Here is a 115343-nt window from a genome sequence, read left to right on the forward strand (position 1 = left end):
GCAGAATGAAGACCGAGCTCAACACGAAACCGGCCAGCGCGGTGACGATGGTGATCGGCAGCGTCTTGGGGAAATAGGGCTCGGTCGGCATCGGCGCGCGCGAAATGATGCGGGCGTCGGCCGGCGTGGCGTTCATATCCTTTTCGCTCATCGCCTCGCGATAGCGGGAGAGATAGGTTTCGAGCAGCTGGCGCTGGGCGGCCGCTTCGCGCTCCAGCGCATTCAGCCCGACCCGCTTTTCCTGAGAGGTCGCGGTGTCCGCCTTAACCTCGCCGAGCTGCTTCAGCAATTGCTGCTCGCGCAATTTCGCGACCCTGGCCTCGCTTTCGAGGCTGGCGAGGATCTTGCGGGTCTCAGACTTGATCTGCTCGCGAATGCCGACCAGCTGGGAACGGAGACCCTTGATGCGCGGATGCCCGTCGAGCAGTTGGGTCGACAGATCGGCGATCTGGCCCTCGATGCCGGATTGCGTTTCCTTGAGGCGCTGGATCATCTGCGAGCCGACGACTTCGCCGAGCGAATCCGCGCCTCGACCCGATGTCAGCGCGTTGCGCACCGTCTCCGCGCGCGCCTCGGCCGTGGCCCGGTCGCCGCGGACGCGGGCGAGCTCCTGGGAGATGTCGTTGAGTTGCTGTTCCGAGAAGGTCGATTGCTGGCCCGTCTGGAACAGGTCGGACTGGGACCGGTATTCGGCCACCTTCGCCTCGGCCTCGCGCACCTTTTCGCGCAGGTTGGCGATCTCGGGCTCCAGCCATTTCGCGGTCTCGTTGGTGGTGTCGAGTTTCGCGCCGGCCTGCAGCGACAGATAGACATCCGCGATCGCGTTGGGAATGGCGTTGGCGAGCGCTGGATCCTTGGAGGAAAACTGGATCGCGATGACACGCGATTTATCGACCTGATACACCTGCAGCTTCTTGGCGAACTCGCCGAGCACGCGCTCGTCGGGCGGCGCGTCCAGCGGGTTCTTCATCAGGCCGAGCATGACGAAGAATCGGGTCGCGATCGACGGATCGGCGCTCGGATCGAATTCCGGACGCTCATGGAGCTTGAAGTCGCGGGCGATCTTCTTGATCAGATCGGTGGATTGCAGAAGCGCCACCTGGGAGGCCACGCCCGCTTCGTCGAGTAGGCTGCCCGCAGCGGCGGCGTCGGTCGGGCGGCGGGCGAGTTCCGGCGAACGCTCCTCGATCAGCACCCGCGCTTCGCTCTGATATTTGGGAGACACGACGCTCGCGCCGGCGAAGCCGAGCGCGCCGAGGCAGACGGTGGAGGCGAGCACGAGCATGCGCCGACGCCAGATCGCGCCGAACAGACCCGCGAGATCGATATCCGCGTCTTCACCATTTTTCCAAGCGCCGGACATAGGTCACTCCACAAACACATCCTGCGCGAAATCTAAACAAACGCGGTAAGCAAAGCCTTAACGGCGCGGCCCCGGATGCCCGACTTCAAAAAAACGTGAGAACAACCAGCAGCTTTACCATTCATTAACCCTACCAGAGAGATAACGAAGCTCACGGCGAGGAAGACCATGGTCTCCCGCCCCGCGCATTCAACCCGCCGGCCCAGCCGGCGTCACATCGGAGCCCGTCGACCATGCCTGCCGTCCTTTCCTGGCGCAGACTGCCGATCGCCATGCTGCTGGCCGCCGCCGCTTTCGCGACGTCGTGCACGTCCTACAGACCGGCGCCGAAATCCTTCAACGAGGCGACGATCCAACCCTATCGCATCGATAGCGGCGACCGGTTGCGCATCACCGTGTTCGACCAGCGCGACCTGACCAACACCTATTCGGTGGACCAGGCCGGCTATATCTCCTTCCCGCTGGTCGGCTCGGTGCCGGCGCGCGGACGGACGCTTCAGGAACTCGAGGGCCAGCTGGCCGCCAAGCTCCGTCAGGGCTTCCTGCGCAATCCCGACGTGTCCATCGAGGTCGATCGCTACAGATCGATCTTCGTCATGGGCGAAGTCGGGCAGCCGGGCCAGTTTTCCTATGTCCCGGGCATGACCGTGCAGAACGCCATCGCAGTCGCCGGCGGCTTCTCGCCGCGCGCCAACCAGAGCAATGCCGACATCACCCGCAAGATCAACGGCGAAGTCCATACCGGCCGCGTGTCCATCTCGGACCCGGTGATGGCTGGAGATACGATTTACGTCCGCGAACGTCTGTTCTAGGCTCGCGGCCGATGGAGGACCGACCGCTCAGGATCTTGCACTGCTTCCGCTCGCCCATCGGCGGGATCTTCCGGCATGTGCGCGACCTCGCCAAGGAACAGGCCGCCGCCGGCTGCGAAGTCGGCGTCATCTGCGACAGCTCGACGGGCGGCGAGCACGAGGAGAAGCTGTTTCAATCCATCATGCCCTATCTCGCGCTCGGGCTGACCCGAATGCCGATCGACCGTTCGGTCTCGCCGCGCGACATTCCGGCATTCTGGAGAAGTTACAAACAGATCAGGAGCTTGCGGCCGGACATATTGCATGGACACGGCGCCAAGGGCGGCGCGATGGCCAGGCTTGCCGGCACAGCCTTGCGGGTGAACAGGTATCGCGTATCCCGCCTTTATTCGCCGCATGGCGGCAGCATGCATTTCGACCCGACGCGCCTGTCCGGCTGGCTGGTGTTTCGCCTGGAGCGAATTCAGGAATGGGCCACCGACGCGATCGTATTCGTCTGCGAATTCGAACGCGACGCCTATGCTTCCAAAGTCGGCGCGCCGACCGTCAGGAGCGAAGTCATCTACAACGGCGTCGGCGAGAGTGATTTCGAGCCGAGCCTGCCCAATCCCGACGCCGCCGATTTCCTCTATGTCGGCATGCTCCGCGATCTCAAAGGTCCCGATGTGTTCATCGACGCTTTCGCGCGCGCCGAACGCATTCTGCGCCGACCGCTCAGCGCCATGATGATCGGCGATGGACCGCAGCGCGACGACTACCTGACCATGATGACGGTGCGTGGTCTCGGCCAGCGCATCAGGATGGCTCCGGCGATGAACATCCGCGAGGCGTTCAAACTCGGCAAGACCGTGGTCGTGCCGTCACGCGCCGAGGCGATGCCCTATATCGTTCTCGAAACGCTCGCGGCCCGCAAGCCGCTGATCGCCAGCGACGTCGGCGGAATCGCCGAAGTTCTGGGCCGGGGAAGCAAGGCGATGGCGGCCCCGGGGAACGCGCCGGCCCTGGCCGAAATCATGGCCGAGAGCATATCCGATCCGGAATGGGCCAAGCGCAACATGCCGCAGCCCGAACATTTTCACGAGGTGTTCTCCTCGCAAACCATGGCGGCTCGAATCACCAACCTCTACAAGGAGTTGGCAGATTTCGCTCGTGTCGAGAGTCGTTAACCACGTCCCGATGCGACACGCTCGGCCCCCGCTGCGTAAGCGTTTCTTAGTGGCTTGTCCCTATGCTCGGACGAACCCGAAGCATGACCGAGACACGCCATGACCCAACCCGACAAGCAATCGGAAATCGATATCGAGGCCTTGAGACGACAGGTCTCGGAAGGCTCGATCGACGCTGCGGCCGCCGGTGACGCCCGGGCGGAACTCAACGACTTCGCAAAACGCGTGGCCGCTCAATATCGCGACGACAAATATTCGCCGTCGATCATGCGCGGCATGTTTCGGCTGCTGGACTTCCTGATGCTGGCGCTCGCCGGCGGCATCGCCAATTTCGGTCTCCGGGACGGAGGCGCGGCGCTGGCGCAATCGGGCATGACATCTCTGGCCGCAGGCTTCGCCGTTCTGTCGATGCAGGCCCTCGACGCTTACGTCATTCAAAATCTCCGTACGCCGGGCCGGATGGCGTGGCGCAACGCCGCCGGCTGGCTGATCGGTTTCACCGCGACGCTCGGCATCGATGAACTCGTGCTGGGCGATCTCGGCCTGGGCGCGATCGTGCTCTGGTTCGGACTGGGCCTCGCCTATCTCGCCGCCGCGCGCATCTCGCTCGCCATGCTGCTGCGCCACTGGTTGCGCAACGGCATTCTCGAGCGCCGCGCCGTCGTCGTCTGCGGCGGCAAACCGGCTCAGGATCTGATCCGCTCGCTGGAAAGCCAGGCCGACAACGACATCCGCATTCTCGGCATTTTCGACGACCGTCTCGACCATCGCTCGCCCGAGCTGATTGCCGGTTACCCCAAGCTCGGCACGGTGGCGGAGCTGGTGGAATTCACCCGGCTCGCTCGCGTGGACATGCTGATCATCTCGCTGCCGCTCACCGCCGAGCAGCGCATTCTGCAATTGCTGCGCAAGCTCTGGATCCTGCCGGTCGACATCCGCATCGCCGCTCATTCCAGCAAGCTGCGGTTCCGTCCGCGCGCCTATTCGCATATCGGCCGCATGGCGATGCTCGACGTGTTCGACAAGCCGATCCGCGATTGGGACTCGGTCGCCAAGCGCGCTTTCGACCTGACCTTCGCCACATTGGCCATCGCATGTCTCTGGCCTGTGATGATCGGCGCAGCGATCGCGGTGAAGGCGACCTCGAAAGGACCGGTGTTCTTCAAGCAGAAGCGCCATGGCTTCAACAACGAGGTCATCGACGTCTTCAAGTTTCGCTCGATGTACACCGACCTGGGCGACCAGACCGCGACCAAAGCCGTGACCAAGGGCGACCCCCGCGTGACCCCGGTTGGCCGCTTCCTGCGCAAATCCTCGATCGACGAGTTGCCGCAGCTGTTCAACGTGCTCAAGGGCGATCTGTCGCTTGTCGGTCCGCGTCCGCATGCGGTCGCCGCCCGCACCCATGACCGCATCTACAACCAGATCGTCGAAGGCTATTTCGGCCGCCATCGCGTCAAGCCCGGCGTCACCGGCTGGGCGCAGATCAACGGCTGGCGCGGCGAGATCGACAGCGACGAAAAGATCAAGTTCCGCACCGCCTACGATCTCTACTATATCGAGAACTGGTCGCTGCTTCTCGACCTGAAGATCTTGTTCCTCACGCCCTTCCGGCTGCTCAACACGGAAAACGCCTATTGACCGCCCTCGCCGCCCATCCCGACGCATTTCGCCCCGGCCGCGCCACTGCGCGGCTGGTCGGCTCGGGCTTGGTCGCGGTGGGCGTCTTCCTCTCCGGCTTCGTCATCAACGAGCCTGCGCCGTATGAAGTGTTCATGGCGGGTCTCATCGGCCTCTGGTTCATCCTCGGGCTGAAGATCTCGCGCACCACCGGCGTGCTGTTGATCTTCATGCTGCTCTATATGGTCGGCGGCATGCTGTCGCTGACGCAGATGTCCAAGGGCGTTTTGGACGGCGCGATCTATCTCGCCGTGACTTTCTTCCTCGCGCTGAGCTCGGTGTTCTTCTGCGCCATCATCGAGGATGACCATCGCCGGTTGACGCTGATCTTCGACGCCTGGACGGCGGCGGCGGTGATCACCGCGCTGCTCGGCATACTCGGCTATTTCAACGCCTTTCCCGGCTCGCATGTGTTCACGCTGTATGACCGCGCCAAAGGCGCGTTTCAGGATCCGAACGTGTTCGGACCCTACCTGGTCTGCCCGGCGCTCTACCTGATCCACGGCATCCTGACGGGCAAGCTCAAGCATCTGCCGCTGCGGGGCGGTTGTCTGGCTATCCTCACCTTCGGCGTGTTCCTGTCCTTCTCCCGCGCCGCCTGGGCCATGTTCATGTTCTCGGCCATGATGATGGTGGCGATCATGTTCATCAAGGAACGCTCCGGCGCCTTCAGGTTGAAGGTGCTGATCATCGTGCTGGCCGGCGCAGCCCTCGGCGTGGTCGCCATCATCGTGGCGCTGCAGATCCCGCAGATTTCGGACCTGCTGACCCAGCGCACCAAGCTGGTGCAGGATTACGACGGCGAACGGCTCGGACGCTTCGCCCGCCACCAGCTCGGTTTCCTCTCGGCCATGAGCCAGCCGCTCGGCATCGGCCCGATGGTGTTCTCCACCATCTATCCCGAAGACGAGCATAACATCTGGCTGAAATCGCTGACCACCTATGGCTGGCTCGGACTGCTGACCTATCTCGGACTCGTCTGGTCGTCGATCTGGTTCGGCTTCAAATACATGTTCCGCAACAGACCGTGGCAGCCCTTCCTGGTCGCCGCCTGGATCGTGCTCTGCGCCCATGAACTGATCGGCAACGTCATCGACACCGATCATTGGCGACATCACTTCATGCTGTTCGGCATCGTCTGGGGCTGCGCGGCGCTCGAGCATCGGCATCAGAAACAATTGGCGCGCGGCGCCGTCGGGCGGGCGTGATGTCGAGCCAACAGTCTCTGCGTATTCTCCAGGTGCTGGAACCCAGCGGCGGCGGCTCGGGCCGGCACTTCAACGATCTCTGCGGCGCATTGTCGAGGCGCGGCCATGAAGTGACGGCGATCTATTCGCCGATGCGCGCAGAGGAACGCTTCGTCGACGAGCTGACGAGTCTCGGCCTCGCCGGCGTCCATGCGGTCCCGATGACGCGCAGCCCCTCGCCTTCCGATGTCGGCGCATGGATCAAGATCCGCAACATCGTCGCTGCGCATGGCCCGTTCGACATCATTCACGGCCATTCGTCCAAAGCGGGCGCTCTCACCCGCCTCCGAGCGCCGGGGGCCCATGCGCCGCGGGTCTATACCCCACACGCTTTCCGCACGATGGACCCGACCCTCGGCGCCAGGGGACGGCAGATCTTCGGCGGCATCGAGAGCCTGTTCGGACGCTATTTCACCGATGCGCTGATCTGCGTCTCGGAAGACGAATTGGTCCACGCCTATCACGATCTCGGCATTCCCCGGGACATCCTGCGCCTGGTCGTGAATGGGGCCGATGCGCCCCCGAGCGGTCGGCGCGCGGAAATCCGGGCGCGCTGCGGCCTGCGTGACGATGCCCTCGTCATAGGCTTCGTCGGGCGGCTCTGCGAGCAGAAGGCCCCGGAACGGCTGATCCGCGCCTTAGGCCGGCTCGCCAAATCCACGCCTGACGCGCATCTGCTGATGATCGGCTCCGGCCCGCTGGAGGACATGGTCAGGACGGAGATCGCCCGGAGCGGCGCGGCCGACCGGATCCGGCTCGTCTCGGACATTGCAGGGCCGGAAGCGATGCAGGCCTTCGATCTCATGGCGATGCCGAGCCGCTATGAAGCGATGTCCTATGTGATGCTCGAAGCCGAAGCCGCCGGTCTGCCGATGGTCCTTACCCGTGTCGGCGGTTCGAGCACCGTCGTCGACGACGGCGACAACGGGCTCCTTGTCGCCAATGAAGACGACCCCTCCGCATTGGCGGCCACACTCGAGGCCGCCCTGGCGCCAGACAGGCTGGACCGCCTGCGGCGCGCCGCCGCAGACAGGCGCGGACGCCATTCCCTCGCTCACATGGCCACGGAGACGGAAGCCGTCTATCGGAGCCTTGTGCGGCGCTGAGCGCGCGGCCCTGCCTATACGCTTCTGTCGAGACGCCGGGCGTCGCGAAGACTTCACCACGTCGTCCGGATCATGGTCATAGGGCGGAAAAGTCGACGAACGCGTTTCCACGATCCATCACGCTTCTGGATAAAAATACGCAAGGACAAGCGATCGAAGAGCGGCGGCTACTATCCGTGAAAACCATCGGAGACGCCGGTCATCCGAGAAGAAAACGTCGGAGTGGCGGGATTCGAACCCACACACCCCTTGACCCCCAGTCAAGTGCGCTACCAGGCTGCGCTACACTCCGTACGACGTTTTCGAACTGCCAGAGAGACAGTTTCCAGACCTTTCGCAACACATTTTCCCGGCTATGCCGGGACCGCGCTTGCGGCGCCGCGTTGCGTTCAGACCTCGCCCTAAGGCTTGGGTTCGTTAGACTTTCCCCGCGGCAGAAGCAAGCATAAAATGTTCGCTGCGCGCGCTTTTCCGTCGACACGCTCCCTCCCGCGGCAGTTTTCCACGACGCGGTCCGCACAGGCGAGAGACCGCGGCAGGCGCGTTGCAAACTGACAAAACATCTTTAAGGTGCCGCCGAACGGTTTTACGCCAATGGCAGGGCGTGCGGGGACGGACACGCGATGACGGACGGTTCAAAATGGCGGACGCTGCCTGCATCGCTCGCGGCGCTGCGGTGGAGCAGTTTGCTGTTGCCGATTCTGATCGGCGCCCTCTGGGCTCTGTTCAGCTATCAGGCGATCGAACGTCAAGCGATCGCCAACGCCCGGTCCAAGGCCGATCTCATCCACCAATTCGTGGACCGGCTGGCGCTCACGCACACGTTGGTTCACCAGGCAACCCGGCAGCGCGCCCATGGCGAGAACCCCAACTTCCTGCATTCGGAAGCATTCCATCTCTTTCTCCAAGGCATGGAAAAGTCGCAGAAGAGCAGCTTGGGTCTGTTGATCGTCGGCTTTGACGGCGTGGTCATGGCCTCCAGCCGTTCCTATCCGGTGAAAGCCAGGCTCGGACAGCGCGACTATATCGACGCGATCCGGCGGGGCGAGCGGATTTTCGTGGACCGCATCATGCTCAAGCCGGGAAAGAGCGATGCGATGGTGTTCGCGCAGCCCTTTTCGGTCGACGGGTTTTCAGGCGTGATCGTCTCGGCGGTCGCCGTCGATGCGCTTCGCAGCTATCTCCAGGCTATTGTGGAAAACAACGGCAACGCCGCGTCGCTGATGCGTCTGGACGGAAAACTGCTGGTCCGCAACTTTGTCAGCCCGCCCTCGATGCTGCCCGCCGACTCCGGCGCCATGGTGGCGCTGAGGGAGGGCGCAGACGTCATCCGCACCGTCGCGAAGATAGACAATATCGAACGTATTTACGCCATGTCGATGCTCTCCGATCTGTCTCTCATGGTCAATTACGGCGTCACGACGCGCTCCATATTCATCGAATGGGCCACACAGATCGCTCCGATTCTCGGGACGCTGCTCGCCTCGGGCGCGATCGGGTTTGTTCTGGTTGGCAAGGTCAGGAGCGATCTTGCCGCCCAGAGCTCCCGCCGCGAAGCGGAGGAATCGCAAAGGCGGCGCCAGGATGCGGAAAAACTCGCTGCCGAGCGCCAACGGTTGATGCAGGAACTCAATCACCGGGTAAAGAACAACCTGGCGCTGGTGGAAGCGATGATCGGAATGCAGATGCGACGTGAAAGCGCCATCAACGGCGCGGAACTCCGCGCGCGTGTTCATGCAATCTCGAGGAGGTTCGACCTCCTCTATCGCGCCGGCGGAGATTCCCAGGTCAACCTCGTCTGTCTGATTGACCAGATCAGTCATAGCCCGGCGATCATCCCGCTGGAGAACGACATCGTCCTGAAATTCGAGCACAACGGCCCCATTCTGCTCAGGGCCGACCAGGCGACGCCGCTGGCGCTCATCGTCACCGAGCTTCTCACCAATGCAGTGAAACACGCCTTCAGCAGTGATTCGGATCGCAAGATCGACATCGAACTTCGAAGAGCTGGGCCGGAAATCACACTGTCGGTGCGAGACAACGGCGTCGGCTTGCCGGAGCACACCAAACGGAGTTCGGGGCTGGCGATGGTGCGGGCCTTCTCTCAACAGATCGGCGGCTCCATCGATATTATGCGCGAGCCAGGCAGAGGCGCGCATTTCATCATTCGCTTCTCGAGCGACGAACCGTCGCCTCAGTAATAGATCGGCGAGACCGGCGTTTCGTCATCTTTTTCCGGAGCCGAAAGGCGGTCCAGAAACCTCAGCCAGAGGGTTCGGTCGCCAGCGCGACGCGCCGTCGCCTGGGGCAAGGCGTAGACCGGTCCAGTGGACGGCCACGAGTCGCGTTCGCGAAGCGGCGAGCGGATGGAAGCGCTGAGTTGCATGGAAACCTCCTTTGCTACGCAGCATCAACGCCGCGGTCGAAGTGAGGTTCCTTTTCGTTAACGAATTAGCGCACCTGATCGAGCAGACGCTTGCATTCGAGCAGGTCGAACAGCGCCTCCTGAAGCAGCGCCCGGTCTTCCTTGCCCATCGCGCCGCCGCCGCCGAACGCCGGCTCGTCGTCGCCGCCGCCGATGAGTCCGAAAAAGCGCCTGTTGGCGGGCGGCTTGGGGCGGCCGACCAACTGGTCGTCGTCAGAAAGGATGCCCTTGGGCAACGCATGGGAAACAACTGATGGCGAAATGGACATCGGCGGCGGAGGCGGCGCGTCATCCGGCTCGTCCCGGCTCTGTGCGGCGAGCGCCTCCATCGTGGCGAGATCGCCGGACGCGGCCGCCGCGACGAACTTGTTGCCATTCGTCTTCAGGAGTTTCTGCACGCCCTTGATCGTATAGCCGTGATCGTAGAGCAGATGGCGGATTCCTTCAGCAGCTCGACGTCGTCGGGGCGATAATAGCGGCGGCCGCCGCCGCGCTTGAGCGGCTTGATCTGCGGAAAGCGCGTTTCCCAAAAACGCAGCACATGCTGCGGCAGGTCTAGGTCTTCGGCGACTTCGCTGATGGTGCGAAACGCGTCCGGACTTTTTCCATGTTTCAAAAAACTCCGCTGTCGCCGACGGCTTCTCGCTTCTCGAAGCGCGATAGGCCTGCGTCAGGCCTTCTGTTCGGCCGCCTTGGCCTCGGCGGGCTTGGCCTTGGCCTTGCGCGCCAGATGGCTCTTGAGAATGCGGTTCTTCAGCACGTTGGAGGCCTTGAAGGTCATCACGCGACGCGGCGAGATCGGCACTTCCTCACCCGTCTTGGGATTGCGGCCGATGCGCTCGTTCTTGCTGCGCACCTGGAAGGTGGCGAAGGAGGAAAGCTTGACGCTCTCGCCGCGCACGATGGCGTTGCAGATCTCGTCGATCACCGTCTCGACCAGTTGCGCGGACTCCGTCCTCGACAACCCAACCTTGCGAAAGACCGATTCCGCCAGATCCGCTCTCGTCACAGTCTTGCCGCTCATGGTCCCCCGCTTGATCTATCAACTAAGTGAAAATCATAGCGGAGACTATTGTTGTTGTCGGGCGGGGTCAAGCGCCCGACCGGGCATCAAAGCGGGATTTTCCTTGCTTTACCAGCGCAGTAGCACCGAGCCCCAGGTAAATCCGCCGCCCATGGCTTCCAGAAGCACGAGATCGCCCTTCTTGATGCGGCCGTCGCCTGCCGCAGCGGCAAGCGCGAGCGGAATCGACGCCGCCGAGGTGTTGCCGTGCTGGTCGACGGTCACGACCACTTTTTCCATCGGAATCCCGAGTTTTTCGCCGAGCCTTCGATGATGCGGACATTGGCCTGATGCGGCACCAGCCAGTCGATCGATTCGAGGGGCAGTTGCACGGCTTTGAACGCATCGACGATCACGTCGGTGATCATGCCCACCGCATGCTTGAAGACTTCGCGGCCCTCCATGCGCAGATGACCGACGGTGCCCGTCGAGGACGGGCCGCCGTCGACATAGAGCTTGTCCTTGTGGGAACCGTCCGAGCGCAGATGCGCCGTCAGCACGCCGCGGTCGTTGCTCGCGCCCTCGCCTTCGCCGGCTTCCAGCACCAGCGCGCCGGCGCCGTCGCCGAACAGCACACAGGTGGTCCGGTCGTTCCAGTCGAGGATGCGAGAAAAGGTTTCGGCGCCGATCACCAGCACGCGCCTCGCCAGGCCGCCGCGGATATAGGCGTCGGCGGTGGTGACGGCATAGACGAAGCCGGTGCAGACCGCCTGCATGTCGAAGGCGGCGCCATGCTTCATGCCGAGGCGGTTCTGAATGTTGACCGCAGTAGCGGGGAAGGTATTGTCGGGCGTCGACGTCGCCACGATGATCAGGTCTATGTCGTCGGGCGTCAGTCCGGCATTGTCGAGCGCCGCCCGCGCCGCGGCTCCCCGAGCGACGCGGAGGTCTCGCCCTCGCCGGCGATGTAGCGCTGTCGGATGCCGGTTCGCTGCACGATCCATTCGTCGGTGGTGTCCACCATGGATTCCATTTCGCGATTGGTGACGACGCGTTTCGGCAGAGCGGAGCCGAACCCGCGCACAATCGATCGGATCATTTTTACAGCATCCCGTTGGCGTTTTCGTCCTGAGGGTCCGAGGGCGGGACCCGTAAGGTATGGTATTTCCTCAAGTCTGCGTCGATTTTCTGCAGCAGACCGTTGCGGACCATGTCATATCCGACCTTGATGGCAGCCGCATAGCCCTCGCCATCGGTTCCGCCATGACTTTTTATGACAATGCCGTTCAATCCGAGAAAGACGCCGCCATTGACTTTTCGCGGGTCCATCTTCTCGCGCAGCACGTCGAAGGCGCTCTTGGCGAGGAGATAGCCGATCTTGGCCATCAGGCTGCGCTTGATGGCGGCTTTCAGAAAATCGGAAATCTGCCGCGCCGTGCCCTCGGCGGCCTTGAGCGCGATATTGCCGGTGAAGCCTTCCGTCACCACGACGTCGACGGTGCCGCGGCCGATGTCGTCGCCTTCGACGAAGCCATGATAGTCGATCGTATCGAGATTGACCTCGCGAAGCAGGCGTCCGGCTTCCTTGACTTCTTCCTGGCCCTTGATTTCTTCCACGCCGACATTGAGAAGGCCGACGGTGGGCCTGCGCACTTCGAACAGCGCACGCGCCATGGCGCCGCCCATCAGCGAGAAATCGAGCAGTTGCTGGCTGTCGGCCCCGATCGTCGCGCCGATGTCGAGCACGATGCTCTCGCCGCGCGTCGTGGGCCAGATGCCGGCGATGGCCGGACGCTCGACATTCGCCATGGTGCGCAGGCAGAATTTCGACATCGCCATCAGCGCGCCGGTATTGCCCGCAGACACCGCGACATCGGCTTCGCCGAGCTTCACCGCCTCGATCGCCCGCCACATCGACGACGCGTACCGGCCGCGACGCAGGGCCTGGCTCGGCTTTTCGTCCATGCGGATCGCCACATCGCAATGGTGGAAGACGGAGCGATCCCTGAGCTTCGGGTATTTCGCCATGATCGGCTGGCAGACATCCTCTTGACCATAGATGATGAACTGGATGTCCGGCTGCCGCAGAAGAGCGATGGATGCACCTTCGAGGCAGACTTCAGGGCCGAAATCGCCCCCATGGCGTCGATGGAAATTCTGATCACGTCGTTTCTGATCCCTATTAGCCCAAGGCCTGGGCCTCGGCCATTGCGGCCAAAATAATGCTTTCGGCCCCACTTACAACCCCCATGACGATCCCTTCGGATCTCGTCGCAACCGGGATCGCCGCGTGGCCTCGCCGCTTATTTGTCGAGCTTCATGGATTTGAGCACCGCGAACGGAGAAGGTTTCTTGTCCTCTGCGGCGGTGGATTCGATCCGGTCGGAAAAAGCCGCTCCCGGCTTGCGCGGATAGGGGTCGAGTCCCATCGCGGCGAGTTCGGCCACAAGCGCGCCGATGTCGATCGCATCGCCGGAAAAGGTTTCCGGTAGATCCGGACCGTCGGGATCGACGATCAGTTCGCCTTCGTCATTGGCGGGCATGCGCGCGAGCGCGGAGCCTTCCGGAACGAAAATCTGGTCGATCTCCTCGGCGAAGTCGCTCTCGACCGGCTCGAGAGTGACGACGCAGGACTGGGTCACCCGACCGCGCAATTCGCCGAAGATTTTGACGCCGTCCTTCTTCCATCGGCGCAGCTTCAGATCGGCGCTCAGCGCATCGACAGACAGCACCCCCACAGCGCCGCGAGCGCCGTGAGTTCGCGGGCGTCGGCCTCGACATGCACCTCGATGGGATTGTGCGACACATGGCCGACCTTCACCTTGTAAGAAAAGGGCGCGTCGTTGGGTGATTTGCTCATACTGCGTCTCCAGCCGCCGACGGGATCCGAGCCTCGCCGCGCAGCACTGTTTCGGCCGGCGCGGTTTTGAGATCGCGCTCGGCGGCGATCATATAATCGGCGAGCCAACGCATGGAAAGCGCCGTATCGGTGGATTCAGGGTGTAAATTCCGTTTGAGCGCCGCTTCCAGCGTCGAGGCATCCTTTGCGTCGAGCGCCGCACCATAGGAATCGAGCCTGCCGTAAAACATCTGGGCGAGCTTTTTCAGCCGTTTCGGCACGCCGTGATCGCCGACGCCGAGCTCGCGCATCGAGTGATCGAGATCCTCGAAGAAGGCGTCCGCCACATATTGGGCGATGTCCTTGGCTTTGCCGCCGATCTCGGCGGTGCGACGGAAATAAAGAATCATCAGCAGCGAAATCACTTCGAAACGGCCGATCACCGTATCCGGCGCATTGCCTTGAAGATAGAAGTCCGGCCTGCGGCCGGCGTCGGTCAGCAGGGCGTATTGCCGGAAGGCCGCGTCGCGCTCTGGGTTATTTTTGCGAAACAGGCTGAAGATCATCAATTTGCCCTGATTTGGCTTTGTGAAATCGGATGCGAGGGACAGACGCCATGTTGCATCCTGCTGAAAGCTGGTTTACCGAAGCAGGCATGAAATGCAATGGCGTTGGCTTATGTGGCGACCGGATCGGCGCTTCGCCAGATGTCGAAGCTGAATGTCGCGAATGCCCGCCCTCGGGTCATGAGCTTGGGAGATGTCGTTGAAAATGCAGATTCAGCAAGGCCGGGCGGGGAAGACGGCGAGCGTGGTCCTTGCGGTATTGATGACGACCGTGGCGCTGTCGGGCTGCCAGACCAGCGAAATCATCAAGAACGGCTATGTCGTCGACGAGCAGACGCTGGCGCTGGCTCCGGTCGGCTCGAGCCGCGAGCAGGTGTTGCTGTCGCTCGGAACGCCTTCGGCGACCGCGACCTTCGACACCGAAGTGTTCTACTATATCTCGCAAGAACGCACCCGCGCCGCCGCCTTCATGAAGCCTAAGCTGGTCAACCAGTCGATCATGGCCGTCTATTTCGACAAGGAAGGCGTCGTCTCGCGCATCGCCCATTACAAGCTGCAGGACGGCCGCGTCTTCGACATGATCTCGCGCACCACGCCGACCGGCGGCACCGAAATGACCTTCCTGATGCGCCTGCTGCGCGGCGGCATCAACCCTGGCCAGCAGGTCCAGCAGATGCTGGGCGGCGGCACGAACACGCAGGGCAACCCCTACTAAGAATTGTTCGGAACTCCGAAACGACAGAAGCCGCGCAGGTCATGCGCGGCTTCCTTGTTTTCAGGCGCCCTTTTTCAGGCCAGCACGGCCAGCAGCAGCAACGCGACGATGTTGGTGATCTTGATCGCCGGGTTGACGGCCGGGCCGGCGGTATCCTTGTAGGGATCGCCCACCGTGTCGCCGGTCACCGAGGCCTTGTGCGCGTCCGAGCCCTTCATGTGGCGCACGCCGTCCTTGTCGACGAAGCCGTCTTCGAAGCTCTTCTTGGCGTTGTCCCAGGCGCCGCCGCCCGAGGTCATCGAGATCGCCACGAACAGGCCGTTGACGATAACGCCCAGCAGCGAGGCGCCGAGGGCCGCGAAGGCGGAGGCCTTCGACCCCGAGATCAGCAGCACGCCGAAATAGACGACCAGCGGCGCGAGCACCGGCAGGAGCGACGGGATGATCATTTCCCGGATCGCGGCGCGGGTCAGCATGTCGACGGCGCGGCCGTAGTCGGGCCTGTCGCGACCTTCCATGATGCCCGGCTTTTCGCGGAACTGCCTACGCACTTCCTCGACGATCGAGCTCGCGGCGCGACCCACGGCCGTCATGGCGATGCCGCCGAACAGATAAGGGATCAGGCCGCCGAAGATCAGACCCGCGACGACATAGGGGTTGGAGAGATCGAAGGAGATCTGCCCGACATCGGCAAAGTAGGGATATTGCGCGGAATTGGCCGCGAAATATTGCAGGTCGTTGGAGTAGGCCGCGAACAGCACCAGCGCGCCGAGACCGGCCGAGCCGATCGCGTAGCCCTTGGTGACCGCCTTGGTGGTGTTGCCGACCGCATCGAGCGCATCGGTGACCTTGCGGACGTCGGGCGGCAGATGCGACATTTCGGCGATGCCGCCGGCATTGTCGGTGACCGGGCCGAAGGCGTCGAGCGCCACGATCATGCCGGCCAGGCCGAGCATGGCGGTCACCGCGATGCCGGTGCCGAACAGTCCGCCGAGCTGATAGGTGGCGATGATGCCGCCGACGATGACGATCGCCGGCAGAGCGGTCGATTCCAGCGACACGGCGAGGCCCTGGATGACGTTGGTGCCGTGACCGGTGACCGAAGCCTGGGCGATCGAATTGACCGGGCGCTTGTTGGTGCCGGTATAGTATTCGGTGATGACCACGATCAGCGCCGTCACCACGAGGCCGACCAGGCCGCAAAGGAACAGGCTGGTTCCGCTGATCATCGCGCCTTCCTTGCCGAAGTCGCCCCAGCCGACGGTGAGCGACGTCGCCGCCGCGATGGCGACGACCGACAGGGCGCCGGTGGCGATCAGGCCCTTGTAGAGCGCGCCCATGATGTTGTTGGACGGGCCGAGCTTGACGAAGAAGGTGCCGGCGATCGAGGTGAGGATCGATCCGGCGCAGATCGCAAGCGGATACATCATGGCGCTTTCGAGGGCCGGCGTGCCTGCGAAGAAGATCGCGGCGAGAACCATGGTCGCGACCACGGTGACGGCATAGGTTTCGAACAGGTCGGCCGCCATGCCGGCGCAATCGCCGACATTGTCGCCGACATTGTCGGCGATGGTGGCCGGGTTGCGCGGGTCGTCTTCGGGGATGCCGGCCTCCACCTTGCCGACGAGGTCGCCGCCGACATCGGCGCCCTTGGTGAAGATGCCGCCGCCGAGGCGGGCGAAGATCGAGATCAGCGACGCGCCGAAGCCCAGCGACACCAGCGCGTCGATGACTTCGCGGCTGCCATCCTCATGGCCGAGGACATCGGTCAGGATGAAGAAATAGACCGCCACGCCGAGCAGCGCGAGACCGGCGACGAGAAGGCCTGTGATCGCGCCCGACTTGAAGGCGATGTCGAGGCCGGCCGCCAGGCTGCGCGAGGCCGCCTGCGCCGTGCGCACATTGGCGCGCACAGACACATGCATGCCGATGAAACCCGCGGCGCCCGAAAGAACCGCGCCGATGAGAAAGCCGAAGGCCGCCGCGGCCGACAGCAGAAAAAAGGCAAGAATGAAAACGGCGACGCCGACAATGGCGATTGTGGTGTACTGACGCGTCAGATAGGCCTGCGCGCCTTCACGAATATAGCCTGCAATTTCCTGCATGCGAGCGTTGCCTTGATCGGCCGCGAGGACCGTCTGCGTCGCCCAGATCGCATAGGCCACGGACAGAAGTCCGCAAACTATGACGCCAAACATGATGCTCATTCCCAGTTTCCTCCACAGTGACGGCGGATGGGATATCCGCCGGCCAGGAAACGGGATCGACTACTCCCCTCGTCGGCCCCGCTCCTTTCGACCGGGGGAGAGTGCGGCGCGACTTTCTGGACGTCAAGGGTCCGGCGCGAGGCGAAGCTTCGAAAGAGAAAATTAATCCTTGGCGGAAAGCGCCGGGCGACCCGCCCTGCCCTGGATCGCCAGCAGCGCCAGCCCGAGAATCGCCAGAGGCCAGACCGGGAGAATCATCGCGTCCCAGCCGAAACGGGCGAAGATCTGACCCGAGGCGAAGGACGACATGGCCACGGTGGTGAACAGGATGATGTCGTGATAGGCCTGCACCTTGTCGGCCTCGCTGGGACGATAGCTGGACGCGACGATGGCTGTCGAACCGATGAAGCCGAAATTCCAGCCGAAACCCAGCAGCACGAGCGCGCCCCAGAAATTCCAGAGCTCGATGCCCATATGCGCGATGGCCGCGCACAGCATCAGGATGCCGAGCCCGCAGGCGACGATCTTTTCGGCGCCGAAGCGCTTGATCAATGCGCCGGTGACGAAGCTCGGCCCGAACATCGCCAGGACGTGGAACTGGATGCCGAGCGTGGAATCGTCCGTCGAATAGCCGCAGCCGACCACCATGGCCAGCGGCGCGCCGGTCATCATGAAGGTCATCAGCGCATAGGAAGAGACGCCGCAGAACATACCGGTTAGAAAGCGCGGCTTGAGCACGATCTCTGTGAGCGGCCGAGCCGGTTCGGCGTTCGGCGCATTCTTGTCATGCACCGGCGGCAGTTTGAGGAAGGCCAGAATGCAAGCCGCAAGGAGCCCCATCGGCGCGAAGGCGGCGAAGGCGCCGGCAAACAGCACCGGCTCGAACAATTCCTTGGCCGCGATGGCGATCTGTGGGCCCGCCACCGCCGAGACGATGCCGCCGGCGAGAATCCAGGAGATCGCCGAGCCCTTGTAGAAAGACGGCGACGCGTCGGCGGCGGCGAAACGAAACTTCTGGGTGAAGCCGCCCGAGACGCCTGTGAGCGCCAGTCCCGCCACCATCAGCCAGAAATTGCTCTGGAAGATCGCGACGGCGGCGATCAACCCGCCGAAAGCCGTCAGGAGCGCGCCGATGATGAAACTGAGCTTGCGGGCGAGATAACGCGACAGGATCGCCACCACGATCGTGCCGATCGACACGCCGATGTTGAAACCGGTCAGCGGGGCCGTGGCGAGGGACTTGTCGTCTCCGAGGATCTGATAGGCGGCAAGCCCGCCCATCGCAAAGGTGATCGGCGGCGCGGACCCCAGGATCGCCTGGGCGGCGGTGAGCAGAAACACATTGCGCCGGGCAAGGCCCAGTTCTTTTTCCAGACCTTCCACCGGCGCCATGGCTGATATCCCTATTCTTTACTTCTTGTCGATCCGCAGCTTGCGGGCGACGGCGTCGAGGACGGCGTTGACCAGCTTCGGCTCTTCTTCGGCGAAGAAGGCGTGGGCGATCTCGACATATTCGTTGACGATGACGGGCGTCGGCACATCCTTGCGCTCGATGATCTCGAAGACGCCGGCGCGCAGGATAGCGCGCAGCGTGGCGTCGAGCCGCGACAGCGGCCAGCCTTCGACGAGCGAATCCGCAATCACCGGATCGAGCGCGCGCTGATCGCGCACCACGCCCGCCACGATCGAGCGGAACCAGGACGGATCGGCCTTGAGATACTGATCGCCGTCGAGCTCCTGGCCGAGCCGGAAATTCTCGTATTCGGCCACGATTTCCAGCACGCCGGTTCCGGACAGCTCCATCTGGTAGAGCGCCTGGACGGCGGCGAGGCGAGCGGCGCCGCGCTGATTGGCCGGCTTGACGTCCGGTGTCAGGTTATCGCTGGACATGGATCAGCCGCCGAACTTCTTCTTGAGATCGATCATGGTGAGCGCGGCGCGGGCCGCGAAGCCGCCCTTATCCATGTCGGAACGGCGAGCGCGGGCCCAGGCCTGATCCTCGTTTTCGACGGTGAGGATGCCGTTGCCGATCGGCAGGCTTTCGCTGACCGTGAGATCCATGATGGCGCGGCAGGATTCGTTGGAGACGATGTCGAAATGGTAGGTCTCGCCGCGGATGACCATGGCGAGCGCGACGAAGCCGTCATACTCGGTTCCGCCGGCGTCGGCGCCGTCGAGCGCCATGGCGATGGCCGCGGGGATTTCGAGCGCGCCGGGAACGGTGACGACGTCATAGGTGGCGCCGGCTTCCTTCAGCGCTTCGGTCGCGCCTTCGAGAAGGGCGTCGGCCATGTCGTCATAGAAACGGGCTTCAACGATCAGCAGATGCGGATTGGACATTGTTTCCTCGGAATGGGGGCTTTGGCCGTCTCGCGGCGGATTTTTCCGGGTCAAACCACGACGGCGCGCGATTGGCAAGCAAATTCAGATCGTCATCGCCAAACAGGGGAAAAACCGGCCTTCATTCCGCTCCGGGCTCGCCGTCCCAATAGTCGATGTCGCCGTCGCTGACGCGGATCCGGCGAAAGCCGGCCTTGCCGTCGGCGCCTTTGGCGCGCGCGAGAAACTTGCCGGAATCGGGATATTCGCAAATCTCCAGGTCAGCCATACTGGATATGGCGAGGTAGCGCAGCGGCGTCTCGCCGGTGTTGATGATCTGATGCGCAGTCTCCAGCCCGCCCGCCGGCGCCGCGAGAACATCGCCGGCTCGGAAGGGATAGCGCTGTTCGCCGAAGCGATAGACGCCCTCGCCTTCGAGGATCACGAACATCTCGTCTTCGGCATGATGGTTGTGAAACGGACAGCCCGATTTGCCTGCGGGCACCTCCGAATAGCAGCAGCCGAGCGAGGTCAGGCCCATCAACGCGCCCAGACGGGCGTCCCGGGATCGGTATAACTCGCCTTTGGCGAAGGGCTCGGTCCGTGCTTCGGCGAGCCGGACCACTGGATTGATGTCGGACATATATTCCCCTCTTTGCGCTGACAGCACCGGGCCGTGCCGGCGCGTAGAGACAATAGGACCGATGCAGCCGCGCGAGAAACCCTAATTTTTATGCAACAATCAGGAGTCAGATCGTTGGACCTGTGCAAACGAAAGATTTGCAGGAAACACGAAAGGAAACAGACATGGCGAAACTCACCAATCTCGTCCTCGCGTCCGCCCTGGCAATCGTCGTTCCGGCGGGAGCCGCAATGGCCGGCGACGCATCCAAGAGCTCCGACGGAGCCGGCAAGATGAACTCCGGTTCATCGGTCAAAACCGGCCAGTCGCAGGGCTACAACGAGGAAGGCGTGATCGACCCGACCACCAGCGGTTCCGTCACCAACTCGACCAGCGGCGCAATGTCGGGCGGGACCATGCTCGGCGCGAACGATCTCAACTCGTGGAGCGGCGACAACGTCTCCGTCGTCAAGCTCGACACGATCACCGATGAAAGCCGCCGGAGCCAGCTCGAAGGGGCCAATGGCGGAGCAGAATTCCAGTCGGCCATGACGTCGAACAGCGCGATCAAGAGCAAGCTCGACGCCCAGAACATCAACGCCGACGATGTGGTGGCCGCCGAACGCGGCGCCGACGGTCAGTTGATCGTGTATGTGCGCTAACGGCGCGCATAAAACCCACTCAGGGTCGTCATTGAGCCTCCGCTAATTTTGCGGGGGCTTTTTCGTGTCCGCGTCCCTTCTGGCGAGCGACAAGTTGCACCGAAACCCGATGACGTTGAAAGAATGCTGCGGCGTCGCGATTTTCAGGCTGCGCTCAGTCCCTGAACTCCGCCAACCGCGCAGCATAACGGGCCATGGTGTCGACTTCGAGATTGAGCTTGTCGCCCGCCTTGCGGTCGCCCCAGGTGGTGACTTCCTGGGTGTGGCGGATGATTAGCACGTCGAAATCGGTTCCATCCACCTTGTTGACGGTGAGCGAGGTTCCGTCTAGCGCCACCGAGCCCTTGGGCGCGATGAACTTGGCGTAATCGCGCGGCGCGCGGATGGTGTAGCGGGTGGCGTCGCCTTCCTGGGCAACCGCGATGATTTCGGCCATGGCGTCGACATGGCCCGAGACGATATGGCCGCCGAGTTCGTCGCCGATCTTCAGCGCCCGTTCGAGATTGAGCCGCGTTCCCACGCCCCAGACGCCGGCCGTGGTGAGCCGCAGCGCTTCTTCCCAGGCCTCGACCTCGTGCCAGGCTTCATTGGCGCCGGTCTCGGGCAGGCGCGTCACCGTGAGGCAGACGCCGGCATGGGCGATGGAAGCGCCGATCGCGATGGTCGCGGGATCGTAATGGGTGGCGACGCGCAGCCGCACGCCTTCATTGAGCGGGGTGACCTCGGTGATTTCGCCGATATCGGTGACGATGCCTGTGAACATGATGCCCCTCTTACGCCTCAGCGCGGATCTGATGTTTCGGCCCTGATATAGTCGGCCATCCAGTCCGCGCCAAGCGGCTCGCGGGACCTGAGATGGAAGCTCGCGGGAACGGTCTGTTCGGTCAGCGGCGACGGCACGCCGCCCTCGCCCACGATAACCGGCGATGTGAACAGAAGAATGCGGTCGGCGAGGCCGGCGCCGAGAAAATCCGTCGCGACGCGCGCGCCGCCTTCGACGATCAGCGATGATATCCCGCGACGGCCGAGTTCATCGAGCAGCGCGCCCAGATCTGAGGCTTGCAAGACTTCGACGCCTGCATTTTCCAGCGCCGCGCGACGGGCGGCGAGATCAGGGGCATCGGCTCGATCGGTGACGGCGATGACCGGCACGGCGCGCGCCGTGGTCGCCAGTTTGGAACCAAGCGGCAGTTCCAGTCGGCGGTCGAGCACCAGACGGATCGGCGAGCGATGCTCCTCGCCGGGAAGGCGGCAGGTAAGCTCGGGATCGTCGGCCATGGCCGTGCCGACGCCAACGAGGATGGCGTCGCTTTCGGCGCGCAGCAGCTGCGAGCGGGCGCGGGCCTTTCTGCCGGTGATCGCCACCTGTCCCTCGCCGCGCCGGCCGATCATGCCGTCGGCCGATACTGCAAGCTTCAGAATCACTTGCGGACGTTTGTTGCGCTGGCGGTGGAGATAGGCTTCAAGCACCGCTTGAGCTTTATCGGCGCCGACGCCCGAGACCACCTCTATGCCTGCCGCTTCGAGCATGGCGAGGCCGCGTCCTGAGACCCGTTCGTCCGGATCGGTAATCGCCACAACGACGCGAGCGACGCCAGCCGCGATGAGGGCTTCGGCGCAAGGCGGGGTCTTGCCGTGATGCGAACAGGGTTCGAGCGTGACATAGGCAGTGGCGCCGCGCGCCTGCTCGCCGGCTTGCTTCAGGGCTTCGGTTTCGGCATGCGGGCGGCCCGAGGCGGCGGTGACGCCGCGACCGACGACCTCGCCATCGCGGACGATCACGCAGCCGACGGAGGGGTTGGAGCCGGTCATGCCGAGATGTCGGCGCGACAGCGCAGCCGCCTCCGACATAAAGCGCGCATCATCGGCAGCAGTCGTCATAGGTCAGCGGTCCTCGGCGGGATCGCGGGCGATCTTGGCGGTGATCTGGGCGATTGCGGCGGAAAAATCCTCGATATGGGTGAAATCGCGATAGACCGAGGCGTAACGCACGAAGGCCACGTCATCGAGGCTCTTCAGCGCCTCCAGCACCTGCAAGCCGAGATCCTCGGAGCTGATTTCGTTTTCGCCCGAGCTTTCGAGGCGTCGAATGATGCCGGAGACGGCGCGCTCGATGCGGTCGCGATCGACGGGCCGCTTGCGCAGCGCGATGTCGAAGGAGCGCACCAGTTTCTCGCGCTCGAACGGCGCCTTGCGGCCCGACTTTTGACCACCATCAATTCACGCAGCTGCACGCGCTCGAAGGTGGTGAAACGGCCTCCGCAATCGGGGCAGATGCGCCGGCGACGGATGGAAGAGCCGTCCTCGGCCGGGCGGGAATCTTTCACCTGCGTATCTTCGGAATTGCAGAACGGGCAGCGCATGTCACTTCACTCATCATCTTGTGCGTCGGAGGCGACGCGGTCCCGAGATAGCGGTCCGAGCGCCCGGCGACAAGGGGCAAGCGCGACCAACGCGCAGGAAGCGGTGGTCAACACTGTGTGCATCGGACGCGGCCTTATCGCCGATCACGCCGTCCAGACATCCGCCGCCTCGCTGCGTCCTTTGAGGACCAGGCCCTGATGAAACTGCATGCGGCCGCGATAGCCGTCTCGCATGGCCTGATCGCTCACCGCCTCCATGACGGCGCTGCTGAAGACGATGCGGCAGGACAGCGCGCGGGTGGCCGATTCCAGCCGCGAGGCGACGTTGACGGTATCGCCGAGCATGGCGAACTCCATGCGCCTGTTGTTGCCGACATCCCCCAGGATGACCGGACCATAATGCACGCCGACGGACAGCCGGATCGGCTCCAGCCCGCGTCGGATCCGCCCGTCATTCAGAGCCGCGATCCTGTCCTGCATGGCGAAGGCGGCGGCAATGGCGTTGCCGGCGTCATCGGGAGAGGTTTGCGGCGTGCCGAAGCTCGCCATCAGCCCGTCGCCCATGAATTTGTCGAGCGTGCCGTGATGGGAGAACACCTCCTCTTCGAGCGCCGCGTGAAAATCCCGGAGCATGGCGATGACGTCGTCCGGACTGCGCCCTTCGGCGAAGCGCGTGAAGCCGACGATATCGGCGAAGAGCACCGCGACATTCTGGGATCGCACGCCGCCCATCGGCTGATTTCTGTGCGCCAACTCCTCGACCATCGACGGCGCGAAATAGCGGGAGAGATTGGCGCGTTCGGAGGCCAGGCTCGCCTGGCGGACGAGCAGCTTGCTCATCCGCTGCGATTTGAGGCCGAGAATATAGGCCACAAGCACAATCACCACCGCTTCCTGCACCCGATTGTGGAATTCGACGCTGTTGGGATCCAGCGTGGCGAAGACGCGGTCGTAGCCGACCAGCGCGCTCCGCACCCGCTCGGACAGTTGCGGATCGACCGTCCCGAACAGCATCACGGCGACCACGCCCGCCAGCCAGATCAGCGCAGCGGCCACACCGATGCTGTGGACCGTGCGCCAGCTGTAGGCCAGCGATCCCCCGGCCAGGAAAATGAAGAAATAGACGAAGCCGTCGAAGCGGAATTGAAAGGCTGTCGGCCACTGCTCGGCGGCGAAGGGGTTGGGAACCGTCAAGGTCAGCGTCAGGAGCAGAATATCGGCCATGATCAGCGCCATCTCGAGATGCGACTGGCCGACTTTGGCGACCCGCAGCTGCGCCATGCCGATCAGGACAAAGATGAGCAGCAGAACCTCGTAATAGAGCACCTCGACGCGAGGGTTGACGTAGACGAGCAGCACGGCGGTGATCGCAAGCGCGACGGTGCGCGCCCATGTGGCGATGCGCTGCCCCTCCATCTTTTCGATGCGCAGCGCTTCGGCGAGATGCGGATTGCTCGCGGCCATTTTCTCTTCGGCGATGCGCGTGTTCCACGGACGCCCGGCCCACAGGGCGGACAGGCGCGTCCTCAAGGTCGGCCCGCGCGATGTGTTCAGTTCGATCGAATTCAGGTCCACGCTCGCCCCCTGTTTCAGGCAAGTCTAACATCCGCGCCCGAAGGCGTCATCTCACAGGCGAACCGGACATGAAAAAACCCTCCCCGCGAGCGGAGAGGGTTTGCGCAGTTCTGCCTTCGCCGGACCGTCTTACATATAGGGATACATCGGGAAGCGGTTGGTGAGTTCAACCACCTTGCCGCGCACCGAGGCTTCGACGGCGGCGTTGCCTTCGTCGGAATTGGCGACCTTCAGGCCGTCAAGCACTTCGACGATCAGGTTGCCGATTTCCTTGAATTCGGCCTCCTTGAAGCCGCGCGTGGTGCCGGCCGGCGTGCCCAGGCGAACGCCCGAGGTGACGAAAGGCTTTTCCGGATCGAAGGGAATGCCATTCTTGTTGCAGGTCACATAGGCGCGGCCGAGAGCCGCCTCGGCGCGCTTGCCGGTGGCGTTCTTCTTGCGCAGATCGACCAGCATCAGATGGTTGTCGGTGCCGCCGGAGACGATGTCGAGATTGTGGCCGATCAGCGTCTCGGCCAGGGTCTTGGCGTTCTTGACCACCTGGGCGGCGTAGTCCTTGAATTCCGGCTTCAGCGCTTCGCCGAAGGCGACGGCCTTGGCGGCGATGACATGCATCAGCGGGCCGCCCTGCAGGCCCGGGAAAACGGCCGAATTGAACTTCTTGGCCAGATCCTCGTCATTGGTGAGGATCATGCCGCCGCGCGGACCACGGAGCGACTTGTGGGTCGTCGAGGTCGCGACATGGCAATGCGGGAACGGCGACGGATGCTGGCCGCCAGCGACGAGACCGGCGATGTGGGCCATGTCGACCATGAGGTATGCGCCGACCGAATCGGCGATCTCGCGGAAGCGTTTCCAGTCCCAGATGCGGGAATAAGCGGTGCCGCCGGCGATGATGAGCTTGGGCTTGTGCTGTTCGGCCTTGCGGGCGACGTCTTCCATGTCGAGCTGGTGGTCTTCTTCACGCACGCCGTAGGACACCACGTTGAACCACTTGCCGGACATGTTGACCGGCGAGCCGTGCGTCAGGTGGCCGCCCGAATTGAGGTCGAGGCCCATGAAGGTGTCGCCGGGCTGCAGGAGCGCCAGGAACACGGCCTGGTTCATCTGCGAACCGGAATTCGGCTGGACGTTGGCGAAGTTGACGCCGAACAGCTTCTTAGCGCGCTCGATGGCGAGTTCTTCTGCGATGTCGACGAACTGGCAGCCGCCGTAATAGCGCTTGCCCGGGTAGCCCTCGGCGTATTTGTTGGTCATGATCGAGCCCTGCGCCTCGAGAACGGCGCGGGAGACGATGTTTTCGGAGGCGATCAGTTCGATCTCATGGCGTTGACGGCCGAGTTCCTTCTCGATCGCGCCGAAGATATCGGGATCGGAATCGGCAAGACTACGGGTGAAAAAGGCGTCGTTCGCGCTCATGTCTGTCTCGTCTTTCTTGGGCTCGGGATGACCTTATACCGTCGTTCCGCCGGACCGGTTTATCGCCGGCGAGCCGCGGGTTTCGGGCTGCCACGGTCTTAGCGATTGCGGCGGGCCGGGGCAAGACGGATTGCGGCGGCGAATGCCATGCTTGCGCCGCAGCCGCCGCTCCGCGACGGTTTCGCGGCTTTCGCGACCGCCTTGACAGCAGGATCCTTTCCGCAAATGGTGCGCGCACTTTCATCCAGGGGATTTCCCGTGACGACAGACGCGCCTCCAAAAGCCCGCCGCATCGAAATCTTTTATTTCGACGCCGGCGGCGGCCATCGCAATGCGATGACGGCGCTGAGCAAGCTGATCGAGAAGACGCATGCGGATTGGACCGTCGTTCCCGTCGATTTGCAGAAGCTGCTCGAACCGATCGACCCCGTCCATCGGCTGACGCAGAAGATCACCGGCTCGCTCAAGAAGATCCTGCTTCCGGTCGCCCCTCGCCTGCCGATCGCGCCGATCCAGGCGCAGGACATCTACAACAATGCGCTCAAGCGCGGCGCAACGCGCGGGCTCGGCACGATCCTGCCGATCCTGCAGGGCTTCATCCGTCGCTTCTCCGCCGAGATCGAACGCCTGCTCGTCGAGCGCTGGCGGGCGGAGCCGCGGCCGGATCTGGTGATTTCGGTCATTCCCAACTTCAACCGCGTCATGCATCGGGCGCTTCAGACGGTCGACGCCTCCATTCCGTATCTCACCGTGATTACCGATCTGGTCGACGTGCCGCCGCATTTCTGGATGGAGGATCAGGCGCAGTCCATCGTTTGCGGAACGCCGAAAGCCGCTGATCAGGCCCGCGCGACCGGCTTCTATCGCGAGACGGATATCCACGAAGTCTCGGGCATGATCCTGAAGGAGCAATTCTACCTGCCGCCCGCCCCGCACGCGCTGACGCGCATCGATCTCGGCCTTGCCGAGGATCGCCCGACCGCGATGATCATGTTCGGCGGCAACGGCGCGCGACGGGCGACGATGACTATTCTCGATCAGCTCGACAAATCGCCTTCGGGCATCCAGTCGATCGTAATGTGCGGCAAGAACGCCGCGCTGAAAAAGGCGCTGCAGCGGCGGCCGAACTGCTGCGCCGTCGGCTTCGTGCAGACCGTGCCCGACTATCTCCGGCTCGCCGATTTCCTGATCGGCAAACCCGGCCCCGGCAGCATCAGCGAAGCCGTTCATCTTGGACGCCCGGTGATCGTCGAAGGCAACGCCTCGACCATGCCGCAGGAGCGGCCCAATCTTGACTGGATCCGCGACAACGGCGTTGGATTGGTGGTCAAGAGTTTCAGGCGCGATCTTGCGGCCGCCGCCGAAGACATGCTGTTGCGGCTCGATGAGTTGAAAGCCAATATCAGTCGCAATATTCCCGAAAACAGGGCAGTATATGAAATCGTCGACATCATCGCGTCACTCGTGCAAGACGTCGGAAACGGACGAAATGCTGCGCTCAAATCCGGTTTCGAGGCAGTGAGGCCAAGAAAAGATGGAACTGTTCCGGACGCCGGACGTTGCGCTGACTAACTGGTGGGGCGGACATACTGACATCTGCATGACAACGGCATCTCTGCGCACATATCTGCGCCAACAAACGCACGACCTGCACCAGGAATTGGACCAAGGCATCGGATCGTTCGACAACGCCGAGCGCTACCGCGTCTATCTGCGCGGAGTCGGCGCGTTCAGGGCGGCCGTGGAGCCGGCCATGCGGCGAGCCGGAGCCAGTGAGGCGTTTGCCGGCTTTACGCCGACATTCATTTATGACCATGCCCTGGCTGACATGCAGGATCTCGACATCGAACCGGTCGAACATCCTTGCAAGATTGACGCAGAAATCGCGCCGGCATCGCTTCTCGGGGCAATGTATGTCATCGAAGGCTCCACACTCGGGGCGCGTCTGCTTTATAAGCGGGCACAGGATCTCGGATTCCGCGCCGACTGGGGGCGCCCGTCACCTCCACGCCCAGACCAGCACGGACCGTTCCTGGTCCAAACTTCAGTCACTCCTCGATGCGTCCGATGAAAAAGATTGGCGCGCGGCGGCAAGCTCGGCAAAAACGATGTTCACGATCGCAATCCAGACCTTCAAGGCTGCACGCACATGATGCAGGTCGATCTCACCAATTGCGATCGCGAACCGATCCACATTCCCGGCAGCATTCAGACACATGGCGCATTGATCGTGTGCGACGGCAATCTGGATGTCGTCAGCCGCCATTCGAGCAATGCGGTCGACATATTGCGGCTCGATGAGCATCGGCGCCTGTTGGGAAATCCTCTCGACCAGATCGTCGGCCGCGAAAACGGCCATCACTTCCGAAACGGCCTCGCCGCCGCGCAGATGACCAATCGCCCGGCCCTGTTCTTCGACATGGCCATCGGCGACGACCGTTTCGATGTCAGCATCCACCGCTCAGGCGAGGAGACGCTGATCGAGTTCGAACCGAAAGTCGTTCAACAGCGGCAACCGATCGACCTCATCCGCAGCATTACGAGCCGCATCGGCCAGCCCGATACCGTCGATGCGCTGGCGCGCAAGGCGGCGAGACTGATCCGGGCGACGCTGGGCTACGACCGGGTGATGATCTACCGCTTCGAACCGGAGGGATCGGGACAGGTCATCGCGGAGTCGAAGGCCGCGCATCTCGAGAGTTTCATGGGCCAGTTCTTTCCGGCCTCCGATATCCCGCAGCAGGCGCGCATCCTCTATCTCAAGAGCACGATCCGGATCATCTCCAATGCGGATGGCGCGCGTGCGCCGATCGTTCAGGCCAATGGGCCGGATCTGGGCCCGCTCGACCTCTCTCTCGCGCATCTGCGCAGCGTCTCGCCCATCCATTGTGAGTATCTGCGCAATATGGGCGTCTCCGCCTCCATGTCGATCTCCATCATCATCGACGACGCGCTATGGGGGCTCGTGGCCTGCCATCACTACTCGCCGAAATATCTCGACATGGCCGAGCGCGCCGCAGTCGAGGTGTTTGGCGAACTCTTTCGATCCAGCTGGACGTGCTGCGCCAGAAACGCCGGCTCATGGCCGCCAACACCACCCGCAAGGCTCTCGACCGTCTGTTGCAGGAAGCGCCTCTCCACACGGAGCTGTTCGATCTCCTGCGCAATTACCTGGCCGATTTCGCCAGCATGATCCCGAGCGACGGAATGGCTCTGGTCATGAACGGCAGCCTTTGCACATATGGGCTCTGTCCCCCGTCGAGACGATCCAGAACGTTGCCTCGGCCGCAGGGGCGAGAGCCGGCTCTCGCGTCTGGAGCACACATATCGCCAGCGAGACGCTCGGCATCGAGCAGACGCCCCTGGCCGCCGGCGTGATGATGGTCCCGCTGTCGCAACACACCAGGGACTGCCTGCTGTTTTTCCGCCGCGAATTCGAACACACGCTGAACTGGGCGGGAAATCCCAACAAGGCCTATTCGAGCGGGCCGCTCGGCGAACGGCTCACGCCGCGCAAGAGCTTCGCGATCTGGAAAGAAACCGTCCGGCTCCAATCGCGGAAATGGACGGAAACACAGCATGAAGTCGGGGAAGTGATCAGGTCGGCCCTGGTCGAGATCGTGCTCCGACACAATGAGATCATCGCGGAGGAACGCGGTCGAGCCGACCTGCGTCAGCGTATGCTGAACGAAGAGCTCAACCATCGCGTCAAGAATATTCTCGCGGTGATCAAGTCGCTGATCGGCCAAGGGAGCTTCAACGCGTCTACGATCGAGGAGTATCTGGAAACGCTTCGCGGCCGGATACAAGCCCTGGCGGTCGCGCATGACCAGATCGTCCGTGGCGACGGCGGCGGTCTGATCCGCACTTTGTTGGCCGCCGAGCTCAAGCCCTATGACGAACAGAGCGCGACGGTGTCCTTGTCCGGCCCGGCCGTCTGGGTCGACAACAGCACCTATTCCGTCCTGGCGCTGGTCTTTCATGAACTCGCCACCAATGCGGCGAAATACGGCGCCTTGTCCGTCCCGTCCGGACAGCTCGCGGTGCGCTGGCAAATCGACCAGGACAACAATTGCGAGATATTCTGGGAAGAAAGCGGCGGACCCTATGTCATTCCGCCCACGCGCAAAGGCTTCGGCTCGGTTCTCATTTCCCGCAGCATTCCCCATGAACTCGGCGGCAAGGCGTCGCTCGACTATCTGCCGACCGGCCTGGAAGCAGAATTCATGATCCCCTCGCGGCACATCGCCCTGGCGGATCCGGCGAACGAAGAATCGGCGCCCCACCGAAGCGCGGGCGGACAGCCGAACCGAAAGTCCGCGCAACCGACCGATGTCGCGATCTTTCTCGTCGAAGATCAAATGTTGATTGCGATGGACGCGGAAATGATGCTGTCCACCGAAGGTCTCCGCAACTTTCGGACGGCGAGTTCGGTGACGGAAGCCTTGTCGATGCTGGACCGGTTTCATCCCACCGTGGCCGTGCTCGACGTCAACCTCGGCGACGAGACGTCGATCCCCATCGCGGCGGCGCTGAGGCGTATGAACGTTCCGTTCCTGTTCGCGACCGGTTACGGCGACGGCGGTGTGATTCCGGAGCAATTCCAGGACGTCCCGGTCATACGCAAGCCCTATGCGAGTTCGGAACTGGCGCAGGCGATCTTCGGTCTTCTCGATTGACCAAGGCACGCGCTCCATAAGGCTGAGATCGCATCAGCCGGCGCGAGCGCCGTCAATCCAACAAAAAGTCCGACTGTCGCCAGTCGGACTTTGCAGTTCGAGTCCATGTATCGAACATGCAGACCGGATCAGTTGGCGACCACGGGCTCCTGGTTGAGGCCGGTCTGCAGCGCCAGTTCCTGGGCGCCGTCCATCTGGTAGATGTCGTCGCGGAACTGCACGATGCGGTCGCGGGCGGACCAGGCGGTCACATATTTGAAATAGATCGGCACTTCGCTCTGAAGCGGAATCGGATTGTTCTTGCCGGCCTTGATCGTCGCTTCGATCTGCTGGCGCGACCAGCCGGGCGTATCGCGCAGCAGCCAGGTCGTCAGGTCGCGGACGTTCTGGACCCGCACGCAGCCCGAAGATTCGAAGCGCGACAGCTTGTTGAACAGGCCCTGCTGCGGCGTGTCGTGCATATATTCGCCGTGCGGATTGTGAAACTCGATCTTGGTCGACGCCATGGCGTTGATCTTGCCCGGGTCCTGACGGAACATCAGGTTCGGGGCCTTGTCGGCGAACCAGTCGATGGTCGTCGGATCGACTTCCGTTCCCTGGCCATCGAACAGACGGATCTGGTTCTTGGTCAGATAGGTCGGGTCCTTGCGCATCAGCGGCACGATGTCCTTTTCGACGATCGAACGCGGCGCGGTCCAATAGGGATTGAGCGTGACTCGATAGATCTTGGAGTCGATGATATGTGTCGGACGGGTGATGCGGCCGACGATCGCGGTGTGACGCTGGGCGACGCGATTGTTCTCGACCGCCTCGATATAGGCGGCGGGAATGTTGACCATCACATAACGCTGACCGAGATCGGTGTTGATTTCCTGGACGCGCGCGAGGTTGGTGCGCAACTGCATCAGCCGCATGTCGGCCGGCACGTTCATCGCCTTGATCGTGTATTGGCCGAGCACGCCGTCGAGCGGCAGGCCATGACGGGCCTGGAAGCGCTTGACGCCTTCTTCGACCAGCGAGTCGTAAGCCGACGTGACACCGGCGGTGCGCGACAGATCGCCCGAGATAATGAGGCGCTTGCGCAGATCGGCGACCGAAGGATCGCTGACGCCGAGCCGCAGCTTCTGGCCGGGATTGACCTGCGGCCATCCCCCGTTCGACACGATGGTCTCGTAATCGTAGACGGCCTGCTGGATATTGGCTGCGGCTTCCGGCCCGAAGATCGGATTGTTGGACATCACGGCGGCGGCGGTGCGCGACGCCTTGGCGTCGAACTGGTCATCCCAATTGCCGCGACGCGGCGCATTGATGATCTCGTCGATCGCGACATCGGCCAAGGCGGGGCCCGCGACGGCCGCAGCTCCGGCAGCGGCGGCCGCGCCGAGGAACTTGCGTCGAGAGAGAGAGGCCAGATCGAACTTTTCAGACATTATTTCGCCTTCCGATGTCTCGTTTTCATTGCGCGCCGGGATGCGCGACGTAAAATCTCAACAAATGGGGATTGGCGGACGTTTTGCCTATTCGATGAAGCCTCAGCAACCTCAAATGAGACCGTGAACCGCTTTCGCCCCATTCGCGCCAGTCTGTGTGGCCGGGATGTCACGATATTGTGGCCGATTTGTGCCTCGGACAAATCAAGAAAACGTTAGCGGACGGAGCGGAAAGGCAGAAAAACCGGAAGCCGGGCGGCAGGGAATGCGCCCGGTTCCAGCCTGGAGATCTGAGACGACGCCTTAGAGGCGATACATGATCGAGTCGTTCCAGAAACGGTCGAGACGCTGCAGCAGCTTGTTCATCTGGCTGAATTCGTCCTGGCCGATGCCGCCCACCTTGTGGATCGAGCCGACATGGCGGTGATAGAGCTTGGCGACCGTTTCGGCGATTTCCTGGCCCTTCGGCGTCAGGGAAATGCGGACCGAGCGGCGATCGACGCGCGAGCGCGAATGATTGATGAAGCCGAGTTCGACCAGCTTCTTGACGTTGTAGGAAACGTTCGAGCCCATATAGTAGCCGCGCGAGCGCAGTTCGCCGGCGGTCAGTTCGGACGTGCCGATGTTGAACAGCAGCAGAGCCTGGACCGCGTTGATGTCGTCGCGGCCGGACCGGTCGAATTCGTCCTTGATGACGTCGAGCAGACGACGATGCAGGCGCTCGACGAGATGGACGCTTTCGAGATAGAGATTGTGGATGACCTGGTCCTGAGTTTCCGCGACCGGGGCCTGAGCCTTGAGCTTGGTGTTCATTTTTCTGCCTCGCTGTTTGCCGGCGGTTCTTGTTTTTTTGATCCCGCCTTATGTCGCCAACTTAGCGAGCACCGATAAAATTCTACTTAAATCACATGCTTAACGGCCGGTTATGTTTACGTTTGCCTGTTTCAAGGTGAACATCAGCTTACCGAAGCGCGTTCAGCGCGCCTCGTTCACGGGCGGCTTCGTCAGCAGCGTCCACAGCCGCAAGAGCAGGTAGATCAGCGCGATCAGCGACACCAGCGCCACTTTCAGCGGGTCGATCTCGAAGGTTCCCGGCATCGCCTGCTGGAGGCCGATCTCCATGATCGCAGCGACGCCCCAGATGACCGGACCCCAGGCGCCGCGCAGCCAGAGGCCGACGGCGGCCACCGGATAGAGCACGGCGAGCGTGCCGCGCGCCGCCTTCATGTCGGCGTCGAGCAGATCGAACCGCCCCGCCCCGCCATGGTGATAGCCGATGAGATCCGCCCAGATCATCAGAGCGAACCACAGAGTTCCCAGCGCCACGAGCCTGAGAAAGATGGTCATCAAGAGGTCCGGCAGCGGCGGCCGGGGCGCTTGTATCGGCAGATCGGTCATGTCCCACAATTAGACGATGCCGCGGGGAAAGGCCAGCGTTCGGCTCGAACGCCGCGGACGATGCGCCGCAGACGAGACTGCGTCCTCGCTTTGCGCCCGGCCTGTCTTCGTGCTAACCCGCCTGCAAACGGAGATTTGAGAGGCGCCGCCATGACCGACAAGACCCACCTCGTCGACCACATCACCGGACATCGGCGCATGCGCCGCAACCGCAAGGCCGACTGGTCGCGACGGCTGACCCAGGAGAATCGCCTGACGGTGGACGATCTGATCTGGCCCATCTTTCTGGTCGAGGGCGCCAATATCGTCGAACCGATCGCGGCCATGCCCGGCGTCAACCGCCTGAGCGTCGACAAGGCGGTGGAGGCGGCGCAGATGGCTGCCGATCTCGGCATTCCCGCGCTGGCCACCTTCCCCAATATCGATCTCGACCTGCGCGACGATCACGGTTCGGAAGCGCTCAACGCCAACAACCTCATCAACCGCGCCACAGAAGCCATCAAGGCGAAGGTCGGCAATATCGGCGTCATCACCGACGTCGCGCTCGATCCCTTCACCAGCCACGGCCATGACGGCATCCTGCGCGACGGGGAAATCGTCAATGACGAGACGGTCGACCAGATCGTCAAGGCGGCCGTCGCCCAGGCCGACGCCGGTTCCGACATCATCGCGCCGTCGGACATGATGGACGGCCGCATCGGCGCCATCCGCAAGGGTCTCGACGCCGCCGGCCATCAGAATGTCGGCATCATGTCCTATGCCACGAAATTCGCTTCGGGCCATTACGGCCCCTATCGCGAGGCGATCTCCACCGCCGGCCTGCTGAAGGGCGACAAGAAGACCTATTACATCGACCCAGCCAACGGCGCCGAAGCCCTGCGCGACGCGGCCCTCGATGTGGAGGAAGGCGCCGACATGCTGATGGTCAAGCCGGGCCTGCCCTATCTCGACATCTGCTGGCGGATCAAGGAAGCCTTCGGTCTGCCGGTCTACGCCTATCAGGTCTCCGGCGAATATACGATGGTCAAGGCCGCCGCCGCCAATGGCTGGATCGACGGCGAGCGGGTGATGATGGAACAGCTGTTGTGCTTCAAGCGCGCCGGTTGCGACGGCGTCCTCACCTATTTCGCCGTGGATGCGGCGCGGATTCTCGCGAAATCCTGATCGGAGCGGCAGACGACGGGCAGATTCAGCAAGGCGACGGCGCCGCCGTCCGCATGGTCGGACAGCGTCAAGGCGCCGCCGTGGCGACGGGCGATGGTGGCGCAGATATGCAGGCCCAGTCCCATGCCTTGCGTATTGGCGCTGTTGGAGGCGCGGAAATACTTCTCCGTGAGCAGATGCCGTTCTGCCTCGGGCACGCCGATGCCCCAATCGGTCACCCTCAGGCTGAGCATCGCGCCGGATATCTCCGCATCGACATCCACCGGCGCCCCCGGCGGTGAAAATTTCAGCGCGTTCTCGACGAGGTTGGCGAGCGCCATGGCGAGAAGATCGGCGTCTACGACGATTTCCAGATCCCGCTCCGCCTCCCGGCGCTCGTAGCGGATCCGACGATCAGGAAAGGTGTCGCGCAGCATGGAAAACAAGGCGTCCATCGCCCTGGCGTAATCCTGACGTTTGAAGCGCGGTAGCGCCGAGGCGCCGTCTATCCGGCTGCGATGCAGGCTGACGTCGATCAGCTCCACCAGTCGTCCGATCGCGCGTTTGATGCGTTCGATCCGTTGTCGATTGCCGACGTCGTCGGGAGACAGACCGCGGGCGATCGAGGCGACGCTGCTGGAGACGACCGCGAGCGGCGTGCGGTATTGATGCGAGATCACGTCGAGAAATCGGACCTGCTCGGCTTGCGCGTCACGCTCCGCCTTCAGAGCCGTTTCCGCTTCCTCCTTGGCCAGGCGCAACTCGGCAGTTCGCCGCTCCACCAGTTCGACCGCGGTTTTCTCAGCGGCGCGGGCGACGTCGAGCGCTCTGGCCTGGGCGACGGCGTGATCGCTTTCGGCCTGCCGGGTGCGGCGCGCCAGCGACAACTGCATGTAGAGAATGAAGAACAGAACCGCGATCTCGAAAGCGTAGTCGGACCAGTGCGTATAGGTGGACAATGCGGTCAGCCGTAGCGTCACCACCATCATGCCGATCAGCAGCGCCCCGAACGCCGATGTGGCGATCCCTGCGCCCGGTTCGCGCTTGAAGGCCAGCCAGGCGTTGCCGAAGAAGCCGGCGGCGAAGACGATGACGGCGGAGACCATCACCAGCGGCGCGATCATCTGGTAGAGATCGATCACGGTGAGGAAGAAGGTGAAGACCGACAGGAGCGCCGAAAATAGCAGGGCTTTGGCGAGCCAGGGGAAGTGTTTCGCCGCCCTTGTCTGGCCACGAACGAAAAGGCTCGCCATGCCCAGGCAGACGCTGCTCGAGGCGCCGCCGATCGCATCGACGACCACGCCTCCGCCGACGACCCAGTCCTCGAACAGGAGGCCCTTGTAGCAGAACTCGTTGACCGCCAGAGCCAGGAGCGCCACGGCGTATTGCAGGAACAGCGTCTCTCTCAGACCGCGCCAGATCAGCAGGTTCGCCACGCCCGAAAAGACCAGCAACGCTTCGAAGGCGGCAAACCTGGCGGCGTCGAAAGCCGCCTGCTGGATCATGGTTTCGGCCGTGCGCAGCCAGCCGGTCACAGCGAGCGAACTGCTGGTGCGGACGCGAACGAGGATTTCGCTCGCGCCGACCGGCGCGGTCAGCGGCACGATATGGCTGGTGGCGACAACCGGTCGCAGCCGCCTCGGATGATGATCGCCGAGCATCACGGAAGCAAAATCTCGATTTCGCGCCGTCCAACCCGGATTCGGCGTGAACACCTCCACATCGTTGAGCACCATCGGCTTGAGCTCGAGAAAGAGCTTTCGCGGCGTCAGGTCGCGGTTGTCGAGCAGGATGCGGACCCAGATCGTGTCGTTGCGATAGCCGAGCGCCAGCCCGCCGCCCGCCGGCCTGAAGCGAGCGGCGATTTCGGGCCTTTCCAGATCCGCGGGCGTCAGCCCGTGCGACGGATCGACCAGGAATTGCATGTCGTGATCGATCGACAGCTGGGTGAACTGCTTGTCGATGGTCAAGGTTTCGGCGGCGAATGCGGCGGATGCGTAAATCAGCAGGGCCGCCAGGCTTCCGGCAAGACAGTTCGCAAATTTCATTGATTATTACGCCCCCAGAATTTATCTGTAAATTTTAGGGTTATCGCAATCATTTCCCGGATATTGTTATGGCAAAAGTCATGATCGTGGAAGACGACATCGAGCTGCGCGACAGCCTGGTCGACTATCTCTGCGAATGCGGTCATGACGCGCAGGGCGTGGGCAATGCCATCGAATTTTACCAAACGCTCGCGCGAGACAACTTCGACGTCGTGATCCTCGACGTCAACCTTCCGCATTACGACGGACTGTCGGTCGCCGCGCATCTGTCTGAAACCAGCAACGCGGCCATCATCATCATGACGGTGCAGGGGGCGGTCGAGGATCGGGTGCGCGGCTACAGATCCGGCGCCGATCTCTACATGGTCAAGCCTGTGGACTGCGAAGAACTCGCCGCCGCCGTTGTGGCGCTTTCGAAAAAACGCCGAAAGACGGAGTCTCCGTCGTCTTCGGGCGGCGCGGCCTGGCGGCTCAGTCTCACCGATTTCCAGCTGTCGGCGCCGTCGGGCAAGCGGGTCGATCTGACGCGCAACGAGATGCGGGTGATGGAAATGGTCTCGGCTCAGGCGGGCGCGATCGTGCCTCGGGCGGAACTGATGCACTTCGTCAGCAAGGGCGCGATCGATCCGGACAGTCGCGCGCTGGACGCGGCGATCAGCCGGCTTCGCTCGAAGGTGCAGGCCGAATGCGGAATGACGCTGCCCCTGCAGACCGTCCAGAGCGCCGGCTTCGTTTTCGCCGGGACGATCCTCACCACCTGATCGGAGCCGCCTCCTCAGGGCGCATGGATCGAAGCAGGCTTCTGACGGAGGATAGAGGCAATGGAATGGGCTGCGAGCGCCGCGAGAATGATCGCGCCGCCGACCAGCGTGGCCGTCGTGGGCGTTTCCAGGAAGATGAGCCAGACCCAGACCGGGGCCAGCACGGTTTCCAGGAGATAGAACATGCCCGACTCCGCCGCCGACAGATAGCGCGGACCGGTCGCCAGCGCCCAGAAGGCGAAGGGCGTCAGGATCAATCCGTTGAAGATGATCCAGCCGGGATGTTCGATGGTGAAGCCCACTTTCATGGAGACTGCGGCGCCGACGATGGCGGGAATGATCGCGGCGGCCAGCGGCGTAAATCCGAAATCGAGGCGACTGGCGCGGCTGACTGTCAAGGCGCCCGCGATCGACAGCGCCGACAGCGCCGCCATGAGATCGCCGAAGAGATGGCCGCTTTCCAGCCCGTCGCCGACGATGATCACCACGCCCAGGGTCATCGCCGCCATCGCCGCCCAGGTCGACGCGTCGGGCCGCTCGCGCAGGAAGATCCAGGACAGGAGCGCGCCGAACATCGGGTTGAAGGCGAGGATGAACGCCACGTTCGCCGTTGACGTGTTGAATACCGACAAAAGAAAGAAGATCGTCGACAAGCCGTAGAGACCCGCCACGAGCACGCCGCGCCAGTCGTGAAACAATGTGGGGCCGACGCCGCGCCTGGCCCGGATCACCGACCAGACGATGACCGCAACCAGCACGGTCAGAATACTGCGGACGAACAGCAGCGCCCAGACGCCGCCTTCAGACAGCCGCAGAATGGGGATGTCGAAGGACAGAGCCAACCCGCCGAGAAAAGTAATGATCACGCCTTTGGCGTGCGGGCTCAGCGATTGAAATGGCATGGATTCTACCGGGCTTCGTTGGACGCAGGAGGCTCGTACAGCGTCCAGCCCTGATTAAGAAGGTGTTCCTGCGGCAGGAAGCGTGTCTTATAGGCCATCTTGCGCGAACCCTGGACCCAATAGCCGAGATAGACATGCGGCAGCCCCTTGGCCTGCGTCCGCCTGACGTGATCGAGAATCATGAAGGTCCCCAGCGATCGCGGCTCGAGATCGGGATCGTAGAACGAGTAGACCATCGACACGCCGTCGGCCATCATGTCGGTGAGCGCGACCGCCACCAATTGGCCCGATGGCGGCGAACGCCAGCCGTCGCCTTCGGTCCTCAGCCGGTATTCGATGATCTTGGTGTGGACATGCGAATCTTCGACCATCATCGCGTAGTCGAGCACCGACATGTCGGACATGCCGCCCTGGGTGTGGCGGCTGTCGAGATATTTGCGAAACAGAGAAAACTGCTCGGTCGACGGTTCGGCGGGATATTCCCGACCGACGAGATCGTCATTGCCCGCGAGCACCCGGCGCATCGAGCGGGTCGGACGGAATTCGTCGGCGAGGATGCGAACCGAAACGCAGGCCCTGCAGCTTTCGCAGGCCGGACGATAGGCGATGTTTTGAGACCGGCGAAAGCCGCCCTGGGTGAGGATGTCGTTCATCTCCGGCGCGCGCTGGCCGACCAGATGCGTGAACACCTTCCGCTCGACCTGCCCCTGCAGATAAGGGCATGAGGCAGGCGCCGTCATGAAGAACTGCGGGGATGGATGCGCCTGCGTGTTCATACTGCGTGAAGATTCTCACCATTTGCTCCGGCGCAGAAGATAGATCAGTTCGCCGGCTTGTAAAAGCGCAATCGTCGCGGGACGTTCCCGCCCTCAGTATCGGGGCCCGCCCAGGCGGCTCGCCCGCACCAGAACAGTGCCGAGCGCGATGTCGTGCAGCAGGCGCTTGCGGTTGGTGAAGAGGCCCACCAGCAGGATGAGCGGCGTCAGGAACGAGTTCAACACCCAGAACAGGACGACATGCAGGAGACCGGTCGTGAAATCGATGCGGTTGCCGCTGTCGCTGACAAGCGTGAGGTCCATCACCCTCATGCCCGGCGTCGCCTGGGCGCGCGAGGACAGCGACAGGGCGAAATACAGGCCGGCGACGACGAAGAACAACACCGGAAAAAGGTAGAAGGCGAGGCCCAGCGTCAGCACGCCGAGGATGAACACCAGCACCGCCGCCGGCAGCAGCAAGAGGCAGATCAGCGCATAGTCGACCACGAAAGCCAGCATGCGCCGGCTCAACACGCCATCCAGGGCGGCGGTGGCATAGTCTCGGTCGAGGGCGTTGGTCATGAAAGCGGTCCTTTTTAGCGTTGCCGCTGATATGGGCGATCAGATCCGCGCCGGCAAGGACCTGCGGATCGGTCCGGCATCGATTTCCTCCGGCGACCGAAAGACCGGCCGCGTTCGTGATCGAGGCTCAGCCGGAGAATTTGCCCGATCTCGGGAAACCCTTGGGAACGGTGCGGCCGGCGGTGGCGCGGTCGGCCAACCATTCGGCCAGCTCGTCCTTTTTGCGGATGAAGTTGCGGCCGGCGCTGTCGTCCCAGGTGAGGCCGGCCTCGATGTCGAACACCCTGATGTCGGAGACGCCGCCGTCCTTGTAGCGCTGCAGACGAACGCCCTTGCCGCGGGTCATTTCCGGCAGTTGACTGATCGGGAACACCAGCATCTTGCGATTTTCGCCGACGATGGCGACATGGTCGCCCTTGGCGTGCACCACGAGTTTCGCCTCGTCCGGCATGGCGACGTTGAGGATCTGCTTGCCCTTGCGGGTGTTGGCGACGAGTTCGGACTCGTTGACCAGGAAACCGTAGCCCTGAACCGACGAGACGATCAGCTTGCGCGCGGAATCCAGCACGAAGGCGGTCAGCACGTCCTGATCGTTTTCCATGTCGATCATGATGCGCAGCGGCTCGCCATGGCCGCGGCCGCCCGGCAGTTTGTCGGCCCCCAGCGTGAAGGCCTTGCCGCCGGTGGTGAAGACGATGACCTTGTCCGTCGTCTGGGCGTGGAAGGCGATCTTGAGACTGTCGCCCTCCTTGAACTGCAGCGTCGAGAAATCGCCGAGATGGCCCTTGAGCGCTCGAATCCAGCCTTTTTCCGAGACGACGACGGTGACCGGCTCCTTCTCGATCAGGGCCTGTTCGATGGCTTCCAGATCGGTCGAGGGCGCGTCGGCGAAATCGGTGCGGCGGCGGCCGAGCGGGGTGGCCTTGGCGAATTTCTTCTTTACCTCGCCGATATCCCAGGCGACCGTCTGCCATTGCTTCTCTTCGGAAGCCAGCAGCGCCTCGATGCCGGCCTTCTCGGCCGTCAGCCCGTCGAACTCCTTGCGGATCTCGAATTCCTCGAGCTTGCGCAGCGAACGCAGCCGCATGTTGAGGATCGATTCCGCCTGCAGATCGGTCAGGCTGAAAGTCGACATCAGAACGGCCTTCGGCTCGTCCTCCTCGCGGATGATGCGGATCACCTCGTCGAGATTGAGATAGGCGATCAGGTAGCCGCCCAGCACTTCCAGCCGGCGCTCGATCTCGGCCAGGCGATGGCGTGAGCGCCGCACCAGCACTTCGCGGCGATGGGCGAGCCATTCGGTCAGCACGTCCTTGAGCGACATGACCCTGGGCACCTTGCCCATGGACAGCACGTTCATGTTCAACGACACGCGGCTTTCGAGTTCGGTCAGCCGGAACATCGATTCCATCAGCAGCGACGCATCGACCGTCCGGCTCTTGGGCACGAGCACGATCCGCACGTCCTCCGCGGATTCGTCGCGGACATCTTCCAGAAGCGGCAGTTTGCGGGCGATCAGCAGTTCGGCGATCTTTTCGATCAACCGCGACTTCTGCACCTGATAGGGAATTTCGGTGATGACGATCTGGTAGCCGCCGCGCCCCAGATCTTCCTGGCTCCACTTGGCGCGGACGCGGAAACCGCCCCTGCCCGTCTCATAGGCGTCGAGAATACTGGCCCGGCTTTCGATGATGGTGCCGCCGGTCGGCAGGTCGGGTCCGGGCATCAATTCGACCAGATCGGCGACGGTGGCCTCCGGATTCTTGATCAGATGCAGGGCCGCGTCGCAGATCTCGTGAACATTGTGCGGCGGAATATTCGTCGCCATGCCGACCGCGATGCCGGAGGAGCCGTTGGCCAGCAGGTTCGGGAAGGCGCCGGGAAGAACGATCGGCTCTTCGTCTTCCTCGTTGTAGGTCGGACGAAAATCGACCGCGTCCTCGCCGATGCCTTCGAGCAACAGCGCGGCGACATCGGTCATGCGGGCTTCGGTGTAGCGCATGGCGGCGGGATTATCGCCGTCGATATTGCCGAAATTGCCCTGGCCGTCGACGATGGGATAACGGATGGCGAAATCCTGCGCCAGGCGCACCATCGCGTCATAGATCGCCTGGTCGCCGTGCGGATGGAATTTACCCATGACGTCGCCGACGATGCGGGCGCATTTTTTATAGGCGGTGTTGGGGCGCACGCCCATTTCGCTCATGGCGTGGATGATGCGGCGATGCACGGGCTTGAGGCCGTCGCGCACGTCGGGCAGCGCGCGGTGCATGATGGTCGACAAGGCGTAGGCGAGATAGCGCTCTTCCAGCGCTGTCCGCAAATCGATCGGCTGAATGTCGTCCCCGCCGCCCGGCGGCAAATCGCTTTTACCCATGGCTTCTGTCTAGACCGGATAAGGCGGCAGGAGCAAGAAGCGCAGGCGATTGGGCTGTGGACAGCGGCCAGGCGACGCCCAGAAATAAAGCAACGCCTAATGTATTCGAACGATCGATCTCGTGCCTCTCTGGTTGCAATTTTCCGCTCCGACGACTAATCCTGCCCCTCGTCGGAAGCGGTGCTTTCGATGATGTTCGAACGCCGCCGGAATCCGTGACGGGTTTTTCACACGGACGCATGACGACGATCGGCATCGCATCGATCATTCATGGAGCAGTTATGCGTCGCTTAATTAAAACCGTCCTTGCCGCGGCCACTTTCATCGCCGCGGGTTTTGCCGCCCAGGCCGAGGATTACAAGGTTCCGGCCAATAAGACGTCGGGCCTCACCTTCTTCTACGTCTATTCCGAATTGAATTGCGCCTTCGGCAGCAAGCCCACGTTCAAGGTGCTGACCGAGCCCAAGCACGGCAAGATCTTTTCCAAATGGATGAAGCTGAACCTGACCGACGTTCCCAAGAACTGCAAGGGTCGGCCGGTTTACGGCACGGCGATCTTCTACACGCCGGACAAGGGCTATCGCGGCAAAGACTATGCCCGCGTCGGCATCGGCAAGACCGAAATTCCGCTGACCCAGGTCTATAACAGCCGCGCGATGTTCATCAACATCACGGTGGAATGAAGCCATATCCGGGCGGCGGGCCGATACTCGGGGATCGTCCGCCGCATCATTTTAGATCTTCCTATTTGGGCGCCTGCGCATTAACCTCGGCGTCAACGGCGTTGCCGGGATTTAAGAGCCGCTTCGCGCCTTTGCCGCGGAAGCGCCCTTTTGTCATCGCAAGTCGAATAATTCCGTCGGCCGCTTCGTTCAGACGCCAGGACCATCGGTTCCGCCGACCGGTTAGTGACCAAACCACGAAAGGGAGTTTCATGAACCGCCAACGCCTCATTGGCCTGCTTCTCGCCGGCGCATCCTTCACTGCGCTCGCGCACAACGCCTTTGCCCTCGACGGTCAGGAAATCGTCACGAACTTCAACAAGCTCACCTCGGCGAATGGCGTGACGCTCTCGGCCGAGGGAACGGAGGTCGATGGCGACACCGTCACCCTCACAGGCGCGAAACTCACTGTTTCGGCAGCCACGACCCAGGAGCCGAACGACACCGTGCTGCCTCTCGGCGACGTGACGCTCGAAGGCGTCACCGAGGAGGAAGGCAATTATACGATCGAGAAAGCGAGCTTCGCGGATATCGACGTCAAGGAAAAGGAAGGCGGCGTCACCGCCAAGGACATCTATCTCGAAGGTCTCTACCTTCCAGCCAATGCGGAGCCCGGCTCGCTCGATTCGCTGATGATGCCTGAAACCGTGCATATCGGCGCGGTCGTGGTGACCGACAAGGGCAAGGAAGTCGCGAGCCTCGACGAGGTGACGGCGAATTACACTCTGTCGGACGACGAGTCCAAGATCGACATGGACGCTTCCGTCAGCGGCATCAAGATCGACGCCTCCTCGGCTCCCGATCCCAAGGCGCAGGACACGATCAAGGCGCTCGGCCTCGAAACCATCTCGGGCGACATCACCATGAAGGCCGACTGGACATTGGCCGACGGCAAGATGAACTTGACGGAATACGCCTTCGACTTCGACAATGTCGGCCGTCTCGATGTCACCTTCTCGATGTCGGGCTATACGCTCGATTTCGTCAAGAACATGCAGGAAGCCCTGAAGGCCGCCGAGGCGAACCCGAACAAGGAAGCCGGCCAGCAGGCGCTGGGCATGGCCATGCTCGGCCTGATGCAGCAGTTGAGCTATAACGGCGCCTCGATCCGCTTCGAAGACGCCGGCATCACCGCCAAGGCGCTGGACTATGCCGGCAAGCAGCAGGGCGTCGACGGCAAGCAGTTCGCCCAGTCGCTCAAAGGCATGGCGCCGATGATGCTGGCGCAACTCAACATTCCGGATCTGCAGGCGCAGATCTCCTCGGCGATCAACGCCTATCTCGACGATCCCAAGAGCATCGAGGTCTCCGCGACGCCGGGGCAGCCGCTGCCCGTCCCGCAGATCATGGGCGCGGCGATGGGCAATCCCGCCGATCTCGCCAAGACCCTGAATGTCCAGGTCAAGGCCAACGCCGAATAAGCCGCAAACAGAAAGGGCGCCGAAACCGGCGCCCTTTCCGCATCGAGATTTCGAAGGATCAGTCCTTCTTCGCCGGCGGGATCACCCGCAGCGACAGTTCCATCAACTGCTTGGGCGTGGCGGCCGACGGCGCGTTCATCAGAAGATCCTGCGCCTGCTGGTTCATCGGGAACAGCGTGATTTCGCGCAGGTTCTTGGCGCCGACCAGGAGCATGACCACGCGATCGATGCCGAAGGCGCAGCCGCCATGCGGAGGCGCGCCATACTGGAAGGCGCGATACATGCCGCCGAAGCGCTCTTCGACATCCGCCTGGCTGAGCCCGACCATTTCGAACGCCTTGACCATAAGTTCCGGCGACTGGTTACGGATCGAGCCCGAGGCGATTTCGAAACCGTTGCAGACCGCATCATACTGATAGGCCTTGATCGTGAGCGGATCCTGGCTTTCCAGCGCTTCGAGCCCGCCCTGCGGCATAGAGAACGGGTTGTGGGCGAAATCGATCTTCTTGTCTTCCTCGCTCCATTCGAAGAAGGGGAAGTCGACGATCCAGCACAGTTCATAGCGGTCGCGATCGACCAGGTTGAGTTCCTCGCCGGCGCGGGTGCGGGCTTCACCGGCAAATTTGTAGAACTTGGCGGGCTCGCCGGCCACGAAGAAGCAGGCGTCGCCGGCTTCCAGGCCGAGCTGGGCGCGCACGGCGTCGGTGCGTTCTTCGCCGATATTCTTGGCGAGCGGGCCGGAGCCTGCGGTCTTGCCGTCTTCTTCCTTCCAGAAGATATAGCCGAGGCCGGGCTGACCCAGCGACTGCGCCCAGGCGTTCATGCGGTCGCAGAAGGCGCGGGACCCGCCGGTCTTGGCCGGGATCGCCCAGACTTCGACCTTCGGGTTGGACGCGATCATGTTGGCGAACACCTTGAAGCCGGAGCCGGCGAAATGTTCGGTGACGTTTTGCATTTCGATCGGGTTGCGCAGATCGGGCTTGTCGGAGCCGTATTTGCGGATCGCGACGTCATAGGGGATCAGCGGCCAGTTCTTGGTGACCGGTTTGCCGTCGGCGAATTTTTCAAACACTTCGGTGATCAGCGGACCCATCGTGTTCCAGATGTCTTCCTGGGTCACGAAGCTCATTTCGACGTCGAGCTGGTAGAATTCGCCCGGCAGGCGGTCGGCGCGCGGGTCTTCGTCGCGGAAGCAGGGAGCGATCTGGAAATAGCGGTCGAAACCCGCCACCATCAACAGCTGCTTGTACTGCTGCGGCGCCTGCGGCAGGGCGAAGAACTGGCCGGGATGGATGCGGCTCGGCACGAGGAAGTCGCGCGCCCCTTCCGGCGACGAGGCGGTCAGGATGGGCGTGGTGTATTCGGTGAAGCCGGCCGAGGCCATGCGCGCGCGCATGTCGGCGATGATCTGGGTGCGCTTGACGATGTTCTTGTGCAGCGTGTCGCGGCGCAGGTCGAGGAAGCGGTATTTCAGGCGGATGTCTTCGGGATATTCGAGCTCGCCGAACACGGGAAGCGGCAATTCCTTGGCGGCGGAGAGAACTTCGATCTCCTGCGCGTAAAGCTCGATCTCGCCGGTGGCCATGTTCTTGTTGACGGTGTCGTCCGACCGCGCCTTGACGCTCCCGTCGATGCGGATGACCCATTCGCCGCGGACTTTCTCCGCCGCCGCAAAAGCCGGGGAATCGGGATCGACCACGACCTGGGTCATGCCGTAGTGATCGCGCAGATCGATGAACAGCACGCCGCCATGATCGCGGACACGATGCACCCAGCCGGAAAGGCGGACGGTCGATCCGACGTCGGTTTTACGGAGGGCGGCGCAAGTGTGGCTGCGATAGCGGTGCATGGTCTGATCCTGCATTCTTGTCTTGGGGCAATCCGCGAAAGACGCGGATTCTCGGGCTTTGGAATCCGGCGGGACAAGCGCATGACGCGCCGGATTTGTCAAGGCTGATGGGCGGCCGGTAGCCATGGCGAACTGACCAGGCAAGGTTGTAGCGCCTGATCGAATCTGTCTAGCCTCGTCGGGAGACCAACGGAACGGGAGCGCCATCATGGCGAAGGTCACATATTTTTCCGCCCTCGGCGATCGAGCCTCGCTCACGGACTTCTATGACGAAGAGTCGTTGAAGCTCAACTCCGTCGGTTCGACCAAGCTCGTTTTCGAGGATGAGAACGGCGCGCAGATGATCCTCACCGGCGCCAAGTTCGAAGAGAACGGCAAAGGCGACATCGTCAAGGGAACGGTCACCGGCGCGAAATTTCTCGATGCGGACGGCGAAACGCTCTATCAGTTCAGCGACGTCTCCGTCAAAGCCAAGACGATCTATGACGCCTTCGATCTGTCAAACGACATGAAGCGGATCATGCATGGGCTGATGTCCGGCGACGACATCGTGACGGGCACCGACGGAGCAGACTATGTCTGGGGCTTCCTCGGCAACGACACGCTGAACGGCGGCGCCGGCGACGACATGCTCTACGGCCATGGCGGCAAGGACAAGCTCTTGGGAGGAGCCGGCAAGGACACGTTGCACGGCTATGACGGCGCCGATCAGTTGAACGGCGGAGCGGGCGGCGACACCGTCTATGGCTACGAAGGCGGCGACGCGATCTCCGGCGAGGACGGCGACGACACGCTCTACGGCGACTCCGGCAATGACAGGCTGCTCGGCGGAAACGACGATGACGCGCTCGATGGAGGCGACGGCGCCGATGCGCTGAGCGGCGGCGGCGGCGACGACATTCTTTCCGGAGGCACGGGCAACGACAGGCTGTCCGGCGGCGCGGGCGAGGACATTTTCGAATTCGCCAGCGGGGGCGGCAAGGACACGATTTCCGATTTCGACCATGTGGGCTCGGAACACGATCTGATCTACCTGGACTCTTATCTCTATGCGGGGATGAAGAGGACGGAGGACGGCGACGATCTCGTCCTGACGCTGGCGTCCGGCGAGCAGATGATTCTTAAGGATATGGACAAGTCCGATCTCGACAGAGACCTGTTCGAGCTGTTTTGATCCGGGCGCCGATCCCGCGCCGAAGGCTGCTGTTTCTCTATGGAAACAGAAGGCCGGTGAGGTCGAACAGCGCCGCCCTCGGCTCGCAGGGCCCCTCTTCGCCCAGCGGAAACTTCCCGTCGATCACGAGATGCGAATAACCGTGGATCTGCGACCATACGAGCTGCTCGATGCTCGCGCGGCCCTCCGGCGTGTCCATTCCCCGGATCACCGCAACGGGGCGGCATATGTCGCTCAGGAGACTGCGCGGGCCGGTCGCCGCCTCTGCGAGCTCCGCATCCGACCAATCCAACCTGTCGGCGCTGAACATCAGGCGAAACAGATGCGGTTGGCCGACCGCGAAATTCAGATAGCCGCGCGTCGCCGCGCGCAACTGGTCCGCCGGCGCAGGCGGTGAAGCCTGCATTTCCGAACGCATCGATGCGCCGAAGCGTCGAAATCCCTCGACTGCAAGCCCGTTCAGCAAGTGGCGCAGGGTGGGGAAATGATGGTCGGGGGCGGCGTGAGACACGCCCGCCCGAGCGGCGATCTTGCGCAGGGACAGACCTTCGATCCCTCCCTCCTCCAGCAAGCCGAGCGCCTCAATGACCAGCGTCTGCCGGAGATCGCCATGATGATATCGTTTGTTCCTGACCATGGCTCTCCATAGCGCGGTCGGCAAGCTCCTGTCAAAACTGATCTTGACAACGCCAAGATTCATGCGCAAGCTTAATCTTGGCGGTGACAAGATAGGAGACGAGCGGATGGATTTCGGTATGGTGTTCTCTCTGGCGAGCGGAGCGGCCATGGCCGGATGGCTCGTCCTGACGCTCGCGCCCCGCGCGCCGATCGTCATGACTGCGATCCGAAGCGGGTTGGTCAGCGGATTGTCGCTGGCCTACGCTCTACTGATCTTCGTCTACTTCTTTCGCATCGAGGGTAGCGGCTTCGGATCGATCGGCGAAGTCAGGTCGCTGTTCCTGAGCGATGCCGGCCTGACGGCCGGCTGGATGCACTATCTGGCGTTCGATTTGTTCGTCGGCCTCTGGATCGCGACGGAGGCGGATCGCCTGGGCTGGAGCCGCATCTTTCAGGCCCCGATCCTTTTGGCGACCTTCATGTTCGGACCGATCGGCCTGCTGATTTTCCTGATCGTCCGCCGATCCGAGACGGTGACATCCGCAATCCTCGACAAGGCAATGAGAAGATGACGTCCTTTTCCATGGTTCGGTCCGCCCCGACATTTCCGCAGACGATCGCCGAGGGCGATCTCTATCGACGCCCGCTGGCTCTTGCGATCGGCCTGCAACTGGCTCTGGCCGCGCCCAGCCTGATTGCGCTGGGCTTCGACGACAGGCTTCTGAATGGAGTCAGCATCTGGATCAAACCGCTCAAATTCCAGGCATCGCTCATCATGCTCCTGGCGACGCTCCTATGGCTCGCGCCGATCGTCGCAAGCCGCGCCCGGGCAAGCCGGTTCTTCCGGATCGCGGCCTCGACGGCGGCGCTGACGTCGACGGCGGAGATCCTCTATATCACCCTGCAAGCCGCGCGCGGACGAGCATCCCATTTCAACGACCAGACCGCCTTCGAGGCCGCCGCCTACAGCGTCATGGGGGTCGGCGCGGCGCTGCTGGTGCTGAGTTGCCTGGTGATCGGCGTCTACATCCTGCGGCGCCCCAGGCCCGACGTCGGAGCGGGGCTGCGATATGGCGCCGGCTGGGGATTGGCGGCGGGCTCGGTTCTGACCCTGGTCACCGCCTTCGTTCTCGCCAGCGGTCAGATCGACGGGCCCGGTCACTGGGTCGGCGGCGTGCGCAGCGATGCCGGCGGCCTTATCCTGTTCGGCTGGTCGCGCACGGGCGGCGATCTGCGCGTTCCGCATTTCTTCGCCACGCATATCATGCAGGCGCTTCCCCTCGCCGGCCTGCTGCTGGATCGCTTCGCGCCGAAGCAGGCGCGGATCGGCGTCATCCTGACATTGCTCGCGAGCATCGCGCTCGTCGGCGCGACCTTCGTCCAGGCGGTCGATGGGGCGCCGTTTCCGTGACGTCGACGCCTGGATAGAGACGACGCCGTCATGGCGACAGCGGGCCTACGGTTCGATGTCCATCGAGAAATCAGGCGCGTTTCGGGACAAAGATGTTCACGGAGGCCCGCCGTCGTCGCCGAAGGGTTGATTTCCCTGTCCGGAAGCTGTGAATAGACACTCTGCTTCCACTGCGTCGCGCCTGTATTATTCATGGATTTCCGTTAAATGCTCATCATTTCCGACAGCGCCGAACTCGCCAAAGCCTGCGAAACCTTCGCGAAAAGCGATTATGTGACCGTAGACACGGAATTCCTTCGGGAAACCACCTTCTGGCCGCAACTCTGCCTGATCCAGCTTTCCGGCCCGGAGCTGGACGCGATCGTCGATCCCTTGGCGCCCGGTCTCGATCTCGCGCCGTTCTTCAGGCTCATGGCTGATTCCGGCGTCACCAAAGTATTCCACGCCGCCCGGCAGGATATCGAAATCATCTACAACCGGGGCGGATTGATCCCGCATCCGCTGTTCGATACGCAGGTCGCCGCCATGGTCTGCGGCTTCGGCGACTCCGCATCGTATGACAGCCTGGTGCAGAAGATCTGCAATGTTCAGCTCGACAAATCCTCGCGCTTCACCGACTGGAGCCATCGGCCGCTCAGCGACAAGCAACTGGATTACGCGATCGCCGACGTCACACATCTGAAGGACGTCTATCTGCATCTCAAGGGTCAGCTCGAGCGCGAAAATCGTTCGGAATGGCTGGCGGAAGAGATGTCGATCCTCGAATCTCCGGAGACATACGACCTCCATCCCGACAATGCCTGGCAGCGGCTCAGGATGCGCATTCGCAAGCCCATCGAGTTGCAGATCCTCATGAACCTCGCGGCCTGGCGCGAGCGCGAGGCGCGCAGCCGCGACGTGCCGCGCGGCCGCGTCCTCAAAGACGAGGCGATATTCGAGATCGCCCAGCAGGCGCCGAAGGACAGCGAGGCGCTGGGACGGCTGCGGACCATTCCGAAGGGCTACGAACGCTCGCAGACTGGCGGGGCGATTCTCGGAGCCGTGAATGCCGCGCTCGCCCTTCCCAAGTCCGATCTGCCGAAGCTGCCCAAGCAGCAGGCCCTGCCCGAAGGCAATGGTTCGGCCGTCGAGCTCCTCAAAGTCCTGCTCAAGCTGACGGCGGAGAAGCATGGCGTGGCGGCGAAGATCATCGCCTCTTCCGACGATCTCGACATGATCGCGGCCAAGGGCGAAGAGGCCGATGTCGCGGCGCTCAAAGGCTGGAGGCGCGACCTGTTCGGTCTGCCGGCGCTTAAATTGATCCGTGGAGAGCTGGCGTTGCGGTTCGTCAATCGCAGCGTCGACGTGGTCGATCTCGCAACGGACTGAATGGCCGAGACGCAAAGACGCCGCCGCGAGGCATCGCGGCGGCGTCTTTGCTTTTTGATGATCAGAACTGGAAGTCGCTGGCGTCGATATCCTTGCTCTTCACGCCTTCGAGGAAGATCGAGTCCCCATTGGCGAATTCAAGTTCGACGCCCTTCTTCGTGGAAGACATGTCGATATCGTCGAAATCGAACTTCCGTCCGTAGCCGTTGACTTCGATCTGTTCGTGGTCGGAGCCCTTCGCGTCGAAGTCGGTGATCACGTCTTCGCCGTCGCCCTTGTTGAAGACGAATGTGTCAACGCCGCCCTCGCCGCTCAGCTCGTCGTCGCCCTCGCCGCCTTCGATGACGTTGTCACCCGAATTTCCGACAATCACGTTGTCGGCGACGTTGCCGGCGCCCTTGATGTCGCCTTTGCCGACGAGATAGAGGTCTTCGACCAGCTTGAATTTCTCGATGCTGAAGGAGACCGACGTTTCGACCGTGTCATGGCCCTTCTTCTCGGTTTCGATCACGGAGTCCTTGGCGTTGTCGACGATGTAGGTGTCGTCGCCCGCGCCGCCGGACATTCTGTCGGCGCCGCGATCGCCGTCGATCACGTTGTCGCCGGAGTTGCCGGTGAGATTGTCGTCCTTGCGTCCGCCGACGAGGTTTTCGATGTTGTCGAACTTGGCGAGGCTGACCGAGCCGGATCCGATCACTGTGTCGACGCCGCCGCTCTTGCCGGCCGCTTCCTTGATGGTTTCACCGCCGGAGACATAATAGCTGTCGTCGCCGGATCCGCCGATCAGCACATCCTTGCCGCCATTGCCGTCCAGCGTATCGTTGCCCGCGCCGGCATCGAGCGTGTTGGCGCCCGACGAGCCGGTCAAGTCGTCGTTCGACTTGCCGCCGGTGAGGTTTTCCACGTTCTTATAGTCGGAAAGATCGAGTTTGCCGGAACCGACGACCGTGTCGTCGCCTGCGTTCTTCTCTTCCTGAACGCCGTCCTTGGATGTGACGTAATAGACGTCGTCGCCATTGCCGCCGACGAAGACTTCCTTGCCGGCGCTTCCGGCCAGTTCGTTGTCCTTGTCGTTGCCGACGATCTGGACGGATTCGCCGTTGAGATAGGCGGCCAGCGTCTTGTTGCTCTTGATGTCGGCGCTCGACAGATCAAGGCCGGAGATCGTGTAGGTTTCGACGCCCTTCTCGTAATAGGTCAGGGACGAGACGGAGACCAGAAGCTTGTCGTTGTCGAGCTTCTCGAGCGCTTTAGCGCTGAACTTTCCCGTGAGTTCGATCGCGGCGTCGGCTTCCTTGCCCTTTTCTTCGACCAGGATGGTGGCGGTGATCACGCCCTTGGATTCGCCTTTCAGTTCGACCTTGGAAGGGACATGCGCGTTGGTGTCCCAAATCTCCTTCATATCGATGCCGGACAGATCGAAATCGTAATTGCCAGCTTTGTCCCCGATAGTCACCTTGATCATTGTAGCCCCCTCAGGTGTTGATCCGATGAGGAGGTTCTAGCTTAGAAGTGTTAGATTTTTGCTCAGAAGCATGCTTACCCGAAACTGAAAAAAGCGAGCCGAATAAGTAGGTTAACAGACGATTTCCAATAATGGCGCAAATTCGTGCCGATATGAAACGCTCGTTCCACCCGGCGTGAAAAGTCGGTAACAACTGATTGAGAACGAATGCGTGAAGGCCGCAAAGATCAGCCGAAGCGGAAGCCGAGCTTCTTGCCTGTGAGCTTGGAAAGCTGGGCGAGACGGCCATCCAGCCGCTCTCCGGCAAATTCCTCGAATTCGGCGGGCGCCACGAATTCCAGATCGAGACCCTTGGACAGGTCGACGGGCTTCTCCAGTCTCAGGCGCGGGACGACGCCCGGCATCGAGGCGGAGAAGAGATAGAGACCCCAGCAGCATGCCGCCGAGCAGCTTCGCCAGCCAGAGAAGTCGCGGCGTGGCCATGGCGGCGAGTTCGCCGGTCGCGCTGTCGTCGTTCAATCCTTCGAAGCGATAGTAATTCGCCAGGCCGAGATAGCCCCGCCCGGCATGGGTGATGCCGATGAAGGAGGAATGCGCGATGATGTTGAGCGCCTGCAGACCGCGATAATCGGGATGGGCGCGCCAGCTGATGTCGGCGAGCAGGCAGGCGGCGCGGCGATAGCGCGCTTCCTCCCTGGTTTCGGACACGCCGAACAGCGGCAGCATGCGGCCCGTCCAGTCGGCGAGTTCGCGGGCGTGTTCGGGCGAGCGGGCGCGCAACACGGCCAGTTCGTCGGCGGCCGACACCAGCGGATCGAGGATCTTCACATGGTTGGGCAGGAGCGAATAAAGATAGCCTTCGCGCACGCCCTGCGCCGAAAAGGAAATCGAGGCCGGCTTCATGACGCTGATCACTTCCCGCATGGCGATCGCGCCATAGGGGAGAAGCGCGCGACGGCTGCGCGACACCGCCTGATAGGCCGGCTCCTTCTGCTCCTTGTTGCGGATCACGGCTTCCAGGAAGCTCATCGCCTCCTGAAACGGCATACGGTAATCCTGCACCATGTGCAGCGGATATTTGTTGAGCTCCATATGCAGCTTGGCGATGCTGCGCCAGGTGCCGCCGACAGCATAGAAGGTGCGGCCCTCCCCTTCCTTCAGGAAAGGCACGGCGCGCACCAGTTTACGCGCATAGGCCTGGGCGCGCGGCAGGTCGCCGCCGGAGAATTCGGACAGGCGGATGCCGCCCAGCGGCATGGTCAATCCCTGGCCGTAATCCGCGCCCCTGACATTGATGAGCTCCAGCGAGCCGCCGCCGAGATCGCCGACGATGCCGTCGGCGTCGAAATAGCCGCTGATGATGCCGAGCGCTGAAAACTGCGCTTCTTCCTCGCCGGTCAGCACCCGCACGCGGCAGCCGAGAATGGCTTCGGCCTTGGCGATGAAATCGGGGCCGTTGGCGGCCTCGCGCGCGGCGGCGGTCGCCAGCGCATACATGGTGCGCGCCCGCGCCTGCTTCGAGAGCGCCTTGAAGCGATGCAAAGCCGTCAGCGCCCGTTCGACGCTGCCCGGATCCATATTGCCGGTCTGTGCGATGCCCTTGCCGAGGCCGCACATGACCTTTTCGTTGAACAGCATGGCCGGGGCGCGGTTCATGCCCTCATAGATCACGAGGCGGATGGAATTCGAGCCGATATCGACGATGGAAACAGGCACGATGCCGGGCAAACGCCCTTGGGCTTCAGACTCAACCATGAAAATCCGGTATTACTTCCTGCCGGAAGGCAACCTGCCGGCGATCAGTTTTGGCGCGCTCGACTTCAGGGATTCTCCGCGGCCAGACAGGCTCGGATTGGTCATGAAGTAGACCTGCGCGTTGAACGGCTCGTCTCCGTCGCGCACTTCACAGCGCTTGGAGGTACCATCGGGAAGTATCTCGTAGGACTGCTGGTTGTCAATGATGTTGGCCAGCATGATCTGGGAGAGCACCTGCTCATGCACAGTCTTGTTGATGAGCGGCACCAGCGTTTCCACGCGGCGATCGAGATTGCGCGGCATCATGTCGGCGGAGCCGATATAGACTAGCGCCTTTTCATGCGGCAGGCCATAGCCGTTGCCGAAGCAGAAGATGCGGCTGTGCTCCAGGAAGCGGCCGACGATCGAGCGCACCCAGATATTGTCCGAGAGGCCCTCGACCTGCGGACGCAGGCAGCAGATGCCGCGCACCACCAGCTCGACCTTCACGCCGGCGGCGGAAGCGTCATAGAGCGCATCGATGATGTCGGGATCGACCAGCGAGTTCATTTTCATCCAGATCGACGCCGGACGGCCTGCTTTGGCGTGTTCGATCTCTTCGTGGATATGCTGAAGGATGCGCGGACGCAGCGTGGTCGGCGACATCGCGAGCTTCATCCCCGCCTCCGGCTCGCCATAGCCGGTGATGAAGTTGAAGATGTTGGCCATGTCGTGCGCCATGACAGGATTGCAGGTGAAGAAGCTCAGGTCGGTATAGATCTTGGCGGTGACCGGGTGATAGTTGCCGGTGCCGAGATGGCAATAGGTGCGCAGGCGATTGTCCTCGCGGCGGACGACCATGCTCATCTTGGCGTGAGTCTTGAGTTCGATGAAGCCGAACACCACCTGCACGCCGGCGCGCTCCAGGTCGCGGGCCCAGCGGATATTGGCCTCCTCGTCGAAGCGCGCCTTGAGTTCGACCAGCGCGGTGACGGACTTGCCGGCTTCGGCGGCGTCCATCAGGGCGCGCACGATCGGGCTGTCGTTGGAGGTGCGGTAGAGCGTCTGCTTGATGGCGACGACGTCGGGATCGCGCGCCGCCTGGATCAGGAACTGCACCACCACGTCGAAGCTTTCATAGGGGTGGTGGACGATCATGTCCTTCTCGCGGATCGCGGCAAAGCAATCGCCGGCATGTTCGCGCACCCGCTCCGGGAAACGAGCATTGTAGGGGGCGAAGCGCAGATCTTCACGCGGGGCCTTGGCAATCTCGGAAAGTGTGTTGAGCGCGAGGAAGCCCGGCAGGACCGCGATGCGGTTTTCCGGCACGCCGAGCTCGTGGGTCACGAACTGGCGGAGCGACTGCGGCATCTCGGAATCGGTCTCGATGCGGATCACAGAGCCGCGGCGGCGGCGCTTCAGCGCGCTTTCAAAGAAGCGCACCAGATCTTCGGCTTCTTCCTCGACTTCGATATCGCTGTCGCGGATGATCCGGAACGTGCCCGATCCCTCGACTTTATAGCCGGGAAACAGCTTGTTGATGAACAGCAGCACCGTGTCTTCGAGCGTGATATAACGCAGCGCGCCATCCTTGTCGGGCAGCCGGATGAAGCGGTCGAGCGCCTGCGGCAGGCGGATCAGCGCCGTCATCGGCTCCTTGCCCGACAGGCTGGAGAGTTGCAGCCCCATCGAGAAGCCGAGATTGGGGATGAACGGGAACGGATGGGCCGGGTCGATGCAGAGCGGCGTCAGCACCGGAAACAGCGACTCGTCGAATTCCTTCTCCAGCCATTTGCGGTCTTCCTTGGACACCGCGCCGGGACGGACGATCAGGATGTCCTCGCGCGCCAAATATTGCTGGAGCACGGCCAGCGCCGCCTGCTGCTCCATCTGCAGATTATTGATTTCCTTGAGGATCGCGTCGAGCTGTTCGCCCGGGGTCTTGCCGTCCGGGCTCTTGATGGCGACGCCGGCGCGCACCTGGCCTTCGAGACCGGCGACGCGGACCATGAAGAATTCGTCGAGATTGTTGGCCGAAATCGACAGGAAGCGGACCCGCTCGAGCAGCGGATGGTTGGTGTTCAGCGTTTCCTCGAGAACGCGACGGTTGAACTGCAGCCAGGAAAATTCCCGGTTGATGAAGCGCTCGTCGCTTTGGCGGAGCGGATTGGCGGGCGCATCCATGGCAATTGCGTGGGCTTCCGTCTCGTTTGCTTCGGGCGCGCTGATGTTCATGAATTCAATCCGTTCTCTGGATGGCGTCGGGGCATTTGTGAGCCGGGACTATTACAGAATGACGACAGTTCCGTGACAGTCAAGCGTCGCCAGCCTCGCCCTTCAGAACCTCCGCGGCGAGCGCGCGGGACAGCTTGACGCCACGCGCCAGAGCCAGCCGATCGAGTTTGTCGACGATGCTCTGCGCGGCCGCGAGCGATCGCTCCATGCGGCCGACGATATAGGCCGCCAGCTTCTCGTCGATCATCAATTGCCGATCGGCGAACAGTTTGTAGAGCACCTGCGTCAGCAGCGCGTCGTCGGGCGGACCGATCTCGACCAGGGTCGCGGCCTTGAGCCGCGACATCAGGTCCGGCAGCGTCACGCCCCAGGCCGTGGGACGGACGCGCGCGGTGATCAGAAGGCTCTGTCCATGCGCGCGCGCGGCGTTGATGATGTGGAACAGCAGCGTCTGGTCATACGCGTTGCGGTCGGCGTCCTCGACCAGCACCGGGCCGATTTCAGCCAGGCGCACCGCGTCGTCGACAGTCTCGTCGGCCAGGCGGGCGGCGGACGCCGTCTTTCGCCAGATTTCGGCCAGATGCGTTTTGCCCGAACCCGGCGGCCCCGCGAGGACGACCACCGGCGAAGGCCAATCCGGCCAGCGATCGATCAGCGCGGCCGCGGCGCTCAACGGGCTGGAAACAACCAGATCGTCCCGGCCCTGCGCCGCCTCGTGCGAGAAGCTCAGCGGCAATTGTTCGGGTTTCCGTGCGTCGGAAGCGGTCATGTCATCTCTCTGGCGGAGGAAGAACTCCGGCGCGCTCGCTTGCGCCGATGCGTGCGCCATAGCCGTGATAGAGGTCGCTTTCAAGATAGCGCGAGATGGCGTAGCGGACGAGCACGGCGATCGAGGCCGAGGCCGGGACGGCCACCATCAGTCCGACGAAGCCGAACAGGGCGCCGAAGGCCAGCAACGCGAACATCAGCCAGACCGGATGCAGGCCGACCTTCTCGCCGATCAGCTTGGGCTGCAGGATGTAGCCGTCGATGAACTGGCCGATGAAGAAGATGCCGCCGATCAACAGGACCCACGGATAATCCGGCCAGAACTGCACCAGCGCCACGCCTACCGACAGGAAGAAGCCCAGCAGTGATCCGAGATAGGGAATGAAGGAGACGACGCCCGAGACGATGCCGATCAACAGTCCGAAATTCAGCCCGACCAGCGTGAGGCTGCCGCCGTAGAAGATCGCGAGGATCAGGCAGATCGATCCCTGGCCGCGCACGAAGCCGGCGATCGCATCGTCCATCTCGCTCGCCAGCCGCCGAACCGTATGCGACCAGTCGCGCGGCACCCAGCTGTCGACCTTGGCGACCATCTTGTCCCAATCGAGCAGGATGTAGAAAGCGACGACGGGGGTGATGACGAGCAGCGAGAGGATGTCGACCAGCGCCTTGCCCGACGCCCAGATCTGCACCCACGAGACCGCCGATGAAGCTCGCGCCCTCGCCGACATAGCGGGAGAAATTCTGCTTTACGGTGGCGAGCTGGCTCTTCAGCCAGGGCGGCGCATAATGGGAGTCCGCGTCCGCCACCAATTGCTGCAACTGGGTCAGGTAACCCGGAACCTTCTGCGCGAAATCGGACGCCTGCGAGGCCAGGAGCGGGATCACGACGATCAGGCCGACGATCAGCAGCAGCACGAAGAAAATCAGGATGAGCGCCGTGGCGGCCATTCGGCTCAGCCCTCTGCGCTCCAGCCAGTCGGCGACCGGATCGAGAAAATAGGCGAGCGCCATCCCGGCCACGAAAGGCAGCAGGATCGAGGAAAAAAGGTAGAGAAAGCCGATGAACAATGCGAGCACGAGCGACCAGAACAGGATCTGACGCTTCAGGCTCTGGCCGGAAATATGGGTGGTCATCATCGCCTCGTTCCTTCCGCGCTGCACGCCTTCAGGGAATAGGCAGATGCGGCGGAACGGTCAAGCTGGGCCGATGGCGGATGCGCCCAGCCCGCTAGTGAGCAACCCGGTTGCGGCCGTTCATCTTGGCCTGGTAGAGCAGGCCGTCGGCGCGGCGAAGCGCCTGATCCACCGCGTTCTCTCCCGACCGACATTGGGCGAGGCCGATGCTCACGGTGATCCTGACAGGCGCGCCGCCTGCCTCGATCTCGAGCTCTTCGGTAGCGGCGCGGATGCGTTCGGCGACCTCGATCGCCTTGTCGAGCGTGACGGAGCGAAGGAAGACGCAAAATTCCTCGCCGCCCAGACGGGCGACCACATCCCGCCCCCGCACAACCCCGTGACAGCAGCGGGCGAAGGCTTCCAGCGCCAGATCGCCCACCGCATGGCCATGCAGGTCGTTGAGCTGCTTGAAGTGGTCGATATCCAGCATCAATACGACATGCTCCGCTTCGTCGCCGCCGTCGATCGACAGAATCTCGGATGTCTGCTCGAAGAAGGAGCGGCGATTGAGCAGGCCGGTCAACGGATCGATTTCCGCCAGTTTCTGCATGCGCTGGGCGTAGAGTCTCTCGGCGGTGACATCGAGATAGAGATTCAGATGAAAATGCCCGATGGCGCGATGGCGGAACTGGATGCGTCGCGTTTCCCCGCTCGCGGTCCTCACATCGAGATCGAAGGGCGTCATCTCGCGGTTTTCACGACGCGCGGCGGCGATCTCGTCTTCCCATTTCTGCCGCGCCATGGCGCGATAATCGGGATCCGGATAAGCGAGCCGCCACCAGTCCTCGGCATCCTCCAACTGGTCCAAGTCATAACCGAACATCTGCTTGAAGCCCGAATTGACGAACTGGACCTCGTCGCGAAGAGTCGCCACTTCGAAACCCAGCGGCAGCCAGTTCAGAAGCTCCATGAGATTCAACTGCCAATTCACCATGCCGAGCGTGTCGGACGGCGGGGCGTCGCGAAAACTATAGAGACGCAGATCGCGCCCTTCGACGCGGACCGAACTGACATGTGTGACGAGAAGGCGCTCCTTGTCGTCCAGCACGGACTTGATGATGAACGGCTCGCTGATCGCGCCGTTTTGAGGAATCGACCAGATCTGCGTCAGAAGCAGGCTGGCGGCGACGCCGATCAGTTCGTCGATCAGGCGCCCAACCGGGGACGGCGAGCCGGGAATGAAAAAGTTATGCGCGGTCTTGTTGCAGAAACTGACGGTGCGGGACCCTTTTTCAGCAACCAGGACCGGGCCGCCCATGCAATCGATCCAAAATTGCAGCTGGCTTTCGGTCTGATCAGGAGACGCCTCCGCGGTTGCGACATCCGCTGAAGCGGGGTCGAATGCGCGCTTTACGTGAGCCATCCGTCATCGCCTTCCCTGCCCTGCTGCGTCATCGCCGCAGGTTGTTCTACGCAGACTATAAGCGCGTTGGTAACAAAATCGTTTATTTTGCCGCTCTTATTTAATGAATTTATCACATTCAGGCCGCGACCGGATTCAAAGCTCGTCCGGCTCAAGGCGGCGCAACAGATCAGATAGCGGGAAGGAACAGGCCCTCGACGGGGCGGATGCTTTCCGCAAAAGCTCCCCGGTGGCTCTTGGCCGGATGAAACCAACAGATAATCGCGTCTCGAACCGGCTCGTTCCTTGAAATTCTGGGCTGTCCATGCCATTGGCCGCCTTATTTCCTTATCTCACCGGAGAGAGCGATGAGCGAACATGGCAAAAATGGCCTGACCTATTCGGATGCAGGGGTCGATATCGACGCCGGCAACCTGATGGTCGAGAAAATCAAGCCGCTTGTGCGCTCCACCCGCCGCCCCGGCGCGGATGTCGAAATCGGCGGCTTCGGCGGCCTGTTCGATCTCAAGGCGGCCGGCTTCAACGATCCCATTCTGGTGGCGGCAAACGACGGCGTCGGCACCAAGCTGAAAGTGGCGATCGAGGCCGGCAAGCATGACACTGTCGGCGTCGATCTGGTCGCCATGTGCGTCAACGATCTCGTGGTGCAAGCGGCCGAGCCGCTGTTGTTTCTCGATTATTTCGCCACCGGCAAGCTCGATCCCGATCAGGGCGCCGCGATCGTCGCCGGCATCGCCGAAGGCTGCCGCCAGGCCGGCTGCGCGCTGATCGGCGGCGAAACGGCTGAAATGCCCGGCATGTATCGCGAAGGCGACTACGATCTCGCAGGCTTCGCCGTCGGCGCCGCCGAGCGCGGCGAATTGCTGCCCAAGGCGGATGCGGCCGAAGGCGACGTCATTCTCGCCCTCGCCTCCTCGGGCGTTCACTCCAACGGCTATTCGCTGGTGCGCAAGATCGTCGAACTCTCCGGCCTCGGCTGGGACGCGCAAGCGCCGTTCGACGCAGAGAAGACGCTCGGCGAAGCGCTGCTCGAGCCGACCAAAATCTATGTGAAGCCGCTGCTCAAGGCGATCCGCGAGACCGGCGCGATCAAGGCGCTCGCCCATATCACCGGCGGCGGCTTCCCGGAAAACATTCCGCGCGTGCTGCCCAAGACCTTGGCCGCCGAAATCGACCTCGCCGCCATCCCGGTCAAGCCGGTGTTCAAATGGCTGGCCAGCGTGGGCGGCGTGGCCGAGCGCGAGATGCTGCGCACCTTCAATTGCGGCGTCGGCATGGTGCTCGTCGTGTCTCCCGATCAGGCGGACGCGGTGGCGGACGTCCTGACCAATGAAGGCGAAACGGTCGTTCGCCTCGGCCGCATGATCGCCCGCGCAGAAGGCGCAGCCGGCGTCGCCTATCAGGGCAGCCTCGGTCTATGATCAGGAAGCGCGGCGTCATCTTCATCTCCGGCAGCGGCTCCAACATGGTGGCGCTGCTCGAAGCGGCGCGCGCGCCCGATTACCCGGTGGACTTCGTCGCGGTGATCTCCGACAAAGCCGACGCCGGCGGCCTCGCCAAGGCGGAAGCGCTGGGCGTGGCCACTCATGTGTTCGAGCGCAAGGGCTTTGGCTCCAAGGCCGAGCATGAGGCGGCGATCCTGGCCCGTCTGGCCGAGATCGCGCCCGATCTGATCTGCCTCGCCGGCTATATGCGCCTGCTGTCGGCCGATTTCATCGCCGCCTATGAGGGGCGCATCCTCAATATCCACCCTTCCCTGCTGCCGCTGTTTCCGGGCCTTCACACCCATCAACGCGCCATCGAGGCCGGCATGAAAGTGTCGGGCTGCACCGTGCATATCGTCACGCCCGGCATGGATGAAGGCCCGGCGCTGGCGCAGGGCGTCGCGCCGATCCTGGCGGGTGATACGCCGGACGGCTTGGCGGCGCGGGTGCTGAAGGTGGAGCATCAGATCTACAAGGCTGCGGTGGCGAAGTTTGCGGGCGGAGGCGTCGAGACGGACGCGGAAGCGCGGCTGGTGTCGTTCGGGTAAGGGCGCCGGGTCTCCTTCCTGTACTTGCGGTGAGAGGAGCCGTCGAACGCCAGGCGAAAACCTCTCCTCCGTCATGCTCGGGCTTGTCCCGAGCATCTGCAACGCTTTGATATTGTTCGATGTCTCAGATCCTCGGCACAAGGCCGAGGATGACGGAGATGAAAGTGTGCGCCGCCACTCTCTCCGCCCGCACATTCCCTAAAACTCTCCCCATTCTCCTAACCCGCCCTCAACCCCATCGGACTGAACGAGAACGCCGTTAAGCCCGCCTTAACGCGCCTCGCCCTGAATGAGCGCTAAATCAACCGGCGGCGCTGATGTCGAATTTGCGGAAGAAATATTATCTGGTCCTCACCAAGCGACAGGAGCGGCTGGCGATCCTCGGCGGCGTGCTGCTGCTCGCGCCGATCCTGGCGCTGACGGGCCTGTGGATCAACAATGCGCTGACGCTCTCGCGGTTGGGTCAGGCCATGGAGGCGCGGGCGGACGCCTGGAAGGAGGACGCCGCAGCCATCGACCGGCAGGTGACGCCGGCGAGCCTCAAGGACCCGATCAAGCGCAACGCCTATCGACTGGTCAACGGCCATGGGGAATTGCTGCCCGAACGGCGGGTGATCGTGACGGTGCAGGTTCCCATCGGGATGAAGAAAACCGGAGCCGACCGACCGGGCGATCTGGCTGTATTGGCCGACGAGGCGGCGGCGCGGACGCAGGACATGGCGGTGCGCGAATGCGCCCTGATGATCGGACCGCTCGCCGCCGAATGCATGCCGGTGGCGGCGACCGGCCGCCGCATCGGCGCCAACGCCTTCGAATATCAGCTGCAATTGGCGTTTCGCGAGACGCAGCCCTTCGGCAAGCGCGACCGAGACGGCCGCTATGATTTCACGCTGACGCGGTCGACGCCGGGCTCGGAATATATGCGCAAGCGTTTCTATTTCGCCGAGGCCGACCGGCAGCGGCAAAAGATCTATGCGGCTGCGGCCGACGCCTGCAAGGAGATCCGCAAGCGCCAGGGCAATTGCAGCATCACGGCGCTGTCGGTCGCCTCCAAACTCGATCCCGGCACGCCGATGGCGCGGCTCGCAGCGTCGGCAGCCTATGCCAGCCTGGTACCTACGATGAAGCTGGCGGACAACGGCGCGCCCTGAGGGCTTAGAGGCCGTATGTCATCACCGCCCATTGCAGGAGCATGATCGTCTTGCCGTCGGCGATCTTGCCGGTTGCGATCATCTCGAACGCGTCCTTTAAGGGCACTTCGAGGATCTCGATATCCTCGCCCTCTTCTTCCAGTCCGCCGCCCTCGCCCTGTCTCTGGGTCACGTCGATCTCGGCGGCGAAGAAGGAGACGCGCTCGGTCAGCGTGCCCGGCGACATATAGGCGTCGTAGAGATAATCGGCGCGGTCGATGCGGTAGCCGGTCTCCTCCATCGCCTCGCGGATGATGGCGCTCAGGGGATCGTCGCCGTCGAGCAGGCCGGCGGGTGTCTCGATCAGCCAGCCGTCATCGCCGTTCAACACCGGCGGCACGCGCAATTGCCGGACCAGGATCACGCTTTTTCGGGCGGGATCGTAGAGCAGAATGGTGGCCGCGTTGCCGTGATCGTGGATCTCGCGGCTCAACGTCTGGCGGCCGCCCTTCAGCGTCTCATGCTCGACGGTCAGCCGTTGCAGATGCACGAAGCGCTTGTGGAGCGTCTCCGAGGAGAGAATATCGACCTTGCGGGAAGGCTTAGCGTCCATGTCGTCTGCCCTTGTCCATCACGATCCTCCCGCGACCGGCTTTACATGAAACGGGTCGCGGGAAAAGGTCTACTTGCGCAGCCAGACCCGGTTGTCATGCAGGCCGACGCCGCCGAACGGGGCGACATTGTCGGCGCCGGTCAGGACATTGATCCCCTCGCCATCCAGATGCGCCTTGTTGGGCCAGAGACCCTCGACGATCAGCACGCCCGGCATGGTGGTCTCGGTCACCCGCGCATGGATGCGGATCGAGCCTCGGTTATTGCCGATCGTGACGATGTCGCCGGCCTGGATGTCCAGCGCCAGGGCGTCGGCGGGCGCGACCATCACTTCCGGACGCCTTTCCTTCTCCCGCGAGGTCCGAGTTTCGGTGAAGCTCGAATTGAGGAAGTTGCGCGCCGGCGGCGTGGCGAGGCGGAAAGGATGCGCCTCGTCCACCTCCTCAATGACGGGACAGTAATCCGGAAATTCCGGCAGCCGGTCATAGGGGCCGAGCAGGCCGATGGAATCGGGCGGCCGCACCGAACCCTGCTGCCCCACCCAATCCGGCCGGAAGCGGAACTTGCCGTCGGGATGGGCGAAACCGTCGAGATAATGGGCCGCGCGGAACTCCGGCTGGCGGTCGAACCAACGGTCGTTGAGCAGATCGTCATAGCTCGGCAGGCCGGGAACCGAGAGGATGCGCTCGATATGCGCGCGTTCGCTCATGCCGAAGCCCGGCTGGTCGGCGACGCCAAGGCGCTTGGCCAGTTCCTCGATGACGAAGAGGTTGGTTCTCACATCTTCCGGCGGCTCGAGCAGCTTGGGCCCGAGCATGATGTGGCTCTGGCCGCCGCCGCGATAGATGTCGTCATGCTCGACGAACATGGTGGCCGGCAGCACGATATCGGCGATCTCGGCCGTCTCGGTCATGAATTGCTCGTGGACGGCGACGAACAGGTCGGTACGGGCGAAACCCTGCCGCACCAGCCGCTGCTCGGGCATGACATTGGCCGGATTGGTGTTCTGGATCAGCATGGCCGTGACGGGCGGGCCGTTGCGCAGCGCCCGCGCATCGCCGGTCAGGATGCGGCCGAGCTCGGACTGGTCGAGTTCACGGATCGAGGGATCGACCAGCGCCTTGCCGGTCAGCAGCCGGTTGTCCATGCCGAAAATATGCGAATTGCTGTGGAAGGCGCCGCCGCCCTCATATTGCCAGGAGCCGAGCACGCTCGCCACCGACAGCGCCGCATGCATGGAGACGGCCCCGTTGCGCGAGCGGGTGAAGCCGTAGCCGAGGCGGAAATAGCTCTTCTTCGTCTCGCCCACCAGGCGGGCGAACGTCTCGATCTCCTCGACCGACAGGCCGGTGATGGCGGACGCCCATTGCGGGGTCTTTGTCGCGACATGCGCTTCGAGGCCCTGGGGGTCGTCGGTGTAGCGCGCCATATAGTCCCGGTCGGCGTAACCGTCGCGGAAGGCGACATGCATGACGGCGCAGGCAAGCGCTGCGTCCGTGCCGGGCTTGAGGATCAGTTTCAGATCCGCCTGCTTCATGGTCGGCGTGTCGTAGATGTCGATCGCCACGACTTTCGCGCCGCGCTCTTTGCGGGCGCGCATGGCGTGCGTCATCACATTGACCTGGGTCGAGACCGCATTGGTGCCCCAGATGACCACGCAATCGGACTTGGCCATTTCGCGCGGATCGGGGCCGCGCAATTGGCCGGTGCCCATGACATATCCGGTCCAGGCCGGATTGACGCAGATGGAATCGAAAAAGCCGGAATATTTCTTTGCCGCAGTCAGCCGCTCGATCGAATCGCGCTGCACCCAGCCCATCGTGCCGGCGTAGAAATAGGGCCACACAGATTCGGAGCCGTGCTTCGCCTCGGCCTTGCGAAGGCTTCCGCGATCTCGTCGAGCGCCTGCTCCCAGGTGACCTGCTGCCAGAAGCCCGCGGCCTTGGCGCCCGAACGCCGCATCGGATGCATCAGCCGGTCAGGATGATAGAGGCGTTCGGCATAGCGCGCCACCTTGGCGCAGATCACGCCGGCGGTGTAGCTGTTGTCGGCGCCGCGCACCCGGCCCATCTTGCCGTCGGGCAGGATCTCGATGTCGAGCGCGCAGGTGGAGGGACAGTCATGCGGACAGGCCGAATGACCGATGGCGATTTTTTCGGAGGGGCGGGTCGCAATGTTCATGCTATCGGTATAATTCAGCCGACGCCGCGCCGCTAGCCGGGCTCGCGCGCATTGACAAATATCATCCCGACTTCACCGGAAATCATGAATTACCGCCATATCTACCACGCCGGAAATTTCGCTGACGTCCTCAAGCACGCCGTGCTGGCGCGGCTCGTCGACTACCTCAAGCAGAAGGACAAGCCCTTCCGCGTGATCGACACCCATGCCGGCATCGGGATCTACGACCTCTCCAGCGAAGAGGCGCAGAAGACCGGCGAATGGCTCGACGGCGTCGGACGACTTCTGGAAAAGAATATTCCGGCCAAGGTCGCGCCGCTTCTGGCGTCCTATCTCCAGGCGGTGACATCGCTCAATCCAGACGGCGGCGTGCAATTCTATCCCGGCTCGCCGAAGATCGCCCGCCATCTGCTGCGCAGCCAGGACCGGCTGTCGCTGATGGAGCTGCATCCCGAGGACTACGAGACGCTGCACGCCAATTTCGACGGCGATTTCCAGACCCGCGTCACCCATCTCGACGGCTGGCTGGCGATGAACGCGCATGTGCCGCCGAAGGAGAAGCGCGGCCTGATCCTCGTCGATCCGCCTTTTGAGAAGGACGGCGAATATAAGCGCCTCGCCGACTATCTCGGCAAGGCTTGGCGCAAATTCCCCGGCGGCGTCTATTGCCTATGGTATCCGCTGAAGAAGGGCGCGCCGATTCCGGAGTTCCACGCCGCGCTGCATGCGCTCGAAATCCCCAAGACGCTGGCGGTGGAGCTCACCGTGCGCAGCGAGCGCGACACGACCGGCCTGACCGGAACCGGCCTCATCATCGTCAATCCGCCCTTCACGCTGAAGGGCGAACTCGACATCCTGCTGCCTTTTCTGAAAGAGCGTCTTGGTCAGGACCGCTCCGCGTCGGCGCGGGCGATATGGATCCGCGGCGAAGGCTGATCGATGCGTCAGCCCGTCAGGCGGGGCATGTTGACGACCTTGAGAAACAGCGCGTTCATGGCGTCGGCGATGCCGCTCGAGGGGCTGACTTCGAAATAGAGACCGTCGCTTGCGCAAGCCCTCATATTCGTGGCGATTTCGCTGCGGAACGGCTTGATCCAGGTGTTGTACCAACCGTTGTTGCCGATCTCCAAATAGGTCGTGTAGAGGACTGCGATACGGACGCCGTTGGCCTTGATCTTGGTGCAGACCGACGTGTCGATGGGCTGCTGGCACCGCGTGTTTCCACTGAGCTTCTTGAGGCAACCGTTTGCTCGGCTGGCGTCCTCGACGCCGTCGCTGACCAGGAACAGCACCTTCTGCCGGTCCGCTGAATTCAGTCCTTGGCCGCCCGTTCCCATCGTCGCTTTCAGCGACGTCAAATTGGTCAAGAGATCGGTCTGCTGATCGTTGTTGTAGTTCTGATGAGGGATGCTCATGATGTCGACCGTGCCGGCGGCCGTCTTGATCGTATCGAGATTGGACGACATCGCGGCGACTTCGGTGAGCACGGCGTTGGTCGCGGCGGCCCCCATCGTGTAGAGCGCCATGCGGTACTGGTCGTTATAGCGACGGGTGGATTTGGCCGTACTGATCATCGATTGCGTCGCCGACGCCACCAATTGAATGCGAAGGGTCGCGCCGATCGTCTTGGCGAGCGCATAGGCGTCGTTGGTGCTTCCCTCGATATGGCAGGCGAAAGCGCAACCGCCATTGTTGGATTCCAGCAACGCGATGTCGCTGGTCGTCGCGCCCAGACCCATCGAGGGGGAATTGTCGAGCATCAGATAGAAGTCGGTATAGGTGACCGGCGAATAGGTTCCGGTGGCGGACCCGGCGATGTCGATCGAATTCCTGCCGACGATCTTCAAAAAGGTCGTCGGCACGCTGGCGTGAAACTCGACGCGAGACGTGAAGGTGGTGCTGTTTCTCTCGATGTCAAAATTGAAATCGGTCAGATAGGCCAGCGTCTTGGCGTCTGTGTTGGTCCTGAACCACTGTTGCGCGTCCGCTTCCGCCTCGGCGATCGCGCCGGTGCTGCCGTTGGTCAGCGCGGCGAGAACCCCGACGGATTGTTCCGCGATCGCCCCGACCGCAGCGGAATCGGCCGCTTGCTGCAGTTTCTGGCGGGCGTCCAAGGCGGACATGTAGTCGAGAGCCGAACCGATCGACATACAGAGCACAACAATCAGCAACGCCGCCATCATGGCGAAATTTCCCGAGCGATCTTTCATCAGCGACTTTAACATGGCGCCCCGCCTTTGGTTGGAACGCCATCAATAATTCGAAGCTGCTAATGTCAGGATAACTGGATTAGTTAATCGAAACCGACGAGACAACGTAAAACGCCTCGCCTTCCCGTCGCACCGGGACGCCAAGAAACGGTTCATAGCCCAGCGGCGCATCGGCTAGGCTCTTGACCCCCGCGCCGCTTCCAGACAAAGCTCACGCGGTGTTTTCAGGAGATCGCTTCATGTCCGCCGCCCGGATCGCCTTGGCTCTTTCGCTCGCTCTCTCCGCCGTTTCGGCGCAGCCCGCCTTCTCGTTCGAGTTCCTGAGAATGCCGGCGCCGCAATGCGATTCCGCCAAGGTGCTGGCCTCGCTGAAAGAGCGCGTCGACGGTCGTTTCCGTTCGGTGAACAAGACCAAGCTCTATATAAAGAAAGTCGTCGATGCGCGGACGACCTATGAGCGACCCAAGGACGAGTTGCACAGGGTCGGCCGCAAATTCTGCCACGGCGTGGCGTTGATGGGCGGAGCCGGCTCGAAATACGAAAAACGCGACATCTGGTACACGCTGTCGACGCCGCAGGATCTCGCCGGCATTCCCGGCGTCGCCAGGATCGATTTCTGCATTTCCGGGCTCGACGTCTGGCGGATCTACGGCAAGGATTGCTCGACGCTCCGCACCACCATCGGCTGGTGACGGCCATGCGCGCCGCAGTTCGTCTGCTGGTCGCACTCACGGCGTCGATCGCCGGCTTTTCGGGGTCGGCGGCAAAGGCCGAGTCCTTCGATTTCTACGTCCTGTCGCTGTCGTGGTCGCCGAGCTGGTGCGCGGCAAATCCGGGTCGCGCCGACGATGCGCAATGCGAAGAAAAGCGACGATTCATCGTTCATGGCCTCTGGCCGCAGAACGAGCGCGGCTGGCCGCAATTCTGCAAGAGCGACGAGCCAGAGCGCGTTCCGTCGGCGATGATGCGCGAGATCGGCGACGTCATGCCGTCGATCGGGCTTGCAGGTCATCAATGGCGCAAGCACGGCGCTTGCTCTGGGCTGAGCCAACAGCGCTATTTCCGCCTCCTCGAAGACGCCTATCGGCGGATCAAGCTGCCCGCCGTGATGTTCGACGGAAAGATAGATCGTCGGATCGGCGTAGACGAGATCGAAGCCTTGATGACCAGGGCGAATCCCGGACTGCCGCGAGACGGCGTCGCGGTTTCCTGCAGCGACGGCAGACTCGAAGAGATACGGATCTGCCTGACGAAATCGCTCGGGTTCCGGTCATGCGAGGAAGTCGATCGCCAATCCTGCCGCGCCAAAAGCGTCGTTATCCCCTCCGCACAATGAAAGTCGCGCCATGAAGCTGCTCTACTCGTCGACATCGCCTTTTTCCGCGAAATGCCGCATGGCGTCGCGCTATCTCGGTCTCGACGTCGAGTTCGTGGCCGTCAAGACCGACGAAGAGCCGGCGCTGCTGGTCGACAACAACCCGCTCGGCAAGATACCTTGTCTCGTACGGGATGACGCGCCGCCGGTGTTCGACAGCGGCGCCATCATGCAGTTCTTCAATCGAGACGCGAAGGGCAAGCTCTATCCGCGCAATCCGACACGGCGCACGGAGGCCGAAGTTCTGGAATCGTTATGCGACGGCGTCACGGATTGCCTGATCGCCATCATCTACGAGCGTCGGTTCCGCCCAGAAGACAAGCAGCACCAGCCTTGGATAGACAGGCAATGGGTGAAGGTAGAACGGGCGCTCGACCATCTCAACGCCAATCTTCCCAAAACGGGCAAGAGCCTGCATGGCGGCCATTTCGCGCTGGCGGCGCTGCTCGGCTATCTCGATCTGCGCTTCGCCGGACAATGGGAAAAGGGGCGCGGCAAGCTGAAGGCCTGGCGAAAAAGTTCGAGCGCGTCTTCGCTGATTACGACGCGCTCAAACCGCAGGCCTGATATAGGCCCGTCATAATTCATTTCAGGGGGTAACGCCGCGTTGCGGCTCCACGTCGCCGGGCGCAGGCGTCGCGTCGATCGCATCCTGAGCGGGAGGCTCGGTGTTGCTGTCGGCGCCGACTGCAGGCGGGTCCGGCTGTTCGGGAGCGATCGAGAAGCCATAGATCTCCGCGGCTCCCCAGGCCAACATCGCCAGTATCAGGCCAGCCACGAGAACCCAAAGCACCGGCACGCCCTTGGAACCCTGCCGAGCTTCGGTGGCATTGCGTTCGACCGTGCGATCGACGATCGGCGCATCCTTCACTTTTCCATCCGTATCGATGTATCTGGACATGTGGGATCCTCCCGGATGTGGCGACGTCAGGCGACGCCGGGTTTCATTGAAGCGACGAATTCCGGATAGGCGCTCAAAAACTGGTCTTCCGAGCCGCTGAATCCTTCCTCGCACGTAAGCCGCACCGCGATATTGTCGCCGACATCGAGCGCGCCGTCGAAAAACATAGCCGCCTCACTGCCGTTCTGGCGGATCAGATCGACGGATTTGACGAAGCCGTTGTCGAGCAGCCAATCGCGCGACGCCATCACGCTGACGAGAATCTTGTAGTCGTCGCCGTCGCTGCGGATCGCCCGCACTTGATAGGCGGCCGGCGCTTCCTGGCTGTCTAGGCGGATACGCCCCTGCCCGTCGGCCTCGCCGAGATGGTCTTCGCTGTCTTCGGCCATATCCTCGTCCTCGGTGATCACGGCCGCATGGACGCGGCCTTCGAGAATTCAACGGCGCACCGAGGTGATGGTTCCACCGGCGCCGAAACGCGCAAAACCCCGCCGCTCGTCGCGACGGGGTCTTTTCGGTGGATTGATCCGGTTATGGATCGCTGGATCAGAAGCGCATGCCGAGGCCGACGGAGACCTGATGCTCCTTGAAGCCGCGATCGCGCGCGCCGCTGTCGAGGTCGAAGGTCTGGGTCTGGTAGTTGGTGAAGCGGTATTCGGTCCGCGCCGTGATCTGGTCGGTGATCTTGGCTTCGACGCCGGCGCCGATGGTCGCGCCGAACAGCGTCTTGGAGTCTTCCGAGGTGCCGTCTTCGGCCTTGACATTGGTAGCGGCCAGACCAGCGGCGCCGTACACCAGAGCAGGCTGCAGGTCGTAGCCCACGCGGCCACGGATCGCGCCGTTCAGGCGCTGGGTGGTTTCGACGCCATTCTTGTTGCCATCGACGCCGGAATAGTTGACGTCGGCTTCGCCGCCGTAAACGATCTGGCCCTGCTGCATGTTGTAGCCGCCATAGAGGCCGCCGCCGAGACCGTTGGTGTCGTAGCCGCCGGGAGCGGTCTTCGCCCATTGCTGGGTCACGCGACCGCCGACATAGGCGCCGTCCCAGCCGCCGACCGGAGCCATTGCGTCCTGGGCTTCCGGCGCGATCGGAACTTCGTCGATGGCGTCGGCCGCCTGGGCGGCGGTGAGAGCGGACAGCATCATGGTGGAAGCTGCGAGCGTCACGAACAGATTGCGCATTTTCTTCTCCTTACATCCGACGTGCTGGGTCGCGCCCAGCGTCGCTATTGAATTTCGACATGACCCAAAAGGATCCAAAGCTCTGATGCACCCTTAATGAAGCGTTTCTCATTACCAACCGGTTAATCAAAAGAGGCAATGTTGTGACATTTTTCGGCATCCAGGCCTCAATTCATGTCGCCTGCAAATTTATTCGTTCATTTACCAAGCTTATACTTTAAAATTTTTCGAACTTATTTTTGATTATCATGGTAAACAAAAGCTTTAATCTGAAATTTGCACATGCGCGTATCATGCCTATATCTTGCGGCGACAAGTCCGCGGGCGATTCAGAAGGCGCATCAGTTGAATATATCTTCCATCAAAACTGCGTTGGTCACCGGCGGATCAACGCGAATCGGCGCAGCGATTGTGAAGGATCTTGCCGAGCACGGTTTCGCCGTAGCCATCCACGCCAACGGCTCCGTGGCGCAGGCGCAGGAACTTTGCAGCGAGATCCGGTCCCGGGGCGGCAAGGCCGCCGTGGTGCAGGCGGATCTCTGCGACGCCACGGCGCGCGCCGGGATCATCGCGGCGGCGGTCGAGGCGCTGGGGTCTATCGGTCTCGTGATCAACAACGCCTCGATCTTCGAGGACGATTCCATCGAGAGCTTCGACGAGGCGGTGTTCGAACGGCATTTCGCCGTGCATGTGAAGGCGCCGGCCGCCCTCATCCGTGATTTCGCAGCGCAATTGCCCGAGCATGCGCAGGGGCTGGTCGTGAACATGGTCGATCAACGGGTCTGGGCGCTCAATCCGCGATTCTTCACCTATACGCTGTCCAAGGCCGCGCTCTGGACTGCAACGCAGACCCTGGCTCAGGCGCTCGCGCCGAAAATCCGGTCAATGCGATCGGTCCCGGCCCGACGCTGAAGAACGAGCGGCAGAGCGACGCGGACTTCGCAGCGCAGGTGGAGGGACTGATCCTGAAAGCCGGTCCCGCGCTTCCGGAATTCGGCCGCACCATTCGTTTTCTCTTTGACACGCCGTCGATCACGGGCCAGATGATCGCTTTGGACGGCGGGCAACATCTTGCCTGGCAAACCCCGGATGTCGCGGAGATCAAGGAATGACGGCAATGACGCCGAAGGATGGCGGCGTTCTCTATGACGAAAATCTGACGGAAGACGAGTTCGACGAGACCGACGACGCCGAGATCGTCGCCGTCAAGGGTCCCGATATCGCCTGGCGCGAAACGCCGCTGCCGGAAACCGGGCTGACGGGCATGGAGCTGATCGGGGAATTCGTCAAGCAACTCCCCAACAGTCCCGGCGTCTACCGCATGCTCAACGCCGAAAACGAGGTGTTGTATGTCGGCAAGGCGCGGTCGCTGAAAAAGCGCGTCGGCAATTACGCCCAGGGCCGGGTGCATTCCAACCGTACGGCGCGGATGGTGCGCGAAACCGCCAATATGGAATTCGTCATCACCCGGACGGAAACCGAGGCGCTGCTGCTCGAAGCCAATCTGATCAAGCGGCTGCGCCCGCGCTTCAACGTGCTGCTGCGCGACGACAAGTCCTTTCCCTATATCCTGATCACCGGCGGCCATCGCGCTCCGGCGATCTACAAGCATCGCGGCGCGCGCGTGCGCAAAGGCGATTACTTCGGCCCCTTCGCCTCGGCCACCGCCGTGGGCCGGACGATCAATTCGCTGCAGCGCGCCTTCCTGCTGCGCACCTGCACCGATTCGGTGTTCGAGAGCCGTACGCGGCCCTGCCTTCTCTACCAGATCAAGCGCTGTTCGGGCCCCTGCACCCATGAGGTCTCGGATCAGGACTATGACGAACTGGTGCGAGAGGCGCGCGACTTCCTGTCCGGCAAGAGCCAGAACGTGAAGGCGGAGATCGCCGGCCAGATGAATCAGGCCGCCGAAGATCTGGATTACGAGCGCGCCGCCGTCTATCGCGACCGTTTGGCGGCGCTGTCGCATGTGCAGAGCCATCAGGGCATCAATCTCGCCAGCGTCGAGGAAGCCGACGTCTTCGCCATCCATCACGACGGCGGGCTCTCCTGCATTCAGGTGTTCTTCTATCGCACCGGCCAAAACTGGGGCAACCGGGCCTATTTCCCGAAGGCTGACCCGTCGCTGACGTCGGCGGAGGTGCTGAACGCGTTTCTGGCGCAGTTCTACGACGACAAGCCCTGCCCTCGGCAGATTCTCCTCTCGGAAACGATCGAGGAAATGGAATTGTTGTCGGACGCGCTGACCGAGCGGGCCGGCTTCCGCGTCGCAATTCACGCGCCGCAGCGCGGCGAAAAGCGCGAGGTGGTGGACCACGCGCTCAACAATGCGCGCGAGGCGCATGGCCGAAAGATCGCCGAGACGTCGTCGCAGACGCGGCTACTCGCAGGCATGGCGGAGACCTTCGGCCTTCCCCACCCGCCCCGTCGCATCGAGATTTACGACAACTCCCATATCATGGGGACGAATGCGGTCGGCGGCATGGTGGTGGCCGGCATGGACGGATTCCTCAAGAACCATTACCGCAAGTTCAACATCAAATCCGAGGACCTGACGCCCGGCGACGACTTCGGCATGATGCGCGAAGTGATGACGCGCCGCTTCAGCCGTCTCATCAAGGAGCATGGCAAGCCCGACCGCAGCAAGCCGCCGGAAGAGGACGACGTCGTACCCGCCTGGCCGGACGTCATCCTGATCGACGGCGGCCAGGGACAGATGACCGCCGTGCGGGCCATTCTGGCGGAACTCGACATCACCGATTGCGTGACCGCGATCGGCGTCGCCAAGGGCGCAGATCGCGAAGCCGGTCGCGAGCGATTCTTCCAACAAGGCAAAGCCTCGTTCACCCTGCCGCCGCGCGACCCGGTGCTCTACTTCATTCAGCGCATGCGCGACGAGGCGCACCGCTTCGCCATCGGCTCACACAGGGCGCGGCGCAAGAAGGAGCTGGTGAAAAATCCGCTCGACGAAGTGGCCGGCATCGGGCCCACCCGCAAGCGCGCCCTTCTACAACATTTCGGCACGGCGAAAGCGGTGTCGCGCGCCGGCATACAGGATCTGATGGCGGTGCAGGGCATCTCGGAGGCGGTGGCGCGATTGATCTATGCGCATTTCCACGACGCCCTGCCGGAAAAATAACGGTTGCGCGATCTGCCCCTTCATGACAAAAGCGCCGCCTTGCTGGGCAAGACGGCGCTTTCGAATTGGGGGTCGGTCAGCGTAATGGCAGAACGAGGACTCCGCGTATTTTACATCTGACCGACCGGCCCCACGATTCAGGAGATGCGGCGGACCTGAGCATCATGGGGTAGCTGGTAAGGTTTTGTTTCCCAACCGTTAAAATGAACATGACCGGGAATCGGGCGGAAATCAACGGCCCCTTGCGCATTATGCAGTGGAAACAATTCATATTTCACGGGTTTCTAACAAAGAAGCTCAAAATGTGCATTTGTAACAACGCTGAAATATGAGCAACAAGCGAGCAAGCCTTGCACAAGTTATGGCAGGTAGACTCAGAAATGCTCACTTAAGCGCCATTCCAAACAAACCGCATAGGACCCTGAAATCATTGAAAAATGCCAATTTGTCATATTAAATGAGATTTCAGGGTTTTATTGATTTGTACTGTCCGGCTTCTATCAGCAACCCTAAGGGGCCGAGGATTGAGTCGTTGTCGTCAAGCGGGTTTCTCGACGGCGGCATTTTCCTCAACAAAGCTGTGGATAACTATGGTCCGATGACCCGGCGGGACTCTTGACCAGGCGTAATTTTCATGAATCGCGCCTGCTTCGCGGGCAATTCCGCAAAAACATCGGAGACTCACTCGCGAAATTGTTCCGACTCGTCCAAATGCGGCTGGTGATCAGGCTGCGGCAGCGACGACGCGGTTGCGCCCTGCATGCTTGGCCTCATAGAGCGCCTTGTCGGCTTGCTTGAGAAGTTGATCCGGCGTCTCTGCGCCCCATACGGTGGAGGAAATGCCGATCGAGGCGGTGATCGGCAAGGTGAGCCCCGCGCTGCGAAGCTTGAAGGCCTCGATTTCCACCACGGCGCGCAACCGTTCAGCGACGACGGCGGCGACATCGGGCGTGGTGTCGGGCATGACCACCACGAATTCCTCGCCGCCGAAGCGGCAGGCGAGATCCGCCCCGCGCACCGTCTGGCGCACGCGGTTGGCGAATTCGCGCAGCACTTCGTCGCCGGCGTCATGACCATAGGTGTCGTTGACCGACTTGAAGCGGTCGATATCGGTGATGAGCAGCGACAACGGCCGCCCGCGAACACGGGCGCGTTCGAACAACGTCTTGAGATGGCGGTCGAGATAGCGGCGATTGTTGAGGCCCGTGAGGCCGTCCGTCACCGCCAGTTCGAGCGTCTGTTCGAGGCCGGCGCGCAGCTGATCGTTGGCCCGCTTGCGGCGGATCTGCGTGAGGCAGCGCACAAGAAGCTCATTCGGCTCGATCGGCCGAAGAATATAGTCGTTGACGCCCAGTTCGAGCGCCCGCACCACCATGGCTTCGCCACCCTGATCGACCACCAGAAGAATGGGAATGAACCGGGATCGCTCCAGCGAGCGCAGCTGAGAACACAGCCGCAAGGGATCGTATTCGTCGAAATTGGAATTGACGATCACAAGATCGTACTCGCCTTCCGCCGCATCGAAGATCGCGGCCTGCGGGTCGGAAATGGCCCTGACTTCGGCAATCGGCTTCAAGGTGCGGGCAATGCGCTCCTGCGAATTGGCGCGGCCGTCGACCAGCAGCACATTGGCCGGCTCGCCCTGATCGCGATCGGCGTTGAAGGACGCCATGTCGAGTCCGACGCTGCGCGCCGTCTCGGCGCGGAGGCGCAATTCGTCGTTCAGCATCTTGAGGCGAACCAGGCTCTTCACCCGCGCCATCAATTGCAGGTCGTTGACCGGCTTGGTGAGAAAATCGTCTGCGCCGGCTTTCAGCCCGCGCACGCGATCGGAAGCCTGATCGAGCGCGGTGACCATGACCACGGGGATATGCGCGGTGCGCGGATTGGCCTTGAGGCGTTCGCAGACTTCGAACCCGTCGATCCCCGGCATCATAATGTCGAGCAGGATGACGTCGACGGGCGTCTTGGCGCAGATATCGAGGCATTTATAGCCGTCATCCGCCGTCAGCACCTCGAAATATTCCGCAATGAGCCGCGCTTCGAGCAGCTTCAGATTGGCGGGGATATCGTCGACGACAAGGATACGCGCGGTCATGAGGGCTCCAGGTCAGGCGTCGCCCAGATAGGTTTTGATGGTTTCCAGAAATTTCGGCACCGAAATCGGCTTGGAAATATAGGCTTCGCAACCGCCCTGGCGGATTCGCTCCTCGTCGCCCTTCATCGCGAAGGCGGTGACGGCGATGACGGGAATGACATGCAGCTCGTCGTCTTCCTTCAGCCATTTCGTGACTTCGAGGCCCGAAACTTCCGGCAGCTGGATATCCATGAGAATGAGATCGGGGCGATGCTGGCGAGCGAGATCGAGCGCCTCCATGCCGTTGCGCGTCTGGATGGTCTTGTATCCCGACGCCTCGATCAGGTCTCGAAAGAGCTTCATGTTGAGCTCGTTGTCCTCGACGATCATCACCTGTTTCGGCATGGCGGTTCCAAAATACCCTTCATCTGCGCGCCTGACGTTTTCGAGTCCCATTTGAGGACGGCATGCAGTATTTACACGGTCGGTCCGATCGACCTTACGGCGATTCAGTTTACAAAGACGTAATGAAGCCCATGAAAAACCCAAGCCGCCCGCCCGCCTCAGTCACGCCCGAACAGGCCGACGAGATCGCCGTGAAGATCCTCGCCTGGCTTTCGGGTCATGACGACCTGATGTCGCGCTTTCTCGCCATGACCGGCATCGAGGCGCGCGACATCCGGCGCGCGGCCGGCGAGCCCGGCTTTTTCGGCGGCCTGACCGGCTTCCTGATGAATCACGAGCCGACCCTGATGGCTTTCAGCGCCGAGAGCGGCGTTCCCGTCGAACGGATCCAGGCGGCGCATCGGCATTTCGCCGGTCCTGGCGAAGGGGTCTGGCTGTGATCGACGCGGTGCTCGCCTCCCTCGCCTCGTCTGCGCGACCGCTGCTCGTCTGCGACGTCGACGAAGTGATCCTAGAATTCCTCGATCCGTTTCACGCCTATCTGGAATCCGTCGATCATCGGCTGCATCCCGATTCCTTCCGGCTGCATGGCAATGTCAGGCATGTCGGCGGCGAGGCGGCGACGGCGGAGGCCGTCGACGCCTTTCAGGAAGAGTTCTTCCGCACGCAGGACAAATGGCAAAAACCCGCGCGCAACGCGCGCGCGACCCTGGAGCGGCTGAGCGCCGGCGCCGACATCGTGCTGCTCACCGCGATGCCGCCGCGACATCAGGGCGTGCGGCGGGCGCTGCTCGATCTGTTCGGATTTCACTTCCCGATGATCGCCACGGAAGAGCCGAAAGGGCCCGTGGTCAACCAATTGATCTCCGATCGCGGCGTGCCGGCCGCCTTCGTCGACGACATCTTCACCAATCTTCATTCGGTGCGGACCCATGCTCCGGATTGCCTGTTGATCAACCTGATGGCCAACGACATCTTCCGCGCCATGGCGCCCGATCCCGGTGAGCGCATCCATAAGGCGGAAAGCTGGCTGGAGGCGGAGCGGTTGATCCGCGGCCATTTCGGCCAGGATTGAGAATTGCGGCATACAGCGATGATTGCGCTTGAGCGCGATCCCGGCTGTCGATAGGGTCGCTCCGTTCAATCTTTGTTCCGATCGCCATGGCCGATGTCGAGAGAGTGTCCGGTTTCTGCCGTGATTGCCTGGCGCCCGCGGCCGCTGGGGCGCGTCGCTGCGGCAAATGCGGCAGCCCTCGCCTGCTCAAACATCCGGAACTCTTTCAGCTGACGGTCGCCCATGTCGATTGCGACGCCTTCTACGCCTCGGTGGAGAAGCGAGACAATCCGGAACTCGCCGACAAGCCGGTGATCGTCGGCGGCGGCAAGCGCGGCGTGGTGTCGACCGCGTGCTATATCGCCCGCATTCGCGGCGTCAAAAGCGCCATGCCGATGTTCAAGGCGCTCGAAGCCTGCCCGGACGCCGTCGTCGTCAAGCCGGACATGGAGAAATACGCCCGCGTCGGTCGCCAGATCCGAACCATGATGCAGGATATGACGCCGCTGGTGCAGCCGCTGTCCATCGACGAGGCGTTCCTCGATCTCGCCGGGACAGAACGGCTGCATCACGATCCGCCGGCGCGGACCTTGGCGAAATTCGCCAGGCGGGTCGAGCAAGAGATCGGGATCACCATCTCGGTCGGGCTGTCCTATTGCAAATTCCTGGCCAAGGTCGCCTCGGACATGAACAAGCCGCGCGGCTTTTCCGTGATCGGCGAGGTCGAAGCGGTGGAGTTTCTCAAACCCAAGCCGGTGACGCTGATCTGGGGCGTCGGCAAGGCGTTTGCCGAGACGCTCGCGCGGGATGGCGTGACCCAGATTGGCCAATTGCAGCAGATGGAGGAGAGCGATCTCATGCGCCGCTATGGCGTCATGGGTCGGCGGCTCTATTCCTTGTCGCGGGGCATAGACGATCGCCGGGTGCATCTGAACGACGAGGCCAAGAGCGTGTCGGCCGAAACCACCTTCTTCGACGACCACGCCTCGGTAGAGGCGCTGACGCCTCCTCTGCGCGCGCTGGCCGAACAGGTGTCGAAGCGGCTGAAGAAGACCGCGACTGCGGGCCGGACCGTCGTGCTGAAGCTGAAGACCGCGGACTTCAAATTGCGAACCCGCAACCGGCGGCTCGACTCTCCGACCCAGCTCGCCGACCGGATCTTTCGTGAAGGCCTGTCCCTGCTCGACAAGGAGCTCGACGGCACGAAATTCCGCCTGATCGGCATCGGCGTCACAGATCTCTGCGACGAGGGTCAGGCCGATCCGCCTGATCTCGTCGATCCCGACGCCGGCAGGCGTGCAGCCGCCGAGGCCGCCATGGACAAGCTCAGGGACAAGTTCGGCGTCAAGAGCATCGAGACCGGCTACACGTTCGGGCGCGGCAAGCGCGGGCATGGGCCTTGAGCCGAGACGGCAACATTCTCCTCGCGTATTTACCAAGCATAAACCATGTTTTCACACCTATGCTTGTTTCCGTGGAAACAGCGCCCCTTGAAAATCTTTCGTAATTGATCTTCTATAGTTTTCGAGGCGACAGTATAGTGTGGAGAACGCCCATGAATTTTCGCGCCATTTTGGGACTGGCTCTGGCGACGACATTTCTCTTCGGCGCAACAGCCAAAGCGGAGAGCGACGATCCCCTGCAGATCTTCGTGTCCAAGGACAAACAAAGCTTGGCGGTTTATGACGGCGCGGCGCTGGTGGCGACCAGCAACGTCTCCACCGGAAAACCCGGCCACACAACGCCGTCGGGGATCTTCTCGGTGCTCGAAAAGCGCAAGACCCATTTTTCCAATCTATACGACGACGCGCCGATGCCCTTCATGCAACGGCTGACCTGGTCCGGCATCGCCTTGCATGAATCGGCGCATGTGCCGCGCTATCCGGCCTCGCATGGCTGCGTGCGCATGCCGCGCGACTTCGCCAAGATGCTGTTCGGCATGACCAAGCGCGGCTACCATGTGGTGATCGCAGACCGTGAAATGGCGCCGCAGCCGATGCCGGAAATCGGCCTGTTCAAGCCGCGCTATCCGGCCCGAGACGGCGAGCTGTTGAGCGATGCGGCCATGCGGCCCAGCATGCCGGCGGGCGATTCGGCCGTCGAAATCGCGGCCGCCGAAACCCTGCCGAAGCTCGGAGCGGGCGCGGTGGCGGAACTGCCCAAGCCGCAGCCGGCGCTGAAACTGCTGATCACGCGGGTGACCGAACGTCACGCGTTGCGCGAAGTCCAGGCCATGCTGAACCAACTCGGCTATGAAGCCGGCGACGAGATGGGAACGCCGACCGCCAAGACCGCCAAGGCGATCAAGGCTTATCAGAGCCTGCACGGCCAGAAGCCGACCGGACAGATGAACGCCGCACTCCGCACGTCCATCTATAAAGTGCTGAACCGCAAGGCCCCGACCGGGTGGCTCTATGCCCGCCAGAATTTCAAGCCGGTCTTCGACGGCCCGGTCGACATCAACGAGCCGGACCTGGCGCTCGGCACGCATTTCTATCACGCCGTCGCCGTGCATCCCGCCCAGCGCCGCGCCGACTGGTACGGCGTCACGCTCGACAACCGGATCACGGCGAAACAAGCGGCGCGCCTCGGCATCGACCGCTATCCGGACGCCGAGGCCGAGGATGCCGCCCAGATCGCCTTCGAACGGATCTCGATCCCCACCGACCTTCGCGACAAGATCGAAATGATGATGGGCAGCGGCACCTCCTCACCATCACCGACGCGCAGGACACGCTCAACACCGGCGACGGCACCGATTTCATCACCACGACCGTCGAACCGCGCAAGGCCGGGTGAGCCTTCCATTCCAATGACGATCTCCTGAACCGCCGGGCGTCGCATCGCCCGGCGGTTTTGCGTTGGGCAAGTCGGCAACAGAATGGCTGAAAATCACAAGCGCTCCGGTTGGGCGCGGGAGACGGCTTGCCGCGCCACGTCGGCGGGTCTAGGCAGGATTCGCTTTCCTTTCGTCATCCCGGCTCCGTATTCCTCCCATGAACGCCGCGACCACTCGTTCCGCACGGCTGATTCTGCTGTCGCTTTTCGTGACCGCGCTCGGCAATTCCGCCATGATCCCGTTCATGGCCTATTTCATCATGCAGGAGCTCCATATGAGCGCCCTGCATGTGACGGGTTATTCCGTGGCCGCGAGCCTGCTGACGATGCTCTGCAACCGCGTGGTCGGCGAGCGCATTGACCGGGGCGGCCGGATGTTCGATTATGTTGCGGTCGGCAATATCGGGCTGATGGTGGCGAGTCTCGCGGTTCTCGTCGTCCCTACCTATCTCACCGTTCTGCTGGCGGCGGCGCCCTGCCTGGCGCTTGCGGGCGCAGGCGTCTCGGCCGTCTACATCCTCGGTCGCCTGTTCGCGGAGCGCAACGGCCTCGACGTGCAGCGCTACAACGCCAAGGTCCGCACCATGGTGTCGACCGGCTGGATGTTCGGCCCCGCCCTCTCCTATCTGATCGCCGCGCGGGGCGGCTCATTCTACGTCTTCCTGTTCGTGCTGGCGCTATCGATCGCCGCCCTGGCCACGACCGCAATCAGCCTGCCGCGCGACTTTCGGACGGAGAAGCGCGAAACGCGTTCGGCTTCCGAAAACCCGGGCTGGTTCGACAACCGCCCGCTCTGGCTCGCGGCAGGAGCTTGCTTCCTGTTCAACATCGCCCATGTGCTCTGCGCCTCGGCGCTGCCGCTGTTCTATATCCGCGAAGCGCATCTGCCGGTCTATGCGCCGGGTCTGTCGCTGACCTTTAAATGCCTGGCGGAAATAGTGGCCATCATGGGCTCGTCCTACATCACCGAGCGCATCGGGCGCCGCAACGCGCTGTATTTCGCCGCCGTCGCCGGGCATGGCGGCCTTCGCCGTCCTGCATGAGGCGACCAGCCTGCCGCTGATGGCTTTGGGCGCGCTGATGGAGGGCGCCTATTTCGGGCTTTTCGCGGGCGTGGCCGTGAGTTTCATGCAGGGTTTCGCCCGAGGCCGCATCGGTCGGGCTACCTCGCTCTACATGAACAGCCTGTTTCTGGGGTCGCTGACGGCCAGCACGATGACCGGTCTCATCGCCACCGCCTTCAGCTTTCAGGCGGCGATCGCCACCGCCGGGCTCGCGATGACGGCGGCGCTGGCGATGCTCTTTCTCACCCGCCGCGCCGACGCAGAAGCAGAGGCCTGAAACCGATCAGACCAGTTCGATGTCGATCACGCCGGGGTGGCGCGCATGGCGGCGGCGATCTCCGGCGAGATGCGGAAACGCTCCGGCAGTTCCACCTCGATCTCGCGCTTGCCCTCGTCCTTGATGACGATGAACGATACGACGCCTTCGCCGCGCTTGTTGAGATGGGTCGCCACCGAGCGCAGGGGCGCGGCGTCACGCACGAAAATGCGCATCGCCTTCTGCATCTGCACCGACTTTTCCTCCAGCGACTGAACCGACTGGATGCGCAGGCTCACGCCTTCCGGCCGCTCCTCGGCTTCGACGCCGATCACATAGGATTTGCCGGTTTCGAGAAGGTCGCGATATTGCGCCAAGGTCTCGGAGAACATCACCGCCTCGAACTGGCCTGAGGAGTCCGAGAAGGCGACGATGCCCATCTTGTTGCCGGTGCGCGTCTTGCGTTCCTGCTTGGAGATGACCGTCCCCGCGAGCCGCCCCGGCGCCTTGCCCTGCTTCACCGCATTGGTGAAATTGGCGAAGGTCTGCACCCGGAGTTTCGTCAGCACCGCCTGATAGGCGTCGAGCGGATGAGCGGTGAGATAGAAGCCGAGAACCTGGAATTCCTTGAGCAGCTTTTCAGATGCCAGCCAAGGGGCGGTCGGTTGAAGGCCGATTTTCTCGGGACCAGACGCGCCCGAGCCGAACATGTCCGACTGTCCGCTGGTCTTGTTCTGCACGGCGCGCTGGGCATAAGCCATGAGACGGTCGATGCCGGCCGCCAGCGTGGCGCGGTCGACGTTGAAACAATCGAAGGCCCCGGCCGAGATCAGGCTTTCCCAGACGCGGCGGTTGACGAGCTTGGGATCGGTGCGCAGGCAGAAATCCTCGAGGCTTTCGAAGGGCGTGTCGCCGCGGGCCTCGACGATGTGGTCGACCACCGCCTCGCCGACGCCCTTGATGGCGGCGAGCGAATAGAAGATGCAGTTGTCGCCGGTCTCGAAGCGGCGGAACGAGGTCTGGACCGAAGGCGGCACGATCTTGATGTCGAGCCGCATGGCGTCCTGGCGGAAGTCGTTGACCTTTTCGGTGTTGGCCATGTCGAGGGTCATCGACGCGGCCAGGAACTCCACTGGATAATGCGCCTTGAGATAAGCGGTCTGATAGGAGACCACGGCATAGGCCGCGGCGTGGGATTTGTTGAAGCCGTAATTGGCGAATTTGGCGAGCAGGTCGAAGATCAGGTTGGCTTGCGGCTTTGAGACCTTGTTGGCGATGGCGCCTTCGACAAAGCGCTCGCGCTGCTTGTCCATCTCCTCCTTGATCTTCTTACCCATGGCGCGGCGCAGAAGGTCTGCTTCGCCGAGCGAATAGCCCGACAGGACCTGGGCGATCTGCATGACCTGTTCCTGGTAGACGATGACGCCCTGGGTTTCCTTGAGCAGGTAGTCGATGGTCGGATGGACCGACTCGATCTCCTCCTCGCCATGTTTGCGGGCGTTGTAGACCGGGATGTTCTCCATCGGGCCCGGGCGGTAGAGCGCCACGAGCGCGATGATGTCCTCGATGCAGTCGGGCCGCATGCCGATCAGCGCCTTGCGCATGCCCGCGCTTTCCACCTGGAACACACCGACCGTCTCGCCGCGCGAGAGCATTTCGTAAGTCAGCTTGTCGTCGAGCGGCAGGGCGGAGAGATCGACCGAGATATTACGCTTGGCGATGAAATCGACGGCGACTTTGAGCACCGTGAGCGTCTTGAGGCCGAGGAAGTCGAACTTCACCAGCCCCGCCTGCTCCACCCATTTCATATTGAACTGGGTGACCGGCATGTCGGAGCGCGGGTCTCGATAGAGCGGCACGAGTTGCGCGAGCGGCCGGTCGCCGATGACGATGCCGGCGGCGTGGGTGGAGGCGTGACGATAGAGGCCTTCGATCTTCTGGGCGATGTTGAGCAGGCGGGCGACGACCGGCTCCTTCTCCGCCTCCTCCTTCAGGCGCGGCTCCTCCTCGATGGCCTTGTAGAGCGGCGTCGGATTGGCCGGATTGTTGGGCACCAGCTTGCAGATGCGATCGACCTGGCCATAGGGCATCTCGAGCACGCGACCGACGTCGCGCAGCGCGCGCGCGCGCCTGCAGCGATCCGAAGGTGATGATCTGCGCCACCTGCTCGCGGCCGTATTTCTGCTGCACATAGCGGATCACCTCTTCGCGGCGATCCTGGCAGAAGTCGATATCGAAGTCGGGCATCGAGACGCGTTCGGGATTGAGGAAGCGTTCGAACAGCAGCGAAAAGCGCAAGGGTCGATGTCGGTGATGGTCAGAGCGTAGGCCACCAGCGAGCCTGCGCCGGAACCGCGGCCCGGGCCGACCGGAATGTCGTGCTGCTTGGCCCATTTGATGAAGTCCGCCACGATGAGAAAGTAGCCGGGGAACTTCATCTTGGTGATGATCGACAGTTCGAAATCGAGCCGCTCGTTGTAATCCTTCTCGGTATAGCCGTTGGCGAGGCCGATCGTGTCGAGCCGCATCCGCAGGCCTTCCCAAGCCTGGCGCGAAAGTTCGTCGGACTCGGCCTTTTCGGCGGCGGCGTGATCGTCGGAGGCGCCGGTGAAGCGCGGCAGGATCGGCGCGACGCCCTTGAGCATGAAGGCGCAGCGGCGGGCGATTTCGACCGTGTTCTCGATCGCTTCCGGCAGATCGGCGAAGAGTTTCGCCATTTCCGCCCGGCTCTTGAAGTAGTGGTCGCGAGTCAGCCGGAAACGGCTGTCGTCGGACACCAACGCGCCATGCGCCACAGCCATCAGCGCGTCATGCGCCTCGAAATCGTCGGCGGCCGGAAAGAAGGGCTCATTGGTGGCGACGATCGGCAGTTCCAGCCCATAAGCCAGCTCCAGCATGCGGTTTTCATGGCGGCGGTCATAACCGGCATGGCGCTGGATTTCGACATAGAGCCGGTCCGGGAAATAATCGGCCAGAGATCTGACTCGCGACGAAGCGAGTGCGGCGTGGCCTTCGCGCAGGGCCATGTCGACAGGCCCCGCCACGCCGCCGGTCAGGGCGATCACGCCCTCTGTGCCGTGATCCAGCCAGGACCGCTTGATGTGGATCGTGCCCGGCCCATCGCCCTCCATATAGGCGCGGCTGACGAGATTGGAGACCACGTTATAGCCGTCCGTGGTCGCCGCCAGCAGCACGATCGCCGGCAGTTTGCGCAATTGGGGCTGGCGACCGCGCTCGTCGGCGACCTCGTCCTCGAAATCGATCGACAGCTGGCAACCGATGATCGGCTGCAGCCCGTCGCCCGATGCGAGCTTGGAGAATTCCAGCGCCGCGAACAGATTGTTGGTGTCGGTCAGCGCCAAAGCCGGCTGCTGGTCGGCCACTGCCTTGGCGATGATCTTCTTGACCGGCAAGGCCCCTTCCAGCAGCGAATAGGCGGAGTGCGCCCGAAGATGCACGAATTGCGGCGTCTCAGCCAAACCTTCGAGGGGAGAAATTGCGTCCGCGTCGGCCATGTCGCTTCACCTGGATTCTTTGACCCGTTGTAACGGGTCGAGCCGGCGCCCGTCCAGCCCGGGGCGAAGCGGAGTCGCGTGAACTCACAATGCGCTCATCACCACGGCGAAGCTCGCCACGAACATGATGACTGAGGTGAATGCTGCCATGTCACGAAAAAATCGGTCATTTACGCCTCCTGTTCGGTTATGTTCTTTTTATGTTCTATTATTGTTCTGTTGTCAACGATCTCCACAGGGGCAAGGTAAATGAATTCTTTCCGAGAATAATCCGGCCGCGTCGACCGTTGTTCAACCAGATCACCTTGTTCGGGAAAATCGTCATGCGCCTGTCCGCCCTCGTCGTTTTCGGCCTCCTGCTCTCCCCGCCCGCGCTGGCCGAACCCATCGACACGGCGTCGATCGTTTCGGCCGTGACGGGCGACTTCAACAAGGACGGCGAAAACGATCTGGCTCTCCTCGCGCGCGGCGAGGACGAAATGGATTTCCATCTTCTGCTCGGCGTGGCGGGGCGCGGTTATCTGGCTCCGACGGAGTTGATCAGGGGAAGGTTTGGGGCCAGGCCGCGCCCGACGGCTTCGTCGGGCAGGAGCCCTTCCTCGAAGCATTGCCGAACGGGTCCCTCGCGGTGCACACGCGCAACGACGCCATCGGGCGCAACCGTTGGAGCCAGACGCTCACGCTCGCCTATCGCAACAAGGCGCTGCTCGTCGCAGGCTTTTCATACGAATGGCGTGACACGCTGGAACCCGACAATGCCGGCCGGTGCGACATCAACATCCTGACCGGCAAGGGTTTTCGCGAGACGTATCCCAATGAGGGCGATCCGGTGAAATCGCCGGTGGCCATTCAGGCTAGGCCAACGCCTTTCTCGACCTGGAGCGACGACGAGACCATCTCCGCCTGCAATCCCGAATAGTGTTCTCTTTTTGTTCTTGTTAAATCCGCTTTTCGCAGCTAATGTGGTCGAGGGTGACGACGGGAGGCGGACATGGGCGAGTTGGAAAAAGTGATCATCGAGGCCAAACGCGCGGCCTATATCGGCGGGGCGACTGCGTCGCCCGCTCCCTCACGCATGGGAGCCCAGGACATCTCCTGGCGTCGCGGCGACTGGTTCTATCTCGACAGCTATTTCGGCGGCACGGATTTTTCGGGCCAGGAAGTGGTGTGGCGCCGCGGCGAGCCGGTATGGGCCATGTCCTATTTCGGCTACATCATCCATGACGACCGCATCGACGCGCCGCGCGCCGGAGTGGTGATCAAGCATGCGCTCGGGCGGCTCTATGCCGAAGAGGGACGTTTCTTGGGCGGCTTCACCTGCGCCCATGACCATGGCGTCTATATCGACGAGAACGAAGGCGACTTCACCCGCTTCACCGGCCGCGAGCGCATCGAGGTCGGCGGCGTCGAGGCCTACAACCTCGTCTATCACGGCGGGCTCATTCGCCCGTGAGACGACGGCTCAGAATCGGTAAGTCAGGCCGATCTGGACGACGGGATAGACCTGATACGGGTTCAGGCGCTCCTGCTGCTTGCGGATCTCTCTCTGGATCTGCTTGTCGGTGAAACCGTATCGGTCGGCGTGCGAGACGACGTCGAGATCCGGCTGGCCGCCATAGAGCGCGCCGAGATCGAGGGAGACGCTGAGGCGATCCTTGATCTTGAGATTGTAGCCGAGGCCGAGATAGGGCTGGACCGGGTTCTGCGTGATCTTGTAGGTGGTCAGCGGATCGCGGATGATGACGGTGATCGCGTCCTTGCCTTTGCCGTAGCGGCGTTCGAGATTCGACAGGCTGCCCTTCACGTAAGAGCCTGACAGCCTGACGCCGCCGGAAAGGCGCAAGCCTTGCTCATAAGGGTAGTAATCCGCCGTCGCGCCGAGGCTGAACAGCCGCGCCCTGTTGTCCGTATCCGATCGATGGGCCGCGTAGGAAAAGTCGAAGCTGGCGCCCGAGACATCGAATCGCGCCGCCCAGGCGTCGTCCAGACGCTTCTCGGCCCCGATGCCGATCCCCAATGTGCCCGCCTGCGGCGTCAATGTGAAATCGTCGGCGTTTGCGACGCTGGTCATCGCCGCAGCGATCAGGCCTGAAAAGAATGCGATGCGCACAATGCCCCCTGAAAGCCCGCCCCCGCGCGCCGTGTCGTGTCTACCGCATCGAGTCTACGCGCAACTGGTTTCACCCTTGCTAACGCAGGCGAGCCGGAATTTATTTCGCCTGATGTCGCGATTGAATTTGAACCGGCCCATCCCCTCACTTATGTTCCGGGCGACGGCGTTGGATCGGTGGTCGCCTTGACCCTGGCGCAATCGACAGATCCAATGGTGGATATCGGCGAGTCTCAGACGGGCATCATGGCAAAGCGCGCATACAATATTCCCAATATGTTGACCTATGCACGGATCGTGGCGGTGCCGCTGATCGTCGTGTGCTTCTTCGTGAACGGCGAACTGCAGAGTTCGGATTTCGCGCGGTGGACGGCTTTTTGGCTGTTCGCCGTGGCTTCCATCACCGATTTCCTCGACGGCTATCTCGCCCGGATCTGGAAACAGACCTCCAATATCGGCCGCATGCTGGACCCGATCGCCGACAAGCTGCTGGTCTCCTCGGTGCTGCTGCTGCTCGCCGCCGACCAGACCATCGCCGGCTGGACGCTCTGGGCCGCGATCATCATTCTCTGCCGCGAAATTCTCGTCTCGGGCCTGCGCGAATATCTGGCGGCGCTGAAAGTGTCGGTGCCGGTGACCCGCATCGCCAAATGGAAGACCACGGCGCAGATGGTGGCGCTCGGCTTCCTGCTCGTCGGGCATGCCGGCGACAACATCTTCGTCTACACGACGGAGACCGGGATCGCGCTCCTGTGGGTGTCGGCATTGCTGACCATCTACACCGGCTACGACTATTTCCGCGCCGGCCTCAAACATGTGGTGGACGAGGAATGAAGGTCGATCTCGTCTATTTCGCCTGGGTCAGGGAGCGGATCGGCAAGCCGGGCGAAACGCTCGATCTGCCCGAGGGCGTGACCACCGTCGGTGAACTGCTCAATCATCTCAAGGGCCTGGGCGAAGAGTATGACGCGGCGCTCGAACATGACCGGGTTATCCGTGTGGCTATCGACCAGGAGCATGCCGAGCATGGCGAGAGCATCCTCGGCGCGAGCGAGATCGGCATCTTCCCACCGATGACGGGCGGCTGACATGGCGCCCTGCCCCATTCATGTCCGGGTGCAGGCCGAGGATTTCGACGCCGCGACCGAGACGGCGCGGATTGCCGGAGGCCGCGCCGACATCGGCGCGCTCGTAAGCTTCACCGGCCTCTGCCGCGACGAAGGCGGGCGGCTCGAGGCGCTGGAGCTCGAACATTATCCGGGAATGGCCGAGGCGCAGATCGCCAAGGCTTGCCAGGAGGCCGCCGAACGCTGGCCGTTGCAGGGACTTTCGGCCATCCACCGCCATGGCCGCATTGCGCCTGGCGAGCAGATCGTGCTGGTGATCGCCGCTTCGCCCCATCGCCAAGCAGCCTTCGACGCGGCAAATTTCGTGATGGACTATCTCAAAACCGCGGCGCCTTTCTGAAAAAAAAAAAAGAACATGGGCGTGATGGACAGTCGGGCGAATGGGTGAGCGCCAAGGACGCCGACGACGCGGCCTTCGCCCGCTGGCGGCGCTGACGCTCGGGAACAAATCTGCCCCATCCTCGATTTTCCAAGCAGAACGAGGAGAAAGATCATGACCGAGAGACACGGCGGATGCCTGTGCGGGCAAGCGCGTTATAACGTCAAGGGTGAACCTCTGCGCGTGGGCATTTGCCATTGCCTGGACTGCCGAAAGGAGAGTGGCTCCGCATTCGCCTGCTTCGCCATCTATCCGGCCGACGCGATAAAGTATGAGGGCGAAATCAAGACCTATCAGGGCCGCAGCTTCTGCCCGGTCTGTGGCGGTCGTTTATTCACGTTGACGACGGAAGAAGCGGAGATCCGCTTCGGCAGCCTCGACGAAGCCCCGACCGATCTCGCGCCGAGCTACGAATTGTGGATCCGCCGCCGCGAACATTGGCTGCATCCCCTGCCCGGAACCGAACAGCATCATGGCGACCGGCCATCATGACCGGCTGTCTCGTCGGAGCGTCACCGCCAGCAGCACCAGCAGGACCATCATGGCGAGATCGCGCCATTCGAAGCTGATATAGGCGCCGAAAAAGGTCTCGGCGAATCCGAACAGAAAAGCGCCGGTCGCGCAGCGGCTCGGCGACGTCTGTTCGCCGATCGCGGCGATCATCACCACTTTCAAACCGAACATCAACCCGGATCCGAAATCCATCGAGCCGTAATAGGCGGAGGCGAAGAGCCCGGCGATCGACGCCGCCACCGCTGTCGCCAGACCCGCGACCACCACGACATTTCGCGCATTGATCCCCATGAGTTCGGCGGCGAAGGGATCATCGGCGACCGCCCGCCAGGCGCGTCCTCCCGCGCTATTCGACAAATAGAGCGCGCCGGCAGCCAGCAGGACCGCGGTAAACGTGGGCTCGATCACCTGGATCAACGTGACCGACACGGGAAATCCGCCGCCGTCCCACAGGATGCTGCGGTGGTTGAGAAATGGCGACAGCCAGAGATCGCGGCTGTCGGCGGCGATGCGGACGAGCTCCATCAGCACGATCATCAGCGCCAGCGACACCGGAATCACGGAGGTCGGAGCGTGCGCCTGAAGCGGCCCGGTGATCTTCCAGCCGATGACTCCGCCGGCCAGGAGGCCGTAGATCAGCGCGACCGTCGCGCCGAAGCCGAGGGCGGCGGGATAAGTCAACCACAATGCCGTCCAGCCGAAGCCGGTGAAGAAGATGAAGATTTGGCCTGTGAAGGCGAACAGCGCGCCCATGGTGAAATCCGGCCGCCGCGTCAGCGCGAAGCTGATGGAGTAGCCGAAAGCAAGCAGCGCATACAGCGCCGAGATCGGCGCGGCGTTGATGATTTGCTGCAGGCAGAAGGCCAGGTCGGACGCGGTGAGCATGACAAATTATAACTTGTAAAAAAGGTTTTGCCAGTTATTATTCAGCCTATGAGCTTCGAATGGACACCTCACCGCTTTTCCGGCGGCGCACTGGCGCTGGATGTCGCCAACAGCGTCATCCTGCGCGCCGACCCAGAGAAACGGGTCGATCGCTTCGCCAAGGCAGATCACCTCGCCGCCTTTCCAGCGGCCGCCGAAATCATGTGCGCCGAGCGGGACGACTTTTCTCAGCTCGCTGCGGTGAGACCGGAGAACGAGAGTCTTTTCCTGGAGTTACGGGAAAAGGCGGACGCATTTTATCGCGTGAAGGCGCGTGACGGCGGCGACGATCCATCGTTGCTCGCCGATCTGCTCGACGCCATCGCCCGCATCCTGCGCGCCCATCCCCATGCGACGACGCCGGAACCGGTCGATCTCGCCACGGCGCGCTCCGCCCTGCGGCTAATCGCCTTGCCGGAGCCCGAGCGACTGAAGATCTGTCCGAATTGCGGCTGGCTGTTCCTCGACCGCAGCAAGAACAAGAGCCGCGCCTGGTGCGACATGGCCGTCTGCGGCAATCGCGCCAAGGCCCGCCTTCACTATCGACGGAAAAAGGGGAAAGACGGATGACACGCCTATGGCTCTCGGCGCTCATCGTTCTGGCGCTTGCCAGTTGCCAGCGCGAGGACACGGATTACCTCACGATCAACGGCAAGATCTTCATCTTCAACGTGCGGCTCTCCAAGGCCTATTACGCGCTCAATCTCAACCGGCTCGCCGGCGTGCCGGATGGGGCCAAGGTGACGGCGGAGTTTGAAAATCCGGCCGGCGGGCCGCCACTCACGGTCACCAAGAAGGTGTTCCCCAACATGGCCCGCATCGATTTCCAAAGCCCGGATCTCGACTGCATCGTCGCCGACAAGCCCTATGCGATCACCATCACGCTGCGCGATCCCGCGGGTAAGGAGATGCAGACGATCAAGACCACGCTCGCCTCGACGCTCGACCAGACCGTGATGCCCGAACAGGCGCTGGTGCGCGGCAACGCCTATGATAAAAACCCCGCCGCCTATGACGCCGAGGGCCATGTGAAATTCAGGACGGCGTGCGCGGCGCAGGGGTAACCGCCTTCAAGACGTCGATCACGTCCACGCTCCGCGCCGTCGCGCCGAAAATCCCGCCTTCCGAGCGGATCGTTTCCAGCGCGGCCGCATGGTTGGAGGTCACGGTCGCGGCGCAGCAATCCTCCAGCAACAGGCATTCGTGGCCGCGCTCGGTGGCGTCGCGGATGGTGGAGTGCACGCAGATGTCTGTCGTGACGCCGCAGACGATCAGGCGGCGGACGCCGCGGGCGGTCAGGATGCGGTCGAGGTCGGTGGCGTAAAAGGCGGAAAAACCAGGCTTGTCGATAACGGGTTCGCCGGGCGCCGGCGCAAGTTCCGGCACGATATCCCAGCCGGCCTCGCCGCGCACCAGCAGACGTCCCAGCGGTCCCCGGCTTCCGATTTCAGCGCCGCCATTGGCCGAGCGGAAGCGTTTCTGTGATGGCAGATCGGAAAGATCCGGGCGATGGCCCTCGCGGGTGTGCACCACCAGTCCGCCCCAGGCTCTCACCGCCGCCAGGACGGCCTGAATGCGCGGGATCAGCGCACGGGCGGGGGCGACGTCATAGCCCATGGCGCTGACATAGCCGCCGACTTCGCAGAAATCGCGCTGCATGTCGATGACGACCAACGCCGTCATCAGCGGGTCGATCACGTGGTCATGCGGCCAGGGATAGGGATTGGCTGCTATGGTCGGCATGACGGCTCCTGGGCGACGGCGGCGAATTTGTTGCGCCGCACACTTCCACAGCTCGCATCATCATTCAATCGGCCAAAGAAAAACCGCCCGCGAGGCGCCTCGCGAGCGGTTTCGAACTTGAGACCGCAGAAGGCTCCGGTCAATGACTTCAGCCGACGATTTCGGTGTCGGAGAACCAGTACTTGATTTCCTGCGCCGCAGTTTCCGGAGCGTCGGAGCCGTGGACCGAGTTTTCGCCGATCGACAAAGCGTGGGTCTTGCGGATGGTGCCTTCATCGGCGTTGGCCGGGTTGGTGGCGCCCATGATTTCGCGGTTCTTGAGGATGGCGTTTTCGCCTTCCAGCACCTGCACCACGGTCGGGCCGGAGGTCATGCCCTCGACGAGTTCGCCGAAGAAGGGACGCTCCTTGTGCACGGCGTAGAAGCCCTCGGCTTCGCGGCGGCTCATCCAGACGCGCTTGGAGGCGACGACGCGCAGGCCGGCGTCTTCGAGCATCTTGGTGATGGCGCCCGTCAGGTTGCGCTTGGTGGCGTCCGGCTTGATCATCGAGAAGGTGCGTTCAATCGCCATGTCTTGGTCCTCTGTCGGTTGATTTCCTTGGGTGGGCGGCTCAATAGCCGCCTTCTCCCGCGAAAACAAGAGGGCGAGGCCGGGGGCGCCTCGAAAGACGGAATATCATGGCTTTGTCACACGTTTCCGCGACTCATGAGGCGGCGGCGACCGCCCGGCCCGCCCCGTCATGGAGATCGAGGCAGCGCTCGAACCACATCGCCACCGGATCGTCGGTCTTCAACAGGCTGACAGGGCAGACGACGCGGGCCCATTGCAGCGCGCCGAAGACGATGTAATCGGCAAAGAGCGGCCTGTCGCCGCCGAGCCAGGTTTGATGCTTGAGCGCATGCCTGACGGGTTCGAGCTTGGCGGGGAAGGTCTCGATCTCTAGCTCCCGATCGGCCGCGACCTGCTCCAGCGTCCTGCCCAGCCGGCTTTCGCGACTGGTGCGGAAATACGCCTGATCCTCCGGCGCCAGACAATCATGGATGTCGGTCAGCATGATCCGCGTGAGCGCCGGATGTATCACGAACTGGCTGTAGCCTTCGAGCGCGCGGGTGAGCGCGACGCCTGCGCCGCCGCCGAAGAGCGAGGGACGATCCGGATAGGTTTCATCGAGATAGACGGCGATGTCGAAACTGTCGCGCACCAGCCGCGCGCCGTCCTTCAGGACCGGCACAGTCGGAGAAAATCCGTTCTCCAGCGCGGGAATGGCAGTGAAACGCGTCGGGGATTCCTCGAACGCCAATCCCTTGTGATGCAGGGCCATCACCGCCTTCCAGGCATGCGGGGAAAATCTTGTGTCGCGGCTTGCGCCGCACAGAGTGTAGAGCTTCATGGAACCACCTGCCGACTTGTTCGGGACAGCATGCGCGAAAGCAGATCCAGGCGTCCAATTCAAACTTTTAATATCTGGAGGCGCTGGAGCGTGATGGATGGTCGCGCTAGTTCTGGCTGAAAGGAGAGACATATCATGAGGGAAACATTTCGTATGTTCGCCGCCTATAACCGCTGGGCCAATACGGCGCTCTATGATGCGGCGGCGGAGTTGAGCGAGGAGGAGTTGCACGCGCCCACGGGCGCTTTCTTCGGTTCGCTTATCGCCACGCTCAACCATATCCTCGTCGCCGACCGGATCTGGCTTAAGCGGTTTACCGGTGCGGGGACCGCGCCCAGCCGTCTCGACGTGATCCTGCATGACGACCTCGCCGCGCTCCGCCGAGCGCGCGCCGCGGAAGACGAACGCATTGTCGCCTGGATCGCCGGTCTGACCGACGACGAGATCGTGGGGACTTTCACCTACACGCCGGTGACGTCGCCGCAACCCGTCACGCAACGGCTGGGCGGCGCGCTGTCTCATCTATTCAACCACCAGACCCATCATCGCGGACAGTGCCACATGATGCTGACGACGCTCGGAAAACCGAGCCTGGCGCTCGATCTCATCTACTTTCTACGCACCCCCGAAGGCCGCGCCTTCGGTTGCTGAACGGCTGGTCCACGCGTTTCCTCGTCGCGCTCAGGCGGCGAGACGTCCGTTATGGCGGCGCGCGGCGTCGCCGACGCGGAAATGTTCGATCAGGCGGTCGAGCACGTCCGCCTCGCTGGCGAGCGCATGCACCGCGGCCGTCGATTCCTCGACCATGGCCGCATTGTGCTGGGTGCCTTGATCGATCATATGCACCGACTCGCTGATCGTCGACAGGCCGGCGGACTGCTCCCGGGTCGCATGGACGATCTGCTCGACATGTTCGGAAATCGCCCGGACCTCGTCGCTGATATTCTTCAGCGCCTTTCCGGTTTCGCCGACCAGTCCGACGCCATGCGACACTTGGTCGGCGGACGCATTGATGAGCGTCTTGATTTCCTTGGCCGCATTGGCCGAGCGCTGCGCGAGTTCGCGCACTTCTGTGGCGACGACGGCGAAGCCCTTGCCGGCGTCGCCGGCGCGCGCGGCTTCGACGCCGGCGTTGAGCGCCAGCAGATTGGTCTGGAAAGCGATCTCGTCGATGACGCCGATGATCTGGCCGATCTGCTGCGAGGACCCTTCGATCTTGCTCATCGCATCGACGGCGTTGGAAACGATCTCGGCGGACTTTTCCGCGCCACGCTTGGCGTTCTCGACGAGCCGATTGACATTCTCGGCCCGGGTCGCAGTCTTCTGCACCGTCTCGGAGATTTCCGTGATCGCGGCGGCCGTCTCTTCGACCCCCGCCGCCTGGCGCTCGGTCCGGTTGGACAATTCGTTGTTGGCTTCGCGGATCGACTCGGCGCCGCCTCGGACATGGGTGGCGGCGGCGCTCACCTCGCGCATTGTCTTGTCCAGCCGGTCGATGACCTGGTTGAAGGTCTGGCGCAGCACGTCCATGCGGCCGGAGAGTTTGGTTTCGAGCCGGTAGGCCAGGTTGCCGCTCGACAGTTCCGTCAGGCCGGCGGCCAATTGTTCGACGGCCTGGGCGGTCTGTTCCGCCTCGACAGCCTTCTCGGCTTCACGGCGCGTCCTTTCCTCCAACACCACCGCGTCGGCGCGGCGCGCCTCTTCGGCGCGTTCGGCGGCCTGCGCGTGAGCGGCCAGAGCGTCGGCCGTCGAGCGGCTCGCAGCTTCCACGGAGCCCACGACGGCGCCGGTGAGCGCGATCAGGACGCCGGACTGCAGGATCAGGATGACGGCGTGCAACAGAACGCGGGTGAAATCGAATTCGCCGGGGAAGACCGCCGACGGAAGAAGGAAGTCGAGCACCAGATGATGAACGGCGACAACTGCGGCGAAGCCGATGATGGCCCGCCAATCGATCCAGGCGGCGCAGATCGCCAGGGTGGCGAAGAAATACATATATGCATGTCGACCTGGTAGGCGCCGCCCTTGAACTGATAGACGAGCACCGCGACCTCGGCCGCCAGACTGACCGACGAGAGCGTCCGTATCGTCGGGCCGAACCTGTCGCGAACCCACACGGACGTCACCAGCGCCGCGATCGCCGCGCTCGCGATGAAGCCGACAGAGGAGCCGCCATCGGGCAGAAACACCGATGCGGCCAACGAGAACATAACATTGGCCCAGATCAAAGTCAGGACGCCGTAGGAAGCCTTGGCGCGCAAACGGTCGAGCGCATTCATATCATTTTCCTTCTTTACAGCCTGCTGCGAGAGCGTGGTCCAGAACCAGCGCGGCGCCGCTTTGAAACAGTCGTCCTGCAAAATTACGGTCGTCCGAATGCGCAATCCCGACCCAGTCGACCCGAGTCGACGATACGAGCGTGCCGCCGGCGTCGCCGATAATGCGCAACAACGCCGCCGGATCGGCGCCGGGCCGCGTCACGACGACGACGAATTCGCTTCTTGGAAAAGCGACCGCCGCAAACATCGCGACGAAACAGAAGCAGGCTCCCGTCAGGAGAACCCTCTTGTCCAGCCGATCACGGTGATCGTCAGCCACGCCCTCACGCTCCGATCGTCGCGACGTCCCGCTTCACGAGGCGCCCACTTCACTGTTTTTGCTATTTCCCACCATCGACGACAAAGGTTAATTCGAGGTATTTCCACGCCGCGAATTGCATATAAGCCAATATAGACTTCGATAATTGTCGCAACTTATGCTGCAACGCCAAATTTTATTGACTTATGTCAATATTATTCATGATCCGCTTCGGCTGGGCGCGCATGCTCAAAACCGCGTTTCCTTCCGAAATGTTTTGGGCTAAAGCGACTACATGATCGCGATTTCAGGACTGACGGCCCGCATTGCCGGGCGACTTCTTCTCGACGACGCCAGCGTCTCCCTGCCCACCGGCGTCAAAGCCGGCCTGGTGGGGCGCAACGGCGCGGGCAAATCCACTTTGTTCAAGATCATCACCGGCGAGATGGCCCCCGAATCCGGCGATGTCTCGGTGCCCCGGGGGCGCGCATCGGCCAGGTGGCGCAGGAAGCGCCCGGCACCGACGATCCGTTGATCGACATCGTGCTCGCCGCCGACAAGGAGCGCGCCAGCCTGCTGGCGGAGGCAGAGACGGCCACCGATCCGCACCGCATCGCCGAAATCCAGGTGAGGCTCGCCGATATCGACGCCTATTCGGCCGAAGCCCGCGCCGCCTCGATCCTCGCCGGCCTCGGCTTCGACGAAGAGGCGCAGCACCGCCCCGCCAAGAGCTTTTCGGGCGGCTGGCGCATGCGCGTGGCGCTCGCCGCCGTACTGTTTTCCGAACCCGACCTGCTGCTGCTCGACGAACCGACCAATTATCTCGACCTCGAAGGTGCGCTGTGGCTGGAAGATTATATCCGCCGCTATCCGCATACGGTCATCATCATCAGCCACGACCGGGATCTGCTGAATTCGGCTGTCAATTCGATCGTGCATCTAGACCAGCAGAAGCTGACCTTCTATCGCGGCCCTTACGACCAGTTCGAGCGGCAGAAGGCGGAAGCCGAGGAATTGCAGACCAAGGCCAAGGCCAAGAACGAAGCGCAGCGCAAACATCTGCAGAGCTTCATCGACCGCTTCAAGGCCAAGGCGTCCAAGGCCAAGCAGGCGCAGAGCCGCATCAAGGCGCTGGAGCGGCTGGGCACTGTGGCGGCGGTCGTCCATGACCACGTGCAGGGCTTTTCCTTCCCCGACCCCAAGCGCGAGGCGGCCTCGCCGATCATCGCGGTGGAAGGCGGACTGGCGGGTTACGCCCCCGGCAACGCGATCCTCCGCAATATCAATGTCCGCATAGACACCGACGACCGCATCGCGCTGCTCGGCTCGAACGGCAACGGCAAGTCGACCTTCGCCAAGTTCATCTCCGGGCGGCTCGCGCCGCTGGGCGGCAAGGTCACGTCGGCGCCAAACCTGAAAGTCGGATTCTTCGCCCAGCACCAGTTGGACGACCTGATCGCCGATCAAAGCGCCGTCGATCACATCCGCCGCCTGATGCCCACCGAGCCCGAAGCCAAAGTGCGCTCGCGCGTGGCCCAGATGGGCCTGGCGACCGGCAAGATGGATACCGCCGCCAAGGATCTCTCCGGCGGCGAAAAAGCGCGGCTGCTGATGGGCATCGCGGCTTTCGAGGCTCCCAATCTGCTCATCCTCGACGAACCGACCAACCATCTGGACATCGACAGCCGCCGGGCATTGATCGAGGCGCTGAACGACTATTCCGGCGCCGTCATCCTGATTTCGCATGATCGTTATCTGATCGAGGCGACCGTCGACCGGCTCTGGATCGTGCGTGACGGCACGGTGAAGGCGTTCGAAGGCGACATGGACGAGTATCGCGACATCGTCGTCGGCTCGAACAGGAAGCCGCGCAAGGAGAAGGAAGAAGCGCCCGCCCCGCAAGCCGCGGCAGCCGCCCAGCCCAAGCGCGGCAATCCGGCGGTCATGCGCAAGAAGGTCGAGGAATTGCAGGTCATGATCGGCAAGATCGAGCGCCTGATCCAGGGCATCGACACCGAACTGGCCGATCCCCAGCTCTACGCGAAAAATCCTGCGCGGGCCGGCGAACTCACCAAGGCGCGCGCCAACGCCGCCAAGAAGCTCGCCGACACCGAAGAGGAATGGCTGCTCTTGTCGACCGAACTGGAGGAGATGGGCGTCTGACGGCGCCGTCTCCGGTCAGCGCGCCTGCGGGTCGCCATCCTCGACGCCGCTCGGAGGCGAACCCGCCAAAGGCGACGGCGCGATTTCACGGCGCGCCTTGTCGAAGATCTCCATCAGCCGCGCTTCCTGGCTGCGGTCGAGATTGGTGCGGATGATGCGGCCGCCATGGGCGCTCATCGCCTCGATGACCCGGTCTGACGAGGCGCGTTCGGCAAGCAGGAACAAGGCCGCCTGCCCCGGCTGCAAAACGCCCGCGACATCCTTCATGAACTTGTCGTTGACGCCGTAATCGGTCAAGGCGCCCGCAAGCGCGCCCGACGCCGCGCCGGCGGCCACGCCCAGCAAAGGATTGAAGAACAACAGGCCGGCCAACAGACCCCAGAATGCGCCGCCCGAGGCGCCGAGCGCCCAGAGATTGACCATCTGGTGCAGCTTGATCTCGCCGTCCGGTTCGGCGGTGGCGACCACGGCGTCGTTGACGGTGACGAGATACTCACGAGAAAGATTGAAGAGACCCTTGCGGGCTTCCTCGGCCTGGATCTGGCTGTCATAGCCGAAGACGATGAGTTCGGACATTGCGGTTCCTTTCCTGTCAGCGCCCCTATCATCTGATATGGGGCGCGGCGCGGCGGATTAAACAGCAGCCCCCGTGAATTCCCGACGACAGAGGCGCGCTCAGCCGAGCTCGAAGGTCGTAACCCCGAAAATGCGCCTGAGCGGCAGTTCCGGGTAATGGCCGCGATACATTCGCGCCGTCTCGAACACCGGATGCATGCCGTAACGCAGCGCGAGCGCCCTCGCCTCGGGATTGGGCATGGGAATGTCGAGATAAACATGTCCGCCGCCGACCCGGGCGATCAGCGTCCGGAATAGCCGGTCGGCGATATCGGGACTGTCGGCGAAGAGCGGGCCTATCTTGTAGCCCGAACCGCAAGCGCGAATGGCGCCGAGGCCGGTGATCGCCCCGCCGTCGCGGAAAGCCAGAGCGAGCCTACCATGTCGCCCATCGGCGGTCGGATCGAGCCATGCGGCGAGAAACCGAGCGCGCGACGCGGGATTGCAGCCGGCGTCATAGGCCAGCAACGCCTCCAGCGGCGCTTCGCTCGCGCGCACGATGCGCGGATCTCGTGGATCCTCGCATGTGAGTTGGGCGCCGTAGCGGGCATTGGCGTGGGCATAGGCGAAGCCGGATTTGCGATAGTTTTCCTGCTGGGCGACGACGCCGTCGAGACCCACCGTCTTCGCCTGGCTCATCGCCAGGACCTGGCTCCACAATTTAAAGCCCAATCCCTGCCCTCGGAATTGCGGAGCCACGATGTAGAAGCCGAGAAAACCGTAATCGGCATGATGGTGGACGAGAGAGACGCCGGCGGCGATCTCGCCGTCCATCTCGTCCACCCAATATCCTTCGGGATCGGCGCGCCAGAAGGCGTCGACATCGGCGAGACCGGGATTCCAGCCTTCCTTCGCCGCCCAGGACACCAGCGTTTCGAGATCGGTTTTCGTCGCCCTTCTAATCATGCTTGCCACTCCCGTTTTGGCAGTGCATCACAAAAAGCACGGTTTTACCAGTTGCTTCCTCGCCGCGGCGCTTGCCCGGCGGCGGCATTCTGATAAGAGCGAAGAATAATCATACTATTCCAGGAAACACTCAGTTCGGGAACAGACAGATGGCCCCCATCAAGCTCGCAATCGTCGGCGTCGGTAAAATCGTGCGCGACCAGCATCTTCCGGCGATCGCCGGGAACGCAGACTTCGCTTTGGTCGCCACCGCCAGCCGTCACGGGACGGTGGACGGCGTGCCGTCTTACAAATCGATCGAAGAAATGCTCGCGGCGATGCCGGAGATCGAGGCGGTGTCGCTCTGCATGCCGCCGCAGTTTCGCTACGAGGCGGCGCTGACCGCGCTCAACGCCGGCAAGCACGTCTTCCTCGAGAAGCCTCCGGGCGCGACCATTTCCGAAGTGGAAGATCTGAAGCGCATCGCCGAAGCAAAGGGCGTATCGCTGTTCGCCAGCTGGCATTCGCGCTATGCGCCGGCCGTAGAGGCCGCGAAGGAGTTCCTCGCCGCCTCGCCGCTGAAGAAGCTGTTCATCAACTGGAAGGAAGACGTCCGCCATTGGCATCCGGGCCAGGCCTGGATCTGGGAGCCGGGCGGCCTCGGCGTTTTCGATCCCGGCATCAACGCGCTGTCGATCCTGACGCACATCCTGCCGAAGCCGGTGTTCATCACCGAGGCAGAGCTGGAATTTCCGGAAAATCGCGCCGCCCCCATCGCCGCCAGCATGCGCTTCTCCAACGCCGACAAGCCCGATGTGTCGGCCGAGTTCGACTGGCGCCAGACCGGCCCACAGAGCTGGGACATCGAGGCCGAAACCGAAGCCGGCAAGATGCGGCTGGCGGACGGCGGCGGCAAGCTGTTCATCGACGGCGCGCTCGCCTTCGAAGGGCCGATCATGGAATATCCCAATCTCTACGCGCGCTTCGCCGAGATCATCAAGGTTGGCGTCAGCGATTGCGATATCGCGCCGCTGACCCATGTCGCCGACGCCTTCATGCTGGGCCGCCGCAAGATCGTCGACGCCTTTCACGATTGATCGGAAGCGCCCCGGATCGGCTCGAAACGGGGCGTCTTAACTGAATGGCAAGGCTTGGGCGTCATCATTGCGCCGGACGATTTTATCCGGAGTGATGTTTTGAGCCCTTTGCTGGCACGCCTGACACGCCGTTTCAGAGGCGCCGCCGCATACGCGGCGACGCTTTTCGGCGCGGACCGCAGCGGCAAGGTCGCGCTCGCTTTCGCCACCAGACCCGGCGCCTATATTCCCGACGTTCACTCCGACCGCGCCACGCCGTCCGATCTTTTGCTCGCGGCCGGGCTGGCAAAGGTCCTCCAGCAATATCTCGGCTCTGTCCGGCTGACGCAGTGAGGGCGGCATGAGACGATTGCGCGATTATCTTCTCAACAGAAAGGGCAGCGCCGCGATTGAATTCGCGATCCTTGCTCTGCCGTTCATCGTCATCATCCTGGCGATCATCGAAATCGCGCTGATGTTCTTCGTCGACTCGGCGCTGGACTCGGCCGTGCACAAGGCCGTCCGGCAGGTGCGCGTCGGCACGGCGAAATCCGGAAACTGGCAGATCGCCAATTTCAAGACCGCGATCTGCTCGGAGCTTTCCTATTCCTTCTCGTGCTCGAGAGACCTGCTCGTGCGCGTGTCGGTCATCACGAACATGAGTTCCGTGTCGAAGGTCAACCCGTCCTCGGGCGGCGTGCTGAACGTCACGGAAACCTTCAACATCGGCAATGCCGGCGATTACGTGCTGGTGCAGGCCTTCCTGCCCTGGGACCCCACGCTCAAACTCTACACCTTCGCGTCCGGCCGCCTCAATGACGGGCGTTACGTGCTCGGCGCCGCCGACCTGTTCAAAAACGAGCCCTTCTGATGACGGATCCGCGACCGAAGAAGACAATCCGCTCGTCGATCCGGCGCTTCGGCAAGGATCGCTCCGGCGTCTCCGCGATCGAATTCGTGCTCATCTTTCCGATTCTCGTCGCATTGCTCGCCGGCACCGTCGATTTCGGCCAGGCGCTGATGGTGTCGCGCAAGATGAACCAGATCGTCTCGACCCTGGGCGACATGATCGCTCAGAAATCGGCCTGGACGACGTCGGAAGCCAACGCCATCATCACCGGCACGACCACGATCATCCTGCCGTTTTCGACCACCAACCTCAAGATCAAGCTTGCCGTGGTCGACGTCGCCTCGGATTTGTCGACCAAGGTCAATTGGGGTCTCGCTTATCAGGACACCAAGCCGGCCGCCAACAGCGCCTCGCCGGTGACCGTTCCGTCAACGATCGCCCAATCGGGCGTGCAACTGGTGACCGTGGTGGCCAGTTATGACCTGACGACGCCGTTCTCCACCCTGTTGCAGCCCGTGACCGGCGTTTCGACCTATCACTACAGCAAGACCTACATCATGCGGCCGCGCGTAAAGGACACGATTACGCTGGATTGACCGGCGGTCGCGTCAGGCCTTCTTTTCCCAGCGACCATCGTTGTTCTGCTGCCAGTAAGACAGTTGCCCGCCCCCGGCCTTCAGCCGCTTCCACTGGGCGCGCGCCTGCGCGAGTTGCGCCTCGTCATGGCCGTCGAACATCAGCACCAGCCTTTCGTAGCCGGCGATGTCGTCCGGCGCTGCGCCATCGACATAGAAACGGATATGGGCGCCGTTGGGATTGCCGTCGGTGGAGGTGATGAGAATCGGCTGTTCATCGGCCATCTCCTCCGATGCGAGGCCGTGCGGCAGAAAACTGTCCGCGCGATAGGTCCAGAGATGCGCGTCGAGCGCCGCTTCCCGCTCGACGCCCGTCGTCTGCACGGCGATGCGCCATTTGCGCTCGAGGCTTTTTTCGAGCAGAGGCGGAAGCGCGTCCTCCATCCTGGTCTCGGTGAGATGATAGAACAGAATATCCACGCGCCCGCCCCGCTGTTGACCGATCAGGCTTCGTAATAGGCCCTGACGAGTTCGTCCAGCAACCGCACGCCGTAGCCCGACGCCCAGGACTGGTTGATTTCGTCCGACGGCGCGCCCATCGCGGTCGAGGCGATGTCGAGATGCGCCCAGGGCGTGGAGCCGACGAAGCGCTTCAGGAACTGCGCCGCCGTGATGGCTCCGGCCTGGCGGCTGCCGCCGGTGTTCTTCATGTCGGCGAAACGGCTGTCGATCATCTTGTCATATTCGCGGCCGAGCGGCATGCGCCACAGGCGTTCGCCGGTATTGATCCCGGAGATCAGCAGATTGGCCGCCAGAGCGTCGTCGTTGCAGAACAGACCGGCGTGATGGGCGCCGAGCGCCACGCCGATGGCGCCGGTGAGGGTCGCGAGGTTGATCATGAAAGCCGGCTTGAAACGTTGATTGGCGTACCAGAGCGCGTCGCAGAGCACGAGGCGGCCTTCGGCGTCGGTGTTGATCACCTCGATCGTCTGGCCCGACATGGATTTGACGATATCGCCGGGCCGCTGGGCGTTGCCGTCCGGCATATTCTCGACGAGACCGATGACGCCGACGACATTCACCTTGGCCTTCCGCGCGGCGAGCGTATGCATCAGGCCGGTGACGGCGGCGGCGCCGCCCATGTCGCCCTTCATGTCCTCCATGCCGGCGGCCGGCTTGATCGAAATGCCGCCGGTGTCGAAAACGACGCCCTTGCCGATGAAGGCATAGGTCTTGTCTTTGGGCTTGGCGCCTTCCACTGCATCACCACCAGACGCGGGGGACGCACCGAGCCCTGCGCCACGCCGAGCAGCGCGCCCATGCCGAGCTTGCGCATGTCCTTCTCGGTGAGGATCTCGATCTCGACGCCGAGTTTTTCGAGTTCTTCGGCCTTGGCGGCGAATTCCTCCGGCCCGAGCACATTGGCCGGCTCGTTGACGAGGTCGCGCGCGAGGATGACGCCGCCGGCCACGGCTTCGGTCGTCTCGAGGGCCTTCTTGGCGGCCGAATGCGCGGCCGTCACCAGCGTGACCTTGGCCGACTTGTCGCCGTCGCCGTTGTCCTCGGAGTCGTCCTTCTTGGTCTTGTAACGATCGAAACGATAGGCGCGCAGCATCATGCCGAGCGCGAAATCGGCGGCGTTCTTGGCCGTCGTATCGTGATCGGGAACGTCGAGGAAGACGCTCGCCTTCTCGACGCCGGAAAGCGCCGCGGCGACGACGCCGCCGGCCTTCATCCAATCCTGCGCGCCGAATTCCTGCCTGGCGCCCAGGCCGATCACCATGAGACGGTCGGCCGCCGACCCTTCGGGCGCGAGCAGATCGAGCTTGCCGAATTTCTTGCCCTTGAAGCGCGCGGTCCTGGAAGCCTTGGAGATCACTCCGGAAGGGTCGAGATCCTCAGGCGCGGACGTCGGCCCGTCATCCGAAAACCTCAGAACGACAGCGACGCCGCCCGCGATCTTGGCCGAGCGGGAGAAGGAGAATTCGAAACGCGAAGACATTCGCAGCACCTTTCAAGACGATTATCGATTCTGATCTTGGACAAGGCGATCCGCAATGCAAGCATAACCCTCCCCCGCCTGTCATATTCGTGTTACTAATTTTCATGATCTTCGTGCGTGAACCGGGTTCCATGGCTCATGACGGCTGAAGACTACGAAAGAAGCGCTCTGTCCTACACCATGCTCGCCCTCGTGGCGGCAACGGTGACGCTCGGCGTCTTCCAGGCTTTTCCCCAATTGGATCTCGCGACCGCAAAGCTTTTCTGCCACGCCTATGCGGCGGGGGACCTTTCGGCGAATGGCCGTTACTGCCCCGGCTTCCCCGCTCAGGGCGACGCGCGCGTGATCGTGATCCGCAAGATCCTGTTCTACCTTCCGCCCCTCATCGCCACCCTCTTCGCGCTCGACATCGTCTATCGCTGGGCGGTCACGCCGCCCTGGCTCTGTCGCGGCTTCAGGCGGGAGGCGCTGGCGGTCCTGGCGTATCTCGCCGGCCCCATCGCCGTCGTCAACGGCATATTCAAGGAATATTCCGGCCGCCCGCGCCCCTACGAAACAAATCTGTTCGGCGGCGAACTGCATTTCGTCCCGGTGGCCGATTTCACCGGCGCCTGTTCCAGCAACTGTTCTTTCGTCTCCGGCGAAGCTGCGGCCGCCGGCTGGCTGATGGGCGTCGCCCTGCTCCTTGCGCCGCGCCGTCCCCGTCTGTGCCGGGGATTGATCGCCGCATCGCTGATCACGCCGATTTTCCGCCTGGCGATGGGCGGTCACTACCTGTCCGACGTGCTGCTCGGCTGGCTTTTCGGCGCCGTCTCGCTGCCCCTGATGATCCTCGCCTACGCCTCCATCCGGAGCGCTCTCGTGCAAGTGATCAAAAGCCGGACTTGATCGGCCCTGTCAAAAGTGCGAAATCGCTGGGCCGGGGTCCGCGTGGAGCCCAAGAAAACAGTCATGCGGATCCTGGATGTATCTGATCGAGACCTACATCTTCGGGCGAGTGTTTCGGATGTTCCTGTCCGCGCTTGCGCCCGTTCTGGCCATCATCTGGGCCACACAGGTGCTGGGACGCATCAATCTGGTCACCGACAGCGGCCAGTCGATCGGCTCCTTCGCCCTGCTCGCCTCCTATATCCTGCCCAACATCATCCCGGTGGTGTTGCCTTTCGCCGTGATCATCGCGGTCGCGCAGACCTTCCACGCGATGAACAATGATTCGGAACTGCCGGTTCTCGACGCCGCCGGCATGCCGCGACGCTATCTCTATCGACCGGTGCTGGTGCTGACGTCGCTTCTCTGCCTCGTCTCCTTCTCGATCGACAATTTCGTCGAACCGGTCACGCGACTCGGTATGCGCAAGACGATCGCCGCCACCTATGCGGACCTGCTGTCGTCGGTCATCGAAGAAAAGGCCTTTCGCAAGATCGACGACGGTCTCTATGTGCAGATCTCCGAACGCGTAAAGGGCCGCGTGCTGCGCGGGCTGTTCGTGGCGGACTCGCGCGATCCCCGTTACGAGATGCTCTATTACGCGCGCGAAGGCGCGGTCGATCCCAAAGGCGGCACGCTGATCATGAAGGACGGCGAGATCCACCGGAAAGCGCCGACCGGAAGCGTCTCGATCATCCATTTCGATTCCTATTCCTTCGATCTGTCCGACCTGTCGGAATCCAAGGGCGAGGCCAAGCTGCGGGCTGCGGATCGCGATCTGCCCTACCTGCTGAACCCCGACGTCGACGACGCCGACTACAAGGACGATCCTCTGAGCTATCGCGCCGAGCTGCATCGCCGGCTGACGGACTGGTTCTACCCGGTCACCTTCGCGCTGATGGCGCTGGCGCTGGCGGGCAGCGCCCATTCTCATCGCGAGCGCAAGGTGCATCCGCTGCTGCCGGCGCTTGTCTTCGCCTTCGCATTTCGATGGGGCGCCTTCTATTTCGCCAACCGGATCGAAAACGGCGCTGAGCCCTGGCAGCTCTATGCGTTCGCCGGCTCGATCACCGTCATCCTGATTCTGGTGATCATGCGTTCCGGCCGCCGGCTCGGACGCCGCGGCTCGTTGATCGACGGATGCGAAACGGTCATGCGCAAACATTTCCGCCGCGGCGGCGCGGAGGGAACATCGGCATGACCAACGGCACCCTGTTCCGCTATTTCCTGAAGCGGCATCTGGCCACGATCATGTGGTTCCTGCTCGGCATCGCCGCCCTCGTCTTCCTGCTGGATTTCGTGGAGAATTCCGGCCTCAGGGGAGCGTTCCCGGCTTCACGCTCATCGACGCGCTTTTCCTCACCTTGATCCGCGTGCCCTCCATCCTGCAGCAGACCATCCCCTTCGTAATGCTGCTCGCCGGCATGACGACGCTGGTCGCGCTCAATCGCCGGCAGGAAATGGTCGTCACCCGCGCGGCTGGCGTCTCCGTCTGGCAGTTCATGACGCCCTTCATCACGGGCGCCTTGATCACCGGGCTCCTGGCGATCTTCGCGCTCAATCCGATCGCGGCGGCCGGCATGCGCATGGCGGAAGACATCGAATCGGCCGCCAAGGCCGCCAAGCATCTCAACCGCAAGACCCAGATCATTCCCTGGCTGCGGCAAATCACGGCGGACGACGACGTGATCATCGGCGCGGTGACGGTGGAGGAGCGCGGCACGCTGCTCCTCGACCCGGTCTTCATCCACTTCGGCGCCGATCGGCGAATCGTGCTTCGACAAGACGCCGCGAGCGCAAGATTGAAAGATGGTTACTGGCTGCTTAACAAGGTTTCGGAAACCCGGCCGGGGCAAATACCGGTTGTTCTCGAAACGGCGCGGGTCAATACCAATTTGAAACAGGAATTCATCCAGCAGCGCATGGCGCGTCCGGAAACCGTTAGTTTTCTTGGGCTTCCGCGCCAAATCGAGGCAGCGAAATCCTTCGGCGTCTCAACCAATGCGCTAGAAACGCAGTTTCATTCGCTGCTTTCCTTGCCTTTCCTCATGGTGGCGATGACGCTCATTTCGGCAACAGTTTCATTGAAATTCTCTAGGTTTAACCAAAGCCAGAGCATGATTTTCGGTGGCGTGATGGCAGGCTTCGTGCTTTATGTCGTCTCCGTGCTTGTGAAGGCGTTTGGAAGCAGCGGCGTCGTGCCGCCTTTCGTGGCGGCCTGGGTGCCCGTGGTCGTCGCGCTGTTTCTTGGAACAACGCTTTTGATGCATCAGGAGGATGGTTAGTGGCGGCAGTCGACCGCAAGGTTATGCGTTGGTTTGGAGCGGCCCTCCTGTCCGGGGTAGCGAGCCTGTGCTTTGGCTTGCCCACGGCGGCCCCCGCCTATGCGCAATCGTCGGAAGAGGACAAGAAGCCTCTTCTCTTGACCGCGAATCAGCTCATCTACGACCGCGACCAGAACAAGGTGATCGCCGTCGGCGGCGTGCAGATCGATTACGGCGGCTATAAGCTGGTCGCCAAGCGCGTCGAATATAACCAGCAGACCAAGCGCGTGATGGCGATCGGCGACATCGAAATGATCGAGCCGACCGGAAACCGCGTCTATGCCGACAATCTCGACGTCACCGACGACTTCGCCAACGGCTTCATCGATACGATTCGCATCGAAACGACCGACGACACGCGCCTTGTGGCGCGCAAGGGACGGCGCATAAACGCAGACGAACTAGTGCTGGAAAAGGGCGTCTACACGGCCTGCCAGCCCTGTAAGGATCATCCCGAGAAGCCGCCTCTCTGGCAGGTCAAGGCCGAACGCGTCATCCAGAACGGCAAGACGCATACGGTGCGGCTTGAAAACGCCCGCTTCGAGCTGTTCGGCAAGCCGATCGCCTGGGCGCCGGTGCTCGAACTTCCCGACCCCACGGTGAAGCGGAAATCCGGCTTCCTGTTCCCGCGGATGAGCACGTCGCAGAATCTCGGCTTCGGCATGTCCATCCCGTATTACCAGACGATCACGCCGCATATGGATGCGACGCTGACGGTGACGGGCTATACCGCGCAGGGCGCGCTGCTCGACGCCGAAATCCGCAACCAGTTCAAGCTCGGCCTGCACACGCTGCATATCGCCGGCATCGACCAGATGAATAAAAGCCGGTTCACCGACGGCACGAGCGATGCGCAGGAAAAGACGCGCCTGGCGGTGTCTTCCAAGGCCGATTTCAGAATCAATCCGCGCTGGGCTTTCGGGTGGGACGCCCTGATCCAGTCGGACAACAACTTCGCCCGCACCTATTCCCTGTTCGACGCGGACGAGAACACCCATACCAACCAGGTCTATCTGTCGGGCCTCGGACGCCGCAACTCATTCGACATGCGCGCCTTCTATTTCGATGTTCAGGACGCCGATCCGGACAGCAAGGATGAGAAGAAGCAGGCGGTCGTGCACCCCGTGCTCGACTACACCTATATCCATCCAGAGCCGATATTGGGCGGGCAGCTGTCGACGACCGTCAACCTCCAGAGCCTCAGCCGCACGAACACCGACCGCGTGCGCTGGCTCGACGGCGTGGACGTGGCGGATCGGTACCAGGGCGTGGCGGGCACGTCGAACCGCTTCACCAGCGAAACCGAATGGAAGCGCACCTTCGTCATTCCAGGGGGCCTGCTGCTGACGCCGCTCCTGGCGGCGCGCGGCGACGGATTCTATCTCGACACGAACAATGTTCCTTCGAGCTATCCCGGCAATTATTACGACGGATCCGATGCGGGCCGCTCCATGCTGACGGCCGGCCTTGAAGCCCGCTATCCAATTCTGGCCACCACCGCGAACGCCAGCCATGTGTTCGAACCCATCGCACAGGTCTATGCGCGCCCGGACGAGCGTCTTGCGGGACGCCTTCCGAACGAAGATTCGCAGAGCTTCGTCTTCGACGCCGCCAACCTTTTCGAGCGCGACAAATTTTCCGGCTATGACCGTGTCGAAGGCGGCACGCGCGCCAATTACGGCCTTCGCTACACGGGAACGTTCGACAGCGGCTATGTGTTCCGCGGCATCGTCGGACAATCGTATCAGTTGGCCGGAAAAAATTCTTTCGCGACCGACGATCTGGTCAACGCGGGGGCGAATTCCGGTCTGGAGACGCGCGCATCCGATCTCGTCGGCGCCATCGGCGTCGAAGCGCCCATGGGCGTGACGGCGTCCTTCGGCGGTCGTTTCGATCAGAAGGGCCTCGAGATCCAGCGCACGGACTCCACCCTCGGCTACAACAGCAAGAAGCTGCAGACGGAGCTGACATACACCCAGATCGCCGCACAGCCGAAATACGGATATCCGACCGAGGGGCAGGAAATCCAGTCGACCACCGCCGTGAAGCTCAAGGATTTCTGGTCCGTCTATGGATCGGCCACCTGGGATCTCAAGGCGAATGTGATCAGCCGCAACACCTTCGGCTTCTCGTATGACGACAGCTGCACGGTGTTCGAGATCGGCTTCAGCCAGACCCGAGATCCGCAGGACAAGACGGCGAACGACTGGTCGATCGGCGCGCGGCTCAGCTTCCGGACGCTGGGCGACATCAATGTCGGCGATTCCAACGCTCCGAAGTTCAATTGACATTGTTTTGCCTCATGGAATGTGCAATTTCATCCTCCCGCAGGAATTGCCGCGAAAGCATGTGGCTCGAGAGGTGGAGGATGATGATGACGTTGACGCGTTTTCGTTCGCTGGTCGCGGGCGCCGTGATTTTCAGCCTGTCGGCCGCTTTGGCGCCCGAACCGGCAATGGCCGCGGGCGACGGCGTGGCGGCGATCGTCAACGCCACGGTGATCACGGACGCGGATGTCGCCAAGCGCGCCGCATTTCTCCGTCTTCGTCGCGCCCCGGGCGCCGGCACGAAAAGCGCCCGTGAAGAGCTGGTCAACGAGGCGCTGATGCGCGCCGAGATCATTCGCGTCGGCGCCTCGGTGAGCACCGACGACGTCGACGCCGCGTTTGCTCGCTTCGCCAACTCCAACAAGATGTCCGTTGCGCAGTTGACGCAGATCCTGAGCAAGGCGGGCGTGACTGCGGAACATTTCAAGTCCTATATCGGCATCCAGATGAGCTGGCCGCGCGCGGTCAACTCCCGCTACGGCGCCAATGGCCAGATGAGCGCGCAGGAGTTCATCGGCCGACTGCAAAAGGACAACGGCAAGAAGCCGGTCACCAACGAGTATATCCTGCAGCAGGTCATTTTCGTGATACCGGCCTCCAAGAAAGGCAAGATCACCGGCAAGCGCAAGTCCGAGGCGGAAGCCTCGCGCAAGCAGTATCCCGGCTGCGAAGGCGGCAAGGCGTTTGCGGCGACCATGCATGACGTCTCGATCCGCGACATCGGCCGGGTGCTCGAGCCGCAACTGCCGGCGGCGTGGAAGGAAGACCTGCTCAAGGCTTCGGTCGGCGGCACCACGCGGACGCAGGTCACCGATCGCGGCGTCGAGTATATCGCGGTCTGCAAGAAGCGGCAGGTCTCGGACGACTTCGCCGCGCAGGTGGTCTATCAGGCCGAGGATCTCGAAAAGGCAGAGAAGCAGGGCAAAGACCCCAACAGCGTAAAATATCTCGACGAGCTTCGCAAGCGCGCGCAGATCGAGCTGCGCTGACATGATCCGAGCGGGAGCGCCTCTTCTCGCCCTGACGCAGGGCGATCCCGCCGGCATAGGCCCCGATATCGCGCTCGCCGCCTGGAGCCAGCGCCGGAGCGTCGGACTCTCGCCTTTCATCTATATCGGCGATCCCGACGTGCTTACGGCGCGCGCGGCGCTTCTAGGAATGGATGCTCCCCTTCGCGAATGTGACGTCGAGGACGCGTCTTCTCTTTTGACGAAGCCTTGCCGGTGCTGCCGATCGCCGCCGGCTGCGACGTGGCGGCGGGAAGACCGGATAGCCGCAGCGCTTCCGGCACGATCGGCGCTATCGAGGCAGCGGTCGAATTGACGCTTGCCGGCCGCACATCCGCCGTCGTCACCTGCCCGATCGCCAAGTCTGTGCTCTACGACGCCGGCTTCGCCTTTCCGGGCCATACCGAGTTCCTCGCCGATCTCGCGTCCAAAGCGCTGGGCGATCCCGTCACGCCGGTGATGATGATCGCCGGCCCGGAACTGCGCACCGTGCCGGTCACCATTCATATTCCGCTGAAAGACGTGCCGGCGGCGCTGACCGAGGAACTGGTCTACGAGACCGCCCGCATCACCGCCCGCGACCTGACCATCCGGTTCGGCCTCTCCTCCCCGCGGCTCGCGTTGTCCGGCCTCAACCCGCATGCGGGCGAAGACGGCGCGCTGGGCGCTGAGGACGCCGCCATCATCGCCCCGGCGGTTACCCGTCTCAGGGCTGAGGGCATCGACGTCGTCGGCCCCCTGCCGGCCGACACGATGTTTCACAAGGCGGCGCGCGACGCCTATGACGTGGCGATCTGCATGTATCACGATCAGGCGCTGATTCCGGCCAAGGCGCTCGGCTTCGACGACGGCGTCAATGTGACGCTCGGCCTGCCCTTCATTCGCACCTCGCCCGATCACGGCACCGCCTTCTCGCTCGCCGGAACAGGGAAGGCGCGGGCGTCGAGCCTGATCGCCGCTCTGAAGGTGGCTGCCGACATGGCCCGAAAAGGACTTGACGATGGCAGCGCTTGACGGATTGCCGCCGCTGCGCGAGGTGATCGCGCGCCACGGCCTCGACGCCAAGAAGGCGCTCGGCCAGAACTTCCTGCTCGATCTCAACATCACCCAGAAGGTCGCCCGCGCCGCCGGCAAGCTCGACGACGCCGTGGTGGTGGAAATCGGCCCCGGCCCCGGCGGCCTCACCCGGGCGCTGCTGGCGCTCGGCGCCCGCAAGGTCGTGGCCGTGGAGCGCGACGAACGTTGCCTGCCGGCGCTCGCCGAAATCGCCGCGCACTATCCCGGCCGATTGACCGTGGTGTCGGGCGACGCGCTCGAAACCGATATCGCCCAGTTTGCGGAAGACGGCCTCGTGCTGAAGGTCGTGGCGAATCTTCCCTACAATATCGGCACGCAATTGCTGGTGAACTGGCTGACGGCGGGCTGGCCGCCGGTCTGGACGTCGCTGACGCTGATGTTCCAGAAGGAAGTCGGCGAGCGCATCGTGGCGGGCCCGGATGACGATCACTACGGCCGCCTCGGCGTGCTCTGCGGCTGGCTGACCTATTGCGAGATGATGTTCGACCTGCCGCCGCAGGTCTTCTCGCCCCCGCCCAAGGTCACCTCGACCGTGGTGCATCTGGAGCCGCGCAAGAAGACAATCCCGTGCGAACTCGCCAAGCTCGAACGTGTCACGGCCGCCGCCTTCGGCCAGCGCCGCAAGATGCTGCGCCAGAGCCTCAAGCCGCTCGGCGGCGAGGCGCTGCTGCAGAAAGCCGGCATCGACGCCTCGCGCCGCGCCGAGACCCTGAGCGTCGAAGAATTCTGCGCCATCGCCAATCTGCTGTAGAAGAGGCATGGCGGAAGAAGTCGCTGCTGCTGTAACACCGTCTTGTCTGATGGGTTTGAAAAAGGCGATGCCCGCCAGCCGCCCGCAGAACATCATGCATTTCGGGGTGTAGGCTTCAGGCTTCCTACGGTCGTCAGTCTGCCATTGACAGCCGACAGGGTTCTGCGCACAATCGCAATCAGGTTGATACAGCCTGCTGCTTGCGCCCCTGCCGGGTATGGTGAATGTATCGAGCCGCTGATGGCTCCCTTTGCCCGAACGAACGGGTCAGCAATGCAAGCCCCTGACGCTCTCCGTTCGTTTCAGCAAAGGATATATCATGCGCGATTTCCGCGACGCAAAGCTATGGCGAAAACACTCCGTGAAGCGCTTCAGAACAGATCTGTCGCCTTAACAAACAGCGAGAGCCAGGAGCTTGTTGCTCGAATTCTTGGCCTTAGAGACTGGAACGTGCTGGCCGCAAGGATTCAGGCGACCCGGTTGCCTGCTCCTTCGGCGCAGGCGAACATGCCAAATGCCGATAGGACACGCATTCCTGTCGTTCCCCTGCGGGACATGGTGCTCTTTCCACATATGATCTCGCGGATTTTCGTGGCGCGCGAACAAACCCGCAAAGCTGTAGAACAGGCGCTTTCCGGTGATCGACGCGTCGTTGTTGTCACTCAGAGACGCGGCGCCGAAGATCGCCCCAACACTCTCGAAGCGCTCTATTCCACGGGCGTGATCGCAAACCTGGTCGATCGCCAGACACAGGTGGATGGCGCGCTCAAGGTTACTGTCTGCGGACTTCAGCGAACAAACATTGTTCGCCTGACCGATGGTGAGCACCTGGCGGCGGATGTTGCGCCTGTAGAAGAGTTGGAAGCCCAGTCGACCGACGCGACGGCTCTGTCGAGTGCGGTTCTCGACGCCTACCAGACTTATGCGGATGTCGATTTTTCAGCGCTCCCGCACGCATCCAAGGTCCGCCTCGGCCTGCCTTCGATCGGCGATCCCAGTCTGTTGGCCGACACCGTCGCGCCCTTGCTCTCGACCAGCCTCGAGGAGAAGCAGAAATTGCTGGAAACCCGTGACGTCACGGCGCGTCTCAGAAGCCTGATCGAACTGATGAGCGCTGGCCGACCCAAAGCTGTCGCATAAATCTCAAGGCAATCGACGCGACGCCGTCGCTGTCTCGCAATACAGCACCTGCCGCAGAACGCTCCAACGAAGGGCTCGGTTTCGAGAAAGCGATTTGCGGCAGCAACGTTTTGCCGTTCCAGCGCGCGTCGGGCATCGCGGCCCCCGGTATCATTCCACCAATGTCTGCACGAAGTCGAAGAGACCGTGGCGGCGGTCGCGGCGGAGCCGCTCGGCTTCCACGATCGCCTTCACCGAGGTGAAAGCGCGGTTGAGGTCGTCATTGACCACCACATAGTCATATTCGCGCCAATGAGCGATTTCGGCGCGGGCATTGGCGAGGCGGGTGGCGATCACCTCGGCGCTGTCTTCGGCGCGGCGGTTGAGGCGGCTCTGCAGTTCATCCATGGTCGGCGGCAGGATGAAGATAGAGACGACGTCGGCCGGCACTTTTTCCTGCAATTGCTGCGCACCCTGCCAGTCGATATCGAACAGCATGTCGCGGCCCTCGGCCATGGCGTTTTCGGCGGCCTCGCGCGGCGTGCCGTAGAAATTGCCATGCACTTCGGCCCATTCCAGCAAGGAGTCGCTCTGCTTGAGCCGCTCGAATTCCTTGTGGCTGATGAAATGGTAATGCACGCCCTCGATCTCGGAGGGGCGACGCTGGCGCGTGGTGACGCTCACCGACATCGACATGGTCGGATCGGCTTCCAGCACATTGCGGGCGATGGTCGATTTACCGGCGCCGGAAGGAGAGGAGATCGCGAGCATCAAACCGCGTCGCGCAATATTGACGACCGTGCCGGCAGTCTTGACCATCTATCACTCCAGATTCTGGACTTGTTCGCGGAATTGATCGATCACGACTTTCAGTTCGATGCCTGCCGCCGTGACCGCCGCGCTGTTGGATTTAGAACAGATCGTGTTCGATTCGCGATTGAATTCTTGGGCGATGAAATCGAGCTTACGCCCTACCGGCCCACCCCTGGCGAGAAGATCGCGGGCGGCGGCGACATGCGCCTTGAGACGATCGATTTCCTCGCGCACATCGGCCTTGGTCGCCATCAGCGCGACTTCGGCGTAGAGCCTGTCGCGGTCGAAGCCTTGCGGGCTGTCGAGGAGAGCTGCGATCTGGTTTTCCAGACGGGCGCGGATCTGGTCCGGACTGCGCGACGGATCGAGTTCGACGACGGTCGCCAGTCGTTCGATGACGTCGACCTGGCCGCCGAGCACGCCTCCGAGCGCCGCGCCCTCGCGTTCGCGCATGGCCTTCATCGAGGCCGATGCCTTATCCAGTCCCTCGAACACCGCCCGGTCCAGCGCATCTTTTGCGCCGTCATCCTCGTCTTCTTCTTTAAAGTCGACCACGCCGCGGATCGACAGAAGCGTGTCGAGCCTCAAGGGAGCAGGATCGATGCGATCGCCGAGGCGCTCGCGAA

98 protein-coding genes, 1 tRNA gene and 17 pseudogenes (2 of these 116 cut by a window edge) are annotated in these 115343 nt (G+C 62.7%); 57 read left to right on the top strand and 59 right to left on the bottom strand.

Features of this window, described 5'->3' with window-relative positions:
- Positions 1-1363: the 5' portion of a GumC family protein gene (locus tag H2O14_RS04045; RefSeq protein WP_182826617.1), read on the bottom strand. The gene continues 845 nt to the left of window position 1, outside the view; the window shows 1363 of its 2208 coding nt (coding positions 1-1363); it begins with the start codon at positions 1361-1363; its stop codon lies off the left edge, out of view.
- Positions 1364-1635: 272 nt separating this feature from the next.
- Here H2O14_RS04045 and H2O14_RS04050 point away from each other — a divergent pair, with 272 nt between their 5' ends.
- The 5 genes from H2O14_RS04050 to H2O14_RS04070 all read left to right on the top strand — a co-directional run bounded on the left by H2O14_RS04050 (position 1636) and on the right by H2O14_RS04070 (position 7374).
- The gene (locus H2O14_RS04050) at positions 1636-2175 is read left to right on the top strand and encodes a polysaccharide biosynthesis/export family protein (protein ID WP_246697517.1); all 540 of its coding nucleotides are present in this window, start codon (positions 1636-1638) and stop codon (positions 2173-2175) included.
- Between the two features lie 11 nt (positions 2176-2186).
- Positions 2187-3341: a glycosyltransferase family 4 protein gene (locus H2O14_RS04055; protein ID WP_182826619.1), complete on the top strand. Its 1155-nt coding sequence runs from the start codon at positions 2187-2189 to the stop codon at positions 3339-3341.
- Positions 3342-3440: 99 nt separating this feature from the next.
- Complete coding sequence (locus H2O14_RS04060) at positions 3441-4982, top strand: undecaprenyl-phosphate glucose phosphotransferase (protein ID WP_182826620.1); 1542 nt, start codon at positions 3441-3443, stop codon at positions 4980-4982.
- A complete protein-coding gene (locus tag H2O14_RS04065; protein ID WP_182826621.1) occupies positions 4979-6229 on the top strand; it encodes an O-antigen ligase in 1251 nt (416 codons plus the stop codon). Before H2O14_RS04060 ends, H2O14_RS04065 begins: the two co-directional genes overlap by 4 nt.
- Positions 6229-7374 carry a glycosyltransferase family 4 protein gene (locus H2O14_RS04070; protein ID WP_182826622.1) on the top strand — a complete coding sequence of 382 codons (1146 nt, stop codon included), beginning with the start codon at positions 6229-6231 and terminating at the stop codon, positions 7372-7374. The genes H2O14_RS04065 and H2O14_RS04070 overlap by 1 nt, the downstream gene beginning before the upstream one ends.
- 217 nt (positions 7375-7591) lie before the next feature.
- Here the strand turns inward: H2O14_RS04070 and H2O14_RS04075 are convergent.
- Positions 7592-7666 (bottom strand) — tRNA-Pro (locus H2O14_RS04075).
- A gap of 331 nt (positions 7667-7997) precedes the next feature.
- Between H2O14_RS04075 and H2O14_RS04080 the strand changes: the two genes are divergently transcribed.
- Complete coding sequence (locus tag H2O14_RS04080) at positions 7998-9575, top strand: sensor histidine kinase (protein WP_182826623.1); 1578 nt, start codon at positions 7998-8000, stop codon at positions 9573-9575.
- On the opposite strand, the gene H2O14_RS04085 is transcribed toward H2O14_RS04080, so the two are convergent.
- The 8 genes and pseudogenes from H2O14_RS04085 to H2O14_RS04115 form a co-directional block, all read right to left on the bottom strand.
- On the bottom strand, positions 9569-9760 hold the full coding sequence (locus H2O14_RS04085) for a hypothetical protein (protein WP_182826624.1): 192 nt from the start codon (positions 9758-9760) through the stop codon (positions 9569-9571). The two genes, H2O14_RS04080 and H2O14_RS04085, sit on opposite strands and share 7 nt — an antisense overlap.
- A gap of 65 nt (positions 9761-9825) precedes the next feature.
- A pseudogene (locus tag H2O14_RS29245) lies at positions 9826-10014 on the bottom strand (MerR family transcriptional regulator); the annotation flags it as partial.
- 92 nt (positions 10015-10106) lie between these two features.
- Positions 10107-10415: pseudogene (locus H2O14_RS29250) on the bottom strand (MerR family transcriptional regulator); the annotation flags it as partial.
- A gap of 54 nt (positions 10416-10469) precedes the next feature.
- Positions 10470-10823 (bottom strand): integration host factor subunit alpha, encoded by a 354-nt coding sequence (locus H2O14_RS04095; RefSeq protein WP_182826625.1) that lies wholly within the window; start codon positions 10821-10823, stop codon positions 10470-10472.
- 108 nt (positions 10824-10931) lie between these two features.
- Positions 10932-11901 (bottom strand): annotated as a pseudogene (locus H2O14_RS04100) (beta-ketoacyl-ACP synthase III).
- Between the two features lie 2 nt (positions 11902-11903).
- Positions 11904-12967, bottom strand: a pseudogene (gene plsX / locus H2O14_RS04105) (phosphate acyltransferase PlsX).
- 138 nt (positions 12968-13105) lie between these two features.
- Positions 13106-13662, bottom strand: a pseudogene (locus tag H2O14_RS04110) (YceD family protein).
- Positions 13659-14207 (bottom strand): ubiquinol-cytochrome C chaperone family protein, encoded by a 549-nt coding sequence (locus tag H2O14_RS04115; protein ID WP_182826626.1) that lies wholly within the window; start codon positions 14205-14207, stop codon positions 13659-13661. The pseudogene H2O14_RS04110 and the gene H2O14_RS04115 overlap by 4 nt, the downstream one beginning before the upstream one ends.
- Before the next feature lie 193 nt (positions 14208-14400).
- Here H2O14_RS04115 and H2O14_RS04120 point away from each other — a divergent pair, with 193 nt between their 5' ends.
- Positions 14401-14922 (top strand): outer membrane protein assembly factor BamE, encoded by a 522-nt coding sequence (locus tag H2O14_RS04120; RefSeq protein ID WP_182826627.1) that lies wholly within the window; start codon positions 14401-14403, stop codon positions 14920-14922.
- 74 nt (positions 14923-14996) lie between these two features.
- Here H2O14_RS04120 and H2O14_RS04125 read toward each other — a convergent pair whose 3' ends face one another.
- The 5 genes from H2O14_RS04125 to H2O14_RS04145 form a co-directional block, all read right to left on the bottom strand.
- Positions 14997-17129: a sodium-translocating pyrophosphatase gene (locus H2O14_RS04125; protein WP_182826628.1), complete on the bottom strand. Its 2133-nt coding sequence runs from the start codon at positions 17127-17129 to the stop codon at positions 14997-14999.
- A 162-nt stretch (positions 17130-17291) separates the two neighbouring features.
- On the bottom strand, positions 17292-18521 hold the full coding sequence (locus H2O14_RS04130) for an MFS transporter (protein WP_210275408.1): 1230 nt from the start codon (positions 18519-18521) through the stop codon (positions 17292-17294).
- An 18-nt stretch (positions 18522-18539) separates the two neighbouring features.
- A complete protein-coding gene (gene nusB, locus H2O14_RS04135) occupies positions 18540-19019 on the bottom strand; it encodes a transcription antitermination factor NusB (RefSeq protein WP_182826629.1) in 480 nt (159 codons plus the stop codon).
- 3 nt (positions 19020-19022) lie between these two features.
- The gene (ribH, locus tag H2O14_RS04140) at positions 19023-19469 is read right to left on the bottom strand and encodes a 6,7-dimethyl-8-ribityllumazine synthase (RefSeq protein WP_182826630.1); all 447 of its coding nucleotides are present in this window, start codon (positions 19467-19469) and stop codon (positions 19023-19025) included.
- Between the two features lie 121 nt (positions 19470-19590).
- A complete protein-coding gene (locus H2O14_RS04145) occupies positions 19591-20091 on the bottom strand; it encodes a cupin domain-containing protein (protein WP_182826631.1) in 501 nt (166 codons plus the stop codon).
- A 164-nt stretch (positions 20092-20255) separates the two neighbouring features.
- On the opposite strand from H2O14_RS04145, the gene H2O14_RS04150 reads away from it, so the two are divergent.
- Positions 20256-20732, top strand: coding sequence for a hypothetical protein (locus tag H2O14_RS04150; RefSeq protein WP_182826632.1), 477 nt, complete (start codon positions 20256-20258; stop codon positions 20730-20732).
- A 154-nt stretch (positions 20733-20886) separates the two neighbouring features.
- Here the strand turns inward: H2O14_RS04150 and H2O14_RS04155 are convergent, their stop codons facing one another.
- From H2O14_RS04155 to glyA, 5 genes and pseudogenes are all read right to left on the bottom strand, one after another.
- The gene (locus tag H2O14_RS04155; protein WP_182826633.1) at positions 20887-21495 is read right to left on the bottom strand and encodes a riboflavin synthase; all 609 of its coding nucleotides are present in this window, start codon (positions 21493-21495) and stop codon (positions 20887-20889) included.
- 17 nt (positions 21496-21512) lie between these two features.
- Entirely contained in the window at positions 21513-22613 is a 1101-nt protein-coding gene (gene ribD, locus H2O14_RS04160) for a bifunctional diaminohydroxyphosphoribosylaminopyrimidine deaminase/5-amino-6-(5-phosphoribosylamino)uracil reductase RibD (RefSeq protein ID WP_182826634.1), read from the bottom strand.
- A gap of 3 nt (positions 22614-22616) precedes the next feature.
- Positions 22617-23095, bottom strand: a pseudogene (gene nrdR, locus H2O14_RS04165) (transcriptional regulator NrdR).
- Between the two features lie 144 nt (positions 23096-23239).
- On the bottom strand, positions 23240-24670 hold the full coding sequence (locus H2O14_RS04170) for an adenylate/guanylate cyclase domain-containing protein (RefSeq protein ID WP_312858547.1): 1431 nt from the start codon (positions 24668-24670) through the stop codon (positions 23240-23242).
- Between the two features lie 129 nt (positions 24671-24799).
- Positions 24800-26089 (bottom strand): serine hydroxymethyltransferase, encoded by a 1290-nt coding sequence (glyA, locus tag H2O14_RS04175; protein WP_182826635.1) that lies wholly within the window; start codon positions 26087-26089, stop codon positions 24800-24802.
- A 258-nt stretch (positions 26090-26347) separates the two neighbouring features.
- Between glyA and H2O14_RS28750 the strand changes: the two genes are divergently transcribed.
- From H2O14_RS28750 to H2O14_RS28760, 4 genes are read left to right on the top strand one after another with little or no spacing between them, the layout of a single operon-like run.
- Positions 26348-27661: a glycosyltransferase gene (locus tag H2O14_RS28750; protein ID WP_182826636.1), complete on the top strand. Its 1314-nt coding sequence runs from the start codon at positions 26348-26350 to the stop codon at positions 27659-27661.
- Positions 27624-28160: a biliverdin-producing heme oxygenase gene (locus H2O14_RS04185; protein ID WP_182826637.1), complete on the top strand. Its 537-nt coding sequence runs from the start codon at positions 27624-27626 to the stop codon at positions 28158-28160. Before H2O14_RS28750 ends, H2O14_RS04185 begins: the two co-directional genes overlap by 38 nt.
- Before the next feature lie 6 nt (positions 28161-28166).
- Complete coding sequence (locus H2O14_RS28755; RefSeq protein WP_312858548.1) at positions 28167-29282, top strand: GAF domain-containing protein; 1116 nt, start codon at positions 28167-28169, stop codon at positions 29280-29282.
- 40 nt (positions 29283-29322) lie between these two features.
- Positions 29323-30768: an HWE histidine kinase domain-containing protein gene (locus H2O14_RS28760; RefSeq protein WP_312858549.1), complete on the top strand. Its 1446-nt coding sequence runs from the start codon at positions 29323-29325 to the stop codon at positions 30766-30768.
- A gap of 128 nt (positions 30769-30896) precedes the next feature.
- Here H2O14_RS28760 and H2O14_RS04195 read toward each other — a convergent pair whose 3' ends face one another.
- From H2O14_RS04195 to H2O14_RS04205, 3 genes are all read right to left on the bottom strand, one after another.
- Positions 30897-32198, bottom strand: a complete 1302-nt coding sequence (locus tag H2O14_RS04195) for a murein L,D-transpeptidase (protein WP_182826638.1) — start codon at positions 32196-32198, stop codon at positions 30897-30899.
- A gap of 303 nt (positions 32199-32501) precedes the next feature.
- Positions 32502-33011 (bottom strand): transcriptional regulator LdtR, encoded by a 510-nt coding sequence (ldtR, locus tag H2O14_RS04200; RefSeq protein WP_182826639.1) that lies wholly within the window; start codon positions 33009-33011, stop codon positions 32502-32504.
- 162 nt (positions 33012-33173) lie between these two features.
- Positions 33174-33596: a DUF6163 family protein gene (locus H2O14_RS04205; RefSeq protein ID WP_182826640.1), complete on the bottom strand. Its 423-nt coding sequence runs from the start codon at positions 33594-33596 to the stop codon at positions 33174-33176.
- Between the two features lie 150 nt (positions 33597-33746).
- On the opposite strand from H2O14_RS04205, the gene hemB reads away from it, so the two are divergent.
- Entirely contained in the window at positions 33747-34760 is a 1014-nt protein-coding gene (hemB, locus tag H2O14_RS04210; RefSeq protein ID WP_182826641.1) for a porphobilinogen synthase, read from the top strand.
- On the opposite strand, the gene H2O14_RS04215 is transcribed toward hemB, so the two are convergent.
- Complete coding sequence (locus H2O14_RS04215) at positions 34718-36787, bottom strand: sensor histidine kinase (RefSeq protein WP_182826642.1); 2070 nt, start codon at positions 36785-36787, stop codon at positions 34718-34720. The two genes, hemB and H2O14_RS04215, sit on opposite strands and share 43 nt — an antisense overlap.
- 68 nt (positions 36788-36855) lie before the next feature.
- Here H2O14_RS04215 and H2O14_RS04220 point away from each other — a divergent pair, with 68 nt between their 5' ends.
- Complete coding sequence (locus H2O14_RS04220; protein ID WP_182826643.1) at positions 36856-37548, top strand: response regulator transcription factor; 693 nt, start codon at positions 36856-36858, stop codon at positions 37546-37548.
- 14 nt (positions 37549-37562) lie between these two features.
- Here H2O14_RS04220 and H2O14_RS04225 read toward each other — a convergent pair whose 3' ends face one another.
- From H2O14_RS04225 to parC, 4 genes are all read right to left on the bottom strand, one after another.
- On the bottom strand, positions 37563-38450 hold the full coding sequence (locus H2O14_RS04225) for a DMT family transporter (protein ID WP_182826644.1): 888 nt from the start codon (positions 38448-38450) through the stop codon (positions 37563-37565).
- A 5-nt stretch (positions 38451-38455) separates the two neighbouring features.
- Positions 38456-39226, bottom strand: a complete 771-nt coding sequence (locus tag H2O14_RS04230; RefSeq protein WP_182826645.1) for an arginyltransferase — start codon at positions 39224-39226, stop codon at positions 38456-38458.
- A gap of 93 nt (positions 39227-39319) precedes the next feature.
- The gene (locus H2O14_RS04235; RefSeq protein WP_182826646.1) at positions 39320-39787 is read right to left on the bottom strand and encodes an RDD family protein; all 468 of its coding nucleotides are present in this window, start codon (positions 39785-39787) and stop codon (positions 39320-39322) included.
- A 127-nt stretch (positions 39788-39914) separates the two neighbouring features.
- Positions 39915-42164 carry a DNA topoisomerase IV subunit A gene (gene parC, locus H2O14_RS04240; protein WP_182826647.1) on the bottom strand — a complete coding sequence of 750 codons (2250 nt, stop codon included), beginning with the start codon at positions 42162-42164 and terminating at the stop codon, positions 39915-39917.
- Between the two features lie 56 nt (positions 42165-42220).
- On the opposite strand from parC, the gene H2O14_RS04245 reads away from it, so the two are divergent.
- Both H2O14_RS04245 and H2O14_RS04250 read left to right on the top strand, forming a co-directional pair.
- Positions 42221-42847 carry a hypothetical protein gene (locus H2O14_RS04245; RefSeq protein WP_182826648.1) on the top strand — a complete coding sequence of 209 codons (627 nt, stop codon included), beginning with the start codon at positions 42221-42223 and terminating at the stop codon, positions 42845-42847.
- A 251-nt stretch (positions 42848-43098) separates the two neighbouring features.
- Positions 43099-44307: a hypothetical protein gene (locus tag H2O14_RS04250; RefSeq protein WP_182826649.1), complete on the top strand. Its 1209-nt coding sequence runs from the start codon at positions 43099-43101 to the stop codon at positions 44305-44307.
- 58 nt (positions 44308-44365) lie between these two features.
- On the opposite strand, the gene aspS is transcribed toward H2O14_RS04250, so the two are convergent.
- Complete coding sequence (gene aspS / locus H2O14_RS04255) at positions 44366-46156, bottom strand: aspartate--tRNA ligase (protein WP_182826650.1); 1791 nt, start codon at positions 46154-46156, stop codon at positions 44366-44368.
- A 208-nt stretch (positions 46157-46364) separates the two neighbouring features.
- Between aspS and H2O14_RS04260 the strand changes: the two genes are divergently transcribed.
- Positions 46365-47330 (top strand): calcium-binding protein, encoded by a 966-nt coding sequence (locus tag H2O14_RS04260; protein WP_182826651.1) that lies wholly within the window; start codon positions 46365-46367, stop codon positions 47328-47330.
- Positions 47331-47367: 37 nt separating this feature from the next.
- On the opposite strand, the gene H2O14_RS04265 is transcribed toward H2O14_RS04260, so the two are convergent.
- Positions 47368-47967: a TetR/AcrR family transcriptional regulator gene (locus tag H2O14_RS04265; protein ID WP_182826652.1), complete on the bottom strand. Its 600-nt coding sequence runs from the start codon at positions 47965-47967 to the stop codon at positions 47368-47370.
- Here H2O14_RS04265 and H2O14_RS04270 point away from each other — a divergent pair.
- From H2O14_RS04270 to rnd, 3 genes are all read left to right on the top strand, one after another.
- A complete protein-coding gene (locus tag H2O14_RS04270; protein WP_246697288.1) occupies positions 47954-48520 on the top strand; it encodes an ABA4-like family protein in 567 nt (188 codons plus the stop codon). The two genes, H2O14_RS04265 and H2O14_RS04270, sit on opposite strands and share 14 nt — an antisense overlap.
- Positions 48517-49359 carry a hypothetical protein gene (locus tag H2O14_RS04275; RefSeq protein WP_182826653.1) on the top strand — a complete coding sequence of 281 codons (843 nt, stop codon included), beginning with the start codon at positions 48517-48519 and terminating at the stop codon, positions 49357-49359. The genes H2O14_RS04270 and H2O14_RS04275 overlap by 4 nt, the downstream gene beginning before the upstream one ends.
- A 207-nt stretch (positions 49360-49566) precedes the next feature.
- Entirely contained in the window at positions 49567-50727 is a 1161-nt protein-coding gene (gene rnd / locus H2O14_RS04280) for a ribonuclease D (RefSeq protein ID WP_210275409.1), read from the top strand.
- 61 nt (positions 50728-50788) lie between these two features.
- Here rnd and H2O14_RS04285 read toward each other — a convergent pair whose 3' ends face one another.
- The 6 genes and pseudogenes from H2O14_RS04285 to H2O14_RS04310 form a co-directional block, all read right to left on the bottom strand.
- Complete coding sequence (locus tag H2O14_RS04285) at positions 50789-52192, bottom strand: calcium-binding protein (RefSeq protein WP_182826654.1); 1404 nt, start codon at positions 52190-52192, stop codon at positions 50789-50791.
- 227 nt (positions 52193-52419) lie between these two features.
- A pseudogene (gene ppx / locus H2O14_RS04290) lies at positions 52420-53947 on the bottom strand (exopolyphosphatase).
- 12 nt (positions 53948-53959) lie between these two features.
- The gene (locus H2O14_RS04295) at positions 53960-56110 is read right to left on the bottom strand and encodes an RNA degradosome polyphosphate kinase (RefSeq protein ID WP_246697520.1); all 2151 of its coding nucleotides are present in this window, start codon (positions 56108-56110) and stop codon (positions 53960-53962) included.
- A 130-nt stretch (positions 56111-56240) separates the two neighbouring features.
- Positions 56241-56930 carry a DnaA regulatory inactivator HdaA gene (gene hdaA / locus H2O14_RS04300; RefSeq protein WP_182826656.1) on the bottom strand — a complete coding sequence of 230 codons (690 nt, stop codon included), beginning with the start codon at positions 56928-56930 and terminating at the stop codon, positions 56241-56243.
- A 1-nt stretch (position 56931) separates the two neighbouring features.
- Positions 56932-58066: pseudogene (locus H2O14_RS04305) on the bottom strand (AI-2E family transporter).
- A 94-nt stretch (positions 58067-58160) separates the two neighbouring features.
- Positions 58161-59366: a GGDEF domain-containing protein gene (locus H2O14_RS04310; RefSeq protein ID WP_182826657.1), complete on the bottom strand. Its 1206-nt coding sequence runs from the start codon at positions 59364-59366 to the stop codon at positions 58161-58163.
- Between the two features lie 452 nt (positions 59367-59818).
- Here H2O14_RS04310 and purM point away from each other — a divergent pair, with 452 nt between their 5' ends.
- From purM to H2O14_RS04325, 3 genes are all read left to right on the top strand, one after another.
- A complete protein-coding gene (gene purM / locus H2O14_RS04315) occupies positions 59819-60892 on the top strand; it encodes a phosphoribosylformylglycinamidine cyclo-ligase (protein WP_182826658.1) in 1074 nt (357 codons plus the stop codon).
- Entirely contained in the window at positions 60889-61503 is a 615-nt protein-coding gene (purN, locus tag H2O14_RS04320) for a phosphoribosylglycinamide formyltransferase (RefSeq protein WP_182826659.1), read from the top strand. The genes purM and purN overlap by 4 nt, the downstream gene beginning before the upstream one ends.
- Positions 61504-61820: 317 nt before the next feature.
- Positions 61821-62654 (top strand): hypothetical protein, encoded by an 834-nt coding sequence (locus H2O14_RS04325; protein WP_182826660.1) that lies wholly within the window; start codon positions 61821-61823, stop codon positions 62652-62654.
- Positions 62655-62658: 4 nt separating this feature from the next.
- Here H2O14_RS04325 and H2O14_RS04330 read toward each other — a convergent pair whose 3' ends face one another.
- Both H2O14_RS04330 and H2O14_RS04335 read right to left on the bottom strand, forming a co-directional pair.
- Positions 62659-63246 carry an NUDIX domain-containing protein gene (locus tag H2O14_RS04330; RefSeq protein WP_182826661.1) on the bottom strand — a complete coding sequence of 196 codons (588 nt, stop codon included), beginning with the start codon at positions 63244-63246 and terminating at the stop codon, positions 62659-62661.
- Between the two features lie 69 nt (positions 63247-63315).
- Positions 63316-65426 (bottom strand): annotated as a pseudogene (locus H2O14_RS04335) (molybdopterin oxidoreductase family protein).
- 84 nt (positions 65427-65510) lie between these two features.
- Between H2O14_RS04335 and H2O14_RS04340 the strand changes: the two are divergent.
- Positions 65511-66362, top strand: a complete 852-nt coding sequence (locus H2O14_RS04340) for a 23S rRNA (adenine(2030)-N(6))-methyltransferase RlmJ (protein ID WP_182826662.1) — start codon at positions 65511-65513, stop codon at positions 66360-66362.
- 8 nt (positions 66363-66370) lie between these two features.
- On the opposite strand, the gene H2O14_RS04345 is transcribed toward H2O14_RS04340, so the two are convergent.
- Positions 66371-67651, bottom strand: coding sequence for a TadE/TadG family type IV pilus assembly protein (locus H2O14_RS04345; protein WP_182826663.1), 1281 nt, complete (start codon positions 67649-67651; stop codon positions 66371-66373).
- Positions 67652-67875: 224 nt separating this feature from the next.
- Here H2O14_RS04345 and H2O14_RS04350 point away from each other — a divergent pair, with 224 nt between their 5' ends.
- The 3 genes and pseudogenes from H2O14_RS04350 (at position 67876) to H2O14_RS04360 (ending at position 69578) form a co-directional block, all read left to right on the top strand.
- On the top strand, positions 67876-68328 hold the full coding sequence (locus tag H2O14_RS04350) for a hypothetical protein (RefSeq protein WP_182826664.1): 453 nt from the start codon (positions 67876-67878) through the stop codon (positions 68326-68328).
- Entirely contained in the window at positions 68295-68972 is a 678-nt protein-coding gene (locus H2O14_RS04355; protein ID WP_246697289.1) for a ribonuclease T2 family protein, read from the top strand. The genes H2O14_RS04350 and H2O14_RS04355 overlap by 34 nt, the downstream gene beginning before the upstream one ends.
- A 10-nt stretch (positions 68973-68982) precedes the next feature.
- A pseudogene (locus H2O14_RS04360) lies at positions 68983-69578 on the top strand (glutathione S-transferase family protein).
- 22 nt (positions 69579-69600) lie between these two features.
- Here H2O14_RS04360 and H2O14_RS04365 read toward each other — a convergent pair.
- From H2O14_RS04365 to H2O14_RS04375, 3 genes are all read right to left on the bottom strand, one after another.
- Entirely contained in the window at positions 69601-69912 is a 312-nt protein-coding gene (locus tag H2O14_RS04365; protein ID WP_182829466.1) for a hypothetical protein, read from the bottom strand.
- A 26-nt stretch (positions 69913-69938) separates the two neighbouring features.
- Complete coding sequence (locus H2O14_RS04370; protein ID WP_182826665.1) at positions 69939-70301, bottom strand: hypothetical protein; 363 nt, start codon at positions 70299-70301, stop codon at positions 69939-69941.
- Positions 70302-70458: 157 nt separating this feature from the next.
- Complete coding sequence (locus H2O14_RS04375) at positions 70459-71094, bottom strand: outer membrane protein (protein ID WP_182826666.1); 636 nt, start codon at positions 71092-71094, stop codon at positions 70459-70461.
- Positions 71095-71439: 345 nt separating this feature from the next.
- On the opposite strand from H2O14_RS04375, the pseudogene H2O14_RS04380 reads away from it, so the two are divergent.
- Both H2O14_RS04380 and uvrC read left to right on the top strand, forming a co-directional pair.
- Positions 71440-72206: pseudogene (locus H2O14_RS04380) on the top strand (SDR family oxidoreductase).
- Positions 72203-74233: an excinuclease ABC subunit UvrC gene (uvrC, locus tag H2O14_RS04385; RefSeq protein ID WP_182826667.1), complete on the top strand. Its 2031-nt coding sequence runs from the start codon at positions 72203-72205 to the stop codon at positions 74231-74233. The pseudogene H2O14_RS04380 and the gene uvrC overlap by 4 nt, the downstream one beginning before the upstream one ends.
- A gap of 724 nt (positions 74234-74957) precedes the next feature.
- On the opposite strand, the gene H2O14_RS04390 is transcribed toward uvrC, so the two are convergent.
- Both H2O14_RS04390 and H2O14_RS04395 read right to left on the bottom strand, forming a co-directional pair.
- Positions 74958-76331 carry a PleD family two-component system response regulator gene (locus tag H2O14_RS04390; RefSeq protein WP_182826668.1) on the bottom strand — a complete coding sequence of 458 codons (1374 nt, stop codon included), beginning with the start codon at positions 76329-76331 and terminating at the stop codon, positions 74958-74960.
- A gap of 12 nt (positions 76332-76343) precedes the next feature.
- Positions 76344-76715: a response regulator gene (locus tag H2O14_RS04395; RefSeq protein WP_137153959.1), complete on the bottom strand. Its 372-nt coding sequence runs from the start codon at positions 76713-76715 to the stop codon at positions 76344-76346.
- A gap of 122 nt (positions 76716-76837) precedes the next feature.
- On the opposite strand from H2O14_RS04395, the gene H2O14_RS04400 reads away from it, so the two are divergent.
- From H2O14_RS04400 to H2O14_RS04425, 6 genes are all read left to right on the top strand, one after another.
- Positions 76838-77155 carry a DUF3572 domain-containing protein gene (locus tag H2O14_RS04400; RefSeq protein ID WP_182826669.1) on the top strand — a complete coding sequence of 106 codons (318 nt, stop codon included), beginning with the start codon at positions 76838-76840 and terminating at the stop codon, positions 77153-77155.
- Positions 77152-77790, top strand: a complete 639-nt coding sequence (locus H2O14_RS04405; protein WP_312858550.1) for a hypothetical protein — start codon at positions 77152-77154, stop codon at positions 77788-77790. The genes H2O14_RS04400 and H2O14_RS04405 overlap by 4 nt, the downstream gene beginning before the upstream one ends.
- Positions 77791-77876: 86 nt before the next feature.
- Positions 77877-79172 (top strand): DNA polymerase IV, encoded by a 1296-nt coding sequence (locus H2O14_RS04410; protein ID WP_182826670.1) that lies wholly within the window; start codon positions 77877-77879, stop codon positions 79170-79172.
- A 152-nt stretch (positions 79173-79324) separates the two neighbouring features.
- Positions 79325-80596, top strand: a complete 1272-nt coding sequence (locus tag H2O14_RS04415; protein WP_182826671.1) for a L,D-transpeptidase family protein — start codon at positions 79325-79327, stop codon at positions 80594-80596.
- Between the two features lie 169 nt (positions 80597-80765).
- Positions 80766-81650, top strand: a complete 885-nt coding sequence (locus H2O14_RS04420) for an MFS transporter (protein ID WP_182826672.1) — start codon at positions 80766-80768, stop codon at positions 81648-81650.
- On the top strand, positions 81625-81948 hold the full coding sequence (locus H2O14_RS04425; RefSeq protein WP_182826673.1) for a hypothetical protein: 324 nt from the start codon (positions 81625-81627) through the stop codon (positions 81946-81948). The genes H2O14_RS04420 and H2O14_RS04425 overlap by 26 nt, the downstream gene beginning before the upstream one ends.
- A gap of 6 nt (positions 81949-81954) precedes the next feature.
- Here H2O14_RS04425 and dnaE read toward each other — a convergent pair.
- A pseudogene (dnaE, locus tag H2O14_RS04430) lies at positions 81955-85442 on the bottom strand (DNA polymerase III subunit alpha).
- Positions 85443-85612: 170 nt separating this feature from the next.
- Positions 85613-85933 carry a hypothetical protein gene (locus H2O14_RS04435; RefSeq protein WP_182826674.1) on the bottom strand — a complete coding sequence of 107 codons (321 nt, stop codon included), beginning with the start codon at positions 85931-85933 and terminating at the stop codon, positions 85613-85615.
- Between the two features lie 116 nt (positions 85934-86049).
- Here H2O14_RS04435 and H2O14_RS04440 point away from each other — a divergent pair, with 116 nt between their 5' ends.
- On the top strand, positions 86050-86361 hold the full coding sequence (locus tag H2O14_RS04440) for a hypothetical protein (RefSeq protein WP_182826675.1): 312 nt from the start codon (positions 86050-86052) through the stop codon (positions 86359-86361).
- A 72-nt stretch (positions 86362-86433) separates the two neighbouring features.
- Entirely contained in the window at positions 86434-86895 is a 462-nt protein-coding gene (locus tag H2O14_RS04445; RefSeq protein WP_182826676.1) for a DUF5680 domain-containing protein, read from the top strand.
- 9 nt (positions 86896-86904) lie between these two features.
- On the opposite strand, the gene H2O14_RS04450 is transcribed toward H2O14_RS04445, so the two are convergent.
- On the bottom strand, positions 86905-87552 hold the full coding sequence (locus H2O14_RS04450; protein ID WP_182826677.1) for a hypothetical protein: 648 nt from the start codon (positions 87550-87552) through the stop codon (positions 86905-86907).
- Positions 87553-87798: 246 nt separating this feature from the next.
- On the opposite strand from H2O14_RS04450, the gene pgsA reads away from it, so the two are divergent.
- The 4 genes and pseudogenes from pgsA to H2O14_RS04470 all read left to right on the top strand — a co-directional run bounded on the left by pgsA (position 87799) and on the right by H2O14_RS04470 (position 89550).
- Positions 87799-88386: a CDP-diacylglycerol--glycerol-3-phosphate 3-phosphatidyltransferase gene (gene pgsA / locus H2O14_RS04455; protein ID WP_182826678.1), complete on the top strand. Its 588-nt coding sequence runs from the start codon at positions 87799-87801 to the stop codon at positions 88384-88386.
- On the top strand, positions 88383-88640 hold the full coding sequence (gene moaD, locus H2O14_RS04460; RefSeq protein ID WP_182826679.1) for a molybdopterin converting factor subunit 1: 258 nt from the start codon (positions 88383-88385) through the stop codon (positions 88638-88640). Before pgsA ends, moaD begins: the two co-directional genes overlap by 4 nt.
- Before the next feature lies 1 nt (position 88641).
- Positions 88642-89114: pseudogene (locus H2O14_RS04465) on the top strand (molybdenum cofactor biosynthesis protein MoaE).
- A 58-nt stretch (positions 89115-89172) separates the two neighbouring features.
- Positions 89173-89550, top strand: a complete 378-nt coding sequence (locus H2O14_RS04470; protein ID WP_182826680.1) for a GFA family protein — start codon at positions 89173-89175, stop codon at positions 89548-89550.
- Here the strand turns inward: H2O14_RS04470 and H2O14_RS04475 are convergent.
- On the bottom strand, positions 89545-90438 hold the full coding sequence (locus tag H2O14_RS04475; RefSeq protein ID WP_182829264.1) for a branched-chain amino acid ABC transporter permease: 894 nt from the start codon (positions 90436-90438) through the stop codon (positions 89545-89547). The two genes, H2O14_RS04470 and H2O14_RS04475, sit on opposite strands and share 6 nt — an antisense overlap.
- 66 nt (positions 90439-90504) lie before the next feature.
- On the opposite strand from H2O14_RS04475, the gene H2O14_RS04480 reads away from it, so the two are divergent.
- The gene (locus H2O14_RS04480) at positions 90505-91065 is read left to right on the top strand and encodes a CGNR zinc finger domain-containing protein (protein ID WP_182826681.1); all 561 of its coding nucleotides are present in this window, start codon (positions 90505-90507) and stop codon (positions 91063-91065) included.
- On the top strand, positions 91062-91559 hold the full coding sequence (locus tag H2O14_RS04485; protein ID WP_182826682.1) for a hypothetical protein: 498 nt from the start codon (positions 91062-91064) through the stop codon (positions 91557-91559). The genes H2O14_RS04480 and H2O14_RS04485 overlap by 4 nt, the downstream gene beginning before the upstream one ends.
- Here H2O14_RS04485 and H2O14_RS04490 read toward each other — a convergent pair.
- From H2O14_RS04490 to H2O14_RS04500, 3 genes are all read right to left on the bottom strand, one after another.
- Positions 91531-92238: a cysteine hydrolase family protein gene (locus tag H2O14_RS04490; RefSeq protein ID WP_182826683.1), complete on the bottom strand. Its 708-nt coding sequence runs from the start codon at positions 92236-92238 to the stop codon at positions 91531-91533. The genes H2O14_RS04485 and H2O14_RS04490 overlap by 29 nt on opposite strands.
- A 148-nt stretch (positions 92239-92386) precedes the next feature.
- Positions 92387-92809 (bottom strand): nucleoside-diphosphate kinase, encoded by a 423-nt coding sequence (ndk, locus tag H2O14_RS04495; protein WP_137153977.1) that lies wholly within the window; start codon positions 92807-92809, stop codon positions 92387-92389.
- A gap of 133 nt (positions 92810-92942) precedes the next feature.
- Positions 92943-93629 carry a glutathione S-transferase family protein gene (locus H2O14_RS04500; protein WP_182826684.1) on the bottom strand — a complete coding sequence of 229 codons (687 nt, stop codon included), beginning with the start codon at positions 93627-93629 and terminating at the stop codon, positions 92943-92945.
- Between the two features lie 135 nt (positions 93630-93764).
- On the opposite strand from H2O14_RS04500, the gene H2O14_RS04505 reads away from it, so the two are divergent.
- Positions 93765-94280, top strand: coding sequence for a DinB family protein (locus tag H2O14_RS04505; RefSeq protein WP_182826685.1), 516 nt, complete (start codon positions 93765-93767; stop codon positions 94278-94280).
- A 30-nt stretch (positions 94281-94310) separates the two neighbouring features.
- Here the strand turns inward: H2O14_RS04505 and H2O14_RS04510 are convergent, their stop codons facing one another.
- Positions 94311-95624 carry a methyl-accepting chemotaxis protein gene (locus tag H2O14_RS04510; RefSeq protein WP_182826686.1) on the bottom strand — a complete coding sequence of 438 codons (1314 nt, stop codon included), beginning with the start codon at positions 95622-95624 and terminating at the stop codon, positions 94311-94313.
- Positions 95625-95909: 285 nt separating this feature from the next.
- Positions 95910-96227, bottom strand: a complete 318-nt coding sequence (locus H2O14_RS04515; protein ID WP_182826687.1) for a hypothetical protein — start codon at positions 96225-96227, stop codon at positions 95910-95912.
- 274 nt (positions 96228-96501) lie between these two features.
- On the opposite strand from H2O14_RS04515, the pseudogene H2O14_RS04520 reads away from it, so the two are divergent.
- Positions 96502-98369 (top strand): annotated as a pseudogene (locus tag H2O14_RS04520) (ABC-F family ATP-binding cassette domain-containing protein).
- A gap of 15 nt (positions 98370-98384) precedes the next feature.
- Here H2O14_RS04520 and H2O14_RS04525 read toward each other — a convergent pair.
- Complete coding sequence (locus tag H2O14_RS04525; RefSeq protein WP_182826688.1) at positions 98385-98945, bottom strand: DUF1269 domain-containing protein; 561 nt, start codon at positions 98943-98945, stop codon at positions 98385-98387.
- Between the two features lie 99 nt (positions 98946-99044).
- Positions 99045-99890 carry a GNAT family N-acetyltransferase gene (locus H2O14_RS04530; RefSeq protein ID WP_182826689.1) on the bottom strand — a complete coding sequence of 282 codons (846 nt, stop codon included), beginning with the start codon at positions 99888-99890 and terminating at the stop codon, positions 99045-99047.
- A gap of 149 nt (positions 99891-100039) precedes the next feature.
- On the opposite strand from H2O14_RS04530, the gene H2O14_RS04535 reads away from it, so the two are divergent.
- The 4 genes from H2O14_RS04535 to H2O14_RS04550 are packed head-to-tail and all read left to right on the top strand — an operon-like array spanning position 100040 to position 102391.
- On the top strand, positions 100040-100966 hold the full coding sequence (locus H2O14_RS04535) for a Gfo/Idh/MocA family protein (RefSeq protein ID WP_182826690.1): 927 nt from the start codon (positions 100040-100042) through the stop codon (positions 100964-100966).
- 54 nt (positions 100967-101020) lie between these two features.
- The gene (locus H2O14_RS04540) at positions 101021-101299 is read left to right on the top strand and encodes a hypothetical protein (protein ID WP_182826691.1); all 279 of its coding nucleotides are present in this window, start codon (positions 101021-101023) and stop codon (positions 101297-101299) included.
- Positions 101300-101306: 7 nt separating this feature from the next.
- On the top strand, positions 101307-101816 hold the full coding sequence (locus H2O14_RS04545) for a TadE/TadG family type IV pilus assembly protein (protein ID WP_182826692.1): 510 nt from the start codon (positions 101307-101309) through the stop codon (positions 101814-101816).
- The gene (locus tag H2O14_RS04550; protein ID WP_182826693.1) at positions 101816-102391 is read left to right on the top strand and encodes a TadE/TadG family type IV pilus assembly protein; all 576 of its coding nucleotides are present in this window, start codon (positions 101816-101818) and stop codon (positions 102389-102391) included. The genes H2O14_RS04545 and H2O14_RS04550 overlap by 1 nt, the downstream gene beginning before the upstream one ends.
- 12 nt (positions 102392-102403) lie before the next feature.
- On the opposite strand, the gene H2O14_RS04555 is transcribed toward H2O14_RS04550, so the two are convergent.
- On the bottom strand, positions 102404-102850 hold the full coding sequence (locus tag H2O14_RS04555) for a DNA polymerase III subunit chi (protein ID WP_312858551.1): 447 nt from the start codon (positions 102848-102850) through the stop codon (positions 102404-102406).
- Between the two features lie 23 nt (positions 102851-102873).
- Positions 102874-104372 (bottom strand): annotated as a pseudogene (locus tag H2O14_RS04560) (leucyl aminopeptidase).
- Between the two features lie 138 nt (positions 104373-104510).
- On the opposite strand from H2O14_RS04560, the gene H2O14_RS04565 reads away from it, so the two are divergent.
- The 8 genes and pseudogenes from H2O14_RS04565 to H2O14_RS04600 all read left to right on the top strand — a co-directional run bounded on the left by H2O14_RS04565 (position 104511) and on the right by H2O14_RS04600 (position 113925).
- Positions 104511-105260, top strand: a complete 750-nt coding sequence (locus tag H2O14_RS04565; RefSeq protein WP_182826694.1) for a phosphatase PAP2 family protein — start codon at positions 104511-104513, stop codon at positions 105258-105260.
- Between the two features lie 76 nt (positions 105261-105336).
- Positions 105337-106500 (top strand): LptF/LptG family permease, encoded by a 1164-nt coding sequence (locus tag H2O14_RS04570; RefSeq protein WP_182826695.1) that lies wholly within the window; start codon positions 105337-105339, stop codon positions 106498-106500.
- Positions 106497-107584 (top strand): annotated as a pseudogene (lptG, locus tag H2O14_RS04575) (LPS export ABC transporter permease LptG). The gene H2O14_RS04570 and the pseudogene lptG overlap by 4 nt, the downstream one beginning before the upstream one ends.
- Positions 107584-109911: an LPS-assembly protein LptD gene (locus H2O14_RS04580; protein WP_409526901.1), complete on the top strand. Its 2328-nt coding sequence runs from the start codon at positions 107584-107586 to the stop codon at positions 109909-109911. The pseudogene lptG and the gene H2O14_RS04580 overlap by 1 nt, the downstream one beginning before the upstream one ends.
- 83 nt (positions 109912-109994) lie before the next feature.
- Entirely contained in the window at positions 109995-110939 is a 945-nt protein-coding gene (locus H2O14_RS04585; RefSeq protein WP_409526902.1) for a peptidylprolyl isomerase, read from the top strand.
- A gap of 1 nt (position 110940) precedes the next feature.
- Positions 110941-111971, top strand: a pseudogene (pdxA, locus tag H2O14_RS04590) (4-hydroxythreonine-4-phosphate dehydrogenase PdxA).
- On the top strand, positions 111958-112785 hold the full coding sequence (gene rsmA / locus H2O14_RS04595) for a 16S rRNA (adenine(1518)-N(6)/adenine(1519)-N(6))-dimethyltransferase RsmA (RefSeq protein WP_182826697.1): 828 nt from the start codon (positions 111958-111960) through the stop codon (positions 112783-112785). Before pdxA ends, rsmA begins: the two are co-directional and overlap by 14 nt.
- A 345-nt stretch (positions 112786-113130) precedes the next feature.
- Positions 113131-113925: an LON peptidase substrate-binding domain-containing protein gene (locus H2O14_RS04600; RefSeq protein WP_246697291.1), complete on the top strand. Its 795-nt coding sequence runs from the start codon at positions 113131-113133 to the stop codon at positions 113923-113925.
- A gap of 150 nt (positions 113926-114075) precedes the next feature.
- On the opposite strand, the gene gmk is transcribed toward H2O14_RS04600, so the two are convergent.
- Positions 114076-114723: a guanylate kinase gene (gmk, locus tag H2O14_RS04605; protein WP_182826698.1), complete on the bottom strand. Its 648-nt coding sequence runs from the start codon at positions 114721-114723 to the stop codon at positions 114076-114078.
- 3 nt (positions 114724-114726) lie between these two features.
- Positions 114727-115343 carry the 3' portion of a YicC/YloC family endoribonuclease gene (locus H2O14_RS04610; RefSeq protein ID WP_182826699.1) on the bottom strand. Its footprint extends 271 nt past the window's final position, so only the last 617 of its 888 coding nucleotides appear in the window; its start codon lies beyond the right edge, outside the window — the gene reads right to left on this strand; the stop codon is at positions 114727-114729.

The organism is Rhizobium sp. G21 (assembly GCF_014158035.1).
In the GTDB taxonomy this organism is placed as follows: Bacteria; Pseudomonadota; Alphaproteobacteria; order Rhizobiales; family Rhizobiaceae; genus Rhizobium_E.

Coding starts and splice junctions, on each gene's coding strand:
- H2O14_RS04050 (WP_246697517.1), top strand. CDS start 1,636: ATGCTGCTGGCCGCCGCCGCTTTCGCGACGTCGTGCACGTCCTACAGA.
- H2O14_RS04055 (WP_182826619.1), top strand. CDS start 2,187: ATGGAGGACCGACCGCTCAGGATCTTGCACTGCTTCCGCTCGCCCATC.
- H2O14_RS04060 (WP_182826620.1), top strand. CDS start 3,441: ATGACCCAACCCGACAAGCAATCGGAAATCGATATCGAGGCCTTGAGA.
- H2O14_RS04070 (WP_182826622.1), top strand. CDS start 6,229: ATGTCGAGCCAACAGTCTCTGCGTATTCTCCAGGTGCTGGAACCCAGC.
- H2O14_RS04080 (WP_182826623.1), top strand. CDS start 7,998: ATGACGGACGGTTCAAAATGGCGGACGCTGCCTGCATCGCTCGCGGCG.
- H2O14_RS04085 (WP_182826624.1), bottom strand. CDS start 9,760: ATGCAACTCAGCGCTTCCATCCGCTCGCCGCTTCGCGAACGCGACTCG.
- H2O14_RS04095 (WP_182826625.1), bottom strand. CDS start 10,823: ATGAGCGGCAAGACTGTGACGAGAGCGGATCTGGCGGAATCGGTCTTT.
- H2O14_RS04115 (WP_182826626.1), bottom strand. CDS start 14,207: ATGATCTTCAGCCTGTTTCGCAAAAATAACCCAGAGCGCGACGCGGCC.
- H2O14_RS04120 (WP_182826627.1), top strand. CDS start 14,401: ATGTCGTTGAAAATGCAGATTCAGCAAGGCCGGGCGGGGAAGACGGCG.
- H2O14_RS04125 (WP_182826628.1), bottom strand. CDS start 17,129: ATGAGCATCATGTTTGGCGTCATAGTTTGCGGACTTCTGTCCGTGGCC.
- H2O14_RS04130 (WP_210275408.1), bottom strand. CDS start 18,521: ATGGCGCCGGTGGAAGGTCTGGAAAAAGAACTGGGCCTTGCCCGGCGC.
- nusB (WP_182826629.1), bottom strand. CDS start 19,019: ATGTCCAGCGATAACCTGACACCGGACGTCAAGCCGGCCAATCAGCGC.
- ribH (WP_182826630.1), bottom strand. CDS start 19,469: ATGTCCAATCCGCATCTGCTGATCGTTGAAGCCCGTTTCTATGACGAC.
- H2O14_RS04145 (WP_182826631.1), bottom strand. CDS start 20,091: ATGTCCGACATCAATCCAGTGGTCCGGCTCGCCGAAGCACGGACCGAG.
- H2O14_RS04150 (WP_182826632.1), top strand. CDS start 20,256: ATGGCGAAACTCACCAATCTCGTCCTCGCGTCCGCCCTGGCAATCGTC.
- H2O14_RS04155 (WP_182826633.1), bottom strand. CDS start 21,495: ATGTTCACAGGCATCGTCACCGATATCGGCGAAATCACCGAGGTCACC.
- ribD (WP_182826634.1), bottom strand. CDS start 22,613: ATGACGACTGCTGCCGATGATGCGCGCTTTATGTCGGAGGCGGCTGCG.
- glyA (WP_182826635.1), bottom strand. CDS start 26,089: ATGAGCGCGAACGACGCCTTTTTCACCCGTAGTCTTGCCGATTCCGAT.
- H2O14_RS04185 (WP_182826637.1), top strand. CDS start 27,624: ATGGAACTGTTCCGGACGCCGGACGTTGCGCTGACTAACTGGTGGGGC.
- H2O14_RS04195 (WP_182826638.1), bottom strand. CDS start 32,198: ATGTCTGAAAAGTTCGATCTGGCCTCTCTCTCTCGACGCAAGTTCCTC.
- ldtR (WP_182826639.1), bottom strand. CDS start 33,011: ATGAACACCAAGCTCAAGGCTCAGGCCCCGGTCGCGGAAACTCAGGAC.
- H2O14_RS04205 (WP_182826640.1), bottom strand. CDS start 33,596: ATGACCGATCTGCCGATACAAGCGCCCCGGCCGCCGCTGCCGGACCTC.
- hemB (WP_182826641.1), top strand. CDS start 33,747: ATGACCGACAAGACCCACCTCGTCGACCACATCACCGGACATCGGCGC.
- H2O14_RS04215 (WP_182826642.1), bottom strand. CDS start 36,787: ATGAAATTTGCGAACTGTCTTGCCGGAAGCCTGGCGGCCCTGCTGATT.
- H2O14_RS04220 (WP_182826643.1), top strand. CDS start 36,856: ATGGCAAAAGTCATGATCGTGGAAGACGACATCGAGCTGCGCGACAGC.
- H2O14_RS04225 (WP_182826644.1), bottom strand. CDS start 38,450: ATGCCATTTCAATCGCTGAGCCCGCACGCCAAAGGCGTGATCATTACT.
- H2O14_RS04230 (WP_182826645.1), bottom strand. CDS start 39,226: ATGAACACGCAGGCGCATCCATCCCCGCAGTTCTTCATGACGGCGCCT.
- H2O14_RS04235 (WP_182826646.1), bottom strand. CDS start 39,787: ATGACCAACGCCCTCGACCGAGACTATGCCACCGCCGCCCTGGATGGC.
- parC (WP_182826647.1), bottom strand. CDS start 42,164: ATGGGTAAAAGCGATTTGCCGCCGGGCGGCGGGGACGACATTCAGCCG.
- H2O14_RS04250 (WP_182826649.1), top strand. CDS start 43,099: ATGAACCGCCAACGCCTCATTGGCCTGCTTCTCGCCGGCGCATCCTTC.
- aspS (WP_182826650.1), bottom strand. CDS start 46,156: ATGCACCGCTATCGCAGCCACACTTGCGCCGCCCTCCGTAAAACCGAC.
- H2O14_RS04260 (WP_182826651.1), top strand. CDS start 46,365: ATGGCGAAGGTCACATATTTTTCCGCCCTCGGCGATCGAGCCTCGCTC.
- H2O14_RS04265 (WP_182826652.1), bottom strand. CDS start 47,967: ATGGTCAGGAACAAACGATATCATCATGGCGATCTCCGGCAGACGCTG.
- H2O14_RS04275 (WP_182826653.1), top strand. CDS start 48,517: ATGACGTCCTTTTCCATGGTTCGGTCCGCCCCGACATTTCCGCAGACG.
- rnd (WP_210275409.1), top strand. CDS start 49,567: ATGCTCATCATTTCCGACAGCGCCGAACTCGCCAAAGCCTGCGAAACC.
- H2O14_RS04285 (WP_182826654.1), bottom strand. CDS start 52,192: ATGATCAAGGTGACTATCGGGGACAAAGCTGGCAATTACGATTTCGAT.
- H2O14_RS04295 (WP_246697520.1), bottom strand. CDS start 56,110: ATGGATGCGCCCGCCAATCCGCTCCGCCAAAGCGACGAGCGCTTCATC.
- hdaA (WP_182826656.1), bottom strand. CDS start 56,930: ATGACCGCTTCCGACGCACGGAAACCCGAACAATTGCCGCTGAGCTTC.
- H2O14_RS04310 (WP_182826657.1), bottom strand. CDS start 59,366: ATGGGCGGCCCGGTCCTGGTTGCTGAAAAAGGGTCCCGCACCGTCAGT.
- purM (WP_182826658.1), top strand. CDS start 59,819: ATGAGCGAACATGGCAAAAATGGCCTGACCTATTCGGATGCAGGGGTC.
- purN (WP_182826659.1), top strand. CDS start 60,889: ATGATCAGGAAGCGCGGCGTCATCTTCATCTCCGGCAGCGGCTCCAAC.
- H2O14_RS04325 (WP_182826660.1), top strand. CDS start 61,821: ATGTCGAATTTGCGGAAGAAATATTATCTGGTCCTCACCAAGCGACAG.
- H2O14_RS04330 (WP_182826661.1), bottom strand. CDS start 63,246: ATGGACGCTAAGCCTTCCCGCAAGGTCGATATTCTCTCCTCGGAGACG.
- H2O14_RS04340 (WP_182826662.1), top strand. CDS start 65,511: ATGAATTACCGCCATATCTACCACGCCGGAAATTTCGCTGACGTCCTC.
- H2O14_RS04345 (WP_182826663.1), bottom strand. CDS start 67,651: ATGTTAAAGTCGCTGATGAAAGATCGCTCGGGAAATTTCGCCATGATG.
- H2O14_RS04350 (WP_182826664.1), top strand. CDS start 67,876: ATGTCCGCCGCCCGGATCGCCTTGGCTCTTTCGCTCGCTCTCTCCGCC.
- H2O14_RS04365 (WP_182829466.1), bottom strand. CDS start 69,912: ATGTCCAGATACATCGATACGGATGGAAAAGTGAAGGATGCGCCGATC.
- H2O14_RS04370 (WP_182826665.1), bottom strand. CDS start 70,301: ATGGCCGAAGACAGCGAAGACCATCTCGGCGAGGCCGACGGGCAGGGG.
- H2O14_RS04375 (WP_182826666.1), bottom strand. CDS start 71,094: ATGCGCAATCTGTTCGTGACGCTCGCAGCTTCCACCATGATGCTGTCC.
- uvrC (WP_182826667.1), top strand. CDS start 72,203: ATGACGGCAATGACGCCGAAGGATGGCGGCGTTCTCTATGACGAAAAT.
- H2O14_RS04390 (WP_182826668.1), bottom strand. CDS start 76,331: ATGACCGCGCGTATCCTTGTCGTCGACGATATCCCCGCCAATCTGAAG.
- H2O14_RS04395 (WP_137153959.1), bottom strand. CDS start 76,715: ATGCCGAAACAGGTGATGATCGTCGAGGACAACGAGCTCAACATGAAG.
- H2O14_RS04400 (WP_182826669.1), top strand. CDS start 76,838: ATGAAGCCCATGAAAAACCCAAGCCGCCCGCCCGCCTCAGTCACGCCC.
- H2O14_RS04410 (WP_182826670.1), top strand. CDS start 77,877: ATGGCCGATGTCGAGAGAGTGTCCGGTTTCTGCCGTGATTGCCTGGCG.
- H2O14_RS04415 (WP_182826671.1), top strand. CDS start 79,325: ATGAATTTTCGCGCCATTTTGGGACTGGCTCTGGCGACGACATTTCTC.
- H2O14_RS04420 (WP_182826672.1), top strand. CDS start 80,766: ATGAACGCCGCGACCACTCGTTCCGCACGGCTGATTCTGCTGTCGCTT.
- H2O14_RS04425 (WP_182826673.1), top strand. CDS start 81,625: ATGGCGGCCTTCGCCGTCCTGCATGAGGCGACCAGCCTGCCGCTGATG.
- H2O14_RS04435 (WP_182826674.1), bottom strand. CDS start 85,933: ATGGAAATCCATTTCGTCCTCGCCGCGCGCGAGGAGAGCCAGATCGTT.
- H2O14_RS04445 (WP_182826676.1), top strand. CDS start 86,434: ATGGGCGAGTTGGAAAAAGTGATCATCGAGGCCAAACGCGCGGCCTAT.
- pgsA (WP_182826678.1), top strand. CDS start 87,799: ATGGCAAAGCGCGCATACAATATTCCCAATATGTTGACCTATGCACGG.
- moaD (WP_182826679.1), top strand. CDS start 88,383: ATGAAGGTCGATCTCGTCTATTTCGCCTGGGTCAGGGAGCGGATCGGC.
- H2O14_RS04470 (WP_182826680.1), top strand. CDS start 89,173: ATGACCGAGAGACACGGCGGATGCCTGTGCGGGCAAGCGCGTTATAAC.
- H2O14_RS04480 (WP_182826681.1), top strand. CDS start 90,505: ATGAGCTTCGAATGGACACCTCACCGCTTTTCCGGCGGCGCACTGGCG.
- H2O14_RS04485 (WP_182826682.1), top strand. CDS start 91,062: ATGACACGCCTATGGCTCTCGGCGCTCATCGTTCTGGCGCTTGCCAGT.
- H2O14_RS04490 (WP_182826683.1), bottom strand. CDS start 92,238: ATGCCGACCATAGCAGCCAATCCCTATCCCTGGCCGCATGACCACGTG.
- ndk (WP_137153977.1), bottom strand. CDS start 92,809: ATGGCGATTGAACGCACCTTCTCGATGATCAAGCCGGACGCCACCAAG.
- H2O14_RS04500 (WP_182826684.1), bottom strand. CDS start 93,629: ATGAAGCTCTACACTCTGTGCGGCGCAAGCCGCGACACAAGATTTTCC.
- H2O14_RS04505 (WP_182826685.1), top strand. CDS start 93,765: ATGAGGGAAACATTTCGTATGTTCGCCGCCTATAACCGCTGGGCCAAT.
- H2O14_RS04510 (WP_182826686.1), bottom strand. CDS start 95,624: ATGTATTTCTTCGCCACCCTGGCGATCTGCGCCGCCTGGATCGATTGG.
- H2O14_RS04525 (WP_182826688.1), bottom strand. CDS start 98,945: ATGTCCGAACTCATCGTCTTCGGCTATGACAGCCAGATCCAGGCCGAG.
- H2O14_RS04530 (WP_182826689.1), bottom strand. CDS start 99,890: ATGATTAGAAGGGCGACGAAAACCGATCTCGAAACGCTGGTGTCCTGG.
- H2O14_RS04535 (WP_182826690.1), top strand. CDS start 100,040: ATGGCCCCCATCAAGCTCGCAATCGTCGGCGTCGGTAAAATCGTGCGC.
- H2O14_RS04545 (WP_182826692.1), top strand. CDS start 101,307: ATGAGACGATTGCGCGATTATCTTCTCAACAGAAAGGGCAGCGCCGCG.
- H2O14_RS04550 (WP_182826693.1), top strand. CDS start 101,816: ATGACGGATCCGCGACCGAAGAAGACAATCCGCTCGTCGATCCGGCGC.
- H2O14_RS04565 (WP_182826694.1), top strand. CDS start 104,511: ATGACGGCTGAAGACTACGAAAGAAGCGCTCTGTCCTACACCATGCTC.
- H2O14_RS04570 (WP_182826695.1), top strand. CDS start 105,337: ATGTATCTGATCGAGACCTACATCTTCGGGCGAGTGTTTCGGATGTTC.
- H2O14_RS04585 (WP_409526902.1), top strand. CDS start 109,995: ATGATGACGTTGACGCGTTTTCGTTCGCTGGTCGCGGGCGCCGTGATT.
- rsmA (WP_182826697.1), top strand. CDS start 111,958: ATGGCAGCGCTTGACGGATTGCCGCCGCTGCGCGAGGTGATCGCGCGC.
- H2O14_RS04600 (WP_246697291.1), top strand. CDS start 113,131: ATGGCGAAAACACTCCGTGAAGCGCTTCAGAACAGATCTGTCGCCTTA.
- gmk (WP_182826698.1), bottom strand. CDS start 114,723: ATGGTCAAGACTGCCGGCACGGTCGTCAATATTGCGCGACGCGGTTTG.